Raw genomic sequence first — 113,617 nt, forward strand, 5'->3', positions numbered from 1 at the left:
CTTCCCCGCGCACCAGGTCGGCGTGGCCGTGGACACGTACCACATCTGGTGGGACGACCGGGCCCCCGACCAGATCGCCCGGGCGGGTGCGGCCGGCCGCATCCACACCTTCCAGCTGGCCGACTGGACCACCCCCCTGCCCGAGGGCGTCCTCAACGGCCGCGGCCAGATCGGCGACGGCTCGATCGACATGCGGGAGTGGAAGGGCTACGTGGAGGCGGCCGGTTACACCAGCCCGATCGAGGTCGAGCTGTTCAACGAGCGGTTGTGGGCCCGGGACGGGCGGGAGGTGCTGGCGGAGACGGCGGAGCGGTTCGTGTCGTACGTCGTCGGGTGACGCCGGACGTCACACCGTGCCGAACCACGCCTCCGCGAGCGAGGGCAGCGTCTCCTCGGCTGGTACGGGCAGTTCCTTCAGGTACCAGGGGAGATCGCTGTACACGTGCAGCAGCGTGTACGCGAGCAGTTGGGGCGGCTCGAAGGTGTGGCCGTATGCCTCAGCGAGCCGCGCCAGCAGGCCTGGATCGCCGCGGGTGACGAACAGGCCGACGCCAACGAAGTCGTAGGCGCGGTCACCGATCATGGCCGGTTCGAAGTCGAAGAGCCCGGTCAGGCGCCAGCCGTCGGGATCGACGAGGAAGTGCTGCCGCATGACCTCGGTGTGCAGCAGGGCACGATGCGGGGCGCGCGGCAGGGAGACCGAGGCGAGGAAGTCCGGGATCTGCTCCAGCCAGGCGTCCGGCAGTCGCCTGGCGCGCTGCTGTGCCACGGCACCGGCGGTCTGGCGGTCCACGAAGGCGCCCCAGTCTCGGGGGCCGAGGACGTCCGCGAGGGGGTCGGGGTCGAGGGAGTGCAGCACGGCCAGGGTCTCGCCGATCTCGGTGACGAGCCGCTCGCGGTGGCTGCGCGGCACCCGGTCCCACGCTTCGGCCAGGTTCTCACCACGGAGGCGGGACATCAGGACGTACCGCCAGCCGTTCTCGTAGGCGCCGAAGCCGCGCACCCGCGGTGTCGGCACCGGCAGCCGGCCCTGGAGGTGGGTGAGGACGCGCCCTTCGGCGTCGCCGGCCCCTGCCGAGGCTCCGGGGAACAGCTTGAGGACGTGCTCGTCACCCACGGCGTAGACGGGCTGTGAGCCGTCCGGGAACCGGGTCAGCGGTGCGCCGGCCAGGCCGAGGCGGGCGCAGAGGTCCTTCAGCATGATCGGGACCGTAGGCCACCGGTTTGTGGTGAGCAACGCAATTCGACGGCCGTCGCGGGTGCCGCGAAAAATCATGAGAGGGCGTGCAACCCTCCCCCCACCTCACGTGTCGTACTTCGCATCAGGACCTCCAGGGGAGGGACCCGGGGGGGATCGCGAGGTTCTGATACGGAGGGGAAAGCCGAGGGGGCGTGCCCGGTCGACGGACCGGGCACGCCCCCTCGAAACTTCAGGGCCTCAGAAGAACACCCCGCACCGCAGCAGCACGTTCGCGTACGGCCGTGCCTCCCCGGTGCGCACCACCAGCCGCGTCCTGGCCGACAGCTCCTTCAGCCGCTCGTGCGGGACCAGCGTCAGGCCGGGGAAGTGCCCGTCCAGCAGTGCGGCCGCCACCGGATTCGCGCCCCGTAGCTCCTCCGCCGCCGTGGCCCCTTCCAGCACCAGCTCGGCCAGCAGCCCGTCCAGCACCTCGGCGAAGGACGGGACGCCGGCGCGGAAGGCGAGGTCCACCACCCGTGGACCGTCCGGTATCGGCAGGCCCGCGTCGCACACCAGGACCTCGTCGCCGTGCCCCAGTTCGGCCAGCGCACCGGCCAGGTGACGGTTGAGAATGCCCGCCTTCTTCACAGGGAGCCGACCTCCGCGGCCGTCGGGTACGACTCCTGGGCGCCCCGCTTCGTGACCGCCGCCGCACCGACGCGGGCCGCGTAGGCCGCGGCCTCGGCCAGGGTGGAGCCCGAGCCCAGCTTCCAGGCCAGGGCTGCCGTGAACGCGTCGCCCGCCCCGGTCGTGTCCACCGCGGCCACCTTCACCGAAGGCACCCGGGTCACACCGGAGGAGTCGGCCACCAGCGCCCCCTGCGCGCCCAGCGTCACCACCACCGAGCGCGGGCCCTTGGCCAGCAGCAGCCGCGCCCAATCCTCGGGCTCCTCGCTCACGCCCGGGTCGCCGAGGAGCACCCGCGCCTCGTGCTCGTTGACGATCAGCGGGTCGCACGCGGCCAGCACCTCCGTGGGCAGCGGGCGCGGCGGGGACGGGTTCAGCACGAACCGGCTGCCCTCGGCGAGGTGCCGTACGACCTCCACGACCGTCTCCAGCGGGATCTCCAGCTGCGCCGACACCACCCGCGAGGCGAGGAGGAGGCTAATGGCGGCTCGTACGTCGGCCGGGGTCAGGCGGGCGTTGGCGCCGGGGGACACCACGATGCTGTTGTCCCCGGAGGGATCGACGGTGATGAGCGCGACGCCCGTCGGCGCCCCGCCCACCAGTACGCCCACCGGGTCCACCCCGGCCGCGCGCTGCGAGTCGAGCAGCAGCCGGCCGTGGGCGTCGTCGCCGACCCGGGCCAGCAGCGCCGTACGCGCCCCGAGCCGGGCGGCCGCGACCGCCTGGTTGGCGCCCTTGCCGCCCGGGTGGACGGCGAGGTCGCCGCCGAGCACCGTCTCGCCGGCGGCCGGCCGCCGCTCGACGCCGATCACCAGGTCGGCGTTGGCCGAACCCACGACCAGGAGGTCGTAGTCGTACATGGAATTGACTCCCGTGAGAGATGACCCGTAAGAGATGACCCGACGCGAGCCCGGGAAACGGCCCGGGGCGGGCGGTCGCCACCAACCGTGCACGACCGCCCGCCCGTTCGCCGTAGCCGCTGCCTTCGTAAGCCGCGCCTTCGTCAGCCGCTGAAGCCTGCCACGTTGTCCTTCGTGACGACCTTCACCGGCACCTTCACCGTCGACTCGACCTTCTTGTCCTGCATCGCCTTCAGCGCGTTGTCCACGGCGATCCGGCCCAGCTGCGACGGCTGCTGCGCCACGGACGCGTACAGCGTGCCGCCCTCGACCGCCTTCAGGCCGTCCGGAGTTCCGTCGAAACCGACGACCTGGACGGACTTGCCGGCCTTGGAGCCCAGCGCCTTGATCGCGCCGAGGGCCATCTCGTCGTTGGCGGCGATGACGCCCTGGACGTCCGGGTGGGCCTGGAGCAGGTTCGACATCACGTCGAGGCCCTTGGTGCGGTCGAAGTCGGCGGGCTGCTGGGCCAGGACCTGGATACCGGGGTAGGCCTTCAGACCCTTGGCGAAACCTTCCGCCCGCTCGCGGGCCGCGGACGTGCCCGCCTGGCCCTGCAGGATCACGACCTTGCCCTTGCCGCCCAGCTTCTCGGCGATCGCCTTCGCGGCCAGCTCGCCGCCGGCGACGTTGTCGGAGGCCACCAGGGCGTCCACCGTGGCCTTGTTGACGCCCCGGTCGACCGCGATGACCGGGATCCGCGCCTTGTCGGCGGCCTTCACCGAGTTGCTCGCCGCGTCCGAGTCCACCGGGTTGACGATGATCGCGCCGAGGTCCGAACTGGTGAAGTTCTGCAGCTGGTTGGCCTGCTGGGAGGCGTCGTTCTGTGCGTCCGTGACAGTCAGGTCCACGCCCAGCTTCTTCGCCTCGGCCTGGGCGCCGGAGCGGATCTGCACGAAGAAGGGGTTGTTGAGCGTGGACAGCGACAGGCCCATCTTCGGGTTCGCCGAGGACGCGGAGCCGCTGTGCAGGAAGGAGGTCGCGCCGACGATCGCCACGGTGACCACGGCCGCGAGCGCGTACGTCGTCGCCTGCTTGCCCCTGCCGCCGCCCGACCCGGTGGTCACCGAGGTCGCCCCGGCCTTGCGGCGCACGGTGTCCAGCAGCACCGCCAGCGCGATGACGACACCGATGACGACCTGCTGCCAGAAGGCGGACACGTTCAGCAGGTTGAGGCCGTTGCGGAGGACCGCGAGGATCAGCGCGCCGATCAGCGTGCCGGACGCCTTGCCGGTGCCGCCCGCCAGCGAGGCGCCGCCGATGACGACCGCGGCGATCGCGTCCAGCTCGTAGCCGTCGGCTGCCTGCGGCTGCGCGGAGGACAACCGGGCGGCGAGCACGATGCCCGCGGCGGCCGCGAACACACCGGACAGCGCGTAGATCACGAGCTTCTGCTTCTTCACGCGCAGACCCGAGAGGCGGGCGGCCTCCTCGTTGCCGCCGATCGCGTACATGGAACGGCCGATGTAGGTCCGGCCGAGCACGAACGCGGCGATCAGCCCCATCACGACCATGACCAGCACCGGCACCGGCAGCCAGTCGCCGAGGGTGTCCCCGAGGTGGGAGACCGAGTCCGGGAAGGGGATCGGGACGCCCCCGGAGATCACCAGGGACAGACCGCGCGCCACCGACAGCATGGCGAGCGTCGCGATGAACGGCGGCAGCTTGCCGTAGGCGATGAGGAAGCCGCTGACCAGGCCCGCGACGACGCCCGTGGCGACGGCGAGGACGACCGCGAGGGCGACCGGCAGGCCGTGCTGCGTGGCGCTCCAGGCGAGGACGGTGGCCGACAGGGCCGCCACCGAGCCGACCGACAGGTCGATGCCCGCCGACACGATCACGAAGGTCACGCCGAACGCCAGGATCGCGGTCACGGCCGCCTGGACACCGACGTTGAGCAGGTTGTCCGTCGTCAGGAAGTCACCGGACAGCGCCGACAGGGCGATGACCAGGACGATCAGCGCGGTGAGCGCTCCGTTGTCGAGCAGGAGGCGGCGCAGGCCGCCCGGGGCGCCACCCGCGCCCGTCGTGCTCTTGAGCGTGTCAGTGGCCACCGGTGGCCTCCACTTCGGTAGTAGGGGTGCTCACGGCGAGGGACATCACCGCGTCCTGCGTGGCCTCGTCGGCGCGGAGTTCGCCCGCGATCCGGCCCTGGGCCATGACCAGCACCCGGTCGCTCATGCCGAGCACCTCGGGCAGATCGCTGGAGATCATGAGAACGGCGGCACCCTGAGCGGTGAGTTCGTTGATCAGCTGGTAGATCTCGACCTTGGCGCCGACATCGATGCCGCGCGTCGGCTCGTCGAGGATCAGCACCTTGGTGTCGGCAAGCAGCCACTTGCCGATGACGACCTTCTGCTGGTTGCCGCCGGACAGCGTCCGCACGTGCTGGCCGAGGCCCGCCATCCGCACGCCCAGCTGTCCGGCGATCCGCTCGGCGGCCGCGTGCTGCCCCTTGAGGTCGACGAGCCCGGCCCGGGTCGCCTTCCGCATGGTCACCAGGCCGAGGTTCTCCTCGACCGACGCGTCCAGCACCAGGCCCTGGCCCTTGCGGTCCTCGGGCACCAGCCCGATCCCGGCCGCCATGGCCGCGTTCACGTCGTGCCGCCGCAGCCCGGCGCCGGAGACCTTCACGGTCCCCTTGTCGTACGGGTCCGCGCCGAACACGGCCCGGACGACCTCGGTACGGCCCGCCCCGACGAGGCCCGCGATGCCGACGACCTCGCCGGCGTGCACCTCGAAGCCGACGTCGTGGAAGACGCCGTCCCGGGTCAGGCCCTCGACGGTGAGCAACGCGGCGCCCTTCTCGGGCTGTTCGCGCGGGTACTGCTGCTCGATGGAGCGGCCCACCATGAGCCGTACGAGTTCGTCCTCGGGCGTGGACGCGGGGACCTGTCCGACGCTCCTGCCGTCCCGGATGACGGTGACCCGGTCGCCGAGGGCGGCGATCTCCTCCAGGTGGTGGGTGATGAAGACGATCCCGACGCCGTCCTCGCGCAGCGAGCGCACGATCGCGAAGAGCTTCTCGACCTCCTCCGAGGTGAGCACGGCGGTCGGCTCGTCCATGATGAGCACGCGCGCGTCGAGGCTGAGCGCCTTGGCGATCTCGACCATCTGCAGGCGTGCGATACCGAGTTCGCGCACCCGCGCACGGGGGGAGACGTGCACGCCCACGCGCGCGAGGAGCACCTCGGCGTCGGCCTCCATCCGCTTGCGGTCGATCATCCCGAACCGGCGGGGCTGGCGGCCCAGGAAGATGTTCTCGGCGACCGTCAGATCGGGAACCAGGTTGAACTCCTGGTAGATGGTGGCGATCCCGAGGCGCTCGGAGTCCTGCGCACCGTGGATGCGCACCTCCTCGCCGCCGACCAGGATCCGCCCGGCGTCGGGCGTGTAGGCGCCGGAGAGCATCTTGATGAGCGTGCTCTTGCCCGCGCCGTTCTCACCGAGCAGCACGTGCACCTCGCCCCGGCGCAGGTCGAAGTCGACGCCGTCCAGCGCCACCACGCCCGGGAAGGTCTTCCGTATGCCCTCGATGCGCAGCAACTCGTCCGGGTCGCTCACGACGTGCTCCTTTGCACTGGGGAGGGGGACGGCTCCTGGGGAGCCTGCTCGCCGCACGAGCGGCGTACGACGAGACGGGCGGTGAAGGTGACGGACGCGGGGGGCCGTCCCTCGATGCGGTCCACCAGGGCCCGTACGGCGGCCCGGCCCAGCTCGCCCGTGGGCTGGGCGATCGCGGTGATCGGCGGATCGGTGTGCACGAACCACGGGATGTCGTCGAACGCGGCCAGCGCGATGTCGTCCGGGACGCGCAGCCCGCGCGCGCGGATCGCGTCCAGGGCACCGAGTGCCATCAGGTTGTCCGCGGCGAAGACGACCTCGGGCGGCTCGGGCAGGTCGAGGAAGCCCTCGGTGACCCGCCGGCCGCTCTCCGCCTGGAAGTCGCCCTGGCCCGTGTAGGCGTCCGGGAGGGGGATCCCGTACTCCGCCATGGCCTCCCGGAAGGCCTCGACGCGCTCGCTGCCGGTCGTGGTCGCCGCCGGTCCCGCGATGATCGCGAGGCGCCGGTGCCCGAGCCCGTACAGATGCGCGACGAGATCCCGTACGGCCGCGCGTCCGTCGGCCCGTACGACGGGCACGTCGACCCCGGGGATCCACCGGTCCACGAAGACCATCGGCGTCCCCGCGCGCGCAGCGTCCAGCATCAGCGGGGAGCCGCCGTCCGTGGGGGAGACGAGCAGGCCGTCGATGCGGCGGTCCAGCAGGGTCCGCACGTGGTGGTCCTGAAGGTCGGGCCGCTCGTCGGCGTTGCCGATGATCACGCTGTAGCCGAGGGCGCGGGCCTCCTCCTCGACGGAGCGGGCCAGCTCGGTGAAGTACGGGTTGAGTACGTCGCTGATGACCAGGCCGAGGGTGTGGGTCTGGTCGGTGCGCAGGGAACGGGCGACGGCGTTGGGGCGGTAGCCCAGCGCCTCGACGGCGGCCAGTACGCGTGTGCGTGCGTCCGCGCTGACCGACGGGTGCTCGTTCAGGACGCGCGACACCGTGGCGACGGAGACGCCCGCCGCGGCGGCGACGTCCTTGATGCTTGCCATCGCCGGCTTCACCTCCTCGTGGAATCGTTTACATCGACGTGTACGGAGGATTGGAATCGATTACACGGTCGTTAATCAAGCCCTCAACCACTTGCTGAGACCGGATCGTGATGTCAGACCTCGGCTGTAGCGTCGGATCATGTCCAATCTGGCGGTGGTCGAAGGGGTCCTGGAGCGGATCACGTACGCCAACGAGGAGAACGGCTACACGGTCGCCCGGGTCGACACCGGCCGCGGCGGCGGCGATCTCCTCACGGTGGTGGGCGCGCTGCTCGGCGCCCAGGTCGGCGAATCCCTCCGTATGGAAGGCCGCTGGGGCTCCCACCCCCAGTACGGCAAGCAGTTCACGGTGGAGAACTACACGACGGTCCTGCCGGCCACCGTCCAGGGCATCCGCCGCTACCTCGGATCCGGCCTGGTCAAGGGCATCGGCCCGGTCTTCGCCGACCGCATCACCCAGCACTTCGGCCTGGACACCCTCCAGATCATCGAGGAGGAGCCGAAGCGGCTGATCGAGGTCCCCGGCCTCGGCCCCAAGCGGACGAAGAAGATCGCCGACGCCTGGGAGGAACAGAAGGCGATCAAGGAGGTCATGCTCTTCCTCCAGACCGTCGAGGTCTCCACGTCCATCGCGGTGCGGATCTACAAGAAGTACGGCGACGCGTCGATCTCGGTCGTGAAGAACCAGCCGTACCGGCTGGCCGCCGACGTCTGGGGCATCGGCTTCCTCACCGCCGACAAGATCGCCCAGTCGGTGGGCATCCCGCACGACAGCCCGGAGCGGGTGAAGGCGGGCCTCCAGTACGCGCTGTCCCAGTCCGCCGACCAGGGCCACTGCTTCCTGCCGGAGGAGAGGCTGATCGCGGACGCGGTCAAGCTGCTCCAGGTCGACACCGGGCTGGTCATCGAGTGCCTCGCCGAGCTGGCCGAACCGGCGGAGGAGGGCGCGGATCCCGGGGTCGTACGCGAGAAGGTGCCCGGACCCGAAGGGGACGCGGAGCCCGTCACCGCCGTCTACCTCGTGCCCTTCCACCGCGCCGAACTCTCCCTCTCCGCCCAGCTGTTGCGCCTGCTGCGGACGCCGGAGGACCGGATGCCGGCCTTCCGGGACGTGAACTGGGCCAAGGCGCTGGGCTGGTTGAGGTCCCGCACCGGAGCCGACCTCGCCCCCGAGCAGGAGGCCGCCGTCCGGCTCGCGCTGACCGAGAAGGTCGCCGTGCTCACCGGCGGGCCCGGCTGCGGCAAGTCCTTCACGGTCCGCTCGATCGTGGAACTGGCCCGCGCCAAGCAGGCCAAGGTGCTGCTGGCCGCCCCCACCGGCCGCGCCGCCAAGCGGCTCGCCGAACTGACGGGCGCCGAGGCCTCCACGGTCCACCGGCTGCTGGAGCTGAAGCCCGGCGGCGACGCGGCCTACGACCGGGACCGCCCGCTGGATGCCGACCTGGTCGTCGTGGACGAGGCGTCCATGCTGGACCTGCTGCTCGCCAACAAGCTGGTGAAGGCGGTGCCGCCGGGGGCCCATCTGCTCTTCGTCGGTGACGTCGACCAACTGCCCAGCGTCGGTGCCGGGGAGGTGCTGCGCGACCTGCTGGCCGAGGGCGGCCCGGTCCCGGCCGTGCGGCTCACCCGGGTCTTCCGGCAGGCCCAGCAGTCCGGCGTGGTCAGCAACGCGCACCGCATCAACGCCGGGCAGCATCCGCTCACCGACGGCCTGAAGGACTTCTTCCTCTTCGTGCAGGACGACACCGAGGAGGCCGGCCGGCTCACCGTGGACGTGGCCGCCCGGCGCATTCCGGCCAGGTTCGGGCTCGACCCGCGCCGGGACGTCCAGGTGCTCGCGCCCATGCACCGCGGCCCGGCCGGCGCCGGCACCCTCAACGGCCTGCTCCAGCAGGCCATCACGCCCGGCCGGCCCGACCTGCCGGAGAAGCGGTTCGGCGGCCGGGTCTTCCGCGTCGGCGACAAGGTCACCCAGATCCGCAACAATTACGAGAAGGGCAAGAACGGCGTCTTCAACGGCACCGTGGGCGTGGTCACCTCGCTCGATCCGGTCGACCAGCGGCTGACGGTGCTGACGGACGAGGACGAGGAGGTTCCGTACGACTTCGACGAACTGGACGAACTTGCACACGCGTACGCGGTGACGATCCACCGTTCACAGGGGAGTGAATATCCGGCCGTGGTGATCCCCGTCACCACGGGAGCCTGGATGATGCTTCAGCGGAACCTCCTGTACACGGCGGTGACACGGGCGAAACGGCTGGTCGTCCTCGTCGGTTCACGCAAGGCGATCGGACAGGCGGTGCGCACGGTCTCGGCCGGACGGCGCTGTACGGCACTGGACTTCAGGCTTCAGGGCTCCTGACCGGCCTCTGAGCAGGGGCGGCGACAGCGGCGGCGGGCCGCATCGCAAAAAATGATCGATCAAACGAGTCGCAAAGGTCACAGAGCACTTCCAGATGCCGGTCGGAGGGGGCAGGATGAGCAGGTTGGCGGCACTGAGTGCCGCCAATAGGCCCAATGGTCGACCCCGAGTGCACTCTCCTGAGCCAAATGGGGGATGGTAGAGACAGTCAGGGCACCTCGAAGATGAGGCACTACGTCGGTGAGGGAAGACGTGAGCGACAACTCTGTAGTACTGCGGTACGGCGACGGCGAGTACACCTACCCGGTGGTCGACAGCACCGTCGGTGACAAGGGCTTCGACATCGGGAAGCTCCGCGCCCAGACCGGTCTGGTGACTCTGGACAGCGGTTACGGCAACACGGCCGCCTATAAATCCGCCGTCACCTACCTGGACGGCGAGGCGGGCATCCTCCGCTACCGCGGCTACCCCATCGAGCAGCTCGCCGAGCGCTCCACCTTCCTCGAGGTGGCGTACCTGCTCATCAACGGTGAGCTCCCGACGGTCGACGAGCTGAGCACGTTCAAGAACGACATCACGCGGCACACCCTGCTGCACGAGGACGTCAAGAACTTCTACAAGGGCTTCCCGCGCGACGCCCACCCGATGGCCATGCTGTCGTCGGTCGTCTCGGCGCTGTCCACCTTCTACCAGGACAGCCACAACCCGTTCGACGAGAAGCAGCGCAACCTCTCCACGATCCGCCTGCTCGCCAAGCTTCCGACGATCGCGGCGTACGCGTACAAGAAGTCGATCGGTCATCCGTTCGTCTACCCGCGCAACGACCTCGGCTACGTCGAGAACTTCCTGCGCATGACCTTCTCGGTCCCGGCGCAGGAGTACGACCTGGACCCGGTCGTCGTCTCCGCGCTCGACAAGCTGCTGATCCTGCACGCGGACCACGAGCAGAACTGCTCGACCTCCACGGTCCGTCTGGTCGGCTCCTCGCAGGCCAACATGTTCGCGTCGATCTCGGCCGGCATCTCCGCCCTGTGGGGCCCGCTGCACGGCGGCGCCAACCAGTCCGTCCTGGAGATGCTGGAGGGCATCCAGGAGGCCGGCGGCGATGTCGACACCTTCATCCGCAAGGTGAAGAACAAGGAGGACGGCGTCCGCCTGATGGGCTTCGGCCACCGGGTCTACAAGAGCTTCGACCCGCGCGCCAAGATCATCAAGGCCGCCGCGCACGACGTCCTCTCCGCTCTCGGCAAGTCCGACGAGCTGCTGGACATCGCGCTCAAGCTGGAGGAGCACGCGCTCTCCGACGACTACTTCGTGTCGCGCAGCCTCTACCCGAACGTGGACTTCTACACCGGCCTGATCTACCGCGCCATGGGCTTCCCGACCGAGATGTTCACGGTCCTGTTCGCCCTCGGCCGCCTGCCGGGCTGGATCGCCCAGTGGACCGAGATGATCAAGGAGCCCGGCTCCCGCATCGGCCGCCCGCGCCAGATCTACACGGGCGTGGTCGAGCGCGACTTCGTTCCGGTCGAGGAGCGCTGACACCTGCCGGTGGGGGCGCCGATTTGTTGGTGCCCTGCCGGTGGGCCCCGCGTTTCCCTTTATTTCGGGCGCGCCTGCCGGGTCCTGTCGGCATGGGCGCGGTGGCGCCGGGTCTGCGGCCGGGGGTCCGGGGGTTGTCCCCCGGGTCAGCACGGCCACGGGCGTGGTCGAGCGCGACTTCGTTCCGGTCGAGGAGCGCTGAACGTACTGAGTGCGAGGGTCTGCCCGTCGGGCGGGCCCTGAATCAGTGCTGAGCGGGTCGTGACGCGAGCCGCTGCTGAGCAGGAAAACAGAAGGCGCCCTGAGCCGTCAGTCCCCCCACGGGCCGACGACCAGGGCGCCTTCCCATGTCCCGGTGCGGATTCCCCCCACGGGATCCGGCCGGGCGCTCGGAGAGGACAGCGCCTGAACCGCTGTCTGAGCACAACGAGCAAAACCCGTCGTACTCCAGTGATGCGGTGCGATCTGCCGGGACAACGCACGCTGGGAGGGCCGCTCAAAGCTTCCCGGTGTGCGTGCCCCGGCAACGCATCTCTGAGGAAGTCCCCCAAGACATCCCCAGATGCCAGTCAGCGCCCCCCAAGACGCTGTTCTGACATCGCCAACTTAGACCTTCGAACCCCTTCGATGGTTACGTTCGCATCACTGTGATCTGCGTCTCTTGCATATGTCCCTTAGGTGCGCAAGAGCCCCGATACGGCGATCGAGGCCCAAGCGTAAGGAAGATGCGCGAGCCTTGTGAAGAGCTTATGTGAGGCTCGCGCCCGACTCTAGAGGGACTCTTACTTCAGCCCCACCTAACCCCCGGTAACAGTGGGGTACTTCAGCGGAACCGGCGCAGTCGCAGACTGTTGGTCACCACGAAGACCGAGGAGAAGGCCATCGCCGCCCCCGCGATCATCGGGTTCAGCAGGCCCGCGGCGGCCAGCGGCAGCGCGGCCACGTTGTAGCCGAAGGCCCACACCAGGTTGCCCTTGATCGTGGCGAGGGTGCGCCGGGAGAGCCGGATGGCGTCCGCGGCCACCCTGAGGTCCCCGCGGACCAGCGTCAGGTCGCCGGCCTCGATCGCCGCGTCCGTCCCGGTGCCCATGGCGAGCCCCAGATCGGCGGTGGCGAGCGCGGCCGCGTCGTTGACGCCGTCACCGACCATCGCCACGGCGCGTCCCTCGCGCTGCAGCCGCCGTACGACGTCCACCTTCTCCTCGGGGAGCACCTCGGCGATCACCTCGTCGATGCCCACGGTGTGCGCGACCGCCTCGGCGACCGTCCGGTTGTCCCCGGTGAGCAGCACCGGCGTGAGCCCGAGGGCGCGCAGCTCGCGCACCGCCGCGGCGCTGGTCTCCTTGACCGCGTCGGCGACGGCGAGCACTCCGCGGGCCTGTCCGTCCCAGCCGACCGCGACGGCCGTACGGCCGTCCTGCTCGGCCTGCCGCCCGGCCCGGGCCAGCTCCTCCGGGAGCGCGTCGAACAGCCGTCCCACGGCCACCTCGCGGCCTTCCACGCGGCCGCGTACGCCCCGCCCGGGGACGTTCTCGAAGTGTTCGACCCCGGGAAGCGTGCCGGCCTGCTCCTCGGCGCCCGCGGCGATCGCCCGCGCGACGGGGTGCTCGGAGGCGTGCTCCAGGGCTCCGGCGAGCCGCAGCACCTCGTTCTCGTCCTCGCCGTCGGCGACGTACACCCCCTGGAGGGTCATCCGGCCGGTGGTGACCGTGCCGGTCTTGTCCAGGACGACGGTGTCGACGCGGCGCGTGGACTCCAGCACCTCGGGGCCCTTGATGAGGATGCCGAGCTGGGCGCCCCGGCCGGTGCCGACCATCAGTGCGGTCGGCGTGGCGAGGCCGAGCGCGCAGGGGCAGGCGATGATCAGCACGGAGACGGCGGCCGTGAACGCGGCGGAGGTGTCCCCGGTGGCCGCCAGCCAGACGCCGAAGGTGCCGAGCGCGATGAGGATGACGACGGGGACGAAGACGGCGGAGATCCGGTCGGCGAGCCGCTGCACCTCGGCCTTGCCGTTCTGCGCGTCCTCGACCAGCTTCGCCATCCGGGCGAGCTGGGTGTCCGCGCCGACCCGGGTCGCCTCCACCACCAGCCGGCCGCCCGCGTTGACCGTGGCGCCGGTGACCTGGTCGCCGGGGCCGACGTCCACCGGCACCGACTCGCCGGTCAGCATGGCCGCGTCCACCGCGGAGAGGCCCTGGACGACCGTGCCGTCGGTGGCGATCTTCTCCCCGGGCCGTACGACGAACCGGTCGCCCACGGCCAGCGCGGCCACCGGCACCCGCACCTCGCGCCCGTCCCGCAGGACGGCGACGTCCTTGGCACCCAGCTCCATCAGGGCCTTCAGGGCCGCGCCCGCGCGGCGCTTGGAGCGGGCCTCCAGATAGCGGCCGAGGAGGATCAGCGCGACGACCCCGGCGGCGACCTCCAGGTAGATGGTGGAGGCGCCGTCCATCCTCGAGACGGTGAGGCGGAACTCGTCGTGCATGCCGGTCATGCCCGCGTCGCCGAAGAACAGCGCCCACAGCGACCAGCCGAACGCGGCCAGCGTGCCGACGGAGACGAGGGTGTCCATCGTGGCGGCGCCGTGCCGGGCGTTGGTCCAGGCGGCCCGGTGGAAGGGCAGGCCGCCCCAGACGACGACCGGCGCGGCGAGCGTGAGCGAGAGCCACTGCCAGTTGTCGAACTGCAGCGCGGGGATCATGGCGAGCAGGACGACGGGGGCGGCGAGCAGCACGGAGACGAGCAGGCGGTGCCTGAGGGCGGTGAGTTCCGGGTCGTGCCCGGCGGCTTCCCGGACCTCGGGTTCGGGTTCCGGCGGCGCGGGCTCCTCGGCGGTGTATCCGGTCTTCACGACGGTCGCGATCAGGTCGGCGACCTGGACGCCCTCGGCGTAGCTGACCTTCGCCTTCTCCGTCGCGTAGTTCACGGTGGCGCTCACGCCGTCCATGCGGTTGAGCTTCTTCTCCACCCGTGCGGCGCAGGAGGCGCAGGTCATCCCGCCGATGAGCAGCTCGACCTCGGACGTGCCGCCTATCTCGCTCGCTGTCTCGGTGGTGGTGCTGGTCATGTCCGGACTCCAGACATCGGACCGGACCGCGCGGAACCAGTATCAGCTGGTCGGCACGGCCCGGTCGGTGAAAGTTTTCGGGGCTCGCGCCCGGGATGCGGGGCGGGCCCGGTCACTCGGGTCGTGCGCTCAGGCCCTGCCGGCCAGCTCGAAGCCCGCCTCGTCCACGGCGGCGCGGACGGCCTCGTCGTCGAGCGGGGCCTCGGAGACGACGGTCACCTCGCCGGTCGACGCGACGGCCTTGACCGAGCTGACGCCGGGAATCTGGGAGATCTCGCTGGAGACGGAGCCCTCACAGTGGCCGCAGCTCATGCCGGTCACCTTGTAGACAGCGGTGGCGGAGCCCGAAGTGTCGGTCTGAGCGGTCATGTCGTTACTCCTCGTCGTGGCGTGTGGGGCCAGTGGGGTCCACGGGGGAGCCCCACGTTTTTCAGACTATACCCCTAGGGGGTATTTCTCCAAGAGGTGCCCCGGTGTGCCAGCGACCGCACCCAGGCGACGCCGGGCACGGCGACGAGCATCGGACCGCCGGCCGAGAACAGGGTGAACAGGTGCTCCTGCGCGGCGCTGGGCTGCGGGATGTACCCCTGTGCGAACAGCTCCGGTGCCAGGCCGGTGCCCGACAGCCGGGCCACCAGCCAGATCGCGATGCCGTGGGTGGCGTCCCACAGAGCGTGCAGCACGCAGACGCCCAGCCAGGCGCCGACGACCGGCGTGGCGAGCCGGAAGTGCCCGTTCGGGCGGCGGTGGGCCAGCAGGACGCCGCCCGCGATCGCCGTCCACAGGCCGTGCCCGAAGGGGGCGAGCACCCCGCGCAGGATCTCCGTCTCCAGCAGCGCCCTGAGGCCGACGCCGTCGGCGGAGACGGCCGCGCCGAACGCGTAACCACAACTCTCCAGAGCCGCGAAGCCGAAGCCGACCGCCGCGCCGAGCACCAGCCCGGCCCGCACCCCGCGGATGCCCGGCTGCCGGCGCAGCGCGAACACCAGCGCGCCGAGCTTGGCCGCCTCCTCGATCAGGCCGACGCCGGTGAACATGCCCAGAGAGGGGCGGAGCAGGTACGACTCCATCGGTGAGGCGCCGAGCATGCCGAGCGCGCCGCCTGCCAGGAAGCAGCCGAGGATCGCGCTGACGCCCAGGTCCCGGCCGTGCCGCTCGTACGCCCACGGCACGAAGACGACGGGGACCAGGAAACCGCCGAGCAGGATGAGGGTCGGCAGCAGTGCGGTGCTCTGCGTCGTGTACGTCACCAGCGCGGTCAGCGCCCACAGGGTGAGCCTGCCGCCCAGGCAGCGCTTCCACAGGCCGGCGCCGATGCGCGGGAACGGCGGCGGGGGCTGCTGGGGGCCGGGAATGCGGGCCCGGGGCGTACCGGGCGGCGACGAGTGGGTCACGTCGGTTCTCTGCAGCTCCTGCTGGGCGATTTATCCGCACTCTAGGCAGATGTTCCCAGGGTGCAGTCCGGGGACCGCAGCGGGGTCACGCGCCGCCGAGCCGGTCGCCCACCAGAGGCTGCAGGTAGCGGATCAGGACGTCCTTGATCTCCTGGACGTAGGCCTCCTGCTCGGCGCCCTCGTGGGCGAGGACCAGCTCCAGGCCCGCCTTGTAGATGCCGAGGCAGACGTGGGCCGTGCGCGTGACGTCGGCCGGGTCGGCCTCGGGCAGGAGGGAGCCGAGCAGGCCCTCGATGCGGCCGATCACAGTGGCGTGCAGCTGGTCGTGCGCCTCGGCGATCCTGCCGGGTACGTCGGGGCCGTGCATCAGCGCGAAGAAGACCGGGTGCTCGGTGTTGAAGGCCATGAACCGGTCGACGGCCGTGCCGATGGCCTCCTCCAGCGGGGTGGCGGGGTCGACCGGGGTCAGCACCTCGCCGTACGTCTCCTGCATCTGGTGCATGAGCCGGTCGCCCAGCTCGACGGCGAGCGCCTCCTTGTTCGGGAAGAACTGGTAGAGCGTGCCCGGCGAGACGCCCGCCTCGCGGGCGATGGCGTTGGTGCTGGCGGCGGTGTAGCCGGTGGTGCAGAAGACCCGGGCGGCGGCCTGGAGGAGCTGCGCGATACGGCGTTCACCGCGTGCCTGACGACGGCGCGGCTGCTCCTTCTCCGAGGTGTCGGACACGCGTGATCCCCAGCCCTTCAAAGGCGATTGACAAACACGAGCGGTCGCTCGCATTCTTGAGAAACGCGAGCGATCTCTCGTGTTTGCCAGTTTATGGCAATGACCGATCCATGCTGCCTGCCTGCACAGACATGGGTCAGGGTGAAGGGGACACCGCACGATGACCGAAGTCAACAAGGCGCCGATCCCGGGGGACGGACCGCCCCGCGTCGGGGGCTGGACACGTTTCGTGACCGCCCGCCCGCGCCTGTCGCTGCTGGTGGCCCTGGTGCTCACCGCGCTCGCGGTGCTGGCCGGCAGCGGCGTCGCGGACCGTCTGGGCAGCGGCGGCTGGGAGGACCCGGCCGCCGAGTCGACGTACGCGACCAAGGCACTGGAGCGCGAGTTCCCCGACTCCCAGCCCAACCTGCTGCTCCTGGTGGACTCCGGTCGCGCCTCCGTGGACGACCCGGCGGTCGCCGCCCAGGCCCGCGACCTGGCCGAGCGGCTGGCCACCGAGCAGGGCGTGACCGGCGTCGGCTCCTACTGGCAGTCGAAATCCCCCGCCCTGCGTGCCGAGGACGGTCACGAGGCGCTCATCGCCGCCCGCATCACCGGCGACGAGAACGCGATGGGCAAGACCCTGGACCGCATAGCGCCCCACTACCGGGGCACGCACGGCCCGGTCCAGGTGAAGGTCGGCGGCATCGTCGCGGTGCGGCACGAGATGCAGACGATCATCAAGGAGGACCTCACCCGCGCCGAGATGATCGCCCTGCCCATCACCCTGGTCCTGCTGGTGATGGTCTTCGGCAGCGCGATCGCGGCCCTGCTGCCGCTGGGTATCGGCATCGTCGCCATCCTCGGCACGAACGCGGTGCTGCGCGGCCTGACGTCCTTCACCGACGTCTCCGTCTTCGCGCTGAACCTCACCACAGCCCTCGGCCTCGGCCTCGCCATCGACTACGCCCTGTTCATCGTCCGCCGCTACCGCGAGGAACTCTCCACCGGAGCCGACCCGTTGACCGCCGTGGGCACGACCCTGCGCACGGCCGGCCGCACGGTCCTGTTCTCCGCCCTCACCGTCGCGGTCTCCCTGGCCGCCATGATGGTCTTCCCGCAGTACTTCCTGCGGTCCTTCGCCTACGCCGGCATCGCCGTGGTCCTGCTCGCCGCCGCGGCCGCGCTGATCCTGCTCCCGGCCGCCCTGCTCCTGCTCGGCCACCGGGTCAACGCCCTCGACCTGCGCCGCCTCTTCCGCCGCGGCCGCGAGCCGAAGGCCGCCGGCACCGAAGGAACTGCCTGGGCCCGGGCCGCCACGCTCGTGATGCGCCGTGCCCCGCTCTTCGCGCTCGGCACGACCGCCCTGCTGGTGCTCCTCGGACTGCCCTTCCTGGGCGTGAAGTTCGGCACCGCCGACGACCGCCAGCTGCCCTCGGGCGCCGAGTCGCACGTGGTGCAGCAGCACATCCGGGACGGCTTCCCGGGCACCCCCGGCGGCGGCCTGGAGATCCTCGCCGAGGGCAAGGCCACCGAGACCCAGTACGCGGACTACAAGCAGCGGGTGGCCGCCCTGCCCGAGGTGGTCCGCGTCGACGGCCCGCTGGTCAAGGGCGACACGGCCTACTTCACGGTGCAGCCGAAGGGCGAGGCCGTCGACAGCGCCGCCCAGAGCCTGGTCGGCGACCTGCGCTCGCTCAAGGCCCCCTTCGACACCAAGGTGACCGGCACGGCGGCCGTCCTGGTCGACTCCAAGCACGCGATAGGTGAACACCTGCCCTGGGCGGGCGCGTTCATCGCGATCGTCACCCTGCTGCTGGTCTTCCTGCTCACCGGGAGCGTGCTGATACCCCTGCAGGCGGTGGTGCTCAACGCGCTCAGCCTGACGGCGATGTTCGGCGCGGTGGTCTGGGTGTTCCAGGACGGCCACCTCTCCGGAGCGCTCGGCTTCACCAGTCCCGGCTCGATCGAGACCACCCTGCCCGTCCTGATGTTCTGCGTGGCCTTCGGCCTCTCCATGGACTACGGCGTGTTCCTGCTCTCCCGCATCAAGGAGGAGTACGAGCGCACCGGCGACCACAACGAGGCGGTCCGCCACGGGCTGCAGCGCACCGGCGGGCTCATCACCGCGGCGGCGGTCATCCTCGCGGTGGTGATGGTCGCCATCGGCACCTCCCGGGTCACCAACACCAAGATGCTGGGCCTCGGCATCGCCCTCGCGGTGCTGATGGACGCGATGGTCGTCCGCAGCCTCCTGGTCCCGGCGATCATGCGGCTCACGGGCCGCGCCACATGGTGGGCCCCGGCCCCCCTGCGCCGCTTCCACCAGCGGTTCGGACTCAGCGAGGGGGAACCGGCCGTGCCGGCGCAGGAGGAGAAGGAGCCGGCAGGGGTGTGAGGCCCGTGGCTTCCGTGGCAGGGTGACGCGCATGAGAGCCGTGGTGTTCGACCAGTACGGGGAGCCCGCTGAGGTGCGGGAGGTGCCGGACCCGCAGCCCGCCGAGCACGGGGTGGTGGTGCGGGTCGAGGCGACCGGGCTGTGCCGCAGCGACTGGCACGGCTGGATGGGACACGACCCGGACATCACGCTCCCGCACGTACCGGGGCACGAACTCGCCGGTGTCGTGGAGACCGTGGGCGCCCGGGTCACCGGCTGGCGGCCCGGCGACCGGGTCACCGTGCCGTTCGTCTGCGCCTGCGGCAGCTGCCCGTCCTGCGCGGCCGGCGACCAGCAGGTGTGCGAGCGCCAGACCCAGCCCGGCTTCCACCACTGGGGCTCCTTCGCCCAGTACGTGGCCCTCGACCATGCCGATGTGAACCTGGTCGCGATCCCGGACGGGATGGCGTACGCCACGGCCGCCGCCCTCGGCTGCCGCTTCGCCACCGCCTTCCGCGCGGTGGTGCAGCAGGGCCGGGTGGCGGCGGGGGAGTGGGTCGCGGTGCACGGCTGCGGCGGGGTCGGGCTGTCGGCGGTGATGATCGCCGCGGCCTCGGGAGCGCGGGTGGTCGCCGTCGACGTGTCGCCCCGGGCCCTGGACCTGGCGCGGAAGTTCGGGGCGGCCGAGTGCGTGGACGCGACCGGCGTGCCCGGCACCGCGGCCGCCGTCCGGGAGCTGACCGGCGGTGGCGCCCATCTGTCCCTCGACGCCCTCGGCTCGCCCGCCACCTGCGCGGCCTCCGTCGACTCCCTGCGCCGCCGCGGCCGGCACGTCCAGGTGGGCCTGCTGCCCTCACCGGACGGCACCACCCCCGTCCCACTGGCCCGCGCCATCGCCCTGGAGCTCGAACTCCTCGGCAGCCACGGCATGGCCGCCCACGCCTATCCGGGCATGCTGGAGCTGGTCGGGTCCGGGGTGCTGCGCCCGGACCTGCTCATCACGCGAACGATCGCGCTCGACGCGGTCCCCGAGGCCCTGGCGGCGATGGGGACGGCGCCGGGCGCGGGCGTGACGGTCATCGAGCCGTGGAGCTGAGCGCCGCCCACTCACGGTCCAGGATCGACATGATCACCTCGTCGGTCCACTCGCCGTCCTGCCGCTGTATCTCCCGCCGAACCCCCTCGACCACGAACCCGACCTTCTCGTAGACGTGCAGGGCCCGGCGGTTGTGGGCATAGGCGCCCAACTCGATCCGGTGCAGGCCGAGTTCCCCGAAGCCATGGGCGACGATCAGCCGGGTCGCCTCGGTGCCGATGCCGCGGCCGCGGCCCCGGGGACCGATCAGCGTGCGGAAGGTGCAGCTGCGGGCGGCCGGGTCGTACTCGTGCAGGACGACCTCGCCGAGGACTTCGCCGGTCGCGGGGTCGGTGACGGCCAGGTCGAGACGGTCGGGGGCGGTGGCCCGGGAGCCGTACCAGGACCGCACCCGCTCCGGGGTCAGGTCGGTGGACGGATCGTAGGTGAAGCGGAGTACCTCGGGGTCTTCCATGATCTTCCACATCACCTCGGCGTCGGCCTCGGTGAAGGGACGCAGGACGGTCTTGTGGCCGGTCAGGACGGGTTTGATGGAGAAACTCATGAGGCGACTGTGCCCCACGAGGCAGGTGGGGCACAGGTGATTTTTCCGGCAGGCGAGGTCCGGGTCAGTCCACTCTTCGGCCCCGGTTGCCCGGCCGGGAAGCGACCCAGGCGCGGACGGTGTCGGCGTACCAGTAGGGCTTGCCGCCCTCCACGTGGTCGGGCGGAGGCAGCAGGCCGTGCTTGCGGTAGGACCGTACGGTGTCCGGCTGCACCCGGATGTGCGCCGCGATCTCCTTGTAGGACCAGAGCCCTCGGTCGGTCATGAGTTGCACCTCCCTGCGCGCGCCGCGGCGGCGGCCGGGGACGGCCGTCGGGGGAGCCGGGCGCTGCGCTGGCGATCACCAAGCCTGTGTCCGGTGAACGACGCAGAGTGACCGCGAGAAAGCGGCTGTTGGCCGGGTGTGACCGAGAACCCGCAGAGGCGCGACATGTGTGACAGGAACGGGGTGTTTGTGACACGCCCGCAGCAAAAGGTGTGCGCCGACGTGATCGCCGGGCCGGGCCGACGCCCGCGCACGGGAGGGCGGACCGGGGCTCGCTGCGTCGAGTCCCGGTCCGCCGGCTTCCCGCACCTCCGACGGCTCCTCGCTCCCGGCCGGGCTGCCGGATCCCCCGTGTCCAACAGCCGAGCCGCCGACGGCCTCGCTTCCCCCGGGAATCGACCGGCCGGACGATCAGCGTGCCCCTACCGGTTGCCGCGGGTATTGGAAAAAACCGCACCCCGGCCGGGTGCGAGAACCAGGCTCGTCGCCTCGCCCGCCATCCGGTCCGGCACCGAGCGCGCCGCCGGCAGGCGGCGGGCCGCGAGGAACTCGCCGGGCGTGCAGCCCGTCATCGCCTTGAACTCGCCGCTCAGGTGCGCCTGGTCATAGAACCCGCACAGGGCCGCCGTCTCCGCCGGCCCGCGCCCCGCCGCCAGCAGCCGCTTCGCCCACTGCAGCCGGAGCACCCGGGCCGCAGCCTTCGGACCGAGGCCGATCTGCTCACGGAAGCGGTTCTCCAACTGCCGCACGCTCCAGCCGACTTCCTCGGCCAGCCGGGGGACCGGGATCGCACCCCGGCTGTGCCGCAGCAGCGACCAGGCACGCACCACCCGCGCGGAGCCGGGAACGCCCGCCCGGGACCACCGCAGCAACACCTCGTCCAGCAGGGCGAACCGCTCGGACCAGCCGGGCAACGCGGCGAGAGCGGCGGCCAGTTCACCCACACCGGTACCCAGTGGATGGGGCAACTCGTCCGGATCCAGGGACCGGTTGGCCAGTTCGTGCTGGGGCGTGCCGAACAGCGTGAACGCGGCCCATGGCGCGAGCAGAACCTCGATGCCGGAGAGCCGCCCCGCGTGTTCGCCGAGGGCCGGTGTGGTGGTCAGCCCGTTGACTACGGAGACCAGGGTCGCCGGGGTCCGCCCGGCCCGCGAGATACGCACCGGTTCCTCGAAGCCGAGCAACAGCGTGGCCGCCCCGATCGGCGTCTCCAGCCGCCGCCGCGGCCGGTCGAGGGCCATGCGTATCCCGCGATAACTGATCACACCGGGCCGCAACGCCGGATGGGGCTGTGCGGGAACGACCTCCCACGAGACCCCGTCCGCCATGCGCCCTCCTGCACTGAGCCGAAGGGCACTCATGCTACGAGCGGCAAGCACAACCCCCTAGGGGCGCGGGGCTGTCTCGATATGCGGCTCCGCCGCGTGGGCGCGACAAGCCACGCACGACCTGCACACGCACATTCGCAGAACCCGGCACCCCCGTAGGCACTCTCAGGCCCCGCACGACCGAAGAAACGCCCGAGTCCGCCGAGCGATCGGCAGCGGAGCGTCCGGCGCGCACGAGTACATGTCCTGCTCGACGATCCCGAACAGTTCCACCCCCAGCCTTTGCGCGGCCTCCAGCACCGGCCCCAGCGCAGGCACCCCGGAGGGCGGCTCACACATCACGCCCTGGGCGACCGCGGGCCCGAACGGCGTCCCCTTCGCCCGCACGTCGGCCAGGATCTCCGGATCGACCTGCTTCAGATGCAGGTACCCGATCCGCTCGCCGTACGTCTCGATCAGCTTGACGCTGTCCCCGCCGCAGTACGCGTAGTGCCCGGTGTCCAGGCACAGCGACACCAGGTCGGAGTCGGTGCCGTCGAGGAAGCGGGTGACGTTCTCCTCGCTGTCGATGTGGGTGTCGGCGTGCGGGTGGACCACGATCGACAGGCCGCACCGCTCCCGCACCTCGTGTCCGAGTCGCTCGGTCAGAGAGGTGAGATTCCGCCACTGTTCGGGGGTCAGCGTGTCGGGCTCCAGCACCTCGCCGGTCTTGTCGTCCCGCCAGAAGGACGGGATGACGACCAGGTGGCGGGCGCCCATGGCCTGGGTGAGGGCGGCGATGTCGGAGACGTGCGACCAGGTCTTGTCCCAGACCGCCGCGCCGTGGTGCAGGCCGGTGAAGACCGTGCCGGCCGACACCTTCAGGCCACGCCGGGCGGTCTCCTCGGCGAGCACCGCCGGGTCGGTCGGCAGATAGCCGTAGGGGCCCAGCTCGATCCACTCGTAGCCCGAGTCGGCGACCTCGTCGAGGAAGCGCTGCCAGGGGACCTGCCGCGGGTCGTCCGGGAACCAGACGCCCCAGGAGTCGGGCGCCGATCCGATCCGGATACGGGAAAGTGAGGAGGGTGACAACGACGTCATGGCCGTCAGCGTGCGGGGCGGTGGAAAGCGGTGTCAAGGTCTGGTCCGAATGTCTGGACAAAACATTGACAGGGCTCGGCGGACAGGACTAGAAAGCCGGGGAGAGCCGTGACGAAGGGAAGCCGATGGCGTACGACCTGATCACCATGGGGCGGATCGGAGTGGACCTCTACCCGCTGCAAACCGGTGTCCCGCTCGCCCAGGTGTCGTCCTTCGGCAAGTTCCTCGGCGGGTCGGCGACGAACGTGGCGGTGGCCGCGGCCAGGCTCGGCCGGCGGACCGCCGTGATCACCCGCACGGGCGACGACCCGTTCGGCGCCTATCTGCACGAGGCCCTGCGCGGCTTCGGCGTCGACGACCGCTGGGTCACCCCGGTGCCCGGACTGCCCACGCCGGTCACCTTCTGCGAGGTCTTCCCGCCGGACGACTTCCCGCTCTACTTCTACCGGCAGCCCAAGGCGCCGGACCTGGAGATCGACGCCCACGAGCTGGACCTGGACGCGATCCGCGAGGCACGCGTCTTCTGGGTCACCGGCACCGGCCTGAGCGAGGAGCCCAGCCGTACGGCGACCCTCGCGGCCCTCGCCCACCGCGCGAAGTCGGGCCCGACGGTCTTCGACCTCGACTGGCGGCCCATGTTCTGGAACGACCCGGCATCCGCCCGCCCCTTCTACGCCGAGGCGCTGGGCCACACCACCGTGGCCGTCGGCAACCTGGACGAGGTGGAGGTCGCCACCGGCGTGCGCGAGCCCCACGCCGCGGCCCGCGCACTGCTGGACGCCGGGGTCGAGGTCGCCGTGGTCAAGCAGGGACCCAAGGGCGTCCTCGCCGTCAACAGCAAGGGCGAGTCCGCCGAGGTCCCGCCGCTCCCCGTCAACGTCCTCAACGGACTCGGCGCCGGTGACGCCTTCGGCGGCTCCCTCTGCAACGGCCTGCTGGAAGGCTGGGACCTGGAGACGATCATGCGACACGCCAACGCGGCCGGCGCCATCGTGGCCTCCCGCCTGGAGTGCTCCTCCGCGATGCCCACCCCCGACGAGGTGGCCGCCGCGCTCGAGGCCGGAGCGGTCCTGTGAGGGCGGGCAGGGTGGCAGGCACCCACCACGAGGGCGGGGACGGCAGCCGGTCGCCGCGCGTCGACGTCGCCGAGCTGGTCCACACCCGTACCCACCACCCCGAGGCGATCGCCGAGGCCGCCGCCCGGCGGGCGCGCAGGCCCCTCCTCAACGAGCACGGCCGGCTGATGATCGTCGCCGCCGACCACCCGGCCCGCGGCGCACTCGGCGTCGGCGACCGGGGGCTCGCCATGGCCAACCGCGCCGACCTGCTGGAACGCCTGTGCATCGCGCTGTCCCGGCCCGGCGTCGACGGCGTCCTCGCCACCGCCGACATCCTGGACGACCTGCTTCTGCTCGGCGCCCTCGACCACAAGGTCGTCATGGGCTCGATGAACCGCGGCGGCCTGCAGGGCGCCAGCTTCGAGCTGGACGACCGCTTCACCGGGCACCGGCCCGAGGACATCCAGCGCCTCGGCTTCGACGCCGGCAAGCTGCTGCTGCGCATCGACTACGACGACCCGGGCTCCCTGACCACCCTGGAGTCCACCGCCCGCGCCGTCGACGCGATGGCCGCGCTCCGGCTCCCGGTCTTCGTGGAGCCGTTCATCAGCCAACGCGGCCCCGACGGACGGCTCCGCAACGACCTGAGCGCCGAGGCGGTCACCAAGTCCATCGCCATCGCGTCGGGCCTCGGCGGCTCCTCGGCCTACACCTGGCTGAAGGTGCCGGTCACCGAGAACCCCGACGACATGGCCCGGGTCATGGAGACCTCGACCCTGCCGGCCGTGCTGCTCGGCGGCGACATCGGCGACTCGCCCGAGGAGCAGGTGGCCGCGTACGAGAAGTGGCGCGGCGCGCTGCAACTGCCCACCGTGCGCGGCCTGGTGGTCGGCCGCTCGCTGCTGTATCCGGCGGACGGCGACGTGGCCGCCGCCGTGGACACCGCCGTAGGACTGCTGTGAGGGCCGCATGACCAGCACCGACCTGCACCTGCCCCGGGGTGCCACCGCGAACGCCCAGTACGCCGTCGACATCGACCCCAAGCGGGCCGGCTGGACGCACAGCAGCCTGCGCATCGTGGAGTTGTCACCGGGCGGTACACATACGTTCACCACCGGGGACAGTGAGTGGATCGTGCTTCCGCTGCACGGCGGATGTACCGTGCGAATCGCGGAAGAAGAATTTCAACTCCTGGGCCGGGAAAGCGTGTTCGCGGGGGTCTCCGACTTCGCGTACGTGCCCCGGGACGCCCAGGTCCTGATCGCCTCCGGCGCGGGAGGCCGCTTCGCCCTGGCAGGAGCGAAGTGCGAGCGACGACTCCCCGCCCGCTACGGCCCCGCGCCGGAGGTCCCCGTCGAGGAGCGCGGCAGCGGCACCTGCGCCCGCCGGGTGCGCAACTTCGCCTCTGCCGCCCGCGCCGGAGGCGCTGATGGACAGGGTTTCGACTGCGACAAGCTGATCGCCGTCGAGGTGATCACACCCGGCGGCAACTGGTCCTCGTACCCGCCGCACAAGCACGACGAGCACCGGCCGGGCGAGGAGTCCGAGCTGGAGGAGATCTACTACTTCGAGATCGACGGCCCGAACGGTTTCGGCTATCAGCGCGTATTCCCCTCGCGCGAGGGCGGGACCGACGTCCTCGCCGAGGTCCGCTCCGGTGACGCCGTCCTCGTACCCGACGGCTGGCACGGCCCGTCGATCGCCCAGCCCGGGCACGACATGTACTACCTGAACGTCATGTCCGGTCCGGGTCAGACGCGGGAGTGGCGGATCTGCTTCCACCCGGATCACAGGGAGGGTTACCGATGACGACCTCGACGACGAGGCTCACGGTCGCGCAGGCACTCGTCCGCTTCCTCGCCGCCCAGTACACGGAACGCGACGGCCGGCGGCAGCGGCTGATCGGCGCCACCTGGGGCATCTTCGGGCACGGCAACGTGGCCGGGCTGGGCCAGGCGCTGATCGAGTACCAGGACGTGATGCCGTACCACCAGGGCCGCAACGAGCAGTCCATGGTGCACGCGGCGGTCGGCTTCGCCCGCCAGTCGAACCGCCTGTCCACCCACGCCGTGACCACCTCCATCGGGCCGGGCGCGACCAACCTGGTCACCGGCGCCGCGCTGGCCACCATCAACCACCTCCCGGTGCTGCTGCTGCCCGGCGACGTCTTCGCCACCCGCCCCGCCGATCCGGTCCTGCAGCAGCTGGAGGTGCCGTACGCGGGCGACGTGTCGGTCAACGACACGCTGCGCCCGGTGTCCAGGTACTTCGACCGGATCACCCGGCCCGAGGCCCTGATCCCGAGCGCCCTGCAGGCCATGCGGGTTCTCACCGACCCGGTGGAGACCGGCGCGGTCACCCTGGCCCTGCCGCAGGACGTGCAGGCCGAGGCGTACGACTGGCCCGCGGAGTTCTTCGCCGAGCGCGTGTGGACCGTACGACGCCCCGGCGCGGACCCCACCGAACTCGCCGAGGCAGTCCGGGCGGTCCGGGCCGCGAAGCGCCCGCTCGTCATCGCGGGCGGCGGAGTCCACCACAGCCGCGCCGAGGAGACCCTCGCGGAGTTCGTGGAGGCCACCCGGATACCGGTCGCCTCCACCCAGGCCGGCAAGGGCTCGCTGCGTCACGACCACCCGCAGGACGTCGGCGGCGTCGGCCACACCGGCAGCGCGACCGCCGACGAGCTGGCCCGCACCGCGGACCTGGTGATCGGCGTGGGCACCCGCTACACCGACTTCACCACCGCTTCCGGCACCCTCTTCGAGAACCCGGACGTGCGTTTCCTCAACCTCAACATCGCGCCCTTCGACGGCCACAAACTGGCCGGGCTGCCGCTGGTCGCGGACGCCCGCAGCGGCCTGGGCGAGCTGACCGAGGCGCTGGAGATGCACGAGCACCGGGTCGCCGACTCCTACGTCACCGAGTACACCGAGGACAAGGAGCGCTGGGAGCAGCGCGTGGAGGCCTGCTTCGAGGCGGACGAGCCGGACATCAGGCCGACCCAGCCGCAGGTCCTCGGCGCCCTGGACGCCCTGGTGGACGAGTCCGACATCATCATCAACGCGGCCGGATCGCTCCCCGGCGACCTGCACAAGCTGTGGCGGGCGCGCTCGTACGACCAGTACCACCTGGAGTACGGCTACTCCTGCATGGGCTACGAGATCCCGGCCGCGATCGGCGTGAAGCTCGCCGCGCCCGAGCGGAACGTGTGGGCGCTGGTCGGCGACGGGACGTACCTGATGATGCCGACGGAGATCGTGACCGCCGTGCAGGAGGGCATCGCGATCAAGATCGTGCTCGTGCAGAACCACGGGTACGCCTCGATCGGGGGTCTGTCGGAGTCCGTGGGCGGCGAGCGGTTCGGCACCGCCTACCGCTTCACCTCGGACGACGGCACCTTCACCGGTGCCCCGCTGCCCGTCGACCTCGCCGCCAACGCGGCCAGCCTCGGCATGCGCGTCCTGCGCGCCAAGACCGTACGGGACCTGCGCGCGGCGCTCGCCGAGGCGCGGGCCGCCGACACTGCCACATGTGTCTACGTGGAGACCGAAACGTCCGACACTGTGTCGGGCGCGCCTCCGGCGCAGGCCTGGTGGGATGTTCCTGTGGCCGAGACCGCGACCCGATCGTCCGCGGTCAAGGCACGTGAGCTGTACGAACGGCACGTCTCGACCCGACGCCGCCATCTGTAAAAGGAGTTTCTGGGCATGACGAAGATCGTCAACCACTGGATCGGCGGCAAGACCGTCGAAGGCGCGTCGGGTACGTACGGGCCGGTCACGGACCCGGCGACCGGCGCGGTCACCACCAAGGTCGCGTTCGCGTCGGTCGACGAGGTGGACGCCGCGGTAGCCGCCGCGAAGGACGCCTTCGTGACCTGGGGCCAGTCCTCGCTGGCCCAGCGCACGTCCATCCTCTTCAAGTTCCGGGCGCTGCTGGACGCCAACCGGGACGCGATCGCGGAGCTGATCACCGCCGAGCACGGCAAGGTGCACTCCGACGCCCTCGGCGAGGTCGCCCGCGGCCTGGAGATCGTCGACCTGGCCTGCGGCATCAACGTGCAGCTCAAGGGCGAGCTGTCCACGCAGGTCGCGAACCGCGTCGACGTGGCCGCGATCCGCCAGCCGCTGGGTGTCGTCGCCGGCATCACGCCGTTCAACTTCCCGGCGATGGTCCCGATGTGGATGTTCCCGATCGCCATCGCGACCGGCAACACCTTCGTCCTGAAGCCGTCCGAGAAGGACCCGTCGGCCGCCGTCAAGATCGCCGAGCTGCTGTCCGAGGCCGGTCTGCCCGACGGTGTCTTCAACGTCGTCCACGGCGACAAGGTGGCCGTCGACCGCCTGCTGGAGCACCCGGACGTCAAGGCCGTCTCCTTCGTCGGCTCGACCCCGATCGCCCGCTACATCCACACCACGGCCTCCGCCAACGGCAAGCGCGTGCAGGCCCTGGGCGGCGCCAAGAACCACATGCTGGTCCTGCCGGACGCCGACCTGGACGCGGCCGCCGACGCCGCCGTGTCCGCCGCCTACGGCTCCGCGGGCGAGCGCTGCATGGCCATCTCCGCCGTCGTCGCGGTCGGCTCCATCGGCGACGAGCTGGTGGAGAAGATCCGCGAGCGCGCCGAGAAGATCAAGATCGGCCCCGGCAACGACCCGACCTCCGAGATGGGCCCGCTCATCACGAAGGTCCACCGCGACAAGGTGGCCTCCTACGTCGAGGGCGCGGCGGCCGAGGGCGCCGAGGTCGTGCTCGACGGCACCGGCTACACGGTCGAGGGCTACGAGGACGGCCACTGGATCGGCATCTCCCTGCTCGACAAGGTGCCCACGTCCGCGAAGGCCTACCAGGACGAGATCTTCGGCCCGGTGCTGTGCGTGCTGCGCGTGGACACGTACGAGGAGGGTGTGGCCCTCATCAACGCCTCGCCGTTCGGCAACGGCACCGCGATCTTCACCCGCGACGGCGGCGCCGCCCGCCGCTTCCAGCTGGAGATCGAGGCCGGCATGGTCGGCGTGAACGTCCCGATCCCGGTCCCTGTCGGCTACCACTCCTTCGGTGGCTGGAAGGACTCGCTCTTCGGCGACCACCACATCTACGGCAACGACGGCACGCACTTCTACACCCGCGGCAAGGTCGTCACCACCCGCTGGCCGGACCCGTCCGAGGCCCCCGCCGGCGTCGACCTCGGCTTCCCGCGCAACCACTGAGGGCTCCACAACCTCTTGTCAGGCCGTCCGGATTCCGGACGGCCTGACTTTTTTTGACGCCTCAGCTGCGATTATCGTTCTGGTGGGATCAAACGGATGATGAAAGGGTTAACGGCAAATGACCTTGGAAAGCAAGGTCAGATTCCGCTGTGGCTTGATGGATGCGCCTGCAGAGCGCTACAGCCTGCGAAAGTGATGTCGCCCGAGCCTTACGAGAGCTACGAATTCCGTAGGTAAACAGCCATTGACGCAGCGGTTTTCGTCGGGGTTCTCTATGCAGCGCCGGGAGCGGACGAGACGAACGCAAGACGAGCCGCCGGAGGCGATAGCGCTCCCGACCCCACCCTCAGTCGCACAAGTCGATCGGAACCGCCGCATGACCGACACGCTCCGCCCTGTCGAGACAGCCGTCATAGACGCTTCCGGGGCCCCTGACAGCCCCCAGAAGCTCAAGCGTTCCATCGGCGTCGTCGGCGGCACCCTGCTGACGCTCTCGTGCGTCACGCCCGCCTCCACGCTCTTCGTGGTCGTCCCCGACCTCTTCGGCTCCCTCGGTACCGCCACCGCCCTGACGATCGCCATCGGCTCCCTCCTCTGTATCGCCGTGGCGTTCTGCTACTCCGAGCTGGGCACCCTCATCCCCAGCGCGGGCGGCGAGTACGCGATGGTGTCGACGATGGCCGGCCGGCTCGCGGGCTGGCTCGTCTTCGTGCTGTCCCTGCTGGTCGTGATGATCGTCCCGCCGGTGATCGCGATGGGCACGGCGGACTACCTCGCCCCGATCGTGCACCTCGACCCGTCGATGACCGGCGCCGGCGTGATGCTGCTCGCCACCCTCGCCGGCCTGCTCGACCTGCGCGCCAACGCCTGGATCACCGGCATCTTCCTGGTCCTGGAGGTCATCGCCGCCGGTGTCGTCGCCCTCCTGGGCTTCACCCACGGCCACCGCGGGGCCGGCAGCCTGCTCTCCATGCAGGTGGCCGGCGAGAACGGCCACACGGACACCGTGACGGCCATGCTGGTGGTCTCCGGGCTCGCCATCGCCCTCTTCGTCACCCAGGGCTTCTCGACCGCCGTCTACCTCTCCGAGGAGCTGGAGCACCCGCGCCGCAACGTCGCCCGCACCGTGCTCGCCACCCTCGCGATCTCCACCGTGATCATCCTGGTCCCGGTCGCCGCGATCACCATGGGCGCCTCCGACCTCAAGGAGCTGACCGGCGGCGACATCAGCTCCATGGTCACCGCCTGGTCCAACTCCGCGGTCGGCACCTTCGTCAGCCTCTGCGTGGCCCTCGCGATCATCAACGCGGGCATCGTCATGGTCATCCAGAACTCCCGCGTCCTGTTCGCCTCCGCCCGCGACAAGGCCTGGCCCGAGCCGGTCAACAACGTCTTCTCCAAGCTCGGCCGCTTCGGCTCCCCCTGGGTCGCCACGCTCGCGGTCGGCGTCCCCGGCGCGCTGCTCTGCTTCGTCAACCTGGACACCCTGTACGGCGTGACGGGCGTCTCGGTGACCGGCATGTACCTGCTGGTCGCGGTCGCCGCCCTGCTGTCCCGCCGCGGCTCCCACAAGCACACGCCGGCCTGGCGGATGCCGCTGTGGCCCGCGATGCCGGTCCTGCTGATCGTGGTCCTCGGCTACATCCTGAGCCAGCAGGAGGCGAGCTACCTGCTGTGGACCGGCGGCATCACCGCGGCCGCCACCCTCTACTGGGCCTTCTACCTCCGCCCGCGCCGGGAGACCCGCTGGCTGGTGTCGATCCCGGAGGACGCACAGGCGTAACGAACCCGCTCGACACTTCCCGCGTCCTCGCCGCCCGCATGGTGCCGGGCGGCGAGGACGTCGTCGTACCACGCCTGAAGTACGCCGGGGCGGACCCGTACTCCCCAAGGAGGGCCCCGGGTTCAGCCCGGCGGCCGCATCCGTTGTCGGAGGCGGACCGTACCGTTGAGGCATGGATCTTCGAAGGCCTGCGGTGCGCGGGCTGTTGAAGGGGCCGCGGCGGCTTTTTGCCGCCGCGGCCGCCGTCGTGGTGCTCGCCGGCGCCGGTACGTGGACGGCCGTCGCCTCCGACGACGCGCCGGCGGTGCACCGGAGCGACCGGGTCATGACCATGGCCGACGGGACGCGCGTCGACACCTCGTACTTCACGGGCGCCGCCGCCGGCCGTCGCCCCGCCGTGCTGCTCGGCCACGGCTTCGGCGGCAGCAAGGACGACGTACGGCAGCAGGCCGAGGACCTCGCCCGCGACGGGTACGCGGTGCTGACCTGGTCCGCGCGCGGCTTCGGCCACTCCACCGGGAAGATCGGGCTGAACGACCCGAAGCACGAGGTCGCCGACGTCTCCCGGCTCATCGACTGGCTGGCGAAGCAGCCCCAGGTCCGCCTCGACACGCCGGGCGACCCCCGTGTGGGCGTGGCCGGCGGCTCCTACGGCGGCGCGATCTCCCTGCTCGCCGCCGGACACGACCACCGCGTCGACGCCATCGCCCCGGCCATCACCTACTGGAACCTGGCCGACGCCCTGTTCCCGAACGGCGTGTTCAAGAAGCTGTGGGCCGGCATCTTCTTCAACACCGGGGGCGGCTGCGCCAGGTTCGAGCCGGAGCTGTGCCGGATGTACGACCGGGTCGCCGAGTCCGGCACCCCGGACGCGGCCGCCCGCGAGCTGCTGGAGCAGCGCTCGCCGTCCGCGGTCGCCGACCGCATCAAGGTGCCCACCCTGCTGGTGCAGGGCCAGACCGACTCCCTGTTCACCCTCGCCCAGTCCGACGCCGCCGCGCAGGCCATCAGGGCGAACGGCGCGCCGGCCGACGTCGACTGGATCGCCGGCGGACACGACGGCGGCGACCTGGAGAGCGGCCGGGTGCAGGGGCGGGTCCGGGCCTGGTTCGACCACTACCTCAAGGGCGACACGTCCGTCGGCACCGGCCCGGCCTTCCGGATCACCCGCACGGGAGGTGTCGACGCCACCGACGGCGCCGCCCAGCTGCGCGGCGCCAGCGCCAAGAGCTATCCCGGCCTGCACGACCACCGGCGGACCATCGCCCTGACCGGCCGCGCGCAGCGCTTCGCGAACCCGGCCGGCGCCAGCCCGCCCGGCGTCTCCGCCCTGCCCGGCCTCGGCGGCACCGGCGGCCTCGCCCAGCTCTCCGCGCTCGGCGTCGGCGTCTCCCTCGACTTCCCCGGCCAGTACGCGAAGTTCGACTCGGCACCCGTGACCACCGACCTCAGGATCACCGGCTCGCCGACCGTGACGGCCCACGTCACCTCCACCAGCGAGGACGCCGTCCTGTTCGGCAAGGTCTACGACGTCGGCCCCGACGGCACCCAGCAGGTGCTGCCCGCCCAGCTCGTCGCCCCCCTCCGGGTCACCGGCGCCCGCACCGGCAAGGACGTCACGATCACCCTCCCGGCGATCGACCACGAGGTCCAGAAGGGCCACCGGCTGCGCCTGGTCCTCGCCTCCACCGACCTCGGCTACGCCTCACCGGCCGCCCCGGCCACGTACACCGTCTCCCTCCAGGGAGACCTGAGCGTGCCGACGGCCCCCGCCGTCACCACCGCGGCGGCCCCCCTGCCCGCCTGGGTGTGGTGGCTGCCCCTGGCCGGAGCCGTGGGCGCGCTCGCTCTGCTGTTCACCGGCCGCCGCCGTACGACCGCCCCCGCGCCCGACCCGGCACTCGCCGAAGTCCCGCTGCAGATAACGGACCTGAGCAAGCGGTACGCCAAGTCCGCCGACCGGTACGCGGTGCGCGAACTGTCCTTCCGCGTGGAAAAGGGCCAGGTCCTCGGCCTGCTCGGGCCCAACGGCGCGGGCAAGACCACCACCCTGCGCATGCTGATGGGCCTGATCAAGCCGGACGGCGGCGAGATCCGCGTCTTCGGCCACGCCATCCGGCCCGGCGCGCCCGTGCTGTCCCGGGTCGGCGCCTTCGTCGAGGGCGCGGGCTTCCTGCCGCACCTGTCCGGCCGGGAGAACCTGGAGCTGTACTGGCGGGCCACCGGCCGCCCGCCCGAGGACGCACACCTGGACGAGGCCCTGGAGATCGCCGGCCTCGGCGACGCCCTCGCCCGCGCGGTGCGCACCTACTCCCAGGGCATGCGCCAGCGCCTCGCCATCGCCCAGGCCATGCTCGGCCTGCCCGACCTGCTCATCCTGGACGAGCCCACCAACGGCCTCGACCCGCCGCAGATCCGCGAGATGCGCGAGGTGATGATCCGCTACGCGGCCGCCGGCCGCACGGTGATCGTCTCCAGCCATCTCCTCGCCGAGGTCGAGCAGTCGTGCACCCACCTGGTGGTGATGGACCGCGGCCGCCTCGTCCAGGCGGGCCCGGTGGGCGAGATCGTGGGCTCCGGCGACACCCTGCTGGTCGGCACCGGCACGCCCGTCGAGGAGCCGGTCGTGGAGAAGGTGGGCGCGCTGCCCGGCATCGCCTCCGCCGTGCGCACCGAGGACGGACTGCTGGTCCGCCTCGAACCCGGCGGCACGGCCGAGCGGCTGGTCGTGGAGCTGGTGCGCCTGGAGGTGCCCGTCGCCTCGGTCGGCCCCCACCGGCGCCTGGAAGACGCCTTCCTCACCCTGATCGGAGGTTCCGCATGAGCACGCTCGCCGAGCGCACCGAAACGGCCTCCGGCTACCGCGCGGGCCGCACCCTGCCCCTGCGCGTGGAGCTGGTCCGCCAGCTCAAGCGGCGCCGCACGCTGGTCATGGGCGGGATCCTGGCCGTCCTGCCGTTCGTGCTGCTCATCGCCTTCGCGATCGGCGGCGACCCGGCAGGTCGCAACGGCCAGGTCACCCTGATGGACACGGCCACCGCGTCCGGCGCCAACTTCGCCGCGGTCAACCTGTTCGTCTCGGCGGGCTTCCTGCTGGTGATCCCGGTCGCCCTGTTCTGCGGGGACACGGTCGCCTCCGAGGCCGGCTGGTCCTCGCTGCGCTATCTGCTGGCCGCGCCCGTGCCCCGGGCCCGGCTGCTGTGGTCCAAGCTCGTCGTGGGGCTCGGGCTGAGCCTCGCCGCGATGGTGCTGCTGCCGGTCGTGGCCCTCGCGGTCGGCACGGCCGCCTACGGCTGGGGTCCGCTGCAGATCCCCACCGGCGGCGCACTCGACTCCGGTACGGCGGCGCAGCGGCTCGTGGTGGTCGTGGCGTACATCTTCGTGTCCCAACTGGTCACCGCGGGACTGGCGTTCTGGCTGTCGACCAGGACGGACGCCCCGCTCGGCGCGGTCGGCGGCGCGGTCGGCCTGACCATCGTCGGCAACGTCCTGGACGCGGTCACCGCCCTCGGCCACTGGCGCGACTTCCTGCCCGCGCACTGGCAGTTCGCCTGGGCCGACGCCGTCCAGCCGCACCCCGAGTGGTCCGGCATGATCCAGGGCACCGCGATTTCCATAACGTACGCCCTGGTGCTGTTCGCCCTGGCCTTCCGGGGTTTCGCCCGCAAGGACGTGGTGTCCTAGGTCACCGGAAGATCACCTGCCGGTCTCGACGGGCCCCCGCCGTGGCCGGTTCGAGACGCATCCGCAACCCCCTGGGGCGCACGTTCCGGCACCCCGCGCCGTCACAGTCGGCAGAGGTCGCACAAGCCGACGTCAACCGACGCAGGGGGAACGTGAGATGGAGCGGAACCGGACACAGCGATCACGGCGGATACGCGGCACGCTGCTCGCCCTCACGGCAGCGGGCAGCCTGCTGCTGACGGCCTGTGCGGCGGGCGGCACCGGAGACCACACCAACAGCGCCGACAAACACGGCCTGCCCGCCCCTGCCCCCGGTCAGGACGACCGGAGCGACGACAAGGGCTTCGAGACGGCCCCGTCCGACGACCACCTCTCCACCTTCGCCCTCGACGTCGACACCGCCTCCTACACCTACGCCCGCCGCACCCTCGCCGACGGCCGCACCCCCGACCCGTCGACGATCCGCCCCGAGGAGTTCGTCAACAGCTTCCGCCAGGACTACCGCCGCCCCGATGGCAACGGCTTCTCCGTCACCGTCGACGGCGCCCGCACCGCGAGGCCGGACTGGTCCCTGGTCCGCGTCGGCCTCGCCACCCGGGCCGCCGAACCGGCGCAGAAGCGCCCGCCGGCCGCGCTCACCTTCGTCGTCGACGTCTCCGGCTCCATGGACGAACCCGGCCGCCTCGACCTCGCCCGGCAGTCCCTGGACACCATGACGGACCGGCTGCGCGACGACGACTCGGTGGCCGTCGTCACCTTCAGCGAACACGCGGAGACCGTCCTGCCGATGACCCGGCTCGGCGGCCACCGCGGCGAGGTCCACGACGCCATCGACGGCCTTGAGGCCCAGTCCTCCACCAACCTCGGCGCGGGCGTCGAGACCGGCTACGCCACCGCCGTCGAGGGCCTGCGCAAGGGCGCCACCAACCGGGTCGTCCTGGTCTCCGACGCCCTCGCCAACGACGGCGAGACCAGCCCCGACGCGATCCTGCGCCGCATCGACTCCGCCCGCCGCGAGCACGGCATCACCCTCTTCGGCGTCGGCGTAGGCAGCGACTACGGCGACGCCCTCATGGAACGCCTCGCCGACAAGGGCGACGGCCACACCGCCTACGTCTCCGACACCGACGGGGCCCGCAAGGTGTTCTGCGAGCAACTCCCGCAGAACATCGAGCTGACCGCCCGCGACGCCAAGGCCCAGGTCGCCTTCGACCCGCACACCGTCGCCGAGTTCCGCCTCGTCGGCTACGACGACCGCAAGGTCGCCGACGACGACTTCCGAGACGACCACGTGGACGGCGGCGAGGTCGGCCCCGGCCACACCGTGACCGCCCTGTACGCGGTGCGCACCCGGCCGGGCGCCGACGGCCACCTCGCCACCGCCACCGTCCGCTGGCTCGACCCGACCACCCGGGCCCCGCACGAGGAGACCGGCGCCCTGGAGACCGGAGCCCTCAAGGACTCCGTCTGGGAGGCGAGCCCCCGCTTCCAGGTCACGGCGGTCGCCGCCTACTTCGCCGACGCCCTGCGCGCCGGCGGCACCGACCACGGCCCCGCCCTCCCCGGCGCCCCCAGCCTCACCCGCCTCGCCGCTCGCGCGGCCACGCTGGCCGACGTCACCGAGGACCAGGACGTCCAGGCCCTCGCCGACACGATCCGGGAGGCGAGCCACACGCACACCGGGGTCTGAGCCACCGCACACCCCATTGACCTTTGCTTACCTGCGAGTGAGTTGGCCCCCAGCCAAAGCTGGCCGGGGGCCGCCACGCGAACGGCGGGCCACCGGGGGAACCGGTGACCCGCCGCTCGGGGAGTCTGCTCAGCTGTTGGACTGGCCGTTCGCCGACAGGGCCGAGATGTCGTCCAGGATGTGCGAGGCCGGCTCGTCGCCCTTGGCCTGGGTCGAGTTCTCCGCGCACTGCTGGTTCTGCGGCGCGGACAGGACCGGGATGTCCTGGACGCCGACGTTCGCGATGAGCGCGGCCACCGACTGGACGTTGACCTTCGCCGGCAGGCCGACACAGGGCTTGTTCACCGAGCCCTGGACCAGCGAGAGCTGCGGGCTCATGTCGCCGAGCGTGGCGGAGTTGCCGAACGAGGACTGGGCCTGGTTGCCGCTCTGGGCCGTGGTGCCGTGGTCGTTGCCGGTGGCAAGGGCCTGGGGGGCGGCCGCACCCGCGAGACCGGCGACGGAGGCGGCGACGGCCGCGGTTGCCCACAGCTTCTTCATGTTCGTTCCCTTTCGAAAGGCGGACTCCGGGGAGGAGCTGCGTGATCGTCAACGGCCCCCGCCGCGCCGGAGTTGCGGGCTTTGCCTCGATCGGAGGAGCGCAGTCCGATGAGGTAACAAACGCCCTGGCCTTGGTGCATCCGGGTGGGCCGGAACAGGCCGACGGGCCGCCGAGAAGTCGGCGGCCCGTCGGGGAGGGCCCGTGCAGGGCCGGGGCGATCTGCGGATCAGCTGTTGCTGGTGCCGTTGGCGGACAGCGCGGAGATGTCGTCCAGGATGTGCGAGAGCGGCTCGTCACCCTTGGCCTGGGTGGAGTTCTCGACACACTGCTGGTTCTGCGGCGCGGACAGGACCGGGATGTCCTGCACGCCGACGTTGACCAGCGCCAGGATGGACTGGGCGTTGACCTTGGCCGGCAGCCCGATGCAGGGCTTGTTGAACGAGCCCTGGATGAGCGCCAGCTGGGGGCTCAGGTCCCCGCTCGTGCTGGAGTTGCCGAACGACTGAACGGCGTCGTTGCCGCTGAGGGCGGTGGTGCCCGTGTCGTTGCCGGTGGCGAGGGCCGGCGACGCGGCGGTGGCGGAGAAGCCGACGACGGAGGCGGCGACCGCGGCGGAGGCCAGAACCTTCTTGATCACTTGCAATTCCCTTCTGGAGAAACCCCGTCCATCGGAGCGTCCTGGTCAACTGCCCATCAGGCGATGGGTTGCTGTCCTTCACTCTGATGGCCTACACGGGGGCCGTGACGCATGCGCGAGGGGCGAACGGCAGGGGAATTCCACGGAATCCACGGAGTCGAACGATCCGATCGGGTGATGCCCCGCTGATGCCCCGCAACCTATCGGTTCGGGCGCGGTTGATGCCGGGCAGGAACGTGCGTCTTGGCGAGCAGTGAGGAAAGGAAAGCGAAATGCTGAAGAAGGCAATGGCCGCGGCGGCGGTCGCCGCGTCCGTGATCGGCGTGTCGGCGGCGGTGGCCCCCCAGGCGCTTGCCATCGGCAACGACACGGGCACCACGGCTCAGAGCGGCAACCAGGCCCAGGAGGCGTTCGGCAACTCCACCACGGCCGGGAACATGAGCCCGCAGGCCACGCTGGTCCAGAGCTCGCTCAACAAGCTGTGCGTCGGCCTGCCGGCGAAGGCCAACGCCCAGTCCATCCTCGCCGCCGTCAACGTCGGCGTGCAGGACATCCCGGTGCTGTCCGCGCCGCAGAACCAGCAGTGCGCCGAGAACTCCACCCAGGCCAAGGACGACGAGCCGCTGTCGCACATCGCGGACGACATCGCCGTCCTGGCGGGCAACGGCACCGGCAACGGCTGACCCGCTCCGGTCCGAAGGCCGCTCGGGTGGCGCGCGGAGTTCCCCGCCGCTGCCCGGGCGGCTTTCGCCGTCTTTCGCGGCCCTTCTCGAAGAAGCGTTACTCCACGTATACGCCAACTTGTCAATTCTCTGAAGGCGTTCGAGTGAATTCCAGGACGACGCGCGTTCCGTAGTTTCTTCGGCTGTCTATCCCTCGTTTTACAACCTGCCGGTCATGGTGCGAGCCGTTCAAGCTGTGCTCGCTCGGTTTCGGCCGTCATAGGGGCATGACCGCAGAGAAGGGAAAGTCCATGAAGAAGAGCGCTGCCGTCGTCGCCGGCGCCATCCTGGCCCTGGGCGGGGCGGCTCCCGCGTTCGCCGACGCCGGGGCAACCGGCGAGGCGTCCAACTCCCCCGGCGTGCTGTCCGGCAACGTGGTCCAGGTCCCGGTCCACGTGCCGGTCAACGTCTGCGGCAACACGGTGGACATCATCGCGCTGCTGAACCCCGCGTTCGGCAACACCTGCGCCAACGGCTGACGCACGTAACGCAACGCACCAGCCCACCGGCTGTGTCCTGGCCGGCCTCGGACCGTCGATCCTTCGATCTCTTCGTCCCGAGGCCGGCCTTCCCACTTCTTCGAGCAGGAAGACAACGAGATTGCGACAGACCCTCAGCAAGGGCATGGTCGTGGCCGCCGCCGCGACAGGGATGGTGTCCTTGTGCGGCAGCCACGCGTTCGCCGACACGGGCGCGCAGGGCGCCGCCCAGGGCTCGCCCGGCGTGCTGTCCGGCAACACTGTCCAGGTCCCGGTGGACGTCCCGGTCAACGTCTGCGGCAACTCCGTGGATGCTGCTGGCGCGTTGAACCCGGCGTTCGGCAACTCCTGTGCCAACACGCACGGTTCGACGAGCGGCGGCAGCGACGGGGCCGCGTCCTCGCGCAGCGGCGGCAGCCACACGATTCCGTCTCCGCGCGGTGGCGGCCACACCACTGTGCCTCCCCATGGCGACGCGGTTCACAAGACTCTGCCCGCGTACGGCGGCGGTGAACACTCGACTGCGCCCCTCTACGGCGGCGGCGACCAGCAGCCGGGGCAGCCGCCCGGCCTGGCGCACACCGGTGGTGACGCAGGGACCATGCTGGCGACCTCGGCCGCCAGTGTCGCGCTGATCGCGGCCGGGGCGGTTCTGTACCGACGCAGCCGGACGGCCTCCGGCCGGTAGCGCGCGGGGTGCCGGACCCCAGTGCCCGGCACCCCGCGTCCCTGCCACACGCAGGCGCCCTCCGCAGTGGCGCCGTCCCGCATCCTTCAGCGCCGTACCGTCTCAGGCACCTCGCCACGCCGTGCGGCCGGGATCCGCCGGCCTCGCGCGCAGTCGGTGCTGGACCCCGCGCACCAGCAGTGTGCCCGCCGTGAAGGTCGCGCCGTGACCGAGGCGCATCGCCGGGCCGAAGCCCGGGGCCGTGACCAGACCGGCCAGGAACAGGCCGGCGGGGTACGACGACTCGAAGTCCAGCCCCACCTCCGGAGCGCCGTCGGCCGCCGTCGCCGGCAGCGCGCGCAGTTCGGGGGAGAGCGGCCGCCGCCGCTCGGGCCGGCCCGGAACTCGGTCCCCGGGCTGATGCGCCCGACCTCCAGCGTCCGCGCCCCGCCCCCAGGCCGGCGTCTCCGGGCGCAGCCCGCCCTTCACCTCACGCGCCGCCGCCACCTCCTGGCCGAGCAGCACCTCCTCCCGGCTCTCCACCCGCTCCCGCACCCACCAGGCCCCGGCCGGACCGAGCGCACCGGCCGCGATCCGGGGGCGGGGATCACCCCAATGGCGGCACAACTCCAAGGGGCGCTGTGCGTTGACACAGCGCCGGGCATCCCGCCCGGATGTTTGTGTCGATTCCAAGGAGCATCTCTCCATGTCGCGTATCGCGAAGGGTCTGGTCCTGACCTCCGCCGCCATCGCGGCCGTCGCCGGCGGTGCCGGTGTGGCTGCCGCCGACTCCGGCGCGCTCGGCTCCGCCGCCAACTCGCCGGGCGTGGCGTCGGGCAACGTCGTCCAGGTCCCGGTCCACGTGCCGGTCAACGCCTGCGGCAACACCGTCAACGTCATCGGTCTGCTGAACCCGGCGTTCGGCAACACCTGCGCCAACGGCTGACGTCGGGACGCAACCCCTGGGCCGGCCGCCCGCCCGCGCATCGTCCGCGGGCCGGCGGCCGGTTCTGGTCTCCCCCGGATGGTTCACTCCGCGTGGGCGAGCGGTTGCGGAACGTCATGGCTGGTTCAACGGTGGGCTCAGACCCCCTGCCCCCACCGAAAGGACCCCCCATGCGTGTGCTGCCCGTGCGGCGTCTCGCGTCCACCACCCTGTGCGCCGCCCTCCTGGTCGGCATCGCCGGCCCCGCCGCCGTCGCCGCCGACTCGGCCCGGGAGCGCACCCACGCCGGCTCCCACTCGGCGGTCCCCGGCGCCGATGCGCTGCTCGCCCAGGTCAGGTCCCTGCGCAATGTCGACCCCGCGCTCAACCCGGTCGTCGACCTGCTCGACCAGTCCCTCCAGAAGGGCCGATTGACCCCCGACCAGGCCCGGAAGCTCGGCGACGCGGCCAAGGAGGCCATCGCCAAGGCCGCCGCGGCAGCGCCGACGACGCCGGCGACACCGACCGCGCCGGCCAAGCCCACCGATCCGGCTTCGCCGACCACTCCGGCGACACCCACGGCCCCGGCGACTCCCACCGCTCCGGCCACACCGAGTACGGCTGCCTCGCCGAGTACGTCGGCCTCACCGAGTGAGTCCGCGAAGCCGAGTACGTCCGACTCGCCGAGTACGTCGGCCTCACCGAGTGAGTCCGCGAAGCCGAGCACGCCCGCCTCGCCGAGTACGTCCGCCTCGCCGACCGTGCCCGCCACCCCGTCCCTGCCGCCCAGCCCGAGCGTGGGCGCGCCGACCGTGCCCGCCGAGCCGAGCAAGCCCGCCGCCCCGGCCGCGCCCCTGCTGACCACGTTCGCCAAGAGTGACGTCAAGGCCACCCAGGCCCGCGACCTCACCGACGACCTGCAGAACGCGATCGACGCGCTGATCCAGGCCGTCACCTCCAACCTCGACGGGCTGCCGGACGCCGTCACCGGAGCTGTGAGCGACCTGGTCGACCTGATCACCTCGATCCTCGACGGCCTGCCGCTGCCCAGCCTGCTGGCGGCCCCGGCGACGCCCACGGGCTGATCCTCACGACCCCCGCTGTCTCGGCCGTCGTGCCCGTCGTCACCGTCGGGCACGACGGCCGAGCGCTGTTCACGGGCGGGAGGGGAATCTCATATGTCTTCTCGGCGCGGGGTTTCCGGCCCGGAGGGAAGTCGTTAGGCACGGCGTCAGAACTCCCTGGGGTGACCTGAGTTGTCGAAGAAAGGAACAGGATGAAGTCCCTGAAGGCTGCCGCTGTCGTTGCCGGTTCCGTGGCCCTCGTCGGCGTCGCCGCGCCCGCGTTCGCCGCCCACAGCACCGCCGACCTCACGCCCACCAGCCTCAACGGCGCCGTGAACACAGTCTCCAAGGGCGGCCTCACCCTGAACGACGTCATGCCGCTGCAGCATCAGTCGGACGCGCTCAACACCGAGAACAAGGACTCCGTGCTCAGCACGGTCAAGGGCGCCACCGGTGCCCTGAACCAGCACAACCCGCTGCTCGGCGGCCTGCCCCTGCAGGGCTGAGGTTCGAGACCCCTTCCCTCGATCGTGTGGAGCGGCCCCGGGCGCTGGGCCGTAAGAGTGAGAAGCCGCCGGGCCGCGCCACACCCCGTCGATAAGGTCGCGCGGTGACCTCAACCTCAAGTGAAGCCCGTCCCTTCCGCGCCGCCGCCCTCGGCACGCTCGTCGTCCTTCCCTGGAGTGGCGAGGCACCCGACGGCAGCGACATGCCCTACCTGCTGGCCTACTCCCTCGGGGACGCCGAGGGCGGCCCGGAGGCCACCGCCGCCGCGGTCGGGCAGCTGCTGGAGCGCAACGGACTGCCGGTCGGCGGCGACCTGGTCGACGGCACCACCAAGCCGAGCCTGCCCGTCACCCTGCTCGTCGAGGCCGGCCAGGCCGTCCTCAACATGCCGCAGCTGGTCGCCCAGGCCGACGCGCCGCGGGAGTGGCTCGCCGCCGCGGCCAAGCGCGGCTACGCCCACCTCGTCTTCACCACCCGCGCCTGGCCCGAGGGCGAGCCCGGCAAGCCCGTCGAGCCCGCCGCGCTGGCCGCCTTCGCCGGTGCGGACGAGACCCTGAAGGCCGCCGCGCACATCGTCCTGCCGGCCCGCAGCCTGCGCCGCTGATGCCCCGGGCCCTGGCCGGCGGCAGGGGGTTCGGGCTGCTGCTGGTGATCACCGGGGCGGCCGGACTGTTCGCCTCCTGGGTCATCACCCTCGACAAGTTCAAGCTGCTGGAGAACCCGAACTTCGTCCCCGGGTGCAGTCTGAACCCGGTGGTGTCCTGCGGCAGCGTGATGAAGAGCGACCAGGCCTCGGCCTTCGGGTTCCCCAACCCGATGCTGGGCCTGGTGGCCTACGGCATCGTCGTCTGCGTCGGCGTGAGCCTGCTGGCGGACGCCCTGTTCCCCGGCTGGTACTGGCTGCTGTTCGAGGCCGGATGCCTGTTCGGTGTGGGGTTCTGCACCTGGCTGCAGTTCCAGTCGCTGTACCGGATCAACGCGCTGTGCCTGTGGTGCGCTCTGGCGTGGGTCGCCACGATCGTCATGTTCTGGTACGCCACCTCGCTCGTCGTCAGAAAGGGGTTCCTGCCCGCCCCCGCATGGCTCAGGACCTTCTTCGCGGAGTTCACCTGGCTGCTTCCGCTCCTGCACGTCGGTGTCGTCGGCATGCTCGTACTGACGCGATGGTGGGACTTCTGGACCAGCTGAAGAATGACCAGCTGACGAATGACGAGCTGATGGATGACGAGCCGACAGTTGCTGCACCCGGGCGAAATGTGTGCTGACGGCGTTTTCAGGCTCGTTACGCGGTACGGACGTCGAACCCTCCGCACCCTGAAAGGGCCTGTACCCGCCATGAAGTCGAGCACCCGAGGAACCCTTGCCGCATTCGTCACGGGCGTCGCGGCCGTCGTGGGAGCCGCCGGCCCCGCCGCGGCGGTCGGTGCGGTCCCCGTCCCCGTGCCGCTGGAAGGCGTCTCCGACTCCCTGAACATGGAGGTGCCCAAGGCCGGTCTGGAGGTACCGCTGCTGACGCCGGGCGCCCCCGACGGGCCGCGGTACGTCACCGGCCGGCTCCTGCCCGAGCGGACGCTGCCCCAGCTGCCGGTGACCGGCGCCCTGCCCGGCGCGGACCTCAGGACACCCCTTCCGCACGTCCTCGGTGACGGCTTCGACCAGGTCGGCGTGGGTGCCCCCGCCTCCGACCTGCACACCCTGGGCCCCGGCCTGGCACTGGACGCCCCCCTGACCCAGCCCAACCCGGACAACTTCGGCCTCCCGGACCTCAGGCTTCCCCAGGCCGGCGTCATCGCCCCGGTTCTGCAGACCGTCCCCGGCGCCACCCTGGGCACGGGACCGGGCCAGTAGCCGGCGGTAGGTCACCGTCTCGGGCGGGTGTTAATGGGAGGCGTCGGGTGTGGCCGTCCCCCTAACCTGCGGTCATGACCACCGACACCGACACCGACGCCGGCGCAGCCACGGCCGAGCGGGCCCGGCAGCTGGTCGGGCTGCTGGCCGAGAAGAGCCGGCTGCGTGTCCTCGCCGCCGTGGCACTGGGCGCGGACAGCCCCGAGCGGATCGCCGAGGTGGCCGGACTGTCGGCGAAGGACACGGCGCTGGCGCTGCTGCGGCTGCGCGAACAGGGCGTGGTGACGGACGGCGCGCAGGGCGGACCGGCCGTCTCCTACGACCTGTTCCGCGAGCTGGCCCGGCGGGAGCGGCCGACGCCACGGGCCGGGGACGGGACGAACGCCGTCCTGGACACCTTCGTACGGGACGGGCGGCTGGTACGGCTGCCTGCCCAGTGGACCCGGAAGAAGCTTGTACTGCGGCACATCGCCGAGCGGACCTTCGAGCCGGGCGTCGAGTACCCGGAGCGGGTCGTGAACGAGCGCCTGCGAGCCTGGTGCGAGGACTCCGACAAGATCGACCATGTGACGCTCCGGCGCTATCTGGTGGACCTCCACCATCTGCACCGGAGCGAGGGGATCTACCGGCGTCCGGATACTGATTGACGCACCGTCAAGCGGTTGCCCGTACCGGTCACCGGTCCTGCCGCCGTGTGACGGGACCTCAGGGCAGCCGTCGTACCGGAGAACCCGCGAGGTAGGCCTGGATGTCCTCCACCGCCTGGCCGTAGTACGTCGCGTAGTTGGCCCGGGACACATAGCCGAGGTGGGGCGTGGCGAGGAGGCGGGGTGCGGTGCGCATCGGGTGGTCCGCGGGCAGCGGCTCGACGTCGAAGACGTCGACACCGGCGCCCGCGATCCGGCCCTCGCGGAGCGCGGCCAGCAGGGCGTCCTGGTCCACGATCGCCGCGCGGGAGGTGTTGACCAGGTAGGCGTCCGGCTTCATCAGGGCCAGTTCGGCGGCGCCGACGAGGCCCCGGGTGCGGTCGCCGAGGGCCAGGTGGACGGAGACGAAGTCGCTGGTGGCCAGCAGGTCCTCCTTGGAGGCGGCGAGTTCCACGCCCACCTCCTCGGCCCGTTCCTTGGTCAGGTTCTGGCTCCAGGCAGCGACCCGCATGCCGAAGGCGAGCCCGACCTGCGCCACCCGGGCGCCGATCTTCCCGAGCCCGAGCAGCCCGAGCCGGCGGCCGTGAAGGTCGGCGCCGACGGTGGACTGCCAGGGCCCGCCGGAGCGCAGCGCCTCGCTCTCCTCGACGATCCCGCGGGCCAGGCCCAGCAGCAGCGCCCAGGTCAGCTCCACGGGAGGCGTCGACGCACTCGCCGTACCGCACACGGTGACGCCGTGCGCCTCGGCGGCGGCGTAGTCGATGACGCTGTTGCGCATCCCCGAGGCGACGAGCAGCCTCAGCCGCGGCAGGCGGGCGATCAACGAGCCGGGGAACGGGACGCGCTCGCGCAGGGTGACGACGATGTCGTAGTCGGCGAGGGCCGTGGCGAGGGCGTCCTCGCCGTCGAGGTGCTCGCGCAGTGCGACGACCTCCACCTGATCCTCGATCACCGACCAGTCGGCCGACTCGGTGGCCGCACCCTGGAAGTCGTCCAGTACCGCGCAGCGAAGTCGCACGTCGTCTCTCCCTTCCCCGCGGCGACTGTACCGGCAGGTCCGGAGCGGGCGCCGGGCGCCATACACCTGCCAAACGGAACGTGAACTGTTTCTTTCTGTCTGGTGTACAACTCTTCATCCTCTTCTTACGTCGAACTGGCGAACAGCGGCGTTTGCCCCACCGCACGCCTGCCATCTTGGAAGAGGAATCCTGCTGATGATGATCCGTCGGTTGTGTGGTGTCCTGCGCGTGCGCGGGGCGGCCGACCTGCTCCTCGTACTCCTGCTCGGTGCCGGCTTCGCCGCGCTGCCCGTCTTCGCGTTGCTGCCGTCCTTGTGGGGCTTCGCCGCGGCGTCGGCGGTGACGTATCTCGCGGACGAGGTGCTGCACTCCAGGGCTCCGGGCTTCGTGCGCAGGCTGGCGGCGCTTCAGCTCACCCGCCCGCTGCGGTTCGCCGTCCGCACGGTGATGCTGCTCGCGCTGGCCAGTCGGATGGACGCGCCGGACGAGGTGCTGGTCGCCGCGCTGGCCGTCTTCAGCGCCCACTTCGCGATGATGATGCTGTACACGGCGGTGCATCACGCGATCCGCCGGCGCCGGGTGCTGCCGCTGGTCGTGCGCAACCTCGACATGAGCGGACTGCCCGTCCCGAAGCAGCCGCCCGCCGTCCTCTACCGGCGCTTCCTGCGTAAGCTCCTCCACCTGGACCTGCCGGCCCACGCCGGCCTCCTCGCCGCGCTGGCCGCCGGGACCTGGGGACCTGCGTACACCGGGTTCGCGCTCACCGTCGGTGTGACCGTGGCGGGCGTCATCGCGCTGCTGGGCCAGTACCGCAGGGTCCGCCGCATGCCCGCCCGGGACGAGGTGTTCGCCGAGGTCAACCGCCAACTCGCCGGATACCGCCCCGAGGTGGCGCTGTACTTCAGCTTCGCCTCCGTCTCCCGGGACTTCATGTACCAGGTCAACATGTGGATCGAGACGCTGGAGCAGCTCGACCTGCGCCCGGTCATCATCCTTCGGGAGCGTGCCTCGTTCCGCCATCTCAGCCGCACCTGGATCCCGGTGGTCTGTGTCCCCAAGGCCGACGACCTGGCCGAACTGGAGCTGTCCGGCGTCCGGGTCGTCCTCTATCCGGGCAACGCGGGCAAGAACGTGCACATGCTGCGGGTGGCCGAGGCCAAGCACGTCTTCATCGGCCACGGCGACAGCGACAAGCTCGCCAGCAGCAACCGGGTCAGCAAGGTGTACGACGAGATCTGGGTGGCCGGCCGCGCGGGCCGCGACCGCTACCAGCGGGTCCGGCACGCCATCAGCGACAGTGCCATCGTCGAGGTGGGCCGCCCGCAACTCTCCCCGATCCGCCTGCACGCCGAGCACACACCCGGCCCGCTCCCCGTCGTCCTCTACGCGCCCACCTGGGAGGGCTGGAGCGACGACGACTGCCACACCTCGCTGATCCCGATGGGCGTGCCCCTGATCGAGCAGCTCCTCGCGCAGAACGTCCGGGTCATCTACAAGCCGCACCCGCTCACCGGCAAGCGCTCCGCCGAGGCGGCCGCGGCCGACAAGGCGATCCGCGAGCTGCTGCGGGCCGACAACGAGCAGCGCGGCGCGGCGGAGGCGGAGGCCGCGGTCGCCGCGGCGAAGCCCCGGCTGCAGGAGATACAGGCCCGCCTCGACGAGCTGGCCGGCCGACTCGGCGGCGACGACGCCGAGCAGCTGCGCGAGGCACGGGTGCCCGACCGCGCGGGGGCGGCCGAGTGGCAGGAGCTGCGCGCCGAGTGGCACCGGATCTTCTGGGAGAGCCGGGGCCCGGTCCGCCACAACGTGATCCTCAAGCAACTGCCCGCCCTCTACGAGTGCTTCAACCAGGCGGACATCCTCATCAGCGACGTCTCCTCGGTCGTCGCCGACTTCGTGGCCGGCCTCAAGCCGTACGTCCTCACCAACGCCCGCGACCTGCCCGACGACGAGTTCCGGGCGGCCTACACCACCGCCGGCGGCGCCTACCTCCTCGACCGCGAGTGCACCCGCCTCCCGGAGATCCTGAACGCGGTCCGGGCGCCGTACACCGACCCGATGACCCTCGACCGCCGCACCCTCAAGGAGTACGTCCTCGGCCCGGACCACCCCACCTCCATGGAACGCTTCAACGCGGCGGCGAACGCATTGGCGGCGCGGGCGGCGGCGGAACGCGCGGAAGGGGGCGAGGGGGACGCGGGGGTCGCGGGGGGCGCGGGACTGGCGGCCTGAGCGGAGGCCGAGCCGGATCTGAAGCTGTGTCGGCCTGAGCGGGGGAGGAGGGCCGAGCCGTGTCCGGGGCTTGGCTGCGTCAGTCGCGGTCGCCCGGAAACAGCCGGTCCAGGTAGGTGTCCAGCGCGGTCTCCAGATCGGCCCGGGTGAAGGTCCCCGGGGCGCTGACCGCGTCGAACACGAGGCCGTCGGTGACGGCCAGCAGCAGCCGCGCCTCGACCTCCGGGTCGGGCCGCGGCCCCCGGCGCGGGCCGGGTACCGCGCTCAGCACCTGCCGCAGCTCGGCATGGATCGCGGCCAGTGTCTCCCGCTGTACGGCCGCGAGCACGGGCGAGGTGGCGGCGCGGGCGGCGAAGGCGACGTACACACGGCACTCCGCGAGCCGCGCCTCGTCGAGCGGCAGCAGTTCACGCAGGGCCGCCGCCAGCGCCGCACGCGGTCCGGTGCGCGCGTCGAGGCCCGCGACCCGCGCCCGGGTCCGCTCCGCGACCTGCCGGAACGCGAAGACCAGCATCTCGTCCTTGGTGGCGAAGTAGTGCTGCACCGCCCCGATGGACACCCCGGCCGCCCCAGCGACCTCCCGGACGCTCACGTGATCCAGGCCCCGGGTGGCGGCGATCCGCAGGAGAACGTCGGTGATCTCGCCCCGCCGCCCCGCCTGTTTAGCCACTCATTGCCCGTTTTCTCCCATAGCTACTACCATACGAGCGTATGGACCAATACGAGTGTATGGGAGGTGCGGAAACGCCATGAGAGGACGCGCCGTAGGTCTCCTCACCGCCAGCCTGGCCCTGCTCGCCCTCGTGTGGGCGGACTGGCTCCTCGACCCCACCGCGCCACGGGGCCCGGCCTTCCCCGTGGCGCTGAGCGCCGTACTCGCGGCCAACGTGCCCCTGACCCTGGCGGGCTCCCGGCTCAAGCGTGCGGTGGTCGCCCGGGTGCAGCGGTACCTGATCAATCCGCCGGTACGGCTGCTGCTGCGGCTGGGGGTCATGCCGCTCGGCTACGCGCTGCTGGAGACCCGGGGCCGGGTCAGCGGACGCCCCCGCACCACACCCGTGGGCAACGGCCGGGAAGGTGACACCTTCTGGATCGTGGCCGAACACGGCGAGCGGGCGGGCTACGTCCCAACATCCGCCGCTGCCCCGAGGTGCGGGTCCGCTTCCGCGAGGGCCTGCGCTTCACCTGGCACCGTGGAACCGCCCACGTCCTGCCCGAAGACGACCCCTACGCCCGCCAGCGCCGCCTCGGCCGCCGGCACCCGCTGCGGGCGCTCAACGCGGTGGTGGTGCGGGTGATGGGGACGGAGCTGGTGACGGTGCGGGTGGATCTCGGGCCATGCTCCGGCAGGAACGTGCCGTTCACGGCGCGATAGCCTGGCGATCATGGGGGACTGGGAGATACGGCCGGCGTCGACGGCGGACGTCGAGCCGATGGCCGAGCTGCGGGCCGTGGTGATGCGGGCGGATCTGGAGCGGCTCGGGCTCTACGACGAGCGGCGGGTGCGGCAGCGGCTGCGGGACAGGTTCGTACCGGCGCACACCTGGGTGATCGAGGCGGGCGGCGCGTTCGCCGGCTGCGTCGCGCTGCGCCCGGCCGAGGACGCCCACTGGCTGGAACACTTCTACCTGGCCCCGCACTTGCAGGGCAGCGGCATCGGCGGAGCCGTACTGCGCGAGCTGCTGGAGCGGTGCGACCGTGACGGCACCCCGGTCCGGCTGCAGGTGCTGCAGGGCAGCCCGGCCCGGCGGCTGTACGAGCGGCACGGCTTCACCCTCGAGACCGAGGACCCGATCGACGTGTTCATGCTCCGAGAGCCGGCCTCGGCCGCGTCCTGACCGTCGGCGCTGTCTCCCGATATTCGCGAGAGATCGGCAGGGGCCCGGGGATAGCCTCCCGCGGTGACCTCACCCGACCAGCCCCTCGTGGCCCCCGATTTCGCCGTACCGCACCCGCCTGCGACCGACCGCTTCCGCCTGGAGCCCCTCGGCCCTCAGCACAATGCTGCCGATCACGCCGCCTGGACCTCCAGCATCGCCTACATTCGGGCCAACCCCGACTTCGTCGGCCGCTCCTGGCCGCCACCAGGGGGCATGCCCCTGGAGGCCAACCTCGACGACCTGCGCCGGCACGCGCAGGACTTCGACCGGCGCGTCGGCTTCACCTACACCGTCCTGTCGGTCCCTGGGGACGACGTCATCGGCTGTGTCTACATCTACGGCTCACGCCAGGACCCTGGTGTTACCGACGTCCGCTCCTGGGTCCGGGCGGACCATGCTTCCCTCGACGCCGAGCTCTACCGCGTCGTCAGTGACTGGCTGGCCCGCGAGTGGCCCTTCGAGCGTGTGGCGTACGCGCCTCGCATCTCCTCCGAAGGGTCGTGAACTCGGTTGAATGAGCCGGAAACCGAGCCGGCCGCCCAGGGCCCCTAGAGCTGACCTCGCCACCACGGCACGTCCAGGCTTTCGGCCGGGATGACTTTGGCTCTCGCCAGGATCTTCTCGTCGAGGGCCCGCACGAGGGCGCGCAACTCACGCGCGCTCTTCTTGGGCAACGCGTGAAGCACGGTTTCGAGATGATCCCGGAAACCGACGCCGTAACACCCGCACTCAGGGACGCCGCAGTCAGCACCTGCGAGTGGATCCACAAGGTGCTTGAGAGGCAGCTGGGCAAGGGCCTTCCAGTGCCAGAACGCTTCTTCCGTGGCTTCGGGCCAGAAGCGGGTCCGTTCCAGCCGACGGAGGTCAGCTGTGCAAGATCCTGAAAGGCGATCGATGAGCGGGTAATGACGCCGCCTCAAGAGGCGGACCGGGAGTTCACCCCGAAGGGCTGACGGGCGCCTACGCGGCATTGCCCCTTTGCTTGTCGGTCATGAGGGCAAGGTACAACCCCATGCGCCCGGTAGCCATCACGTTTCTGACGGCCTCAGGACCTGCGCTTCCGGGCCCCTCCCGCGTGGGAACGGAAGTCCGGATGTCGCCCTCTAACCAGCTGTGGACCCACGCCTCTGTCATGACCGCGGGCGCCTACGACTGCCCCCTCTCAGGAAGGCGAGATACGCGCGATGTACCTGCGCACTGCAGCAACCGCTCTCACCGCGACCATCGTCGGCCTCACGGGCTCTCACACAGCCTCGGCGGCGGACGGTCCGGGCCTGAGCATCAGCATCCGCGAAAATGACAGCGACAGCACCGCAGACGGCCCCCTTCAGCAGGGTGCGCCCGTCGTGGTCACGTCCGACGTCGACCTGACCTCCCTGGCCGCGGACGGCAACGGCAACTTCACTGTGAAGTCTCCGGCGTTCGCCAAGGACGTGACCGTTCAGATGCGGAAGAACAGCTTCGGGGAGGGCTACGGCACCATCAGCTGCGACATCGGGCCGGGAAGCTACCCGGTCGACATCGCCGGGCAGCACGAGAAGTCCGCAGCGATCGGCAACCGGGGGCACCTGACCATCACGGTCAAGGCCGACAACGACCGGTACTGCGAGCAGACGGCCGGTTCCTCCAGCCGCACCGGCACCGTTGCCGCAGTCGCCGGAGGCGGCGCGACAGTCCTCGCCGCCGCCGGCTACACGGCCGTGCGCCGCCGGAGGACCAGGAACACCTGACCCCGGCAGTACCGGGAGCCGCCGTCACCACACGGCGGCTGACGTGCCCTGGCCAGCAAAAAGCCCTCCCGGGCGGGAGGGCGAGGGGTGACGCTGGCGGCCTGTCACCTGCCGTCGATACGCATTCGACACGATCCATAGCCAACTACGGCCCCTACGGCCGCCGGTAGGCCGAGCGGTCGACACTTGCTTCAGGCTCCCTCGTGAAGGTCACATAGGCGGGGCACTCGGGGTCTCCCACCTGCATGAGGGCGAAGAGATCCAGGTCGTGGTTCGCGAACCTGTGGAGGTACTGGAGGAACAGCTCCAACTCTTCGCCCGACAGCCGCTCATCGTGCCTCTCATTGCGCATGCGGTCACGGTAGCTCTCAGCCGGCAACTGTCCGGGAGACAGTATGTGTCCCGAACGAACTGCGGCTCCTCCCGTGGTCGGGGCCGGAGGTCGGCTACATGTCCCGCCTGGCGGACAACAACGAAGCGGTGCAACTGGGCACGGGTCAGGCCGATCAAGGGGAACCGGCGATGTCGACCAACCGGCTCTGCGCCTCGGTCACTTCAGCGGACCGTGGCGGCGCCTGCGACCCCTCCGGGCCATCCGGCCATCAGCTGCGTCTCATCGCTCGCCGGGTCACGTTTCTGGCTTGTCGATCACCTTCCAGTACTGTGACACGGAAGGCGGCGCGTCCCACATCGGGGTGGGGACCACGTAGACGTTGTTCAGGGCACTGTTTCCCAGCGGCGCCAGGGCGTGGCCCGGGTAGGCGCGGGGGATGATCGCGTAGGTGTCTTCGTAGCTGTTGATGTCGTCGTGGACCAGGCGGAGGTCCACTGCTGACGGATGCCTCCGTCCTTCTCCTGCAGGCGCGGGAAATCAGTCGCCGAGGTGGCCGACGCGGTCAGGCAGCGTCCGTTCTCGAATGTCTTGATCAGATAGGCGCCACCATCGAACGGCTTGAGGTACCACAGGTGGCCCGGATACCCCTTCGCGGTCATCAACGGGCTCAGGTTCCACGTCTGGATGGCCTCGTTGACGTTGTCGTTGTAGTTGTCCGTCTCGATGTAGGTGCCGGTCACCTCATGGATGAACATGAACGGCCCGCCGGTCTTCTTCGGGGTGATGGTTGCCATGTGGCCTCACTTCCGCGTGCCGGTGAATGGATATCCACCCGGTCGAATGTCTGTGGCGGCGTTACCTGTGCCACTCGCCCCCCAACCGCAAACCAGTGCGAATGAGAATCACTTGCGCAGCCTGTGGGTCTTGCCGCCAGTCACGTCCGCCTGCTCGGCTCCGCCTGGGTCGATGGCGTACGGGATGGGAGCACCCCGCGCTCGCCACTACGGACCCGCGGCTTCGAACTGCGCCCCCTCCAGCCCGGTGCCGGCCTCGTGGGGGCGAGCGATTGCACGCCTTCTTCGCCACGCCCTACTACTGCGGTCCACGCCCCGAGGAAGCCGTAGCCATTCGCGTGAAGGACGTGGTTGGGGGGGGACAGCGTGCCCGTGCTGCCGGCGCCCTGCGCCCAGTACGTCGAGGGGCGGCTGCCTGATTTGAAGCGGCGGCTCGAAGCTGCCGGAGATCTTCCCGAGCTGCCGGACCTCGGCTGACTCTCGCGGGCGAGAACTACGACACGTATTCGACACGGCCACCCGCGAAAACCCGGTGACGGCCGGACAGCCCCGGAGTCTTCCCTTGAGCGTCGGGGGAGCGCCCGGGGCTTTGTCGTGTCTAGTGAAACGTGCCCTGGCCAGCAAAAAGCCCTCCCGATCGGGAGGGCGAGGGGTGGCGCCCCCGGCAGGACTCGAACCTGCGGCCAAGCGCTTAGAAGGCGCCTGCTCTATCCACTGAGCTACGGGGGCCTGGTGCGGGACAAGGATAAAGCTCCCCGTTCCTTGACCCGGATGCTTCGCCTCCGTGGCTCGATGTGGAGGTTCAGTGAAGCGGTCCTGATAATCGCAGGCAGGTACGAATCGTGCACCGCTTTTGGCCCCTGGCGCACAGGGTGTTGTGCACTCGTTATGCCTGGACTGTGCCCGTGTCCCGGTCATCCCTTACATCCGATGTGTTCCATCGGCGCGCTGAGATGTCCATATGCTTCAGAATTCCCCTAAATTTGGGCATTCTTCGCATGTGGTGACCTTGGACGTAGGGCCTCAGCTGCTCGACACACTCTCCGCGCTGCGCGACCGTGTCGACGCCGCACGCTTTCCGCTGCCCCTGGCCGGGGCCCCACGCGCGCGTGCGAACCGCGAAGAACTCCTGGCGCAGCTAGACGACTACCTGCTGCCCCGGCTGCGGGAGCCGGAGGCGCCCCTGCTGGCCGTCGTCGGCGGCTCCACCGGGGCCGGCAAGTCGACCCTCGTGAACTCCCTTGTGGGGCGCCGGGTCAGCGAGGCGGGCGTGTTGCGGCCGACGACCCGCACGCCGGTGCTGGTCTGTCATCCGGAGGACCATCACTGGTTCAGCAGCATGCGTGTCCTCCCCCACCTCACCCGCGTGTGGGTGCCGGACCAGGAGGCGGGTGACGACCTCCTGATCTCCGGTCCGAACCGCGCGCGCGTGCTGCGCGTCGAGACCGCCGACACCCTCCCGCGCGGGCTCGCCCTGCTCGACGCGCCCGACATCGATTCCCTGATCGCCGACAACCGTGTCCTGGCCGCCCAGCTGATCTGCGCCGCAGACGTCTGGGTCATGGTCACCACCGCCGCCCGCTATGCCGACGCCGTTCCCTGGCATCTGCTGCGCACCGCCAAGGAGTACGACGCCGCCCTGGTGACCGTCCTCGACCGCGTGCCCCACCAGGTCGTCTCCGAGGTCTCCCGCCAGTACGGCGCCCTGCTCACCAAGGCCGGCCTCGGTGACGTACCCCGCTTCACCGTGCCGGAGCTGCCCGAGTCGGCCTGGGGCGGCGGTCTGCTCCCCGCCACCGCCGTGGCAGCTCTGCGGACCTGGCTCGTCCACCACGCCCAGGACTCCACGGCCCGCCAGCGCGTCATGGCCCGTACGGCGTACGGCCTCCTCGACTCGCTGAAGTCGCGCCTGCCCGAGCTGGCCAGTGCCGCCGCCGCCCAGTACGCGGCCGCCCTCCGGCTCACCTCCGCCGTCGAGAGCGCGTACGACAGCGAGCAGGCGCGCGTGCGCGGTCGGCTGCAGTCCGGGGCCGTGCTCGCCGGGGACGCCCTCAAGCGCTGGCGCGCCTTCCCTCTCGACTGCACTCCCGGTGAGCTGCTGGACTCCCTCGTGGAGAGCCTGGCCGCGCTCCTCCTGTGCTCCGTCACCGCCGCCGACGAGCGCGTCGACGAGGCCTGGCGGCGCGAGCCCGCCGCGGGCGCCGCCGGGCTCGCCGGCCGGGATCCCTCCCTGCAGAACGCCGAGCACCGCATCGGGCTCGCCGTACGGCGCTGGCGGCGCGAGTTGGAGGAGTACGCCGAGGACGAGGTACGGGAACTCGAGCGCAGCGTCGCGCCCGACGCCGAGGTCGTCGCCGCCCTGGTCGCCACCGCGCTGCTGGGCGGGCGCCGGGCGCGCAACGCGGGCGAGAGGCTCGCCGAGCGGATCAGCGCCCACGGCGCGCTTCGGCTGCGCGACCGGGCCGGACGCCTGCTGACCGAACACGTCGACCGCGTCATGCACGCCGAACGCGAGCGGCGCCTCGCCCCGCTCGACGCCCTGGACGTCCAGGCCGAGCCCCAGGCCGAACTCATCGCCGCGCTGTCCGTACTGCAGAAGGAGAGGTGACCGGTGACCGCCGTCACTGACCACGACCACACGGACCACATGAACCACATGGATCGCATGGAACGCATGGAGCACGCGGACGGGGCCGGGGCAGAGGAGCCCGGTCTCGGAGGCAAGGGCGAGCTTGGCGACAGCCTCCCGCCGGCGGGCGGCGGTTCCGGGGACGGCCTTCCGGGACAGGGAGGCCCGGCCCCGGAGGGGCACATCGCCGAGGCAGGTGCCGGCACAGGCGCCGAAGCCGAGACCACGGCCGAGTCCGATGTCGCAGTCGCGGCCGGGGCTGGGGCCGGGGCCGGGGGCGATGTCGGGGCCGCGGAACGGGACGCCGAGACGGACCTCGGGATGCACGCGCGCGTACCCGAGAAGCGTGCGGAGAGCGAGCCGCACGTGCGCGTACCGGAGAAGCGCAAGGAGAGTGAGCCCCCCGCGCGCGTACCCGAGCCGAACGGGGACGGGGAGCCGCACGCGCGCGTGAAGACCCCCGAAGCCGACGCCGGCAGCGGGCCGCACACCCGCCCCAAGGACGGCGGCCCGTCCGCCCCCGCCCCCACCCCGGCCTCCGATGCGGATCGCGACCCCGACTCCGACTCGGACCCCGACCTCGAGTCCGAGGGCGCCTGGGACGACGGGCTCATCGCCCGGCGCGTGACGGAGAGCACCGCCGCCGCCCTCGCCGCCGAGCGTGCCTCCGTACTCGACACCCCCTTGCGCAGCTCGGGCAACTCGGGCAACTCGGGTGGCCACATCCCCGCGCCCCTGGCCTACGACGGCCCCCTGCGCTCCCGTCTCGACGCCCTGCGCGAACTCGTCGGCCTCTCCCGCACCCGCCTGGACACCCGCACCCTCGCCGAGGCGGGCCGGGTGCTGGACGAGGCGACCGCCCGCCGCAAGCTCTCCGGGCGGCACACCGTCGTCGCCATCGCGGGCGCCACCGGCAGCGGAAAGTCGCAGTTGTTCAACGCGCTCGCCGGAGTGGCCATTTCGGAGACCGGCGTACGGCGCCCGACCACCGCGGCCCCGATCGCCTGCAGTTGGAGCGACGGCGCGGCGAGTCTCATCGACCGGCTCGGCATCCCGGGCCGGCTGCGCAGGCGCCCCGTGCAGAGCGCGGAGGCCGAGGGGCAGCTGCGCGGGCTGGTCCTGATCGACCTGCCCGACCACGACTCCGCGGCCGTCGAGCACCGGACGCAGGTCGACCGGATCCTGAAGCTTGTCGACGCGGTCATCTGGGTGGTCGACCCCGAGAAGTACGCGGACGCCGTGCTGCACGAGCGCTATCTGCGGCCCATGGCCGGCCACGCGGAGGTCATGTTCGTCGTCCTCAACCAGGTCGACCGGCTGCCCGGGGAGGCCGCCGACCAGGTCCTGGACGATCTGCGCCGGCTGCTCGACGAGGACGGTGTCGCGCTCGGCGAGTACGGCGAACCGGGCGCCACCGTGCTCGCGCTGTCCGCGCTCACCGGCGACGGCATCGGTGAGCTGCGCGAGGCGCTCGGCGAGTTCGTGACCGAGCGCGGCGCGGCGGCCCGCCGGGTCGCGGCCGACGTGGACGCCGCGGCCGAGGAGCTGCGGCCCCTCTACACCACCGGCCGGCGCGTCGGCCTCAGCGAGGAGGCACGGGAGGAGTTCGCCGCCCGGCTCGCGGCCGCCGTGGGCGCCACCGCGGCCGGCGAGGCCGCCGAACGCGCCTGGCTGCGCAACGCCAACCGCGCCTGCGGCACGCCCTGGCTGCGGCTGTGGCGCTGGTACCAGGACCGTGGCGGACCCATGACGGGCCGGGTCCGGGTGCGCGCCCAGACGGACGAGGAGGCCACGGCCCGCCAGCGGGTCGAACAGGCGGTCCGTACGGTCGCCGACCGGGCCTCGGCGGGTCTGCCGACGCCGTGGGCGGCGGCGGTGCGCGAGGCGGCCGCACGCGGCTCCCAGGGGCTGTCCGAGGCGCTGGACGAGCTGGCGGCGCGGGCCGGTATGCCGCTGGGACGGCCGCCGCGCCCGGGTTGGTGGCCGGTGGCCGTGCTGGTCCAGGCGGCCATGACCCTGCTGCAGGTCGTGGGCGGCCTGTGGCTGGCGGGCCAGATCGCCGGGTTCACGGCACCCAACCTGGGCGTGCCGGTGCTGCTGATGGTGTGCGGGATCGTCGGCGGGCCGCTCGTGGAGTGGGGCTGCCGGATGGCGGCCAGAGGGCCGGCACGCCGGTACGGCATGGAGGCGGAACGGCGGCTGCGGGAGGCGGCCTCCAGCTGCGGCCGGGCCCGGGTGCTCGATCCGGTGGCGGCGGAACTGCTGCGGTACCAGGAGGTGCGGGAGCAGTACGGGCGGGTGGTCCGGAGCGGTGCCGGGGCGGTGTGAGGCCGGGGCGGTGTGAGGCCGGCCGGGGCGGGAGTGGGTGCGGCCGGCGGGGGTGGGTGAGGGGGCCGGGGAACACGTGGGCCACTCGTTCGGGTGACGGGAGTTTCCACAGGCGGGTGGCTGTCCACAGCGCTCAGCGGGCTCGGCCCGGCGGAGGCAGTCTGGTCCCACGGCGATCGCACCGCACGTCCGACGAGTGGAGGGCGGGCGGCGCAGGCGATCGGCGTGGCGTGTGACGGCGTACGCGGATCGGGTGCGCCGGCACGGCAGACGCAGCCGTACGGGAGGGGCCCGTACGCGTGTCCGCCCGGTCGAAGGGCTGGGCGAGGGAGGGGTTCACGATGAACGAGACCGTGGTGTGCGTGGTGGGCAACGTGGCGACGCAGCCTGTGTACCGGGAGCCGGCGTCGGGCCCGTCGGCGCGGTTCCGGCTGGCGGTGACCTCGCGGTACTGGGACCGGGAGAAGAACGCCTGGACGGACGGGCACACCAACTTCTTCACGGTGTGGGCCAACCGCCAGCTCGCCGTGAACGTGGCGGCGTCGGTGGAGGTGGGCCAGCCCGTCGTCGTCCAGGGGCGGCTGAAGGTCCGCTCGGAGGTGCGCGAGGGGCAGCAGAGCTGGGCGTCGGCCGACATCGACGCGGTGGCCATCGGCCACGACCTGGCGCGGGGCACCGCGCTCTTCCGCCGCGCGGCCAGGCCGGAGGCGCCGGCGGCGGTACGTCCGGAGCCGAGCTGGGAGACACCGCCCGCCGAAGCCCCGGGCGACGATCTGGCCCAACAGCGCCCGGAGCCAGCGGCAGTGACATGACGTGAGCCGAGTGGTGGCTCCGTCGACCGCTCCTCGGCACTGCCTGCGACCTGGCCGACGACCCGGCCTGCGCCCGGACCGAGCTGCGGCTTGTCGGTGCGTCACGTTGAACACCCCACCGAATTGGTGGATTTGTCGATAAGCCCAGCTCGTATCCCGTCCAGGCGATAACGATTCCGGATCGGATCGGCTATCAGACGATCTGACCGGCCGGGCGAGGTCCGCGTGATCCATAGGATGCCGGGCATGCCCCTCGGGGCCGCCGATTCTGCTGGTGGGACCGTCCCCCACGTCCAACGGGTCCTGCTCGAAGGGGAATTCTGTGCTTGCTGCGTTCTCTGGGTTTCCTCGATCCGCCCAAGTGGCTCGCCTCAGCGCCGTGACGCTGGTGTCCGGCCTGGTGACGGCGAGTGTGCTGGCCGGCTCCGGCGCGGCCGCGGCCGACGGGACACCACAGACCCAGGGCGGCGCGACAGCCACGCTCAACGGTCTGAAGACCTACGGCGAGGCCGTGATCCACGAGGACGGCGGCGACCAGCAGGTGGCCGCGGGCCTGTTCGAGATGTCCGTGGACGGCGGCGGCACCCTGCAGACGTACTGCGTCGACATCCACAACCCCACCCAGCGCGACGCCCGCTACCAGGAGACGCCCTGGAGCGGCACCTCGCTGGGCGCCAACAAGGACGCCGGCCGGATCCGCTGGATCCTGCAGAACTCCTACCCCCAGGTGAACGACCTGGCCGCCCTCGCCCGGAAGGCGGGCGCGAGCGGACTGACCGAGCAGGACGCGGCGGCCGGCACCCAGGTGGCCATCTGGCGCTACTCGGACGGGGCGAAGGTCGACGCCGTCGACCCGCAGGCCGAGAAGCTCGCCGACTACCTGGAGAAGAGGGCCCGCGGCAGCGCCGAGCCGCAGGCCTCGCTGACCCTCGACCCGCCCGCGGTCTCCGGCCGCCCCGGTGATCTGCTCGGCCCGGTGACCGTGCACACCAACGCGGACAGTGTGACGGTGAGCCCGCCCGAGGACGTGGCCGGCAGCGGGGTCCGGATCATCGACAGGACCGGCAAGGTGATCACCTCGGCGAAGAACGGCAGCCGGCTGTACTTCGACATCCCCGAGGACGCGGACGACGGGTCGGCCCAGCTGACCGTGCAGGCGTCGACCACCGTGCCGGTGGGGCGTGCCTTCGCCTCCGAGAGCCGCAGCCAGACCCAGATACTGGCCGGCTCCAGCGAGTCCACGGTCTCCGCGACCGCGAGTGCCACCTGGGCGGACACGGGCGCCATACCGGCGGTGTCGGCCCGGAAGAACTGCGCCAAGGGCGGCGTGGACATCACCACCGTCAACAAGGGCGACCAGCCCTTCACCTTCGAGCTGATGGGAGCCGAGCACACCATCCCGGCGGGGGCCACCCGCACGGTGACGGTCCCGCTCCAGGAGGACCAGCCCTACGACTTCACGATCACCGGCCCGAACGGCTTCAGCGACCGCTTCACCGGCGTCCTCGACTGCAGGACCCAGGGCTCGCTGACCACCAAGAGCACCCAGACCCTCAGCGAGCCCAGCCCCGCCACGGTCGGCGGCAACACCACCCCGCCCGACACCGACCTCGCGGCCACGGGCGGCTCCGCGATCACCCCGATGATCGCCGGAGTGGCCATCGGCCTGGTGGTGATCGGTGGCGCGGCCCTGGTGATCCTGCGCCGCAAGGAGACGCCCACCGGGGAGTGACGGACCTCGCGGCCTGCCGCGCCCGCCCGGCGGCCTGCGGCAGGATTGAGCCGTGCCAACCAAGTCGGACAAGATCGAGCTGAGCGAACACGAACTTCGTGAGATCACGGGCTACGCGGCCGAGTGTGCGCGCAGGGCGCTGTCGATCTTCGAAGAGAGTCTTCCTGCCGACACCCGCCCTCGCGATGCCATCGACGCGGCGGACGCCTTTGCCGGGGGCGGCCGGCGCACGGGGGCGCTGCGGCAGAGCGGCTGGGCGGCGTTCAGGGCGGCTCAGGAGGCCGATTCACCCGCCGCGGTCGACGCGGCCCGAGCGGCCTGCCATGCGGCCGGTGCCGCGTTCCTCCATCCCCTGGCGGACGCTCATCAGGTGAAGCACATCCTCGGTGCGGCGGCGCATGCGGCGCGAGCCGAGGAGCTGGCATCCGAGGGGCCGGCATCCGAGGGTCGGCCCGTCGCCGCGGGGACCCTTGAATGGGCGCGTCGTCACGCACCGGCGGCGGTCACCGAGGTGCTCGGCCGGCTGCCCGCGGCGCCTCCCGGGGGCGGGAGAGTGGGCGAGTTCATCCGCGACCTCGACTCCGCCCTCCGCTCCTGAGAAACCCCAGGTCGGAGCGCTCCGCTTGATCGGTTTTCCACGCAGGACCGGCCGCCCGGGCAAAGCGGGAGGGTGTTCCAGGCCACCCCCGCGGCAAAAGTGGCTGACACACAGGTAAAGTCCGACCACCTATTAGGAGAACATCCGTGTGCATCGGCTTCCAGGCCGCGGTCATCTGATCGCGCCGGTCGGCGAGTCCGTGCTCAGGGATGTTGAGTTGCCTGGAGCCCGCGAAGTGTCATCGCCCTTGCCCGCTCGGTTGCGTACCGCAGCGGCACGCCTCCTCCTGCCCACGGTGCTCGCTCTGTCGTACGCCGGCCAGGCGGTCGGCGCCTTCCTCCCGAGTGTTCCCCTGCTCGTGGCCTCCGTCGTTGCCGGACTGCTGGCTGACATGGCCATGCACCGTTGGCAGCGGAGCATGGCCTCGGCCCTCGGGAAGCTGCATGCGACGGTGTTCGTGCGCCAGGTCGTGCGGGACCTTCTGCTGGTGGCTGGTCTGATCCGCATCGAGGACCAGGACTACGAGACGAAGTACCTGGTTCTCGTCTGCGGTCTGCTGGTCTTCTACTCGCTCCACTTCGCCTGCCAGGCGCTCGCGATCCTCGTCCGCCGGTCCCGCACCCTGCCCGTGGTGACCCGGAACATCGACGCCTCGCCGCTGCGGCTGAGCCCCGCTCCTCCGGCGCTGCTGATGAACCGTGCCGGGCAGCGGCTCCTGATGTTCGGCGTGCCCTCGACGGCCGGCCTGCTGGCCACCGCGGCGGGCGTCTCGGGCCGGTCCGCGGCCGCGGGCATCGCCGTGTCCGCCGCCTTCGCGGCGGTGGCCGTCGGCATGCTGCTGGTGCGCCTGCTGCCGGCCCGCAGGCCGGTGACGAGCGAGCAGGCGCTGGAGTGGTTCGAGGCCTGGCTCGCGGAGTACCAGCCGACGGCGGGCATGTACTTCTCCGGCGGCACCAGCTCGGCCTACCAGGCGAACATGTGGCTGGAGCCGCTGGCCCGGCTGGAGGGCCGTCCGCTGATCGTGCTCCGTGAGCGCTTCATGGTGCGGAAGATCGCGTCGACCGACATCCCGATCGTGTGCCTGCCCAAGGTCGCCGACCTGATGCGGCTCGAGCAGTCCACGCTGAAGATGCTGATCCACCCGTCGAACTCGGGCAAGACCTCGCAGGTGCTGCGGATCCCCACCATCAAGCACGCCTTCGTCAACCACGGCGAGAGCGACAAGCTGTCCAGCTGCAACCCGTACGCGAAGGCTTACGACGAGGTGTGGGTGGCCGGTCCCGCGGCGCGCGAGCGGTACGCCCTCGCGAACGTCGGTGTCGACGACCGGGACGTCGTGGAGATCGGACGCCCGCAGCTGGACGCGATCGCGCCCTATGCCGGTGCGCCCACCGGCCCGTACACCACGGTTCTCTACGCCCCCACGTGGGAGGGCTGGGACGGCAACCCGGGCAACACCTCGATCATCGAGGCCGGCGAGAACATCGTCCGCGCGCTCCTGGCCGATCCGGGGGTCCGGCTCCTGTACAAGCCGCACCCGCTGACGGGTTCGGTCGTTCCCCAGGCGGGAGCCGCGAACGCCCGGATCCAGGAGATGATCCGCGCCGCGAACGCCGTCCGTGCCGCGGAGCACGCCAACGAGCGACCGGCGCCCTCCGCGGCGGCTGAGCTGGCCGACCGGACCGCCGAACTCGACCGGCTGACCACGTCCTCGTTCCGGGCGAGCGCGGACGACGCGGAGCGGATGCTGCTCCAGTCGGTCCCCGAGCCCGGCCGGGCCGCGGCCGTGACCGCCGCGACCGCCGCCTGGGAGACCGCGTTCTGGGCCTCGTTCCCCGCGTGGGAGCACCAGATCGTCACCGGGGCACGGCCGAACGTCTACGCCTGCTTCAACGTGGCCGACGTGCTGGTCAGCGATGTCTCCAGCGTCATCTCCGACTACCTGGAGAGCGAGAAGCCCTACGCCGTCGCCAACACCAGCGGCCTTCCCGAGCAGGACTTCCGCACGGCCTTCCCGACGGTCCGGGCAGGCGCCGTCCTCACTCCGGACGCGGCCGGCATACCGGCCCTGCTGGAGTCCGTGCGCCACCCCGAGAAGGACGCCTACGCCGAGGCCCGCACCGAGTTGAAGCTGCACCTGCTGGGCCCCTCCGACCCGCCGTCCGTCGTCCGCTTCAACGAGGCGGCCCGGGCGCTGTGCGCGGAGGCCGAGGAGCACCGGGCGAGCATGGCGGTGCGCGCGCTCCCGGTGATCCCGACGCAGCGAGACGCCGGGGCGACCCTGGACAGCGAGCACGCCAAGGGCTGAGTCTCCAGCACGGCCAGGCCGGACCATCCGGTCCGAGGGGCCGTCACACCCGGATCCGCGGGTGTGACGGCCCCTCGGCCGTTCCGGGAAACCCCAGGTCAGCGCCGCCCGCCCGTACTGGTTTCCATCCAGGGGTAGCCGTCAGGCAAGATGGGGTGTATCTGCCCACTGCCAGATTCAAGCTGCCGGACGGTTTCTCTTGGCTGAGTTCATTTACACCATGCGCAAGGCGCGCAAAGCGCACGGCGACAAGGTGATCCTCGACGACGTCACCCTGAGCTTCCTGCCGGGAGCGAAGATCGGTGTCGTCGGCCCGAACGGTGCCGGTAAGTCGACCGTGCTGAAGATCATGGCTGGTCTCGAGCAGCCGTCGAACGGTGACGCGTTCCTGTCGCCGGGCTACACCGTGGGCATCCTGCTGCAGGAGCCGCCGCTCGACGAGGCGAAGACCGTGCTGGAGAACGTCCAGGACGGTGTCGCCGAGATCAAGGGCAAGCTCGACCGGTTCAACGAGATCGCCGAGCTGATGGCGACCGACTACTCCGACGCGCTGCTCGACGAGATGGGCAAGCTGCAGGAGGAGCTGGATCACGCCAATGCGTGGGACCTCGACGCTCAGCTGGAGCAGGCCATGGACGCGCTGGGCTGCCCGCCCGGCGACTGGCCCGTCACCAACCTCTCCGGTGGTGAGAAGCGCCGCGTCGCGCTCTGCAAGCTGCTGCTGGAGCAGCCCGACCTGCTGCTCCTCGACGAGCCCACCAACCACCTCGACGCCGAGTCCGTGAACTGGCTGGAGCAGCACCTCGCCAAGTACCCGGGCACCGTCGTGGCCGTCACCCACGACCGGTACTTCCTCGACAACGTCGCCGGCTGGATCTGCGAGGTCGACCGCGGCCGCCTGCACGGCTACGAGGGTAACTACTCCAAGTACCTGGAGACCAAGGCCACCCGTCTGAAGGTCGAGGGCCAGAAGGACGCCAAGCGGCAGAAGCGGCTCAAGGAAGAGCTGGAGTGGGTGCGGTCGAACGCCAAGGGGCGTCAGGCCAAGTCCAAGGCCCGTCTCGCGCGGTACGAGGAGATGGCCGCCGAGGCCGACAAGATGCGGAAGCTGGACTTCGAGGAGATCCAGATCCCGCCGGGCCCGCGCCTGGGCAACGTCGTCGTCGAGGTCGACAAGCTGAACAAGGCCTTCGGTGAGAAGGTCCTCGTCGACGGGCTGAGCTTCACCCTCCCGCGCAACGGCATCGTCGGCGTCATCGGCCCGAACGGCGCCGGCAAGACCACGCTGTTCAAGATGATCCAGGGCCTGGAGACCCCGGACTCCGGCGACATCAAGGTCGGCGAGACCGTCAAGATCTCCTACGTCGACCAGAGCCGCGAGAACCTCGACCCCAAGAAGACGCTGTGGGAGGTCGTGTCCGACGGGCTCGACTACATCAACGTCGGACAGGTCGAGATGCCGTCCCGCGCGTATGTGTCCGCCTTCGGGTTCAAGGGGCCGGACCAGCAGAAGCCGTCCGGTGTCCTCTCCGGTGGTGAGCGCAACCGCCTCAACCTGGCGCTGACCCTGAAGCAGGGCGGCAACCTGCTGCTCCTCGACGAGCCCACCAACGACCTCGACGTCGAGACCCTCAGCAGCCTGGAGAACGCGCTGTTGGAGTTCCCCGGCTGCGCCGTGGTCGTCTCCCACGACCGGTGGTTCCTCGACCGCGTCGCCACGCACATCCTCGCCTACGAGGGTGAGTCGAAGTGGTTCTGGTTCGAGGGCAACTTCGAGTCGTACGAGAAGAACAAGGTCGAGCGGCTCGGGCCGGACGCCGCGCGCCCGCACCGCGCCACCTACAAGAAGCTGACCCGGGGCTGATCGATCTTGCGTCACATCTACCGCTGCCCCCTGCGCTGGTCCGACATGGACGCGTACGGCCATGTCAACAACGCGGTCTTCATCCGCTACCTGGAGGAAGCCCGGATCAACTTCCTGTTCCGCCCGGACAAGGAGTTCAAGCAGGGGTCCGTGGTGGCGCGCCACGAGATCGACTACAAGCGGCAGCTCGTCCACCGGCACCACCCGGTGGACATCGAGCTGTGGGTCACCGAGATCAAGGCCGCGTCCTTCACCATCACCTACGAGGTGAAGGACGAGGACGTGGTCTACGTACGGGCCTCGACGGTGGTCGTGCCGTTCGACTTCGAGGCCCAGCGGCCGCGCCGGATCACCCAGGAGGAGCGGGAGTTCCTCGAGGAGTACACGGACGCGGCCGACGAGGAGGCCGTCGCCGCATGACGGTGCTGCACCTGGCCGACGAGTCGGAGGCGGCGGACCTCGCCGCCTTCCTCTCCCGGCTGCTCCACTACGACCGTGGAGCCGCGGTGCGCCTGCAGGCGTCCGGGACCGCACTCGCCGTGTTCGGACGGCCGCCGTCCTTCGAGGTGCTGGCGGTCCGCGCGGTGCGCCTGGCGAAGCCGTACGAGAACGGGCTCGACGTCACGCTCGACGTGACCGTCTCCGCCGGTGAACTGCTGGAGTCCGTGGACGAGCGGGCCGCCACGGCCGCCGTCCCGGCCGCGGTCACCGGGCCGCCGTGGGCCGGTGTGCTGCCGCCGCGCGGCGGCTGGCAGCCCGAGCCGGGGCTGCCCACACCGGACGCGCTGCGTAAGGCCGTGTCCGCGGCCGTCGCCGAGTTCCGGTCCCGTACCGAGGAGTTGGCGCCGGAGCGGCGTACGCGTACGGAGCTGGACCGGATCGGACGGGACATCTGGTCCCGGGCGATAGGGGAGACGCGGCTGCCGGTGCGGGCCGTGCACGCGGCGCAGTCGCTCGGCTTTCTGCGGCCGGGGACCGGCGCGGCCGAGACCGGGCTGTTCTCCTCGGGGGCGTGGCTGAGGCTGCGCACGCCGTACGGATCCGTCGCGGTGCGGCGCGCCGGGCTCGGCACCCTCGGCGTCAGCCTGCGCTGACCCGGCCTCCTGCTTCTCCTCTGCTTCTGCGCTACGTCTCCTCGCTGTCGTCCGGCCACACGCCGATGTGGTCCGGCTCCAGTTCCAGGGCGACCCGGTCGCGCATGTTCAGGGCCTTCGTGTACTCGGCGGGCAGTTGGAGGCGGCCCGCGCGGTCGAGCATGGCGTACTCGCGGGCGACCACGGTCTCGTGGCCGGTCGTGGCGTCCACCTCGCTGCGGCGCAGTACCTCGGTGGAGGTGCGGCCGTCGCGGATGGCCACCGTGCGGCGGACCTCGCCGGCCACCGCCTGGTCGTGGGTGACGATCACGATGGTGGTGCCGAGCGAATCGTTCGCGGTGCGGAACGCGTCGAAGATCTGCGCGCCGGTCTGGGAGTCGAGTTCGCCGGTGGGTTCGTCGGCGAGGAGGACCGCGGGGGCGTTCGACAGAGCCACCGCGATCGCGACGCGTTGCTGCTGGCCGCCGGACATCTCGTGCGGGTGGCGGTCGCGGCAGTCGGCCACCTGGAGCAACTCCAGGAGTTCCAGGGCGCGTTCGGTGCGGGCGCGGCGGCGGGTGCGGGTGCCGGACAGCTGGAGCGGGAGGGCGACGTTCTGGGCCGCGGTGAGGTAGGGGAGCAGGTTGCGGGAGGTCTGCTGCCACACGAAGCCGACGACCTCGCGGCGGTAGACGAGGCGGTCCTTCGCGGTCATCGTGAGCAGGTCGCGGCCGGCGACGCGGGCGGCGCCCGCGGTCGGGGTGTCCAGGCCGGCCAGGATGTTCATGAGGGTGGACTTGCCGCTGCCCGAGGCGCCGACCAGGGCCATCAGCTCGCCCTCGCGGACGAGGAGGTCGAGGCCCTGGAGGGCCTGCACCTCCACGCCGTCCGCGGAGAAGATGCGGACGAGGCGGTCGCAGGTGATGAGGGCGTCGTGGCCGTAGGCGGGCTTGTTGCGGGTCTCGGTGACCTGGTTGGTGAGGTCGGTGAGGGTGGGATCGGCTGTCATGGGGTCTCCTGGATGGTTGCCCTGAACGCTCATCGGCTCTCCCCCGCCCGCAGCTCCCGCACCGACCCCCGTCTCCCCGTCCACCACGCCTGGGCCCCCGCAACCCCCACCGTCAGCACCACCACCGTGATCGCCGGTGCCGTCAGTGACCAGGTGTCCGGGTGCAGGGCGGCCGAGTTCACGCCGGGCTGGGCGGAGGTCAGGGCGATGGTGGTGAGGTCGATACCGGGGGAGAGGAGGCGGATGGCGGTCCAGCCGGTCAGGGTGCCGCCGGCCGCGGCGAGGAGGGCCTGGGGGAGGGACTCCAGGACGAGGAGGCGGCGGCCCTGGGCGCGGGTGAGGCCCATCGTGCGCAGCCGCGCGAGGAGCGCGGCGCGTTCGGGCGCCGCCCGCAGCAGCGCGAGGAGCAGGGCGAGGACGGCGAAGCCGGCGCCCGCGGCCACCGCCGCCGTGTAGACGTGCCCGGCGCCGGTCTGCAGGGGCGAGTCGGCGTACCGGGACCGCACCTCGTCCAGGGTCTGCACCGTGACCGAGGCGGGGGCCGCGCGGCGCAGCGCGTCCGCGTCCACGTGGGCGCCGGTCAGCAGCAGTGTCGTGGGGCGGACGGCCGCGTCCGGGAGCCCGGCGCGGTTCACGATCAGGAAGTCGGCGCCGGGCACGGCCGGGGTGCGGTCGAGGACGGTGGTGATCCGGACGGTGACCGCGCTGCCGTCCCCCAGCCGTACCAGGAAGGGCTGCCGGGTGCCGTAGGCGTGGGCGATGGAGGGGGAGGCGAGGGCGGGGAGCGTCTTCGCGTTCTTCAACTCGCCTGCCGGGAAGGTCCTGAGGCCGGTGCCGGCCGTCAGCCGGCCGTAGGCGGCCGGGTCCACCCCGACCAGCGGTACCGTGTCCTCCCCGTCCAGCGGCTTCGCCTCGTACGTGATGCTCGCCGCCGCCACCCCGTGTACCCCGGGCAGCGCGCGTACCCGGGCGGCCAGGTCCGCCGGGAGCGCGGCGGTCGCGTCCATGCGGGCGTCGGCCCCGACGGTGAGCAGGGCCGCGCGGTCGCGGGCCTCGGCCACACCGGCCAGGACCGAGCCGCCGAACGCCGCCGTGGTCAGGGCGGTCAGCAGCGCCAGCAGGGGCAGTACCGCAAAGGCCTGGGCGCGGCCCGCGCGGGCCAGGGACAGATGGCCCACCGCCCCGCGCAGCCGGCCGGCCGGGCGGGCGAGGCGGCGCAGCAGCAGAGGGTGGAGGCGGAGCAGCAGCAGGGCCGCGATGACGCCGGTCAGCACCGGGGCCAGGGACACCAGTTGACCGGCCGACGTGCCGCCGCGGCGCAGGGTCGCCACCGCCCCGGCCGCCAGGGCCAGCAGGGTCAGCTCGGCCACCGTGCGGCGCCGGGAGGGTCGTACGGCCGTCACGTCCTCCCGCGCGGCCGTCACCCGTACCGCGCGGTGGGCGAGCGCGGCGCGCAGCGGGAGGGCGGCGCAGGCGGTGAGCGTGACGGCCAGGGCGGCGGCCACGGCGGGACCGGTACGGGCGCCGGGGAACAGGAGGAGCGCGGCGGCCAGGCCGGCCGCTCCCGCGGGTACGGCGACCACGGCGGTCTCGGCCAGCAGCCGGCCGGTGAGGCCGGGCAGGGAGGCGCCCCGGGCGCGGAGCAGGGCGAGTTCGGTGCGACGGCGGTCGGCGGCCAGGCCGCCCGCCATGAGCAGCACGACGACGGCGACCGTGGCGGTGCCTGCGGCGGCCACCGCGACCAGCGGGGCGATGCGCGAGCGAAGCCGGGAGAACGCGGCGAGGTCGTCGTCCAGGGCGGTGCTGACGTCGGTGTCCTCGCCCGTGATGGTGCGGGCGCGCCGCAGGCCGGGGCCGGACTCCAGGGAGGCGACGGCGGACCTCAGGCGGTCCAGGTCATGGGCGCGCAGACCGCCGAGGTCCGGGGCGAAGTACCAGTAGCGGGAGGGCTCTCCGCGTAGGCCCGGCAGGGCGGGGGCCGCCTCCAGGGGCAGCAGGAGTGCGCCGAGCCAGTAGGTCTGCGGCGGGCCGGGCGGTGGCGTCGGGACCAGGCTGGGCGTGCGCAGCAGTGGGACGGTCGACCAGTAGGCGCCGCCGGGGTCGCGCGGGGTGAGGATGCCGGTGACCCGGACGGCGAGCGGGCCGCGGCCGACGCCGGGCACGTGGATGACCGAACCCACCTTGATGTGCAGGCTCTTGGCGGTGGCGGCGGTGACGGCGGCCTCCACCTCGGGCGAAGCCGCGTCCACCGGGCCCGAGGTGCGCGGGAGCCGGCCCTCGCGGACGTCGGAGTGCCCGGCCAGGCCGCTCTGCGCGACCAGCTGGACATGGGCGAGCAGCCCGCTCGGACGCGGGATGAACGGATCGGGCACGGCCGTGCCGGTCTGGGTCGCGATGCCGTACGCGGACTGGCCGCGGTCGACGGACAGCGAACCGCCGACCGCGCCCAGCAGCTTCTCGTACTGCCGTTTCAGCACGCCGGGACGGAGCAGCGCGCCCGGGTCGTCGCCGGACATGTCGTACAGGGGCATCGGCGGGCTCACCCGCAGGGTGGTGCGCTCGGGGCGGGCCTGGTGGAGGGCGTGCACCAGACCCGCGTCCTCGTACCGGTCGACCGCACGCGGAAAGGCCCCCGCCAGACAGGCGGTCACCACGACCAGCAGCGCCAGCGCGAGCGCGGCACCGGGCGCGGCCCGCAGCCGGGTGCGCACCCAGGGAGCGACCACGGCGGGCACGGAACTCACCTCACTCACCCCTCTGTTCGCGCAGCGCCCGCGCCGGATCCGCCCGGCGCAGAGCCGCCACCACCGAGACCGCGAGCGGAGCGACCGCGACGGCCGCCAGCAGCAACGCCACCCGGCCGGACGGGAGTTGGACCAGCAGTTCGGGCACGGGACGGGTGGCGTCACCGGTCAGGACGATCAACGGGAGCACTCCACGGGCCAGTACGGTGCCGAGAGCGACGCCCACCGCCAGGGCCAGGCCCACCAGGACGGCCTGTTCGGCGGCGACCGTGCGGGCCAGCCGGCGGCGTGGGGCGCCGAGGGCGCGCAGCACGGCGAAGTCCGCCTCGCGCACCCGCAGCGAGCCGGCGGCGCCCACCGCGAAGCCGACCGAGGCGAGGGCCGCCGCCACCACGGCCGCCGCGGCGAACGCGGCCGTGGGCCCGGCGCCGAACGGGTCGTCGCGCAGCTCGGCGGCGATCTCGTCCCGGACCACCACCTGCCCCGGGTCGACGACGTCCGGCAACGCCCGCACCGCGGCGGCGACCTGGGCCGCGTGGCCCGGAGCGGTGCGCAGCCACCACTCGGTGGGCGTGAGGCTCTCCCCGTACCGCGCCTGCAACACCCGGTTCGCGGCCCGCAGATCGACCAGTACGGCACCGCCGTCATGGCTGCCCGAGGTGCCGGTCGTGGGCAGCGCGCGCACCGCCCGGACGATCCGCACCGGGATGCTCTGGTCGCCGATCTGCACGTCCACGCGCTGCCCGGTGCGGGCGCCCGCCGAGTCCAGGAACCGGTCGGTGGCGACGGCCGTCACCTCGGGCGGCTTGGGACGCGCCACCTGGAGCTGGACGGACAGGGTCGCGACGGTCAGGCTGTCCGCGTCCGGGAGGTATCCGGTGCGGTAGGAGACGGTCAGCGGCCGGGTGGAGACGACACGGGGCCGGGTGGGGCTGGAGGCGGGGGTCGTGACGGCCGCGCCGTCGGTGTGCACGGCCGTGGTCCAGGACGCGGGAAGCGTCAGCGGGCGCCGGGTCCCGTCGGCCCCTTCGGCGGTCAGATCGCCGAACGTGAGCCGGTGTTGTTCGGCCCGCACGCCCGGCTGGGGCATGTCCAGCTGGAGCCCGGTGAGGAGCACCGGGCCGAGGGCGGAGCCGAGGTCGAGGGTGAGGGTGTGCGGGCGGCCGTCGGCGGGGAGCCGGCCGAACGGCAGCTGGTACGGCACCCCGGACCGGTCCTCGAGACCGACCGTGACGTCGGCGGTCGTCCCGGAGCCTGCGGAGCTGTGCAGGCTCGCCGTCAGCCGCAGCCGCGCGGTGTGCGCCGGCACCCGAGTCCCGGCCGGGGTGTCCTTCGGCGCCAGCGCGGCCAGCAGCGGCCGCACCGGTACTGCCGCCAGGTCCGGGCGCATCAGCATCGCGTCGCCCGCGTGCGCGGTGTCCATGGCCAGCACGGTCGCCATACGGTCACCGGACAGCGGCTCCTCGGCGCGTGCGGCGGGGACCGCCCCGCGTACGTGCGGCAGCGCCGCGTACACGTCCGTACGGCCCAGCTTCCCGTCCCCGGCGGACAGCACCCGCACCGGCACTCCGGCGCGGAAGTCGGCCTGGTCGTCCTGCGAGCGGTCCCAGGAGGACGCCTGCCCGATGGCCAGCATGCCGAGCGCGACGGCCAGCACGAGCAGCAGCACCGGGCCCGCGGCGCGTGCGGTACGGCGGCTGAACTGCCAGCCGGCCAGCGCCGTCGGCAGCCCACGCCCGGCCGCCGCCCACCGCTCGGCGAGCCGCGCCACGGGCGGCAGCAGCCGCAGCGTCAGCACGGTCCCGGCGAGCAGCGCCAGCGCCGGCGCGGCCACCAGCAGGGGATCCACCCCGAGCGCCCCCGACCGGTCGGCGGCGACACTCCCCGAGTCCTGCTGCGCCAGCTGCCAGTAGGCCACCGCGGCGACGGCGAGCAGGCCCAGGTCGCCCCCGGCGCGCAGCGGGGTGGGGAGCAGACCGGCGCCGGTGCGGCGGGCGCGGGGGCGGGAGCCGCCGGGGGAGTCTCCCGAACGGCCCTTCCCGAAGCGGGAGATGAGCGGTCGTCGTGTCCGGCCCGGCTCCGTCCGCCGGCCGCGCCGCTCCGTCTCCGCCCCCGTCAGCGCCGGTGGTGTCACCGTCAGCGCGCAGCCGAGGGCCACGGCGGCCGCGACCAGCCAGACGCCGGGGCTGCCGCCGGGCGGGAGGTCCAGCCGCAGGTCGAGGCGGGTCAGCGGGCCGTGGGTGGTCAGCAGGGTGGTGAGCGGTCCGGCGAGCAGGGGTGCGCAGACGGCCGCCGGGAGGGCGAGCAGCAGCGACTCGGCCGCGGCGAGGGCCGCGATCCGGGCACGGGAGGCGCCCCGAGCCCGCAGCAGCATTGTCTCGGCCGCCCGTTCGGCGCCGAGCAGCCGGGCCACCAGCAGTAGCGCGTACCCGGCCAGCAGTATCAGCTGGAGCGCGACGATCAGCAGGGTCGAGCGGGAGACCAGCAACGAGCGGTCGGCCCGGTCCAGGACGTCCGGCAGCGAGGTCGCCGACGCGGTCACCCCGCTCAGCGCGTGGGACGTGCGCAGCGCCGGGCCCCCGGTCCGCGCCGCCTCCCGCAGCGCCCCGATCCGCCCGGTCGTCACCGAGCCGAAGTCGGCCGACGCCAGCCAGGCCGTCGGCCCGGCGCTCACCCGTTTGCCGGCGAGCACCGAGGGGTCGGCGAGCAGCGGCCCGTACGTCGTGAAGCCGGACTCCTTCACACCGCGCCCGAGCAGGTCGTCCAGCTGCCAGTACGGCGCGTTCGCCGACGCGGGCCGGTACAGCCCGCTGACCCGCACCCGGACCGTCCCGTCGCCCAGCCGGTCGCCCAGGGTGAGGTGGTCGCCGGGCTTCAGGCCGAGCGGCCGGGCAGCAGCCTGGGGGAGTGCCACCTCGATCTCGCCGCCCGTCCGGCCGGGAAGCCGGCCGGCGACCGGCCGCACCTGCGTGCGGTCCAGCGCGGCGAAGAAGGTCAGATCCGGGTCGCCCGACCGCTCGGCGGGCGGCTGCAGCGAGCGGGGCAGCGCGTACGGGCCCGAGCGGCGCAGCGTCCGCACGGTCACCGGTAACCCGGCGAAGGTCCGGCGCGCCCCCTGTCGTACGGCGGTGTCGGCGGCGGCACGCCCGTCGGCCGGTACCTCGGCCCTGACGATCAGCGAGGTGGCGGTCGCGTTGCGCGGGTCGGCCAGCACATGGCGCAGCGCCGCGTCCCCGATCGCGCCCGAGTACGCCGTGAGCGTCGCCAGCACCGCGGTGGTGAGCAGCACCGTGAGCAGGGTGGAGCCGAGCAGCAGGCGATGCGCCCGCGCGCGTGCAAAGACGAACCCCGTCACCCTGCCCCCGTGTCGTCCGGACTTCCAGAACTTCCAGACCTTCGGGTGATGCTGGCAGAGGTGACGGCTCACCGGTAAGCGCTTCTCGATCGGTCTATACCGGATCGTGACCGGATTCCGGTGCCGGACGACCGGATTCCGGCGTTCAGCGGGTCATTCGGGGGTGTTCACCATCGACTGAGCGGCGTACGTCAGGTAGTTCCACAGCGTCGTCTCGTGCTCCTCGGACAGCCCCAGTTCGTCGACGGCCACCCGCATGTGCCTCAGCCAGGCGTCGTGCGCGGCCCGGTCCACGGTGAACGGGGCGTGCCGCATCCGCAGCCGGGGGTGGCCGCGGTTCTCGCTGTAGGTGGTGGGGCCGCCCCAGTACTGCATCAGGAACAGGGCCAGCCGCTCCTCGGCCGGACCGAGGTCCTCCTCCGGGTACATCGCCCTGAGGAACGGGTCCTCGGCGACTCCCTCGTAGAAACGGTGGACGAGCCGGCGGAAGGTCTCCTCCCCGCCGACCTGCTCGTAGAAGGTCTGCTCCTGAAGCGTGCCGCGCCGAATCTCTTTCACCCGTCCATGGTCTCAGACGGGGTGACCCAGGACTCAAGGCTTAGGACCACTCCTGTGCCGGCAGCCCTACCGTGGGCGGCGGCAGCCCTACTGTGGACACATGGGCGCCTACGACACCGAGATCGACGTGCTCGCCGCCGTGGCGCGGGCCGCGCTGGTGCGGGAGATCGACGCCGAGGGGGTCTGGGACGAGGACCAGGCGTGGCGGGAGGCGTTCTCGGAGGTGCCCCGGCACCTGTTCGTGCCGTACTACTACGTCGGCGTCCGGGACGGCTACGAGCGCCGCTGGCGGGAGAGCCCGGACCCCGAGGAACGCAGACGCTGGGTGTTCGGCGCCTACGCCGACACCCCGCTGGCCACCCGGCTGCGCGACGGCGAGCTGCTCTCCTCCAGCAGCCAGCCCTCGCTGATGGCGAAGATGCTGGTCGCCCTGCGGGTCGAGGACGGCAACCGGGTCCTGGAGGTGGGCGCCGGGACGGGGTACACCGCGGCGCTGCTCGCCCACCGGCTCGGCGACCACGACCTCGTCACCACCGTCGACCTGGAGCCGGAGATCACCGAGTCGGCCCGGCAGCACCTGGCCGTGGCCGGATACCACCCGGTGGTCGTCACCGGCGACGGCGCGCGCGGCGTGCCCGAACGCGCCCCGTTCGACCGGATCATCGCCACCTGCACGCTGTCCACGGTGCCGCGCGCCTGGCTCGATCAGTGCAGCGCCGGCGCCCGCATCCTGACCCCGTTCGCGACCGGCCTGCTCGCCCTCGACGTCTTCGACGCCGGGCACGCCGAGGGCCGTTTCCTGTCCACGGCCGCCTACTTCGTGCCCCTGCGGGGCACGGGCCGGGCGGAACCCGGGGCGGTGTCCCTGCACGGGCTGCCGCGCCCGGCCCGCGAGCACGAGCTGTTCCGCTTCCTGCTCGCCCTGACCCACGGCGCCTTCGACCCGCAGGAGGCCTATGCCCTGTGGGAGCGCGAGGGCAGACCGGAGCGCGCACGGTACGGCGTCACGGTCAGCGGTGAGTACGTGTGGGCATGGCTGGACGACCCGGAGGGGCCGTACACCTGGCCCCTCCCCTAGCCGTCCGGCTCAGTCCCGCCTCAGCCCCGGCGGACGGTGATCGTCGTCCAGGCGCCCACGTGCACCCGGTCGCCGTCCTGCAGCGGCACCGGCACGAACGGCTGGATCGGTTCGTCCGAGCCGTTGACCGTGGTGCCGTTCGTCGAGTTCTGGTCGACGACCGCCCAGGTGCCGTCCGGCTGTTGGACCAGGACCGCGTGCTGGTGCGAGACGCCCGGGTCCTCCGGCGGCACCGACAGGTCGATGTCGGGGGTGTCGCCGGTGGAGTGCCGGCGGCGGCCGATGGTGACCTGGTTGCCGCTGAGCGTGCGCTGCTGCTCGGGCGAGTACGCGGGCAGGTTCAGACCCGCGGCCTCGGGGCCGGAGCGGTGCATCATCGCCATGAAGTAATCGCGGTCCGGGCCGATGGTCGCGATCCACGTCATCGGACCCTGCGGCGCCGACGGGAAGCCGGGGCCGGGCGGGGCCTGGGTGGCGCCGGGCGGCGGGTAGCCGTAGCCGCCGCCCTGTCCGCCGCCGGGGCCTCCGGGACCGCCGGGGCTTCCGGCCGTCGGCGGGGAGATCACCCAGTCGTCCTCACCGCCCCCGAAGGCGGGACCGCCGGCCGGGGGCCTGCCGGTCTCCCGCGGGAACGCGGGCGGCGCGGGCGGGCCGGCCTGCTGGAAGGCCTGCGGCGCACCGCCGGCCGTGCCGGGACCTGCGGGCGGGGTCGGTCCGGGCGGCGGCGGAACCGGACGGGACGGGTCGCCACCGAAGCCGGAGGGGCCACCGGGACCACCGGGGCCGCCGGGACCAGAGGGCTCACGGCCGAAGGGCGGCGGGCCGGAGGGGCCGCCGGGGCCACCCTGGCCCTGACCGGGACCGCCGAAGCCGGACGGACCGCCAGGGCCGCCGGGGCCCTGTCCCGGGCCACCACCGAAGGGCGGCGGGCCGGAGGGGCCGCCGGGACCACCCTGGCCCTGACCGGGACCGCCGCCGAAGCCCGAAGGACCGCCGGGGCCGCCAGGACCGCCCTGCCCCTGACCGGGACCGCCACCGAAGGCCGACGGGGGACCGGAGGGACGCTGGTTGCCGCCGAAGCCGCCCGGGCCGCCCGCGGTGGGCGGCGGGCCGGACGGGCCGCGCTCTCCGGCGAACGGCGTCGGGCCCGAGGGCTCGCTGCCGAACGACGGGATCGGCTCGGCGGGACGGTTCACCTGCGAGGGCCGCGAGCCCTGGTACTCGTACGAGTCACCGCCGCCGTACGTCGAGCTCGGCGGCTGGAAGCGCGGCTGGGCCGTGCGCGGCGCGGCCGGGGTGTACGAGGTGGCCGTGTTGGTCAGGAAGTTCCACCGGCACTCCTCGCAGAAGGGCGCGCCGCCCTCGCGGGGCGTACGGCACTGCGGGCACAGCTCGGGCTCGGGCGCACCGGCCCCCTGCGGGCGGCCGCCGGCCTGGGTGCCCTGCGGGGGCGGGAAGCCGTAGCCGCCGGCGGCCGGTGGCGGTGGCGGGGGTGGAGGTACGGCACCGGCCATGCGGTGACCGCAGACCTCGCACCAGTCGTCGGAACCCGACTGGTGTCCGTTCGGGCAGGTCGGCATGTCGGCGCTTCCCCCTCTCCTTCAGGTCCTACTCGGTACTGCTTGGTCACTACTTCTTTACACGAACAGTCTTTGTGGACCGTGTCTCGAGAGTCATCTCGTCGGCCTCCGCGACCTTCGCCTTCAGTCGCACAGTACCTGTCGCTGCATCGACCACGTCCACCACCTTCGCAAGCAGTTTCGCAGTATCGGCGTTCCCGGAGGCACTCGCGAGCTGAACAGCGCGGCCCAGTTTGGCCGTTGCTCCATCGAAATCGCCCGCTTTGCGAAGGTCGAGCCCCTGCTGGATGGCTTGCGCCAGTTCGGCCTGCCCGGTGTAGTGGGCGACTTGGGGGTTGATCGAGGTCGAGGCCGTCATGTCGTCGGTCCACACGGCCCGTACGAGCCCCTGGGCGCCGAGGTTCTGTGCCGTTCCGTCCGGTTGTGGGACGACCAGCGAGACCCGGGCGGCGAGCATCTCCTGGCCGAGACCGGCCGCCGGGACCTCGACGCACAGGTGGTAGTCGCGGGACTCGTCGCCCCAGGACCCGGTGGGGTAGTCCCCGGCCCGGGGCCCGGCCTCCGTGCGCCGGCCGGTCAACTCCTCGACCGTGGGTGCGACTTGCTTGACGAACCTGATGGTCGTGCCGACCGGGGTCCACACCCGCAGGGCGACGTCGGCGACCTCCTTGCCCATCGCCGCCTCCATCATCTGCGTGAAGTCGGCGGCCAGGCCTGCCGGGTCGGCGACGATGTCGGCGGTGCCGAGCAGCGCGGAGGCGATGCCTGTGACTTCTTTCACTTCCCAGTCGGTGCCCACGCCCCGCGCGTCACAGGTGAAGCGTCCGGCGCAGGAGTCGAGCGCGGCCCGCAGGTCCTCCGGCGACTCGTGCTCGTTGCGTCCGTCGGTGAGCAGGATGCCGTGCCGGATGGCCACGTCCGCCGAGGACAGCAGCCGGTCGGCCAGCCGCAGCCAGGTGCCGATGGCCGTACCGCCGCCCGCGCTGAGCCGGCGCAGCGCCTGCTTGGCCTCCTCGCGGGTCCGGGCGTCGGCGACCGCGAGCCGTCCGCTGCCCGGGTAGACCTCCTTGGCGACGTGTGTGCCGCCGATCACCGCGAAGTGGGTGCCGTCGCGCAGGGTGTCGATCGCGGCGGCCGTGGCGTCCCGGGCGTTGCGCATCTTGGTCGGCGGGTAGTCCATGGAGCCCGAGCAGTCGACCATGATCGCCACGGCGGCGGAGGGCCCGTGGCCCGGTGCGTACACGGGTGCGGCGACCGCGCTCCCGATCGTGCCGCCGCCCGTCGCCGTCACCGTGACGACGGCGTTGACCTCACGGCCGCCCTCGGGCAGGTACTCGTTCTGGTAGACGTCGACCGAGAACTGCGGCACGTGGGACTTCGCGAAATTGGCCATGTTGGTTCAGATCCCCCTCGTACACCCCGCCGAAGCGGAGCAATGCGTGTGGACGGACCGGTCCCCTCCGGTCCGTCGAGGCTTCCCCGTTCTGTATGGCCTCAGGCCGATCCTGCCCCCTGCGGCGGCGCCGGGAACGGCAGGACGGCCACTGTTACGTTGTCGTGGCCCCCGCCGTCCAGGGCGTGGCCGACCAGAACGCGGGCGCTGTGCAGCGGCCGCTCGGCCGCGTCGGCCGGTACGGCCTCGGACATCTCCTCGGCCGTCTCCGCGTAGTTCCACAGGCCGTCGGTGCACACCACCACGACACCGGGCCGGTCCGGCTTGAAGGAGGCGGTGTGCGGCTCCAGTTCGTAGGCGTCCGCGCCGAGCCAGCCGGTGATCGCGTGGGCGCGCTCGTCGGCGTACGCCTCCGCCTCGTTCATCAGGCCGGCCGCGACCATCTGCGCCGCCCAGGAGTCGTCCTCGGTCAGCCGGGCCGCGGGCGCGCCGCGGTCCGCCGGCACCCAGTAGGCGCGGCTGTCGCCGACCCAGCCGACCACCAGCAGCCCGGAGGCGACGATCGCGCCGACGATGGTGCACGCCGGGGCGTTCTGGTGCGGGGCGTGCTCGCGGTCCGCGGCGGGTTCCTCGACGAGCGCGTTGACGGCCTGGGCGGCGGACACGATCGCCTCGTGCATCGCCTGCTGCGGGTGGGTGCCGCGCGGCAGGGCGGCCAGCAGGGTGTCACCGGCCGCCTGTGCTGCGGCCGCCGAGGCCTCGTCCGGGCGGGTCGCCGAGGACACGCCGTCGCAGACGATCGCCAGGGCGGCGGGCGAGCCGTCGGGCAGCGCGGTGTGGCCGACCGTGAAGGAGTCCTCGTTGCGGTGGTGGCGCAGGCCGCGGTCGCTGACCGCGGCGACCGGGCCCGACTCCCGCTCCATGTGGTCGCGTTCGCGGGGCTGGGCGTGCCCGCAGTTCTCGCAGTAGCCGTCGCTGTCCACCCGGCCCGCCCGGCAGGCCACACAGACCGGCTGGGGCTCCTCCGGCACGGCGGCCGCCGCGCGCGGGTCCGGGGCCTGCAGCGGGTACTCGTCGGGCTCCGGGGGCCGGTCGAAGCGGACGCCGGGCGCGGCCGGCTCCTGGGCGTGCAGGGGCTTGCCGCCCGAGTCGGTGCCGGGCAGATCGGCCGGCAGATGCACCTCGCCCGGGGTGCTGCCGGAGCCGGCCGGCTCCGGGGCGGGCCAGTCCACGCCGTCCCCGGGCACGGGGGAGCCGGTCATGGTGAGCGTCGGATGGTCCTGCGGCGGGACGGGCACGACGGAGAGGTCGTGTCCGCACGCGCCGCAGAACAGGTCACCCGACTCGAGCGGCTCGGCGCAGCTCGGGCACTTCGACAGTGCGGCCTGCTGGGGCATCTGCGACATCAACTACACCCACGTCCGGGGGCGGTAACGGTTCGCCCGTTCCACCAGTTCGATCCTCTCCTCGCCGCCGGGCGCCAGCCGGGCCAGCGTGCGGTACGCGCGCTCCAGTCCGAAGCGGAGGCCCCGCTCGTCCAGACCGCTGCCGAGCAACACCCGTCCGCCGGCGGCGGGTCGGTCGGTGCCCTGGCCTGTGGAGAGTATCCAGTCCAGTGCGCTGCCGAGCACTTCGGCCGACAACTGCTCGCGCCGGGCCGGGTCCAGGCCGTACGCGTCCAGCGCCTCGACCTGGCCGGCGGCGGCCGTCAGATCGTCCAGGAACGGTACGTCCGCGGCGCTCGCGGTGCGCTGTCTGAGCCGCGCCCGGACCGCGGCGACCCGGGCGGCCGTGTAGTGGATGGAGGACTCCGGCACCGACTCCAGGGTCCGTACGGCACCACGTCGGTCCCCGGCCGCGAGCTGCACCCGGGCCAGCCCGAAGGCCGCGCTGACGAAGCTCGGGTCGGTCGCCCACACCAGGCGGTAGTACTCGGCCGCGTTGTCCAGCTGGCCGAGCACCTCGGCGCACAGGCCGAGCGCCAGCTTGGGCGCGGCCTCGCCCGGGAAGGCGTCGTAGATCGCGTCGAAGGACAGCGCCGCGCCCTCGAAGTCGCCGGTGACCAGGGCGGCCACGCCCCGGTACCACACCACCCGCCAGTCGTCGGGCCGCTCTTCGTCCAGCTTGGCCAGCGACATCAGCGCGGCCTGGTGGTCGCCGCTCTCCAGCCGGGCCCGGATCTGCCGCAGCCGGGTCTCGACGGTCTGCGCGGGCGCCGCGTCCAGCGCGCTGATCAGCTCGGCCGGCGCGGACGCCATCAGGCCGGCCAGGAAACCGGCGTTGGGGTCGCCCGGGTCGACCAGCGGGACGGGCAGGGCGAGGGCGGCGGCGGGGGTCGCGACCGGCTTGACGATCGACGCCGGGGGCAGCGCGGGAGCCGACTGGCCGCCCCCCACCTGCCGGGCCCCGAGCCGGGACACGTCCCCGTCCTGCTTGGGGAACAACTCGGTGTCCGTGACCTTCACTTCGGGCCCGAGCAGCGTCGACAGCGCGGGCCGGGCCTGCCCGGTCTGCAGCGAGACGACCTCGCGCAGGACCCCGGTCAGCTGCTCGGCCATCTCCTGCGCGGAGCCGAACCGGCGGGCCGGGTCGGGGTCGGTGGCGCGCACCAGGAGCCGGTAGAAGGACTCGTACCGGTGGAAGACCTCGATGTTGTCCGGGTCGGGCAGGGAGTCCACGAAGACGTTCGTGTAGCCCTGGAAGTCGAAGGTGAGCACCGCGAGCGTACGGCCCACCGTGTACAGGTCGCTCGCCACCGACGGGCCGACCTCGGCGACCTCGGGCGCCTGGTAGCCCACCGTGCCGTAGATCGCCGACTCGTCGTCGTCCATGCGGCGCACCGCGCCCATGTCGATCAGCTTGAGCTGGTCCTCGGTCTGGATGGCGTTGTCGACCTTGAAGTCGCAGTACAGCAGGTTGCGGCTGTGCAGATGCCCGAGCGCCTCAAGCGCTTCGATGCCGTACGCGCACGCCTGTTCCACCGGCAGCGGATCGCGCCGGCCGTCCGGTGTGCGGCGGGCGTTGGCGATCTCCTTCAGCGACTTGCCGCCGACGTACTCCATGACGATGTAGCCGTCGAGGGAGCCGGTGCGCTGGTCGAGGTGCTCCACGAAGTTGTAGATCCGCACGATGTTGGCGTGCTCGATCTCCGCGAGGAACCGCCGCTCGGAGATCGCGGCCGCCATCGCGTCCTGGTCGCCGGTGTCCAGCAGGCCCTTGAGCACCACCCACCGGTCGGACACCGCCCGGTCCACGGCGAGGTAGATCCAGCCCAGGCCGCCGTGCGCGAGGCAGCCCGCGACCTCGTACTGGCCGTGCACGATGTCCCCGGCCTTCAGCTTCGGCACGAACGAGTACGGATGCCCGCACTTGGTGCAGAACCCCTCCGTGCGCCCCGGCCGGTCACCGCGCGCCCGGCCCACGGGGGCCCCGCAGTCGGACCGCGAGCAGAACCGCTTCCGCTCGGGCACCTCCGGGTTCTCCAGCACCATCGCGCGCGGGTCGGGCCGCGGGACCTGCGGCACCGAGACGAGGCCGGCGCCCAGCCGCCCCCGGGCGGAGGCGCCGGAGGAGGAGCCGGAGCTGCGCACCGACACCGAGCGGCCGGTGGACGTGCCCGACAGGGAGCGCGAGAGCCGCCCGGACACCGAACGCCGCGACCTGGACGACTGCGACGACGTACGCGAGCTGCGTGAACTGCCGCCGCTCGCCGAGCCCTTGCCGCCACCGGTGATCCCGGTGGGCGGCGACCCGACCATGCCGGTCGCCGAGACGACCGGTGCGAGGCCGCAGGTGTCGCAGTACAGCTCACCGCCGCCGACGTCCTCGTACGTCCCCTCGCAGCCCGGCCGCTGGCACGTCCGCTGTGCCTGACTCATGACGACTCACTCCTACGGTCCTGAGGCTCGCCCTGCTGGGGAATCCTCGATGCGCCGAACTGCTCGGCCGCCGCCTGCTGGTAGCGCAGTACGGCCTGTTCGGCCACTCTCAGGTCGCAGGGCGCGCTCCACAGCATGCGCCGGGCGCTGTCGTACCGCTCCATCAGCAGGGGGTCCTCGGCCAGCCCGTGCCGGGCGACCTTCGCCTTGTACGCGTCCAGGCGGCCGCGCAGCTCGGCGCGGACCGCGAGCGGCGCGGTGACGGCCGTCAACGACTCGCGGGCGCGCATCAGTTCGTCCTCGGCCTTCTGCTCCAGGGACTCCAGGAGCGGGGAGAGCCGGTGCCACTGCGCCTGCCGCCGGTACTCGGCCGCGGTCGCCAGCTGTTCCTGCAGCACGGTCGGCGGCCCGCTGACGACGGGCACCTCGGTCGCGGCGATCTTGGCGAGCACCTCGCCGCGGGCGGTGCGCGCCTCGGCGAGGGTGCGGTCCGCGCGGGAGAGCACGTCCCGCAGCCGGATCAGCCGGGCCTCCGCGTCCTGGCGGACGGTCAGCACGGCGTCGATCTCCCGGCGTACGTCCTCCAGGGCGCGCGCCTCACGGTCGTACACCGTGGTGTCCGGGCGGCCGCCGCCGGGCGCCGAACTGCCCTCCGCCGGCACCCAGAAGGCGAGCGGGTCCGTGACCACGTCCTCGCGCAGCCTGGTCAGCGTGCGGGTGATGCGCTCCAGGTCGTCGCCGGCCGGGTGCTCGCCGGGGCGTACGCCCACGGAGTGCGCGAGCTTGCGGGTGCGCTGGAGTTCCGCGGCGAGTAAATCGATCCGGGCGGGCAGCGCCGACCAGACCGCGTCGGCGGTGACGACCAGGTCCAGCGAGGACGCGTACAGCTCGTTCATCCGGTCGACCAGGGTGCCGAGCGAGAAGCTCTCGCTGAGCTTGCTCGCGGCCCCGAGCGTGGCGGCACCGCCGGGCACGGTGACGGAGTCGCCGCGCAGCAGTTCGGTCAGCTCCACCAGGTCCTCGCGGCTGGACCAGCGGCGCCGGGCGCGGATCTCCCGGGCGGAGCGCAGCGCGGCCGTGTAGGCGTCGAAGTACGCCCACAGCAGGGTGATCGACGCCTCCGCGGCAGCCCAGCGTTCCCTGGTGACGCCGGTCAGTTCGGCGCCTTCGAGGAGTCTGCGGCCCGCGTGGTCCTGGAGGGCGAGCAGCGAGGTCTCGATCGCCTCGTGCTCGGCGCCGAGCCGCGCCAGTGCACGGTCCACCTCGTCCCGGTCCATCACCGGCCCGGCGGGGTCCGTGACGCCCATCGATCACCTCTCGCTGCTGTGTGGTTGGACTTGGGCGGGTTCTGGTCGGGGGCGGGGGGTCAGCTCTTGCGCAGGTACTCCGCGGTCGGCGGCTTGGACGCTCCCGAGTCCTTGCCCAGTGTGGCCGACAGCCATCGGTCGTACGACGCCTGCCAGCCGCTCGCGCGGTAGCCGACCAGGATGCGATTGACCCGGCGTACCAGATCGTCGGCGTCCTTCTTCATCGCCACGCCGTAGTACTCGGTGGTGAACGCCTCGCCCTTCAGCTCGACCGTCGGGTCCTGGGCGGCCTGGCTCGCGGCGAGCGCGCCGTCGGTGACGACCGCGTCGACCTCGCCGAGCTGCAGCCGGACCAGGCAGTCGAGCTGGTTGGGGACGGTGGTGGAGATGTCCGTGGAGGCGGGCAGGGTGCCCTTGTCCCGGTCGGCCTTCAGCTTGAGGTAGGCCGTGGAACCGGACGCCGTGCAGATCTTCTTGTGCGCGAGCGTGCCGTTGTACCCCTTGATCGGCGAGGACTTCGGCGCCAGCACCTGCTGCCCGGTCTTGAAGTACGGGGCGGAGAAGGCGACTTCGCCGAGCCGCTGGCAGGTGATGGTCATCGTGCGCACGACCATGTCGACCCGGCCGTCCTGGATGGCGGTGATGCGCTGGCTGGTCGGTATCGCTTTGAACTGCACCGCTTCCGGGTCGCCGAGGATGTCCGCGGCGATCCGGTGCACCAGGTCGATGTCGAAGCCCTCCAGCTCCGCGCCCTCGGTGTTCGGGTTGCGGTAGCCCCAGTGGTAGCTGTTCTGGTCGACGCCCACCACCAGCTTGCGCTTGGCGCCCGTACGGGACTTGATGGCGTCGATCGTCGGCCCGTCGGCGCCGGACGGCGACAGCGTCTGCTTCTGCGCGTCCGAGTCCTTGCAGTCCGAGGCCCGGGCCTGGGTGGCCTCGGCCATTCCCGGGCCGGCCGTGCGCCCGTCCTGGCGGGCCTCCTGGGCTCGCGGCAGCAGCAGGACGAACGCCAGCGCCAGGGCGCACAGCACCGCCATCGCGCCGACTCCGCCCCAGCCCCGCAGGGAGGCCCGTGCACGTGCTGCGTACATCGTCCTGCCCCCTGTCACCGGTACTCCGAAAGCCTGCGTCCGATGCCGGCGACCGCGCCCGCGGCACCGAGGACCGCCAGGACGGCGGCGCCGATGGGCAGCCCGGTCATCGCGTCCCGTCCGTCCCCGGCGGCCTGCTTGAACTCGGCCTGCTCGTGGTCGATGGCCAGGGCGAGATTGCGGTCGACGCTGTCGAAGCACTCACCGGTCGCGCCCTTGCCGCCGATCACCATGTCCAGCGCCTGCTGGTAGTTGCCGTTCTCGTCCTCGGTACGGGCCGAGGTGTGGCGCTTCTTCCACACCGCCATGTTGCCCTCGGCCGCCTTGACCGGCTCGGTGCCCGCCCGGTCGTCGGCGAGCCCGTCGGCCTCGGTGAGGCCCTTGCCGAGCACGGTCATGTCCTTGTCGAAGTCGTAGTAGTACGCGTCGTACGTCTGTCCGCCGACCGTGACCGTCTCGGCGCCGCGCGCCACCAGGCTCAGGTTCTCGTTGCCGCGCGCCTTCAAGGACGCGATCCGAGCGTCGTGCAGGACCTTCAGCGAGCGGATGCCGTGGTCGTACGAGCCGTTGAGACCCGAGCGCGCGACGGCGTGCCCGACGACCAGCCACAGCAGCACCACGGCGGTGGCGGCGGTGGCGGCGACCAGGCCGTGGTTGAGGAGGCGGTTGGTGCGCCGGTACGTGCGGTGCTGGGCCCAGCCGAGCGCGGCCAGCGCGAGCACGCCGAGCGCGATCGCCACCCACGGGTACGGCGTCGCGTCCCCGTAGTCGGCGTCGAGCCGCTGGTTCTCCTTCGTGTAGAGATCCTCCGCCGCCGGGAGCATCTCCTTCTGCATCTTCTCGTTGGCGTACCGCAGATAGGCGCCGCCGACCGGATAACCCTGCCGGTTGTAGGTCCGGGCGCGCTCGATGAGGCCCTTGTACTCGGGCAGCAGCCGGTTCAGCTCGGCGATGGTCGCCTCGGAGGGGGATCCCGGCTCCGCGTTGGCGGCCGCCGTGACGAGCCCCGCTGCGGCCGTACGGATGTCCTTCTCGTACCGGTCGCGCGAGTCCGCGCTCTCCTGCCCGCCGGCCAGGAACCCGCTGGAGGCGGCCGTGTTGGCGTCGGCCAGCGAACGGTAGATGCCGGCGGCGCCGGAACTGAGCGGCTGGCTGCGGTGCAGCACGTCGTCGGCGGCGGCCGCCCGCTCGGAGGCCTGCCAGGCGGTGACCGCGCCGAACGCGACGACGAGCAGCGCGAGGACGGCCCCGATGATCCGCAGCCGCCCCGGCTCGGTGGTCGCGGCGGCCCGCACCTGCTCGACGCCTTCGACGAAGGCGGTGCGGCGCGGGACCGGGGGCGGGCCCACCCGTGCGGGCGAGCCGGGCTGAGAGGGGATCGCGGGCATGGCGGGGCCCGCCGGTGGCGGCGCCGCGCTGCTCTTCGGCGGGTGTGTCACTTGACCTCCCCCATGGTCATCCGTTCGCCGCCAAGTATCACCGCCCGGACTGACATCCGCACCAGCCTTCACTCGATCTTGATCGGATCGCAGCGCAACCCACGGCGTGACGGCGCGGGGCGCTGGCCGCACCACCCCCCGCTGATGAACACGCCGGGTGCGGCGGATCGGTTCCCCCGCAACCCACGGCACCGCTTGTACCCTTCGCCGACATGCACGGACGACCGAGCCACGACCCGGGCTCTCCTCGCATGTCACGCCACGACTGGTGGGGGGTGGTCCTCGAAGCCCCCGACCCCCACGCCCTCGCCCGCTTCTACTCCGAACTCCTCGGCTGGGAGATCGCCAAGCAGGACCCCGACGGAGCGGCCATCACCCCACCGGAAGGCGTCGCCTACCTCGCCTTCCAGCGCGCGGACGACTACGTCCCCCCGGTCTGGCCCGCCCGCGAGGGCACCCAACACATCACCATGCACCTCGACTTCGAGGTGACGAACCTGCCGACCGCGGTCACCCACGCCCTCGAACTCGGCGCCCGAGAGGCCGACCACCAGCCCCAGGCCAACGTCAGGGTGCTGCTCGACCCGGCCGGGCATCCGTTCTGTCTCTACCTGGACGACAGCGACTGATCTCGATGGCGAGCGTGCCGAGGGCCTCCTTGTCGGTTGGGTAGATGGCCCGGATGTTGGCAAGCTGCTGTTCTCGGGTGGCGGTCGGGTTGACGTTCGCTGGTCCCTCGCCGTCGAGCAGGGCTTCGAAGCTCGGATACTCGGTGACGCGCTCGACCTCGACCTCACAGGTCTCGTCGGTGCCCTTGATGCGGAAGCGGATGGTGTCGCCTGCGGCGAGGTCGGCGAGGTGCGGGTACTTCACCCGCACCTCGATGGTTTTGGCGCCCGAAGTCACGAGGTCGAAGTACTGGCGAAAGAGGTTGAGTTCACGTACGCGGGCGATGCGGTCGGTCATGAGGTGGGAACGCTCCTGGGCGCTGTTGCGGTCATCAGACGGCCGATCTCGGCGGCCGAGTACGAGCGGAAGAAGTGCCGGGGGTCGGACAGCAGGATCTCGGAGGTGGCCAGCAGCCGTTCGACGCAACCATCGAGCGGGCCCGCACCATCCTCGAAGACCACATCGCCCGAGAGGGGCCTTCCAGGTCAACTGCAAGGGCGGCATTCTGGTCTGCCGCCGCTGAGCAAGCAGCAGACCACTCTCCCGGTGCTCAGTCCCTCCTCTCCCAGTACGCCCGCGCTCGCTCCTGCGCCCCCACCCCCACCCCCGCCCCCAGCCGGTCCAGGCCCAGCAGTGCCGCGCCCAGGACGGGGCTGGCCGTCACCACCCGGACGTCGGCCTTGGGGGCGCGGGACGACAGCAGGTCCTGGATGGTGTCGTTCAGCTGGGTGTGGCCGGCGGTCAGGACGCTGCCGCCGAGGAGGACGGGGGTCTGCTCGGTGAGGAGGTCCAGGCGGGTGAGGGCGACCGTGGCCATCGTCGCGACCTCCTCCGCGAGGCGGTGCACGATCGAGCGGGCGATCGGGTCGCCCTGCGCGGCCGTCTCGAAGAGGACGGGGGTCAGTTCGTGGCGGCGGTTGTGTTCGACGTGCTCCAGGTGCAGGGCCTCGATCAGGGCGTACATGGAGGGGAGGTTGAAGTGGGCGGGGAGGGTGCGGGACAGCGCCGTCGGCTCGCCGCGGCCGTCCTCGGCGCGGGCCGCGTACCAGAGGGCCTCCTCGGCCAGGCCCCAACCGCCGCCCCAGTCGCCGGAGATGCGGCCGATCGCCGGGAAGCGGGCGGTGCGGCCGTCGGGGCGCATGCCGACGCAGTTGATGCCCGCGCCGCACACCACGGCCACGCCACGGGGCTCGGCCACGCCCGCCCGCAGGATCGCGAAGGTGTCGTTGCGGACCTGCACCGAGGTGCCCCACGCGCGCGCGTGCAGCGCGGTCGCCAGCTGCTCCTCCTCGACCGGCAGATCGGCGTTGGCCAGGCAGGCGGAGACGTGCGAGGCGGCGGGCAGGCCCGCGTCCGAGAGGGCCCGGGTGACCGGGTCGGCGAGGGCGTCCATCGCTGCCGCGACGCCCACCGCCGGCGGGCGGAAGCCCCCGCCGCGGGCCGTGGCCAGGACCTCGCCGTCGGCGGTGACCACGGCCACGTCGGTCTTGCTGTTGCCCGCGTCGATGGCGAGGACACTCCCGCATTCAGGTGTGGTCAGGCCCACGCCAGGTGCTCCCGGTTGTGCGCGACGAGTTGGTCGGTGAGGGCCTCGGCGTACTCGTACTGGCCGATCAGGGGGTGGGACAGCAGCGCCCGGAAGACGCGGTCCCGGCCGCCGCGCAGCGCCGCCTCCAGGGCCAGGTCCTCGTACGTCGTCACGTTCGCCACCAGGCCCGCGTACAGCGGGTCCAGGTCCGGGACCGGCAACGGCACCGGGCCTGTGGGGCCGACGGCCGCCTGGACCTCGATCACCGCGTCGTCAGGGAGGAACGGCAGGGTGCCCTTGTTGAGGGTGTTCACCACCTGGTACGGGCTTCCCGTGCCGCCCAGCAGGGCCGCCGCCAGGTCCACCGCCGCCTCCGAGTAGAAGGCGCCGCCCCGCTTGGCCAGCAGCGCCGGCTTCTCGTCCAGGGCCGGGTCGCCGTACATCGTCAGCAACTCGCGCTCCATCGCGGCGACTTCCTCCGCCCGGGAGGGCTTGGTACGCAGTTCTCGTACCACCGCGTCGTGCGCGTAGAAGTAGCGCAGGTAGTACGAGGGGACCACGCCCAGGCGGTCCAGGAGGGGGCGGGGCAGACGCAGGTCGTCGGCGATGGCGTCGCCGTTCTCGGCCAGCAGCTTGGGCAGCACGTTCGCGCCCTCGGGGCCGCCGAGGCGCACCCCCGTCTCCCAGGTGAGGTGGTTCAGGCCCACATGGTCCAGGTGGACGTCCTTCGGGTCGGTGCCCAGCATCGCCGCGAACTTGCGCTGGAAGCCGATCGCCACGTTGCACAGGCCCACCGCACGGTGGCCCGCCTGGAGCAGGGCGCGGGTGACGATGCCGACGGGGTTGGTGAAGTCGATAATCCAGGCGCGGGGGTTGGTGCGGCGGACGCGTTCGGCGATGTCCAGGACGACCGGGACCGTGCGCAGCGCCTTGGCCAGACCGCCGGCTCCCGTCGTCTCCTGGCCGATGCAGCCGCACTCCAGCGGCCAGGTCTCGTCCTGCCGGCGGGCCGCCTGGCCGCCGACGCGCAGCTGGAGCAGTACGGCGTCGGCGCCCTCGACACCCGCGTCCAGGTCGGAGGTGGTGACGATCCGGCCCGGGTGGCCCTGCCTGGCGAAGATCCGGCGGGCCAGGCCGCCCACCAGCTCCAGGCGTTCGGCCGCCGGGTCCACGAGCACCAGTTCCTCGACGGGCAGGGTGTCCCTGAGGCGCGCGAAGCCGTCGATGAGTTCGGGGGTGTAGGTCGAGCCTCCGCCGACCACGGTGAGTTTCATACGTGGTTAACCCTTCACTCCGGTGAGCGTGACGCCCTCCACGAACGCCTTCTGGGCGAAGAAGAACACGAGGATCACGGGGGCCATGACCAGCACGGTCGCGGCCATGGTGAGGTTCCAGTCGGTGTGGTGCGCGCCCTTGAAGGACTCCAGGCCGTAGGAGAGGGTCCAGGCGCCGGGGTTCTCCGAGGCGTAGATCTGGGGGCCGAAGTAGTCGTTCCAGGCGTAGAAGAACTGGAAGAGGGCGACGGCGGCGATGCCCGGTTTCGCCATCGGCAGCACGACCCGCAGCAATGTCCGCAGGTCACTGCAGCCGTCCACCTTCGCCGCGTCGACGTACTCGTTCGGGATCGTCATCAGGAACTGGCGCAGCAGGAAGATGGAGAACGCGTCCCCGAACGCCATCGGGATGATCAGCGGCCACAGCGTGCCGGACAGGTCCAGCTGCTTCGCCCAGAACAGGTACATCGGGATGATGATCACCTGCGGGGGCAGCATCATCATCGAGATCACCAGCATGAGTGACAGGTTGCGGCCCCGGAAGCGGAACTTCGCGAGCGCGTACGCCACCGGGATGGAGGACATCACGGTCAGCACGGTGCCGAGACCGGCATAGATCAGGGTGTTCTTCCACCAGGTCAGAAAGCCGGGCGTGTCGAAGACCTTGCGGTAGTTGCCCCACTCCCAGGTGTGCGGGATCAGGTCCCGGCTGAGCGCCTGGGTGTCGCTCATCAGCGAGGTCAGGAACACGAACACGAAGGGGAGCGTGAAGAACAGCGCGGTGGCGATCCCCAGGGAGTGGATCGCGATCCATTCGAGCAGCGCCCGGCGGCGGGCGGTCCGCTCCGCCCCGGACACCGGCGGCGCCAGCTTCACCGGCTGGTCCAGTACTTGGGTCATGGTCAGTCACCTGCCTGGATGAGACCGCCCCGGCGCCGCATCAGGAACGCGGTGAACACCATCGACAGGGCGAACAGCACCAGAGCCACCACACAGGCCGAGCCGTAGTCGAAGCGCTGGAAGCCGAGGTTGTAGACGAGCTGGGGGAGGGTGAGCGTGGACTTGTCCGGGTAGCCGGGCTCGAACTGCGTGCCCGCGCCCTGGATCACACCCGAGGCGACCTTCCCCGCGATCAGCGGCTGCGTGTAGTACTGCATCGTCTGGATCACGCCGGTGACCACGGCGAACATCACGATCGGGGAGATGTTCGGCAGGGTGACGTAGCGGAACCGCTGCCAGGCCGACGCACCGTCCAGCTCGGCCGCCTCGTACTGCTCCGTCGGCACGTCGAGCAGCGCGGCCATGAAGATGACCATCAGGTCGCCGATGCCCCACAGCGCCAGCAGGGTCAGGGCCGGCTTGGACCAGGCGGGGTCGTTGAACCAGCCCGGCGCCGGGATGCCCACCTTCTCCAGGATCGAGTTGACCGGTCCCGTACCGGGGTTGAGCAGGAAGGCGAAGGCCATCGTCGCCGCCACGGGCGGGGCGAGGTAGGGCAGGTAGAAGAGGGTGCGGAAGACGCCCGCGCCCGTCTTGATCTTCGTGATGAGCAGGCCCACACCGAGTCCGAAGACGACCCGGAGGGTCACCATGACCAGCACCAGCCACAGGGTGTTGCGCAGGGCGGGCCAGAACAGCGGGTAGTGCTCGAAGACGTACGTCCAGTTCTTCGTTCCGCTCCACGTCGGCGGTTTGAAGCCGTCGTAGTGCATGAACGAGAAGTAGACCGTCGAGATCAGCGGGTACGCGAAGAAGACCGCGAAGCCGATCAGCCAGGGCGACATGAAGGCGGCCGTCCGCAGTGCTTGTTTCCGCTGCTTCGCAGCGAGGCCAGCCCTGCGGCGCTTCGAGGCGAGCGTGATCGTGCGCATGGGCTACTTCGCCTGCGCGATGTCCGTGTCGATCTGCGCGGCCGTCTTCTTCAGACCGGCCTTCAGATCGGTGACCTTGCCGCTCTCGTAGTCGTAGCCGAACTGCTGGATCGTCACCAGGTACTGGCCGCCGTTGATCGAGGCGGGACTCGTGGTCGAGTCCGGGTTCGCGGCGATGTCCAGGAAGGTCTTGAACCGCGGGTCGTACTTCAGCTTCGGGGACTTCAGCGCGGCCAGCGTGGAGGGCACGTTGTGGATGTCGTTGGCGAAGCCGACCACCGCGTCCGTGTCCGTGGTCATGTACTTCACCAGCTCCCAGGCCGCGTTCTGCTTGTGGCTGGTGGCCGCTATGCCCGCGATGGTGCCAGTGATGTAGCCCTTGCCGTACTGGTCGGCCCGGTCGTCCGGTACGGGCAGCGGAGCTACGCCGATCTCGAACTTCGGTTTGGTGTCGAGCGCCATGCCGAGCCGCCACTCGCCGTCCAGCTGCATGGCCACCTGGCCGGTGTGGAAGGGGTGCTTCGGACCCCACTCGTCGCCGAGGGTGGCCCGGAACTTCTCCAGCTTCTGGAAGCCGCCGAGTTCGTCGACGAGCTTCTTCTGCAGGGTGAAGCCCTTCTCGAACGCCGGGTCCTCGGCCACGGCGGACTTGCCGGCCTTGTCGAAGTACGTCGGCGAGAACTGCCCGAAGTAGTGCTCGGTCGTGGACTCCCAGCCGTGGTAGTCCGGCATGAAGCCCAGCTGCTTGTACCCGTCGCCCTGCGGGATCGTCAGCTTCTTGGCGTCGGCCTCGAACTCCGACCAGGTCTTCGGCGGGGCCGCGATGCCCGCCTTCTCGAACGCTGTCTTGTTGTAGTAGAGGCCGTATGCGTCGCCCAGCAGCGGCACCGAGCAGCGGTTGCCGTCGAACTGGGTGTACTCGTTCATCGCCTTCGGGAAGGTCGTCTCCGGGTCGATGTCCGACTTCTTGAAGAAGGGGTTGAGGTCCACCAGCGCGCCCGAGGAGCAGAACTTGCCCACGTTGTTGGTGGTGAAGGAGGAGATCACGTCCGGAGCCTTGTCGCCGCCGGAGCGCAGCGCCTGGTTGATCTTGTCGTCGGTCATGTTGCCGACGACGTTCACATGGATGTTGGGGTGGGCCTTCTCGAAGCCGGCGACCAGGGACTTGACCGCCTTCACCTCGTTCGGCGCGCTCCACGCGTGCCAGAAGTTGATGGTCGTGTCCTTGGAGGCGTCGTCGGTGGCGCCGGAGTTGGACTGGCCGGTACAGGCGGTGGTGAGCAGGGCGAGCGACGCGGTTACGGCAAAAGCCGCCTTTCGGGCAACAGAGGGTATGACTTCGGGCATGGCGAGGTCTCCCGGGGCAGGGGTGGGTGAGAAGAGGGGGACTGCGGAGGGGGCGGGGCTCAGTGCGAGGTGTCGAAGACCTCGTCGCGGGTGGCCGCGAGCGCGGACTCCAACGCACCGCGCAGCACGGGGTGTTCACGGACGTCGCCGACGACGAGCCGGGGGCGGGCCGCCGCCAGCTCCTCCAGCTCGGCCTGGACGAGGGTGCGCAGCACCTCGCCGCCGGCCGCCAGGACGGAGCCGCTGAGGACGACGAGGTCGGGGTCGAGGACGGAGACGAGCGAGGCGAGACCGGTGGCCAGCCGGGTCGCGTAGGTCGAGAGCAGCTCCCGGTGGGGTCCGCTCGCATGGTCGGCGGCGCGGGCCAGGAGTTCCGCGGCGGCCTCGGCGTACGGCCCCGACGGCACGTCCTCGATGCCGAGTTCGCGGGCCAGCTTCGGTACGGCCTGGGAGCCGGCCAGCTCCTGGTAGCCGCCGCTGTTGGCCTTGGTCACCTGGCGCACCAGGGGGGTGCCGGGCACGGGGAGGAAGCCGACCTCGCCCGCGCCGCCGGTCCAGCCGCGGTGCAGCCGGCCGCCGAGGACCAGGGCGGCGCCGAGGCCCTCCTGGTTCCACAGCAGCACGAAGTCGCTGTGGCCCCGGGCCGCGCCGAGCCGCTGCTCGGCGAGGGCGACGAGGTTGACGTCGTTCTCGTACTCGACCGGCATCGGGAGCGCCGCCGCGAGGTCGTCGAGCAGCGCGGGGGAGTGCCAGCCGGGCAGGTGGGAGGCGTAGCGCAGCCGGCCGGTGTTGGGGTCGAAGGCGCCCGGGGTGCCGATGACCAGCCGGTGGACGTCGTCCCGGGCCAGCCCGGCGGACTTCACGGCGCCGTCGAGGGCGTCGGTGACCTGCCGGACGACCGGGTGGGCGGGGCGACGGCCGGGGGTGGGCAGTTCGTACTCGCCGACCGTGCGGCCGGTGATGTCGGCGACGGCGGCGCGGATGCGCTCCGGGGTGACGTCGAGCCCGGCGGCGTACGCGGCCGTGGGATTGACCGCGTACAGCTGGGCGTTGGGGCCCGGCCGGCCCTCGCTGGTGCCGGTGACCCGGACCAGACCGGCCGCTTCCAGGCGGGCCAGCAGCTGGGAGGCGGTCGGCTTGGACAGGCCGGTGAGCTTGCCGATCCGGGTGCGGGACAGCGGCCCGTGCTCCAGCAGGAGATCCAGGGCGGCGCGGTCGTTCATGGCGCGCAGCACGCGAGGGGTGCCCGGCGTACCGGCGGTTCCTGCCATGGGGGTCGACACCTGCCTTTCCAACTGCCCAGCTTCCCAGTGACCTGGTCATGACGTCCAGTCTTGATCAACGGGCCGCCCGAAGATCACTGTTAGGAAACTTTCCTATTCGGGTGGGAGGAACGTAAGCCCAGGACGAAGAGGGCGTCAATAGACAACGCCCCCGAGGCAACAGAGTCGTTACCTCGGGGGCGTGCCGTGGAGTGCTGTGAGGGGGTGCCTCGGCTCGTGGGGGGCGCCGGTCTACCTGACCGTCACGTGGTCTCCGGCGGAGGTCTTGGCCGCGGTGATCGCCTTGACGTTCTTGTACGAACCGCCGTCCGCCTTGAACTGGAGGAGGACCGTCTGGCCCTGGTAGCCGGTGTACGTGCCGGTCTGCCAGTTCGCGCGGGTCAGCGAGCCCTTGACGGTGAGCGTCCTGCCCTTGACCGCGGGCTCCGGGGAGGCGTTCACGGTGACCTTGGCCGCGCGCTGCACCGTCAGCGGGGCGAGGCTGCCCCACAGGGGCACGTCAAGAGGCCGTCGCGGATCTGGTCTCCGCTGGTCAGAGGGGTGCGTGGCGTCAGATTGCGCGACTCGTCAGTCGTTGACGAACGGGGCCGTGTCCAGGGTGGGGTAGGGGGCCGGGAGGGGGAGGGGTTCGCCGAGATCGACCTTGGTGTCGGTGTCGTAGTACGCCTCGGTGGGGTCGTCGCCGGGGAGGATCGGGTCCGTGTAGCAGTGGGCCGTCTTGGAGTGGCGGTCGATGAGCACGTAGACGGGGATGCCGGCGGCGGCGTAGGTGCGGAACTTGGGGCCCGTGTCCATCTCGTGGTTGGTGGAGGTGACCTCCCCAACCAGGGCGATCATGTCGATGGGGTACCAGCCCCGGTGAGCTGTGCGATAGGACTCGTCGAGTTCAGTTGGTTCGCGGCGGCAGACATAGAAGTCCGGTACGACCAAGGCCATAGTCCGACCGTCTTGGCGAGCGACTCGGAAGCCGTCGTTCACGCCGGCCAGGTCCAGGCCTGCCAGGTGGAACTGGACGATGATCTTTACGGCACCAGCGTTGTGTCGGTGTTCCGGCTGAGGCGGCAAGATGCCCGTCCCCTCGATGTACTCCGCTCGAATCGGCATGGGTGCTGCTGCCTTTTCGAACGCGCTCAACAGGTCGATGGGGTCCACCTGCGTCATGACCGGCTCCATGATCAGTTCGGCGCTCATCGCTGGATCTCCTTGTCGCGCTGATGCCAGGCTAAGCCCACGCTGGGTGCCCCGGCAGAACGATGGGGCACCCGCGGCGCTTTCGGCGCCGGGATGCCCCACCTGTTCACTCGAACGAGCGTGCTGAACCGTTCCGCTCCTGTACGCCCTACTTCGGAGCCGGCCGCTGCTGCGGAGTGATCGGCGAAGCGGCCGCCGCCTGCGGCGAGTCCGCGTTGGAGTACACCGAAGGAGCCGCGACCGAGGCCGTCGGGTCCGGGACGTCCTCGACGTTCTCCGTCGCCGTCGCCCCGCCCACGATGCGGACGCCGGCCGCGTCGAACGCCCGCTTGATGCGCCAGCGCAGCTCGCGCTCCACCGCCAGCGACTTGCCGGGCATGGTCCTGGCCGAGACCCGGACCACCATGGAGTCGATCAGCACGCTGTCCAGGCCGAGCACCTCGATCGGCCCCCACAGCAGCTCGTTCCAGGGCTCTTCCTTGGTCAGCTGCTCGGCGACCTCGTCCAGCGTGGCCTTCACCCGGTCCAGGTCCTCGCTCGACCGCACGGTCACGTCGACCCCGGCGGTAGCCCAGCCCTGGGAGAGGTTGCCGATGCGCTTGACCTCGCCGTTGCGGACGTACCAGATCTCGCCGTCGGCGCCGCGCAGCTTGGTCACCCGCAGCCCGACCTCGATCACCTCGCCGGAGGCAATGCCCGCGTCGATCGAGTCGCCGACGCCGTACTGGTCCTCCAGGATCATGAACACGCCGGAGAGGAAGTCCGTGACCAGGTTCCGGGCGCCGAAACCGATCGCCACACCGGCCACACCGGCCGAGGCCAGCAGCGGCGCCAGGTTGATCTTGAAGGTGGACAGCACCATCAGCGCGGCCGTGCCCAGGATCAGGAAGCTGGCCACCGAGCGCAGCACCGAGCCGATCGCCTGCGAGCGCTGCCGGCGCCGCTCGGCGTTGACCAGCAGCCCGCCCAGCGCGGTGCCGTCCACCGACTCCACGGTGCGGTTCATCCGGTCGATCAGCTTGGTGATCGCCCGCCGTACCGCCGCTCTGAGCACGAACGCCACGACCAGGATCAGCAGGATCTGCAGGCCCATCGCGAGCCAGGTCGACCAGTTCTGCTCCACCCAGCTCGCCGCGTTCGTCGCGCTCTCCTGGGCGTCCTGAAGGTTCGGCACGGCCGGGGCCGTCGCCCCCGAGGGAGACGGGGTCGGCGTCGCACCGGCGGCCACTAGGACGACGGGCAAGGACACGGCAGGTACCTCCAACGTGCTGCACGGTCCGTCCGGTGGGGCGGTCAAGGTCACGAAAAGGTCACCGGGCGGACAGGACCACCACACTAACGGGGCATTGTGTGTGCACCACGCCGTTCCGCACAGGAGGGCCACAGGAGAGACCGGTCTCACCCGGGCTTGAACAGGCCATGATCCGGGGGATGAACCAGGTGTGGTCGAAAACACTCCCAGCCCGTTACCGGGACATGGTGGCGCTTCCACCAGGCATGAGGGGAGACTGACTGCAGATCGTCCCGGCGCGAGCCACGCGCCGCCGACGCCCAAGGAGGCACCCGTGCCGCATGTCCTGGTCCTCAACGCGTCGTACGAGCCGCTCGGCGTCGTACCGCTCCGTCGCGCGCTCGTCCTCGTCCTGGAGAACAAGGCTGTCTCCCTCGAGGAATCCGGCGCCTATATGCACAGCGCAACCGTCACAGTCCCCGCACCCAGCGTGGTCCGGCTCAAGCGATTCGTCCGGGTTCCCTATCGGGGGCCCGTTCCTCTTACCCGCAGGGCGCTGTTCGCCCGCGACGGGGGTCGGTGCATGTACTGCGGTGGCGTCGCAACCAGCGTCGACCACGTCATCCCGCGCAGCCGCGGGGGCAAGCACGTCTGGGACAACGTGGTGGCCTCCTGCCGCCGCTGCAACCACGTGAAGGCCGACAAGCACCTCGTCGAGATGGGCTGGCGGCTGCGTCACAAACCGGCCCCGCCCACCGGTCTGGCATGGCGCATCATCGGGACCGGCCATAGGGACCCGCGCTGGCTGCCCTACTTGCAGCCGTACGGCGCGGACGACGCCATGGCCCGGATCGACGGCATCTCCGCCTGACGATCCGGGCCTTCGCGTACCCGGGGCGGCACCCCGGGCACCCGCGTGGTCCGGCCTCGGGGACCCCCGTACCCCGGGGCCGGACGTTCCAGTGGCGGTCAGGCGTAGCGCAGCTCCGCCGGGTGCACCGAGCGGCGCAGCAGGGGCAGCGAGGTGGCAGCCGCCAGCAGGCAGCAGACGTACACGCCCACCGGGACCAGCAGCGCGGCGTACGGCACGGCCTGGCTGACGTACTCCTGGGTCACCGAGCCGTACCAGATGCCGATCGCCATCCCGCCCGCGCCGGCCAGTGCGACCGCGGGAGCCAGCGGCAGTGCCGTCTCCAGGAGCAGCGCCCGGCCGAGCACCGCCTGTGGCACCCCGGCGGCGACCTGTGCGGCCAGGCCCCGGCGGCGGTTCGCCAGGGACTCGGCGGTGCCGACGGCGAGGCCGGAGAGGGTGATCACCAGGGCGACGAGGATCGCGGCGCCGGTCAGATCGATGCCGGTCGTGTAGAAGGACATGGCCATGCCGAGGTGGTTCCGGCGGTCCATGGCGTGCAGGTCGGCGAGGAACGCCTGGCGGACGCCGACGAAGCCCGTGCCGACGATCGTGACCAGCAGGACGGCCGCGTGGGTGCGGGCCGCGGCCCACGGGTCGTCGCGCAGCCGCTCCGCCGCGATCAGCGCGGCCGCGGACCGGGCGCGGCCCGCCAGCACCCGTCCGACCAGCCCGGCCGTGCCCCCGGCCAGCCACACCGTGCCCGCCCCGACCGCGATGACCAGCCCGAACACCGTCAGCGGCAGCTGCCCCCGGTCCGTGCTTGAGGTGTTCGCGACCGCCCAGAGCGCCAGCAGCAGGACGACCAGCACCCCGCCGACGAACAGCAGTCCCGGTCCCCGCCCGCTGCTGGGCCGCACCCGGCGCACCCACCCGAGCGGGGAGGCCACCACCCGGCGCAGCGCCAGCGCGCCGGTCGCCGCGCCCAGCACCGGCACCCCGAGGGCGACCAGCGCGAGTCCGGCCCAGGCCACGGCGGTCGGGCTGTCCCACAGGTCCAGCAGGACCGGTACCGCGACGGCGGTGGCGAGGACCGAGCCCAGCAGGCAGGCCGGCCCCGTCTCCAGCGCGGCGATCCGGCGCACCTGGGCCGGGCCGGCGCCGGCCAGCCGCAGCCCGGCCAGCCGCCGGTCGCGGTGCACGGCACCGATCCGGGCGCACTGTCCGAGGAACCCCAGTACCGGTACCAGCAGAAGCAGCAGGCAGACGATCACCCCCGAGCGCTCGCCGGGGTTGTTCAGCAGACCGTGGCCGAGGGGCACCTGGTGGTACCCCCGGAGCGAGGCCAGGGCGACGGCGGCGAGGGCGAACCCCGTCGCCAGCGCGGCCCCGGCCGCGGTCAGCCCGGCCCGCCACCACTCCTGCCGGTCGGAGTCGCGGATGAGCTGCCAGGCGAGACGCACATCGGCGGTCAGGGTGCCGCGCGTACGGGTCGCGGTCACGGTGTCGCGCGTACGGGTCGTCACACCGCCACCTCCGCCGGCACCGCGAGCCCGTCGCTCATCCGCGTCTCACGGTCCGCGTAGGCCGCGACCTGGGCGTCGTGCGTGATCAGCAGCACCGCCGTGCCCGCCTCGCGGGCCGTGTGCACCAGGGCCGTCATCACCTGCTCGGTCGCCAGCGAGTCCAGGGCGCCCGTCGGCTCGTCCGCGAAGACCACCTTCGGGCCGGTCACCAGCGCCCGGGCCAGGGCGACCCGCTGCGCCTGGCCCCCGCTCATCTCGCCCGGCCGCAGCTCCTCCTGCCCGCGCACTCCGAACCGCTCCAGCCACGCGCCCGCTCGTTCCCGGGCCCCCGCGCGGTCGGTGCCGGCCAGCAGCAGCGGCAGCGCGACGTTGTCCAGGGCCGTCAGCTCGGGAATCAGCTGCCCGAACTGGAACACCACACCGAAGTCGGTACGGCGCAGCTCGCTCAGCCGCTTCTCCGGCAGCCGGTCGAGCCGCTGCCCGTCGTAGGCCACCGCGCCCTCGTCCGGCCGGACGATCCCGGCCAGGCAGTGCAGCAGCGTCGATTTTCCGCTGCCGCTGGCACCGGTCACCGCGAGGATCTCGCCCGCGCGCAGTTCGACCGAGGCGCCGCGCAGCGCCTGGGTCCTCCCGTGCGCCTTGACCAGATCCCGGCCCGCCAGAAGCGGCACCGAGGAATCCGCCCTGTTGCTCATGTTGCGTCGACCTCCGCGGTCAGAGTGATCAGCCGGGCCGCCGTGGTGTTCATCCAACGGAGGTCGGCGTCGAGATGGTTGAGGGCGTAGTCCGCCGAAAGTACGGTCGCCAGATCGGCGCCCGGGCCCGTCTTCACGGCCGTGAGCTGCCGCATCCGCTCCATGTGCGCGGCACGCTGGGCGCGCAGGTAGGCGGCCGGATCGCCGCCGGAGAGGATCGAGACCACGACCTTGGCGAAGATCTCGTTCGCCACGAAGGGCGCGGGCGGGGCGATCTCCCCGGCCCACCGGGCCAGTTCGCGCGCTCCGTCCTCGGTCGACCGGTACAGCGTCCGCTCCGGCCCGCCGTCGGCGTCGGTCCCGTCGATCTCCGCGAGGCCGTCCCGGACCAGGCGCTGCAGGGTTGTGTAGACCTGCCCGTACGCCAGCGGACGAGCCTGGGGGAAGCGTTCGTCATGGCGCCGCTTGAGGTCGTAGCCATGGCTCGGCCCTGCCTCGAGCAGCCCCAGAAGGATGTGCCGAGTGCTCATGGAGATCAGTATGCACTGGATACATGTACTGAGTGAATAGTGGTCGGCGAACACCTGGCGAGAGCGGCCGGTATGTCGGAAGAAGCACGTTGCTCGTCCGTATAGGTCTGGCATCGCGCCCACGGGGTAGGCCTGCTCTCATCCGCAGACCCGGTAGCACCCGACGCAGCGACAAGGAGGCCCCCGTGGCCGCACCGGCTCATCTTTCGATCCCGGCCCAGTGGAAACCCGTGGCGGAGCCGTCCGCCGAGACCCACGAGGCGTCCGGCAGCGTATTCAGCGCGGAGAGCGCGAGCGCCGAGGCGCCGCTGACCAGCGAGCCGCCGCTGCCCGACGCCGAGCCCCTCACCAGCGAGCCACCGCTCGCCGACGCCGCCCCGCTGACCAGCGAGTCCGACCCCGTTCCGGACTTCTTCGGCGCGGGGTTGTAGATGACCGCGGCGCGCGAGGACGAGGAGCTGTCCCGGCTCGCCGGGCTGCACGGGGTCGCCACCTCCTACAGCCCCGCCCCGGACCGTACGGTCGCGGTCTCCGCCTCCGCCGTGGTCGCCGCCCTGGCCGCCCTCGGCGTCGACGCGAGCACCCCCGACGCCGTCCGCACCGCACTCGCCGAACGGGAGCGCGAGCTGCGCGCGCGGCTGCTGCCGCCCACCGTGGTCCAGTGGGCCGGCGCCCAGGAGCCGCCCGCCGCCTTCGCCGCGCTGCCGCCCGGCACCCTGCTGCGCGTAGAGACCGAGCAGGGGGAGGAGCGGGACGGGATCGAGGGGCTGCCCACGGGTGTGCACCGGGTGAGCGCCACCGCACCCGACGGACGCACCGGACACGCCCGCCTCATCGTCGCCCCCGACCGGCTGCCCGCCCCCGCCACCCGCTCCTACGGCCTCCTCGTGCAGCTGTACTCACTGCTCTCCCGGCGCTCCTGGGGCATGGGCGACCTCGGTGACCTCGCCGAACTGGCCGGCTGGGCCGGGCGCACCGCCGGAGCCGGGTTCGTGCAGGTCAACCCGCTGCACGCGGCCGTACCCGGGACCCCGACCGACCCGTCCCCGTACCGGCCGTCCTCGCGCCGCTTCCCCGACCCCGTGCACCTGCGGATCGAGGAGATCCCCGAGTTCGCGCACATCGAGGACCAGGGCCGTGTCCGCGCGCTGCTGGAGCGTGCCGAGCGGCTGCGCGCCGACGTCCTCGACAAGGGTGCCCTCATCGACCGGGACGCGGTGTGGGAGCTGAAGCGGCAGGCCCTGGAGCTGGTCGTCCGGGTTCCGCTCGGACCAGGACGGCAGGCCGCGTACGACGCCTTCCGCGCCGAGGAGGGGCAGGCGCTGGAGGACCACGCCACTTGGTGCGCCCTCGCCGAGACCCACGGCCCCGACTGGCACGGCTGGCCGGAGCCCCTGCGCGACCCACGCTCCGCCGAGACCGCCCGCGCCCGCGCCGAACTGGCCGACCGGGTCGACTTCCACGCCCGGCTCGCCTGGCTCACCGACGGCCGGCTCCGCGCCGCCCAGCGCGCCGCCCGGGACGCCGGCATGCCCGTCGGCATCGTCCACGACCTCGCCGTGGGCGTGCACCCCGGCGGCGCGGACGCCTGGGCCCAGCAGGACCACTTCGCCGCCGGCATGTCGGTCGGCGCCCCGCCCGACGCGTTCAACGCCCGCGGCCAGGACTGGGGTCTGCCGCCGTGGCGCCCCGACCGCCTCGCCGCCTCCGGCCACGCCCCCTACCGCCACCTCCTGCGCGCCCTCTTCCGCTATGCCGGCGCCCTGCGCATCGACCACGTGATGGGCCTGTTCCGGCTCTGGTGGGTGCCCCGGGGCTGCCCGCCCACCGAGGGCACCTACGTCCGTTACGACGCCGACGCCATGCTCGCCCTGCTCCTCCTCGAGGCCTCCCGCGCCGGATCCGTGGTGATCGGCGAGGACCTGGGCACCGTGGAGCCCGGGGTGCGCGGGACGCTGCAGCGGCGCGGGGTGCTCGGCACCTCCGTGCTGTGGTTCGAGCGGGACTGGGAGGGCGACAGCCGCCCGCTGCCGCCGGAGCGCTGGCGCGCCGACTGCCTGGCCACCGCCACCACCCACGACCTGCCGCCGACCGCCGCCCGGCTCACCGCCGACCATGTCGACCTGCGCGACCGCCTCGGCCTGCTGACCCGCCCGGCCGCCGAGGAGCGCGCGGAGGCGACCGCGGACACCGCGGAGTGGCTCGCCCTGCTGGGCAGCCTGGGCCTGCTCGACTGCCCGGCCGCCGGGCCCCCGGGATCCGACGAGGAGGCGGAGATCCAGGGCGTGTACCGCTTCCTGCTGCGCACCCCGGCCCGCCTGATCGGCGTCTGGCTCCCGGACGGCGTCGGCGACCGCCGCCCGCAGAACCTGCCGGGTACGTGGGACCAGTACCCGAACTGGCGCCTGCCGATCGCCGACGCGGAGGGCCGGCCGGTGCCCCTGGAGGACCTGACGGCCTCGCCTCGGCTGCGGGCACTGCTGGCGGCTCTGAGGGAGGGCGGGCCTTCATAGGGCACCCCGGACGCGCGGCCTTCCTGGGCGTTCGCTAACTTGAGAGCGTGGACAAGAAGAACGCCCTGCGCGCCGGCGCCCTGGCCGCCGGTACGACGCTGATGATGCTGCTCATGTCGTCCCCCGCGCTCGCGCTGACCCGCGACGACGGTGACGACCCCGGCACGGGCCTGAGCGTCGGCGCGACGCTGGGCCTGTACGTGCTGCTTCCGGTGGCACTGTTCGCGGTCATCACCGGGCTGGTGATGGTCCTGGACAAGTCCAAGACGCGCGTGACCAAGCCCGGCAAGGCGAAGGCCTGAGGGCGAACCTGATCTCTGCCGAGGGCGCCGTCCTGCCGCATGTGTGCGGTGGGGTCGGCGCCCTCGGTGCTTTTTCCGGGCCGGGGCCTGTTGCGCGGGGCTTGTTCGGCCCGGGGCCGGCTCAGGGGCTGGGCGCCGTCAGATAACGCTGCACCGTGGGCCCGAGCCACGCCACGATCTCCTCGGGATGGAGCGCCACGGTGGGCGGCAGGCGCAGTACGTAGCGGGTGAGGGCCAGCCCGAGCAGCTGTGAGGCACACAGCGCGGCCCGCGTGGGCACCTGCTCGGGGTCGGGGCACGCCTGGAGGGCCACCGGCAGCACCTGGTCCCGGAAGATGCCCTGCATGCGCTCGGCCCCGGCCTGGTTGGTGGCGCCGACCCGGAGTACGGCCGTCAGTTCCTCGTTCTCCTCCCACAGGCTGAGGAAGTGGGTCACGAGGGCCCGGCCGGCCTCGTCCGGCGGTACCCGGGTCAGGTCCGGCAGCCGCAGGTCGAGCGCGACGGCCGCGGCGAACAGGCCGTCCTTGTTGCCGAAGTACCGCATCACCATCGACGGGTCGATGCGCGCGTCCCTGGCGATGGCGCGGATGGTGGCCCGCTCGTAGCCGTCGGCGGCGAAGCGCTCGCGGGCGGCGGTGAGGATCGCGCTGCGGGTGGCGTCGGAGCGGCGGCGGGCGCCGGAACCGGAATCTGTGCTGCTGCTGTCACTGCCGTTCATGCCAACGAGCGTAGGCCAACATTCGTAGGCCAACAAGCGTTGACACTTCTCGGGAGGCGTGGCTAATCTCGTCAACGAGCGTTGGCAAACAAGCGTTGGCAACAGGAGGCCATCATGACCGGCATCAACACCAACAGCACCAACAGCACCCCGAGCCCCGTGATCATCGTCGGCTCCGGCCCCACCGGCCTCCTCCTCGCCGGCGACCTCGCCACCGCCGGCGTCCCGGTCACCGTCCTCGAAAAGCGCCCGCACAAGATCAGCAACCTCTCCCGCGCCTTCGTCCTGCACGCCCGCACCCTCGAACAACTTGACGCCCGCGACCTCGCCGACGACCTGGAAGCCGTCGGTCAGTCCCTGGACCGGCTGCGCCTCTTCGGTCGGCTCACCATCGACCTCGACACCCTCCCCTCCCGCTTCAACCACCTCCTCGTCCTCCCGCAGTACGAGGTGGAGAAGGTGCTGGAGCGGCGCGCGGTCGAGGCGGGCGTCGACTTCCGGTACGAGACCGAGCTGACCGGCCTCACCCAGGACGCGGACGGCGTGACGGTGGAGGCCCGCGGACCCGAGGGCCGGACGGAGAGCCTGCGGGCCGCGTACGTCGTCGGCACCGACGGCATGCGCAGCGCCGTGCGGGACGCGATCGGCCTGCCCTTCCCCGGCAAGTCGGTGATCCGCTCCGTCGTCCTCGCCGACGTGCGGCTCGCCGAGAAGCCCCCGACCCTGCTCACCGTCAACGCCGTCGGTGACGCCTTCGCCTTCCTCGCGCCCTTCGGTGACGGCTACTACCGGGTGATCGGCTGGCACCGCGGCCGCAATGTCCCCGACGGGGAGCCGCTGGACCTGGCCGAGGTCAAGGAGATCACCCGCCTCGCGCTCGGCCGGGACTTCGGGATGCACGACGCCCGCTGGATGTCCCGTTTCCACAGCGACGAGCGCCAGGCGCCCGCCTACCGGGTCGGCCGGGTCTTCCTCGCCGGGGACGCCGCGCACGTGCACACCCCGGCCGGCGGCCAGGGCATGAACACCGGGCTGCAGGACGCGGCCAACCTGAGCTGGAAGCTCGCCGCGGTCGTCACCGGCCACGCGGCCCCGGAGCTGCTCGACAGCTACCAGGCCGAGCGCCACCCGGTCGGCAAGGCGGTGCTGCGCAGCAGCGGCGGCATCGTCCGCCTCGCCATGGCCAAGCGCCCCTGGACGCTGGCGGCCCGCGCCGCGCTCACCACGTTCCTCAACACCGTGGGCCCCGCCCGCCGCAAGGTCGCCGGCCAGGTCACCGGCGTGGGCTACCGCTACCCCGCGCCCCGTGGCGCGCACCGCCTCACCGGGACCCGCGTCCCGGACGTCGCCCTGGCCGACGGCGGCCGTCTCTACGAGGCCCTGCGCGGCGGCCGCTTCGTCCTGGTCACCCCGGAGCCGTACGAGGGCCGGCGCGGGGAGCGGCTCACCGTGGCACGGTGGGCGAGCGACCGCCGTACGACGGTGCTGGTGCGCCCCGACGGATACGTGGCGTGGGCGGCGGACGCCGTGGACGCGGGGCGGATCGAGGCGGCCCTGGACGAACACGTCGGCGCCATGGGGCTTTCGTAGTTCGAGCGACCTAGGTTCTGTCTGGCAAATGATCTCTGCGAAGCTTCGATGTCCGAGGCAGAAGGAGGGGTCATGGGGATTGAGCTGGAACTGCACTCGGGGCGGCCCGCGCGAAAGGGGTCGTCCCGGGGCACCTTGCTGCCCCCGACCGCCAACCCTGTCTACGGCGTGCCGGGAAGCCGGATCGTGACGAGGAGACCGCCGGCGGGGCGGGGGACGAGGTCGAGGGTTCCGTCGTGGGCGTGGACGATGCTGTGCACGATGGCCAGGCCGAGGCCGACGCCGGCGTGCTCGTCGGTGCGTACGCGTTCCGTTCCGCGTTGGAAGGGTTCGGTGAGGGTCGGTAGCAGTTCCGGTGGGAGTCGACGGCCCGTGTTCTCGACCCGCAGCACGCTCGTGTCGCCGTGCGCCTCGGTGTGGACCGTCACGGTGCCGCCGGCGGGGAGGTTGTGGACGATGGCGTTCTGGACGAGGTTCGTCACCATCCGCAGCAGGAGTTCCGCGGAGCCGCTGGTCCGGGCCGCCCCGCCGGTGACGTCGAGCGTGATCCGGCGCTGTTCGGCGAAAGGAAGCAGCGTTTCGGCGGCTTCTTCGGCGATGAGGGAGAGGTCGACGCTCTCGCGGGTGAAGTTTCCGCGGTCGCCGCGGCTGAGCAGCAGGAGGGCTTCGGTGAGGTCGATCGCCCGCGCATTGACAACGTGCAGGCGCTCGATGAGTTCGCCCCGGTCCCGCGTGGGGTCCTTGCGGGCGACGTCGAGGAGCGTCCGCGAGATCGCCAGCGGGGTGCGTAGTTCGTGGGAGGCGTTCGCGGCGAACCTCTGCTGCTCGGCGACGTGGGACTCGAGTTGTTCGAGCATCGAGTCGAACGCATCGGAGAGTTCACGGAATTCGTCCTGGCGGCCCTTCATGCGGATCCGGTGGGACAACGACCCCTTCCCGGCCATCCGTGCCGCATCCGTGATCTGTGTGAGTGGTGCGAGCATCCGGCCGGCGAGGATCCATCCACCCAGGAGGCCGAACACGAGCAGGAAGGCCATCGCCATGGCCGCGGCGGGGGCGAAGGTGTGCACAAGGAGGTAGCGGTTGGGTGAGATCCCGAGCAGGCCCTGGCTGTTGTCGGGTACGTAGCGCAGCAGGAACATCCACACCACGGCCAGCAGGAGAGCGCCGGCGACGGCGAGGAATCCGGCGTAGCTGAGGGTGAGTTTCAGTCGGGCGCTGAGCCCCGGGCGTCTATGCATGCGTACTGCCGGGGTCGGCGGTGTCCCTGCCAGGGGCGATGGTGTCCGTTCCGGTGTCGATCCGGTAGCCGACGCCGGACACCGTGGCGATGATCCAGGGTTCGCCGAGCCGTTTGCGCAGTGCGGAGACGGTGATGCGCACAGCGTTGGTGAGGGGGTCGGCGTTCGCGTCCCAGGCCCGTTCCAGCAGCTCTTCGGCGCTGACGACCCCGCCCTCGGCGGCGACGAGGACTTCAAGGACGGCGAACTGCTTACGGGTCAGCGCCACGTAGCGTCCGTCGCGGAAGACCTCCCGGCGGAAGGGGTCGAGCCGCAGGCCCGGGATCTCGCGGACCGGGGGCCGGGCGTACGCGCGTCTGCGGTCGAGTGCCCGCAGCCGCAGGACGAGCTCCCGCAGCTCGAACGGTTTGGTGAGGTAGTCGTCGGCGCCGAGCGCGAACCCGGACGCCTTGTCGTCGATCCGGTCGGCAGCGGTGAGCATGAGGATCGGGATGCCGTCGCCGGAGGCGACGATGCGCCGGGCGACCTCGTCGCCGGAGGGGCCGGGGATGTCGCGGTCGAGGACCGCGAAGTCGTAGGAGTTGACGCCGAGCAGTTCCAGGGCGGAGTCGCCGTCGCCGGCGATGTCGGCGGCGATCGCCTCCAGCCGCAGACCGTCACGGATGGCTTCAGCCAGGTAGGGCTCGTCCTCCACGATCAGTACGCGCATGTCCGAAGCCTAAGCAGCACAACATATCGCCGACGTATGCAAAGACGTGTGCACACCGGACACGCGACTCAGCCTGCCGGTGCCGGCGCGGGGCGAGGCCGGTCCGACGGCGCTTGCGCCACAGTGCGCCACCAGCGGCGCGACGCCAGCGCGGCCAGCACGGCGCCGGCGGCGTTGACCAGTACGTCGTCCACGGACGACACCCGGTCCAGCCACAGGACGTACTGTGCGGTTTCGACCAGGACCGAGCAGCCCGCCCCGAGCGCCAGGATCCGCGGCGCGGACGCCGGTGCCGCGAACCGCATCGGGGCGAAGAAGCCCAGCGCAGCGAAGACCAGCAGGTTGCCGACGATCCCGCCCGGCCCCATCGTGAGCAGATCCCGCAGCGGTACCAGGCTCACCCGGCGCGGAGCGACGCCGGCCCCGGCGCCCGGCATCATGGTCATCCACAGGAATGGCACCGTGCCGTGGACCATGCCCACCTCGGCCAGCGACATCCGCCACGCCGATGAGACGCCGGCGCCGAGCCGACGGCGCGCCAGAGCCCACACCACCAGCGCGGCCAACGGCAGCGCGACCAACGTGATGAGCACCACACCGTTGAACGTATCGAAGCAGCCGTGCCACCGCCCGGCCATGCACATCGGAGCGGACATCATGAGCGGCCGCCGCACGGCGAACACGGCGCTCGTCAGGCCGAGGATCGCCAGGCCGAGGAACAAGATCCTGCGCGTGCGGCGGGGCGGTGCTGACAGGGATGCGTTGTGGTTCATGCCCCCATGGGAGACGGAGGGCCGTTGCGGTGGCGTATGCGATTTTCGATACGCCCGCGATACGCCCTTTAGTGCTCCGTCCCCTGAGTCCCCGCAAGCAACTCCCGTAGCAGGCCGGCCAGTTGGTCGGCCTGTTCGGTGTCGAGGGAGGACAGGGCCGCGGTCTGGACGGCGAGGCCCGCGCCGACTGCCTGGTCGATGACGTCCAGCCCCTTCTCGGTCAGCGTCACTTGGAGGCCGCGGCGGTCGTGGGGGTCGGGGGAGCGGCGCAGCAGGCCGGCCCGTTCCAGCTTGTCGAGGCGGCCGGTCATGCCGCCGGTCGTCAGCATCAGCGTCGCCGAGAGCTGGCGCGGGGAGAGGGTGAACGGCTCGCCGGAGCGGCGCAGGGTCGCGAGGACGTCGAACTCGCCGCGCGAGATGCCGTAGGGGGCGTAGGCCTTCTCCATGCGGTCGCCCATGGCGCGGGAGAGGCGGTAGATCCGCCCGAAGACCTCCATCGCCTTCGTGTCCAGGTCGGGCCGCACCGCCGCCCACTGGTCGATGATCGCGTCGACGGGGTCCCTGTGCTGCTGCCGGCCTGCGCTCATGGGCCGAGTATCGCCGTCCGGACGGTCGCCCGCAAGAAAGTAGCTTGACGAAAAGTAGCTTAGAGCTAAGCTACTTTTCATCGAGTTAGTTCGAAGGGGGAGGCACCGTGAAGAGGAAGAGCGAGGAGAGCGAACGCGTAGCGGGGGAGTGGGCCCTGCCCGTCGCCGCCGCGGTCAACGGCGTCGGCACCGGCATGTACATCCCGTTCACGCTGGTGTTCTTCCACTACGTCACCGGGCTGTCCTTCACGGTCGTGGGTGCCGTGCTCACGGTCACCGGCCTCCTGGGCATCGGCGCCCTTCCGCTCGCCGGGACGGCCGTGGACCGGTACGGCGCGAAGCGCGTGCTGTACCTGCTCTACGGCGTCCGGGTCGTCGGCTTCGCCCTCTTCCCCCTCGCCCAGTCCCTCGCCGCCTTCGCGGCCGTGGCCCTGGTCACCGCAGCCGCCGACCGTGCCTTCCCCGCCGCGCAGCAGTCCCTGATCGGCGAGGTGGCGCGCGGGGGCGGGCGGGACCGGCTGCAGGCGTCGACGCGCGCGCTGCAGAACGCCGGCAACGGGGCGGGCTCGCTGCTGGCCACGCTGGTCATCGCCTTCGCGGGCAGCGCCGGTTACACCTACGCGGCCTGGGGCAACGCCCTCTCCTTCGCGCTGGCGGCGCTGCTGCTGCGCCCGCTGAGGCCGGTGCGCGCGGCCGACGGGACCTCGGCCCCGCTCCCGCGCCGGTCCGGCGCCGGATACCGGCTCGTCCTCGCCGACCGGCCCTTCCTGGTCGTCACCGGCGCCAACTTCCTGAATGCGCTGAGCTATTCGGCCCTGTCCGTCCTCTTCCCGCTGTTCGTCGTGGAGTGGCTGCACGGGCCCGCGGTGTTCACCGGTGCCGCGTTCACCGTCAACACCGTGCTGTGCGCGGTGGCCGGCGTCTTCGTCGGCGCGCGGGTCCGGCGCGCGGGCGCCCGGCGCACCCGGGCCGCGGCGCTGGGCGGGGCCCTGTTCGCGGCCGCCTTCGCCGCGCAGATGGTGCTCGGCACCCTGCGTCCCCGCTCGGGCACGGTCCTGGGCGTCGCCCTGGTCGCCGTGGTCCTCGTCTACACCCTCGGCGAGCTGATCCACAGCCCGGCGGCCGAGGTGCTCGCCGTGTCGGCGGCGCCCGAGGCGGTGCGCGGCCGGTACATGGCGGCCTATCAGATGTCCTGGTCGCTGGCGAAGGCGGTGGCGCCGTCCCTGTTCACGTCCCTGCTCGCGCTGGACGGCCGGGCGCCGTGGGCCGTCCTCGTCCTCACCTCGGCGGTGGCCGCCGCCCTGCTGATCCGGGTGGAGCGCCGACTGCCGGCGGAGGCGGTGCGCCCCCAGCCGGTGACCGTGACCCAAGGCGGCGCCCCGGCTCCCTCGCCCGTCACGGCGTAACACCCACCTCTCCCGAATCCGAAGGGACTCGGCCATGAAACGCCCCGTGACCATGACCATCCTGCTCACCGCCCTCGCCCCGGTCTCCTGGGGCACCACCTACGCCGTCACCACCGAGTTCCTGCCGCCGGACCGCCCCCTGTTCACGGGCCTGATGCGGGCCCTGCCGGCCGGGCTGCTGCTGCTCGCCCTCACCCGGGTGCTGCCGCGCGGCGTCTGGTGGGCGAAGGCGGCCGCGCTGGGCGCGCTGAACATCGGCGCCTTCTTCCCGCTGCTGTTCGTGTCGGCGTACCGGCTGCCCGGCGGGATGGCCGCCGTGGTCGGCTCGGTCGGACCGCTGTTCGTCGTGGGCCTCTCGGCGCTGCTCCTGGGGCAGCGGCCGGCCGCGCGCACGCTGGTCGCCGGGGTGGTCGCGGCCTTCGGCGTGAGTCTCGTCGTACTCAAGGGGGCCGGTGCCCTGGACGTGGTCGGGGTGCTCGCGGCCGTCGCCTCCACCGCCTCGATGGCCGCCGGGACGGTGCTGACCAAACGGTGGGGCCGCCCGGCCGGGGTCGGTCCGCTGGTGCTCACCGGCTGGCAGCTCACCGCGGGCGGCCTGCTCATCGCGCCGGTCGCCTTCCTGGCCGAGGGCGCCCCGCCCGCGCTCGACGGCCGAGCGGCCGGCGGCTACCTCTACCTGGCGCTGGCGAACACAGCACTCGCGTACTGGCTCTGGTTCCGCGGCATCGGCCGGCTCAGCGCCACCCAGGTCGGCTTCCTCGGCCCGCTCTCCCCGCTGACCGCCGCCGTGGTCGGCTGGGCGGCCCTCGGGCAGGCGCTCGCGCCCCTCCAAGTGGCCGGCATGGCGCTGGCGTTCGGGGCGACGCTGGCCGGGCAGCTGGGCGCGGGGCGACGTGCGGGACGACGCCCATCGTTCAGCTTCACTGAAAAGACCGCTCGAAAAGATTCGATGGACCTGACAGGTCAGGCGTTGCGACGGTAGGCGCACACCCACCACCGAAAGGACCTCCGTGGCCACGGCCTCGCACCAGACCGCCACCACCCCCGTCACTCACCCCCGGAAGGCCACCACCCCGGTCACTCACCCCCAAAGGGCCGCCGCCCCGGTGCTCGGCCTCGCCCTCGCCGCCCTCGCCACGGTCGTCTGGTCCGGCAGCTTCGTCACCTCCCGCGGACTGGCCGACAGCGTCCCGCCGATCCAGCACGCCTTCTGGCGCTGGGTGATCGCCCTGGCGGCCGTGGCCCCCTTCGGCGCCCGCCGGGCCTGGCGGCAACGGAACCTGATCCGACGCCACCTCCGCCACGTCCTCCTCGCCTCCCTGCTCGGTGTCGCCGTCTACAACACCCTCGTCAACCAGGCGGGCCTGACCACCCCGGCCGCCACCATGGGCATGATCATGGCCGCCTCTCCGGTCCTGATGGCGGTGTTCGAGCGGCTGGGCGGCGTACGGCTCGGAGCGCGGCGGACCGCCGGGCTGCTGACCGCCTGCGCGGGCGTGCTGCTGCTCATGGGCGGCGGTGCGAGCTTCGGCGCCGGTGACCTGTGGATGATCGCGGCGTCCTGCTGCTTCGCCGCCTACAGCGCGCTGCTCCGCCGCAGGCCCGCCGAACTGGACGGCACCGGCTTCCTGTTCACCACGTTCCTGATCGGCACGGCCTTCCTGCTGCCCGTACAGACGGCGAGCGTGGCGGTACAGGGCGGCTTCACGCCCACGCCCGCAACCGTCCTGCTGTTGCTGTACGTCGGCGTGGCCTCCTCCGCGATCGCCTTCTTCGCCTGGGGCAGGGCCATCGCCCTGATCGGCGCGGCCCGCGCGGGCATCGTCTACTACCTCCAGCCCGTGTGCGTGGCCGTCCTCTCCTGGGGCCTGCTCGGCGAGAACACCGGCTGGCCCCAACTGCTGTGCATGGCGCTGATCCTGGGCGGGGTCATGCTGGGCGCGGGTTCCCGTAGGTGACGGCCGTCCCTGGAGGCCGGCGTGTAACGTGCGGCCATGGCCGAGTGGGACCTGAGGAAGCTGCAGATCCTGCGCACCTTGCGTGAGCGGGGCACCGTGACCGCGACGGCCGAGGCTTTGCACATGACCCCGTCCGCGGTGTCCCAGCAGCTGACGAACCTCGCCGCCCAGCTCGGTGTACCCCTGCTGGAGGCCCACGGCCGCCGGGTCCGGCTGACGGACGCCGCCCGGCTGGTGCTGCGGCACACCGAGCCCGTCTTTGAGCAACTGGAGTGCACCGACGCGGCGTTGGCGGCCTACGTGCAGGGCGAGGCCGGCGAGGTGCGGGTCGGCGCCTTCTCCACGGCGGTGCCCGCCCTCGTCGTACCGGCCGTACGCTCCCTGCGGGCGACACACCCCGGAGTGACCGTACGCGTCCGGGAGGCGGAGGCCGCCGAGGCCTACGACCTCCTGTCCGCCGGCGAGGTCGACCTGGCCCTCTCCCTCGCCGTTGAGGCCCCGAGCGCGGCCGACCCCCGCTTCACCCGCCTGCCCCTCCTGACCGACCCTCTGGACATCGCCCTCCCCCCGGACCATCCCCTGGCAACCGCCGCGGAGTTGACCCTCACCGACCTCGCCGCCGAACCGTGGATCTTCGGCGGCAGCGGCCCCTGGTCCGACATCACCTGCCGCGCCTGTGAGTCCGCCGGCTTCAGCCCCCACCAGGGCCACTCGGCCTCCGGCTGGACCGCGATCCTGGCCATGGTCGAGGCGGGCATGGGCGTCGCCCTGGTCCCCCGGATGGCGGCGGCCCGCCGCGAGGGCGTGGTGATGCGCGAACTGGGCGCGGACCGTCCGGTACGGCATGTGGTGGCAGCGGTGCGGAAGGGGGCAGAGGGGGGAGCGGCGGTGGGCAGGGTGTTGGAGGCCTTGCAGGCGGCGGCTGGTCCGTCGGCAGCCACTCGGGTGTGAACTCGTCCTGCGGTACGCAGAGGTGGCCGGCCCGCACCTTCACGACCGTGCGGGTTGGTTGGCGATCAGCAGGGTGATGCCGGCAGCGCGGAAGCCCAAGCGGGCGTAGATGCGGGCGACGCGGTCCTCCGCGTAGGCGAGGAAGACGGTACGCACCCCGTGGTCGCGGGCGTGGCCGGCCAGGGCCGCCGTGACGGCTGCGGCCAGGCCCCGGCGGCGAGCGGTGGGCAGGGTGCCGACGCCGCCGATCTCGGTGGTGCCGGCCAGCGGGTGATAGTGGCCGGCGGCGAGTGGGGTGCCGTCCGGGGCCAGGGCCGCGACGAGGATCTTGTGCCCGGCGCGGATGCAGGGGCGGGTCGTCTCGACCGTACCGTCCGCGCTGAGTTCCTCGGCCAATGCCGACAGTTCCGCACGGCCCGCGGTGCCTGTCGAGGCGAACGCCAGGCGGGGCAGGGCGAGAGTCGCGGGCAGGGCCGGGTCGTCGGCCGTCAGCACCCGCATCGTCACACCGTCCGGCAGGGCCTGCGGAGGCACCGGGTGATCCGGGTCGAGGACCATCAGCGGGCGCTCCTCCACCGGGAGGCCGACGGTCTCGATGCGGGCGCGCAGCGTCGGCGCTGCCTCGGCGAGCCACTCGAAGGACTCCGGCACGCCCAGTTCGCGCTGCCTGGCGCGCACCCGGGCGATGTCAGCGGCGGTGACGATCCCCGAGCCTTCCGCGGTGGGTTGAGCGTGGTTCGGACCACCGTAGTACGGCGTTCCTGGCTCCTTCCGTACGAACAGCCGCAACGGGCCGAACTCCTCGGCGTCGGCGAACAGCAGGGGCACGGTGGCGTAGTACCGCTCGATACGCGTAAGCAGCGAGTCGCTCATGCGGCGAATCCCACCACGGAGCAGCGGCGGGCCGCACCCGAAAATGGCCGCCCGGAACGGAGAACGGCTCGCCACGGTCTACTGAGGCCGCCGCACCTCATACAGGAAGCACCCGAACTCCACCGCCCGCACCTGCACGAGAGCCACCTCGGGATCGGCGAACGCCTCCGCGAACGCCGGCTCGAAGGCGGTCGGGTCCTCGACCAGGCGGCCGCCCAGGATGCGGCCGTCGGTGGAGTAACGGCGCACCGTGCGGTGGGTGTTGGCGAAGGGCAGGGTTTCGGTGTCCGGCCCACAGCACTCGTCGGCGTGGATGAAGACGGGGCCCTGCTCGTCGTAGGCGCCCGGCTCGGCCCCCGTCTCGGCCGCCCAGCGGCGCAGGGGTGCGTACGAGACCAGGGCGATGCGCTCGCCGGGTGCGCTGCGGCGCAGGCAGCAGCGCAGGGGCGCGTCGCCCTCGGCGTCGGTGAAGGGGCGCAGGGGGCGGCCCGCGTCGTCGCTGGTGCGCAACTCCTTGAGGACCTGAGGTGTCAGGGGGCGTGCGAGGTAGGTGGTCATGGATTCAGCATGGCGCGCGGACCCGCCCATGACCGGCGGGATTCGGACGTGGGGCTGGTGGCACCCGTCCTCGCCGGACTGCGCAACCAGC

At 71.9% G+C, this 113,617-nt stretch carries 102 protein-coding genes, 1 tRNA gene and 1 pseudogene (1 of these 104 running past the window's edge); 49 read left to right on the forward strand and 55 right to left on the reverse strand.

The window, feature by feature from the left end; genetic code table 11:
* Positions 1-337, forward strand: the final stretch of a protein-coding gene (locus ACFY3C_RS05050) for a sugar phosphate isomerase/epimerase family protein (RefSeq protein ID WP_390769934.1). 464 nt of this gene lie to the left of the window's left edge; the window shows 337 of its 801 coding nt (coding positions 465-801); its start codon lies beyond the left edge, outside the window; its stop codon occupies positions 335-337.
* A gap of 9 nt (positions 338-346) precedes the next feature.
* On the opposite strand, the gene ACFY3C_RS05055 is transcribed toward ACFY3C_RS05050, so the two are convergent.
* The 6 genes from ACFY3C_RS05055 to ACFY3C_RS05080 form a co-directional block, all read right to left on the reverse strand.
* Positions 347-1,201 (reverse strand): phosphotransferase family protein, encoded by an 855-nt coding sequence (locus ACFY3C_RS05055; RefSeq protein ID WP_390769732.1) that lies wholly within the window; start codon positions 1,199-1,201, stop codon positions 347-349.
* A 237-nt stretch (positions 1,202-1,438) separates the two neighbouring features.
* The gene (gene rbsD / locus ACFY3C_RS05060; RefSeq protein WP_390769733.1) at positions 1,439-1,828 is read right to left on the reverse strand and encodes a D-ribose pyranase; all 390 of its coding nucleotides are present in this window, start codon (positions 1,826-1,828) and stop codon (positions 1,439-1,441) included.
* Positions 1,825-2,727 (reverse strand): ribokinase, encoded by a 903-nt coding sequence (locus ACFY3C_RS05065; protein WP_386581118.1) that lies wholly within the window; start codon positions 2,725-2,727, stop codon positions 1,825-1,827. The genes rbsD and ACFY3C_RS05065 overlap by 4 nt, the downstream gene beginning before the upstream one ends.
* Positions 2,728-2,870: 143 nt before the next feature.
* Positions 2,871-4,820: a substrate-binding domain-containing protein gene (locus ACFY3C_RS05070; RefSeq protein ID WP_390769734.1), complete on the reverse strand. Its 1,950-nt coding sequence runs from the start codon at positions 4,818-4,820 to the stop codon at positions 2,871-2,873.
* Positions 4,810-6,330, reverse strand: a complete 1,521-nt coding sequence (locus tag ACFY3C_RS05075; RefSeq protein WP_390769735.1) for a sugar ABC transporter ATP-binding protein — start codon at positions 6,328-6,330, stop codon at positions 4,810-4,812. The genes ACFY3C_RS05070 and ACFY3C_RS05075 overlap by 11 nt, the downstream gene beginning before the upstream one ends.
* A complete protein-coding gene (locus tag ACFY3C_RS05080) occupies positions 6,327-7,364 on the reverse strand; it encodes a LacI family DNA-binding transcriptional regulator (RefSeq protein WP_390769736.1) in 1,038 nt (345 codons plus the stop codon). The genes ACFY3C_RS05075 and ACFY3C_RS05080 overlap by 4 nt, the downstream gene beginning before the upstream one ends.
* A 139-nt stretch (positions 7,365-7,503) precedes the next feature.
* Here ACFY3C_RS05080 and ACFY3C_RS05085 point away from each other — a divergent pair, with 139 nt between their 5' ends.
* Positions 7,504-9,729: an ATP-dependent RecD-like DNA helicase gene (locus ACFY3C_RS05085; RefSeq protein WP_390769737.1), complete on the forward strand. Its 2,226-nt coding sequence runs from the start codon at positions 7,504-7,506 to the stop codon at positions 9,727-9,729.
* Positions 9,730-9,981: 252 nt separating this feature from the next.
* Positions 9,982-11,271, forward strand: a complete 1,290-nt coding sequence (locus ACFY3C_RS05090) for a citrate synthase (RefSeq protein ID WP_386581123.1) — start codon at positions 9,982-9,984, stop codon at positions 11,269-11,271.
* A gap of 823 nt (positions 11,272-12,094) precedes the next feature.
* On the opposite strand, the gene ACFY3C_RS05095 is transcribed toward ACFY3C_RS05090, so the two are convergent.
* From ACFY3C_RS05095 to ACFY3C_RS05110, 4 genes are all read right to left on the reverse strand, one after another.
* Positions 12,095-14,338: a heavy metal translocating P-type ATPase gene (locus ACFY3C_RS05095; protein WP_390769738.1), complete on the reverse strand. Its 2,244-nt coding sequence runs from the start codon at positions 14,336-14,338 to the stop codon at positions 12,095-12,097.
* Positions 14,339-14,467: 129 nt separating this feature from the next.
* A complete protein-coding gene (locus ACFY3C_RS05100) occupies positions 14,468-14,707 on the reverse strand; it encodes a heavy-metal-associated domain-containing protein (protein WP_390769739.1) in 240 nt (79 codons plus the stop codon).
* A gap of 74 nt (positions 14,708-14,781) precedes the next feature.
* Entirely contained in the window at positions 14,782-15,732 is a 951-nt protein-coding gene (locus ACFY3C_RS05105) for a PrsW family intramembrane metalloprotease (RefSeq protein WP_390769740.1), read from the reverse strand.
* Positions 15,733-15,817: 85 nt separating this feature from the next.
* Positions 15,818-16,456 (reverse strand): TetR/AcrR family transcriptional regulator, encoded by a 639-nt coding sequence (locus tag ACFY3C_RS05110; RefSeq protein ID WP_386581129.1) that lies wholly within the window; start codon positions 16,454-16,456, stop codon positions 15,818-15,820.
* Positions 16,457-16,616: 160 nt separating this feature from the next.
* On the opposite strand from ACFY3C_RS05110, the gene ACFY3C_RS05115 reads away from it, so the two are divergent.
* Entirely contained in the window at positions 16,617-18,833 is a 2,217-nt protein-coding gene (locus tag ACFY3C_RS05115) for an MMPL family transporter (protein ID WP_390769741.1), read from the forward strand.
* 31 nt (positions 18,834-18,864) lie between these two features.
* Positions 18,865-19,908, forward strand: a complete 1,044-nt coding sequence (locus ACFY3C_RS05120) for a zinc-dependent alcohol dehydrogenase family protein (protein WP_386581131.1) — start codon at positions 18,865-18,867, stop codon at positions 19,906-19,908.
* Here the strand turns inward: ACFY3C_RS05120 and ACFY3C_RS05125 are convergent.
* The 4 genes from ACFY3C_RS05125 to ACFY3C_RS05140 form a co-directional block, all read right to left on the reverse strand.
* On the reverse strand, positions 19,889-20,452 hold the full coding sequence (locus ACFY3C_RS05125; RefSeq protein WP_386581133.1) for a GNAT family N-acetyltransferase: 564 nt from the start codon (positions 20,450-20,452) through the stop codon (positions 19,889-19,891). The genes ACFY3C_RS05120 and ACFY3C_RS05125 overlap by 20 nt on opposite strands.
* Positions 20,453-20,516: 64 nt before the next feature.
* Positions 20,517-20,717 carry a helix-turn-helix transcriptional regulator gene (locus ACFY3C_RS05130; RefSeq protein ID WP_390769742.1) on the reverse strand — a complete coding sequence of 67 codons (201 nt, stop codon included), beginning with the start codon at positions 20,715-20,717 and terminating at the stop codon, positions 20,517-20,519.
* A gap of 422 nt (positions 20,718-21,139) precedes the next feature.
* Positions 21,140-22,045, reverse strand: a complete 906-nt coding sequence (locus ACFY3C_RS05135; protein ID WP_390769743.1) for a helix-turn-helix domain-containing protein — start codon at positions 22,043-22,045, stop codon at positions 21,140-21,142.
* 165 nt (positions 22,046-22,210) lie between these two features.
* On the reverse strand, positions 22,211-23,125 hold the full coding sequence (locus ACFY3C_RS05140) for a sugar phosphate isomerase/epimerase family protein (RefSeq protein WP_390769744.1): 915 nt from the start codon (positions 23,123-23,125) through the stop codon (positions 22,211-22,213).
* Positions 23,126-23,250: 125 nt separating this feature from the next.
* Between ACFY3C_RS05140 and iolC the strand changes: the two genes are divergently transcribed.
* The 9 genes from iolC to ACFY3C_RS05185 all read left to right on the forward strand — a co-directional run bounded on the left by iolC (position 23,251) and on the right by ACFY3C_RS05185 (position 36,550).
* Complete coding sequence (iolC, locus tag ACFY3C_RS05145) at positions 23,251-24,201, forward strand: 5-dehydro-2-deoxygluconokinase (RefSeq protein WP_386581139.1); 951 nt, start codon at positions 23,251-23,253, stop codon at positions 24,199-24,201.
* An 11-nt stretch (positions 24,202-24,212) separates the two neighbouring features.
* The gene (locus ACFY3C_RS05150; RefSeq protein WP_386581142.1) at positions 24,213-25,145 is read left to right on the forward strand and encodes a deoxyribose-phosphate aldolase; all 933 of its coding nucleotides are present in this window, start codon (positions 24,213-24,215) and stop codon (positions 25,143-25,145) included.
* Positions 25,146-25,152: 7 nt separating this feature from the next.
* Positions 25,153-25,992 (forward strand): 5-deoxy-glucuronate isomerase, encoded by an 840-nt coding sequence (gene iolB, locus ACFY3C_RS05155; protein ID WP_390769745.1) that lies wholly within the window; start codon positions 25,153-25,155, stop codon positions 25,990-25,992.
* On the forward strand, positions 25,989-27,875 hold the full coding sequence (gene iolD, locus ACFY3C_RS05160) for a 3D-(3,5/4)-trihydroxycyclohexane-1,2-dione acylhydrolase (decyclizing) (RefSeq protein WP_390769746.1): 1,887 nt from the start codon (positions 25,989-25,991) through the stop codon (positions 27,873-27,875). Before iolB ends, iolD begins: the two co-directional genes overlap by 4 nt.
* A 15-nt stretch (positions 27,876-27,890) precedes the next feature.
* Positions 27,891-29,393 (forward strand): CoA-acylating methylmalonate-semialdehyde dehydrogenase, encoded by a 1,503-nt coding sequence (gene mmsA / locus ACFY3C_RS05165; RefSeq protein WP_390769747.1) that lies wholly within the window; start codon positions 27,891-27,893, stop codon positions 29,391-29,393.
* A 376-nt stretch (positions 29,394-29,769) separates the two neighbouring features.
* The gene (locus tag ACFY3C_RS05170; RefSeq protein WP_386581149.1) at positions 29,770-31,176 is read left to right on the forward strand and encodes an APC family permease; all 1,407 of its coding nucleotides are present in this window, start codon (positions 29,770-29,772) and stop codon (positions 31,174-31,176) included.
* A 172-nt stretch (positions 31,177-31,348) separates the two neighbouring features.
* Positions 31,349-34,000, forward strand: coding sequence for a CocE/NonD family hydrolase (locus ACFY3C_RS05175; protein WP_390769748.1), 2,652 nt, complete (start codon positions 31,349-31,351; stop codon positions 33,998-34,000).
* Entirely contained in the window at positions 33,997-34,860 is an 864-nt protein-coding gene (locus ACFY3C_RS05180) for an ABC transporter permease (RefSeq protein ID WP_390769749.1), read from the forward strand. The genes ACFY3C_RS05175 and ACFY3C_RS05180 overlap by 4 nt, the downstream gene beginning before the upstream one ends.
* A 157-nt stretch (positions 34,861-35,017) precedes the next feature.
* Complete coding sequence (locus ACFY3C_RS05185; RefSeq protein ID WP_390769750.1) at positions 35,018-36,550, forward strand: von Willebrand factor type A domain-containing protein; 1,533 nt, start codon at positions 35,018-35,020, stop codon at positions 36,548-36,550.
* Between the two features lie 129 nt (positions 36,551-36,679).
* On the opposite strand, the gene ACFY3C_RS05190 is transcribed toward ACFY3C_RS05185, so the two are convergent.
* On the reverse strand, positions 36,680-37,090 hold the full coding sequence (locus tag ACFY3C_RS05190) for a rodlin (RefSeq protein ID WP_386581157.1): 411 nt from the start codon (positions 37,088-37,090) through the stop codon (positions 36,680-36,682).
* A gap of 227 nt (positions 37,091-37,317) precedes the next feature.
* Positions 37,318-37,728, reverse strand: coding sequence for a rodlin (locus ACFY3C_RS05195; protein WP_386581159.1), 411 nt, complete (start codon positions 37,726-37,728; stop codon positions 37,318-37,320).
* A 272-nt stretch (positions 37,729-38,000) separates the two neighbouring features.
* On the opposite strand from ACFY3C_RS05195, the gene ACFY3C_RS05200 reads away from it, so the two are divergent.
* The 3 genes from ACFY3C_RS05200 to ACFY3C_RS05210 all read left to right on the forward strand — a co-directional run bounded on the left by ACFY3C_RS05200 (position 38,001) and on the right by ACFY3C_RS05210 (position 39,617).
* A complete protein-coding gene (locus ACFY3C_RS05200) occupies positions 38,001-38,411 on the forward strand; it encodes a rodlin (RefSeq protein ID WP_386581161.1) in 411 nt (136 codons plus the stop codon).
* A 290-nt stretch (positions 38,412-38,701) separates the two neighbouring features.
* Complete coding sequence (locus ACFY3C_RS05205; protein ID WP_386581209.1) at positions 38,702-38,929, forward strand: chaplin; 228 nt, start codon at positions 38,702-38,704, stop codon at positions 38,927-38,929.
* A 121-nt stretch (positions 38,930-39,050) separates the two neighbouring features.
* Complete coding sequence (locus ACFY3C_RS05210) at positions 39,051-39,617, forward strand: chaplin (RefSeq protein WP_390769751.1); 567 nt, start codon at positions 39,051-39,053, stop codon at positions 39,615-39,617.
* A 102-nt stretch (positions 39,618-39,719) separates the two neighbouring features.
* Here the strand turns inward: ACFY3C_RS05210 and ACFY3C_RS05215 are convergent, their stop codons facing one another.
* Positions 39,720-40,289, reverse strand: a complete 570-nt coding sequence (locus ACFY3C_RS05215; protein WP_390769752.1) for a hypothetical protein — start codon at positions 40,287-40,289, stop codon at positions 39,720-39,722.
* Between the two features lie 13 nt (positions 40,290-40,302).
* Between ACFY3C_RS05215 and ACFY3C_RS05220 the strand changes: the two genes are divergently transcribed.
* The 7 genes from ACFY3C_RS05220 to ACFY3C_RS05250 all read left to right on the forward strand — a co-directional run bounded on the left by ACFY3C_RS05220 (position 40,303) and on the right by ACFY3C_RS05250 (position 44,587).
* Complete coding sequence (locus ACFY3C_RS05220; RefSeq protein WP_386581167.1) at positions 40,303-40,542, forward strand: chaplin; 240 nt, start codon at positions 40,303-40,305, stop codon at positions 40,540-40,542.
* Positions 40,543-40,712: 170 nt separating this feature from the next.
* Positions 40,713-41,606: a hypothetical protein gene (locus ACFY3C_RS05225; RefSeq protein ID WP_390769753.1), complete on the forward strand. Its 894-nt coding sequence runs from the start codon at positions 40,713-40,715 to the stop codon at positions 41,604-41,606.
* A gap of 191 nt (positions 41,607-41,797) precedes the next feature.
* On the forward strand, positions 41,798-42,091 hold the full coding sequence (locus tag ACFY3C_RS05230) for a hypothetical protein (protein ID WP_390769754.1): 294 nt from the start codon (positions 41,798-41,800) through the stop codon (positions 42,089-42,091).
* 104 nt (positions 42,092-42,195) lie between these two features.
* The gene (locus ACFY3C_RS05235; RefSeq protein WP_390769755.1) at positions 42,196-42,696 is read left to right on the forward strand and encodes a DUF5949 family protein; all 501 of its coding nucleotides are present in this window, start codon (positions 42,196-42,198) and stop codon (positions 42,694-42,696) included.
* Positions 42,696-43,280 carry a vitamin K epoxide reductase family protein gene (locus tag ACFY3C_RS05240; RefSeq protein ID WP_390769756.1) on the forward strand — a complete coding sequence of 195 codons (585 nt, stop codon included), beginning with the start codon at positions 42,696-42,698 and terminating at the stop codon, positions 43,278-43,280. The genes ACFY3C_RS05235 and ACFY3C_RS05240 overlap by 1 nt, the downstream gene beginning before the upstream one ends.
* Positions 43,281-43,427: 147 nt before the next feature.
* The gene (locus ACFY3C_RS05245; RefSeq protein ID WP_390769757.1) at positions 43,428-43,940 is read left to right on the forward strand and encodes a hypothetical protein; all 513 of its coding nucleotides are present in this window, start codon (positions 43,428-43,430) and stop codon (positions 43,938-43,940) included.
* 74 nt (positions 43,941-44,014) lie between these two features.
* Complete coding sequence (locus ACFY3C_RS05250) at positions 44,015-44,587, forward strand: DUF2087 domain-containing protein (RefSeq protein ID WP_390769758.1); 573 nt, start codon at positions 44,015-44,017, stop codon at positions 44,585-44,587.
* 58 nt (positions 44,588-44,645) lie between these two features.
* Here the strand turns inward: ACFY3C_RS05250 and ACFY3C_RS05255 are convergent, their stop codons facing one another.
* Positions 44,646-45,605, reverse strand: a complete 960-nt coding sequence (locus ACFY3C_RS05255) for a D-2-hydroxyacid dehydrogenase family protein (RefSeq protein WP_390769759.1) — start codon at positions 45,603-45,605, stop codon at positions 44,646-44,648.
* 196 nt (positions 45,606-45,801) lie between these two features.
* Between ACFY3C_RS05255 and ACFY3C_RS05260 the strand changes: the two genes are divergently transcribed.
* The gene (locus ACFY3C_RS05260; protein ID WP_390769760.1) at positions 45,802-47,838 is read left to right on the forward strand and encodes a hypothetical protein; all 2,037 of its coding nucleotides are present in this window, start codon (positions 45,802-45,804) and stop codon (positions 47,836-47,838) included.
* Positions 47,839-47,917: 79 nt separating this feature from the next.
* On the opposite strand, the gene ACFY3C_RS05265 is transcribed toward ACFY3C_RS05260, so the two are convergent.
* The gene (locus tag ACFY3C_RS05265) at positions 47,918-48,508 is read right to left on the reverse strand and encodes a TetR/AcrR family transcriptional regulator (protein ID WP_390769761.1); all 591 of its coding nucleotides are present in this window, start codon (positions 48,506-48,508) and stop codon (positions 47,918-47,920) included.
* 79 nt (positions 48,509-48,587) lie between these two features.
* Between ACFY3C_RS05265 and ACFY3C_RS05270 the strand changes: the two genes are divergently transcribed.
* The 3 genes from ACFY3C_RS05270 (at position 48,588) to ACFY3C_RS05280 (ending at position 50,222) form a co-directional block, all read left to right on the forward strand.
* Entirely contained in the window at positions 48,588-49,136 is a 549-nt protein-coding gene (locus ACFY3C_RS05270) for a nitroreductase/quinone reductase family protein (protein WP_390769762.1), read from the forward strand.
* A gap of 87 nt (positions 49,137-49,223) precedes the next feature.
* Positions 49,224-49,676: a GNAT family N-acetyltransferase gene (locus ACFY3C_RS05275; RefSeq protein WP_390769763.1), complete on the forward strand. Its 453-nt coding sequence runs from the start codon at positions 49,224-49,226 to the stop codon at positions 49,674-49,676.
* Between the two features lie 63 nt (positions 49,677-49,739).
* Positions 49,740-50,222, forward strand: a complete 483-nt coding sequence (locus tag ACFY3C_RS05280) for a GNAT family N-acetyltransferase (protein WP_390769764.1) — start codon at positions 49,740-49,742, stop codon at positions 50,220-50,222.
* A 44-nt stretch (positions 50,223-50,266) separates the two neighbouring features.
* On the opposite strand, the gene ACFY3C_RS05285 is transcribed toward ACFY3C_RS05280, so the two are convergent.
* Complete coding sequence (locus ACFY3C_RS05285) at positions 50,267-50,404, reverse strand: hypothetical protein (RefSeq protein ID WP_386581186.1); 138 nt, start codon at positions 50,402-50,404, stop codon at positions 50,267-50,269.
* 660 nt (positions 50,405-51,064) lie between these two features.
* On the opposite strand from ACFY3C_RS05285, the gene ACFY3C_RS05290 reads away from it, so the two are divergent.
* The gene (locus ACFY3C_RS05290; protein ID WP_390769765.1) at positions 51,065-51,448 is read left to right on the forward strand and encodes a hypothetical protein; all 384 of its coding nucleotides are present in this window, start codon (positions 51,065-51,067) and stop codon (positions 51,446-51,448) included.
* Between the two features lie 154 nt (positions 51,449-51,602).
* Here ACFY3C_RS05290 and ACFY3C_RS05295 read toward each other — a convergent pair whose 3' ends face one another.
* From ACFY3C_RS05295 to ACFY3C_RS05305, 3 genes are all read right to left on the reverse strand, one after another.
* Positions 51,603-51,800: a hypothetical protein gene (locus ACFY3C_RS05295; protein WP_390769766.1), complete on the reverse strand. Its 198-nt coding sequence runs from the start codon at positions 51,798-51,800 to the stop codon at positions 51,603-51,605.
* A 365-nt stretch (positions 51,801-52,165) separates the two neighbouring features.
* Entirely contained in the window at positions 52,166-52,576 is a 411-nt protein-coding gene (locus ACFY3C_RS05300; protein WP_390769767.1) for an RICIN domain-containing protein, read from the reverse strand.
* Positions 52,577-53,229: 653 nt separating this feature from the next.
* Positions 53,230-53,305, reverse strand: a tRNA-Arg gene (locus ACFY3C_RS05305).
* 271 nt (positions 53,306-53,576) lie between these two features.
* Here ACFY3C_RS05305 and ACFY3C_RS05310 point away from each other — a divergent pair.
* From ACFY3C_RS05310 to ACFY3C_RS05350, 9 genes are all read left to right on the forward strand, one after another.
* Positions 53,577-55,184 carry a dynamin family protein gene (locus ACFY3C_RS05310; protein WP_386581191.1) on the forward strand — a complete coding sequence of 536 codons (1,608 nt, stop codon included), beginning with the start codon at positions 53,577-53,579 and terminating at the stop codon, positions 55,182-55,184.
* Between the two features lie 3 nt (positions 55,185-55,187).
* Complete coding sequence (locus tag ACFY3C_RS05315) at positions 55,188-57,533, forward strand: YfjP family GTPase (protein ID WP_390769768.1); 2,346 nt, start codon at positions 55,188-55,190, stop codon at positions 57,531-57,533.
* 341 nt (positions 57,534-57,874) lie between these two features.
* Entirely contained in the window at positions 57,875-58,345 is a 471-nt protein-coding gene (locus tag ACFY3C_RS05320; RefSeq protein ID WP_386581195.1) for a single-stranded DNA-binding protein, read from the forward strand.
* A gap of 322 nt (positions 58,346-58,667) precedes the next feature.
* On the forward strand, positions 58,668-60,077 hold the full coding sequence (locus ACFY3C_RS05325; RefSeq protein ID WP_390769769.1) for a Cys-Gln thioester bond-forming surface protein: 1,410 nt from the start codon (positions 58,668-58,670) through the stop codon (positions 60,075-60,077).
* A gap of 52 nt (positions 60,078-60,129) precedes the next feature.
* Positions 60,130-60,675 carry a putative immunity protein gene (locus ACFY3C_RS05330; protein WP_390769770.1) on the forward strand — a complete coding sequence of 182 codons (546 nt, stop codon included), beginning with the start codon at positions 60,130-60,132 and terminating at the stop codon, positions 60,673-60,675.
* A 286-nt stretch (positions 60,676-60,961) separates the two neighbouring features.
* Complete coding sequence (locus ACFY3C_RS05335) at positions 60,962-62,983, forward strand: hypothetical protein (protein WP_390769935.1); 2,022 nt, start codon at positions 60,962-60,964, stop codon at positions 62,981-62,983.
* Between the two features lie 199 nt (positions 62,984-63,182).
* On the forward strand, positions 63,183-64,847 hold the full coding sequence (gene ettA / locus ACFY3C_RS05340; RefSeq protein ID WP_386581200.1) for an energy-dependent translational throttle protein EttA: 1,665 nt from the start codon (positions 63,183-63,185) through the stop codon (positions 64,845-64,847).
* 6 nt (positions 64,848-64,853) lie between these two features.
* On the forward strand, positions 64,854-65,267 hold the full coding sequence (locus ACFY3C_RS05345) for an acyl-CoA thioesterase (protein WP_386581202.1): 414 nt from the start codon (positions 64,854-64,856) through the stop codon (positions 65,265-65,267).
* Positions 65,264-65,941, forward strand: a complete 678-nt coding sequence (locus tag ACFY3C_RS05350) for a hypothetical protein (RefSeq protein WP_386581204.1) — start codon at positions 65,264-65,266, stop codon at positions 65,939-65,941. The genes ACFY3C_RS05345 and ACFY3C_RS05350 overlap by 4 nt, the downstream gene beginning before the upstream one ends.
* 31 nt (positions 65,942-65,972) lie before the next feature.
* Here the strand turns inward: ACFY3C_RS05350 and ACFY3C_RS05355 are convergent, their stop codons facing one another.
* The 4 genes from ACFY3C_RS05355 to ACFY3C_RS05370 all read right to left on the reverse strand — a co-directional run bounded on the left by ACFY3C_RS05355 (position 65,973) and on the right by ACFY3C_RS05370 (position 73,586).
* The gene (locus ACFY3C_RS05355; protein WP_390769771.1) at positions 65,973-66,929 is read right to left on the reverse strand and encodes an ABC transporter ATP-binding protein; all 957 of its coding nucleotides are present in this window, start codon (positions 66,927-66,929) and stop codon (positions 65,973-65,975) included.
* A gap of 29 nt (positions 66,930-66,958) precedes the next feature.
* Positions 66,959-69,664: an ABC transporter permease gene (locus ACFY3C_RS05360; protein ID WP_390769772.1), complete on the reverse strand. Its 2,706-nt coding sequence runs from the start codon at positions 69,662-69,664 to the stop codon at positions 66,959-66,961.
* A gap of 10 nt (positions 69,665-69,674) precedes the next feature.
* Positions 69,675-73,028: an FtsX-like permease family protein gene (locus tag ACFY3C_RS05365; RefSeq protein WP_390769773.1), complete on the reverse strand. Its 3,354-nt coding sequence runs from the start codon at positions 73,026-73,028 to the stop codon at positions 69,675-69,677.
* 153 nt (positions 73,029-73,181) lie between these two features.
* Complete coding sequence (locus ACFY3C_RS05370) at positions 73,182-73,586, reverse strand: globin (RefSeq protein WP_386571628.1); 405 nt, start codon at positions 73,584-73,586, stop codon at positions 73,182-73,184.
* A gap of 100 nt (positions 73,587-73,686) precedes the next feature.
* Between ACFY3C_RS05370 and ACFY3C_RS05375 the strand changes: the two genes are divergently transcribed.
* Positions 73,687-74,664 (forward strand): methyltransferase domain-containing protein, encoded by a 978-nt coding sequence (locus ACFY3C_RS05375; protein WP_390769774.1) that lies wholly within the window; start codon positions 73,687-73,689, stop codon positions 74,662-74,664.
* 20 nt (positions 74,665-74,684) lie between these two features.
* Here the strand turns inward: ACFY3C_RS05375 and ACFY3C_RS05380 are convergent, their stop codons facing one another.
* The 7 genes from ACFY3C_RS05380 to ACFY3C_RS05410 form a co-directional block, all read right to left on the reverse strand.
* Positions 74,685-76,244: an FHA domain-containing protein gene (locus ACFY3C_RS05380; RefSeq protein WP_390769775.1), complete on the reverse strand. Its 1,560-nt coding sequence runs from the start codon at positions 76,242-76,244 to the stop codon at positions 74,685-74,687.
* Between the two features lie 49 nt (positions 76,245-76,293).
* Positions 76,294-77,637, reverse strand: coding sequence for a VWA domain-containing protein (locus ACFY3C_RS05385; RefSeq protein ID WP_390769776.1), 1,344 nt, complete (start codon positions 77,635-77,637; stop codon positions 76,294-76,296).
* Positions 77,638-77,738: 101 nt separating this feature from the next.
* Positions 77,739-79,043, reverse strand: coding sequence for a protein phosphatase 2C domain-containing protein (locus ACFY3C_RS05390; protein ID WP_390769777.1), 1,305 nt, complete (start codon positions 79,041-79,043; stop codon positions 77,739-77,741).
* Between the two features lie 3 nt (positions 79,044-79,046).
* Positions 79,047-81,515, reverse strand: coding sequence for a tetratricopeptide repeat protein (locus ACFY3C_RS05395; RefSeq protein WP_386571635.1), 2,469 nt, complete (start codon positions 81,513-81,515; stop codon positions 79,047-79,049).
* Entirely contained in the window at positions 81,512-82,822 is a 1,311-nt protein-coding gene (locus tag ACFY3C_RS05400; protein ID WP_390769778.1) for a hypothetical protein, read from the reverse strand. Before ACFY3C_RS05400 ends, ACFY3C_RS05395 begins: the two co-directional genes overlap by 4 nt.
* 59 nt (positions 82,823-82,881) lie before the next feature.
* The gene (locus ACFY3C_RS05405; RefSeq protein WP_390769779.1) at positions 82,882-83,913 is read right to left on the reverse strand and encodes a glutamate ABC transporter substrate-binding protein; all 1,032 of its coding nucleotides are present in this window, start codon (positions 83,911-83,913) and stop codon (positions 82,882-82,884) included.
* A gap of 14 nt (positions 83,914-83,927) precedes the next feature.
* A complete protein-coding gene (locus ACFY3C_RS05410; RefSeq protein WP_390769780.1) occupies positions 83,928-85,352 on the reverse strand; it encodes a hypothetical protein in 1,425 nt (474 codons plus the stop codon).
* 212 nt (positions 85,353-85,564) lie between these two features.
* Here ACFY3C_RS05410 and ACFY3C_RS05415 point away from each other — a divergent pair, with 212 nt between their 5' ends.
* Positions 85,565-85,981, forward strand: coding sequence for a VOC family protein (locus tag ACFY3C_RS05415; RefSeq protein ID WP_386571644.1), 417 nt, complete (start codon positions 85,565-85,567; stop codon positions 85,979-85,981).
* Here ACFY3C_RS05415 and ACFY3C_RS05420 read toward each other — a convergent pair.
* From ACFY3C_RS05420 to ACFY3C_RS05470, 11 genes and pseudogenes are all read right to left on the reverse strand, one after another.
* Positions 85,920-86,318, reverse strand: a complete 399-nt coding sequence (locus ACFY3C_RS05420) for an ASCH domain-containing protein (RefSeq protein ID WP_390769781.1) — start codon at positions 86,316-86,318, stop codon at positions 85,920-85,922. The two genes, ACFY3C_RS05415 and ACFY3C_RS05420, sit on opposite strands and share 62 nt — an antisense overlap.
* A complete protein-coding gene (locus ACFY3C_RS05425) occupies positions 86,315-86,482 on the reverse strand; it encodes a hypothetical protein (protein ID WP_390769946.1) in 168 nt (55 codons plus the stop codon). The genes ACFY3C_RS05420 and ACFY3C_RS05425 overlap by 4 nt, the downstream gene beginning before the upstream one ends.
* Before the next feature lie 89 nt (positions 86,483-86,571).
* Positions 86,572-87,567, reverse strand: coding sequence for an N-acetylglucosamine kinase (locus ACFY3C_RS05430; protein ID WP_390769782.1), 996 nt, complete (start codon positions 87,565-87,567; stop codon positions 86,572-86,574).
* The gene (locus ACFY3C_RS05435; RefSeq protein ID WP_390769783.1) at positions 87,558-88,823 is read right to left on the reverse strand and encodes a 6-phospho-beta-glucosidase; all 1,266 of its coding nucleotides are present in this window, start codon (positions 88,821-88,823) and stop codon (positions 87,558-87,560) included. The genes ACFY3C_RS05430 and ACFY3C_RS05435 overlap by 10 nt, the downstream gene beginning before the upstream one ends.
* A 6-nt stretch (positions 88,824-88,829) precedes the next feature.
* Entirely contained in the window at positions 88,830-89,723 is an 894-nt protein-coding gene (locus ACFY3C_RS05440) for a carbohydrate ABC transporter permease (protein WP_390769784.1), read from the reverse strand.
* A 2-nt stretch (positions 89,724-89,725) separates the two neighbouring features.
* On the reverse strand, positions 89,726-90,694 hold the full coding sequence (locus ACFY3C_RS05445; protein WP_390769785.1) for a carbohydrate ABC transporter permease: 969 nt from the start codon (positions 90,692-90,694) through the stop codon (positions 89,726-89,728).
* Positions 90,695-90,697: 3 nt separating this feature from the next.
* A complete protein-coding gene (locus ACFY3C_RS05450; protein ID WP_390769786.1) occupies positions 90,698-92,041 on the reverse strand; it encodes an ABC transporter substrate-binding protein in 1,344 nt (447 codons plus the stop codon).
* A 59-nt stretch (positions 92,042-92,100) separates the two neighbouring features.
* Positions 92,101-93,312: an ROK family protein gene (locus ACFY3C_RS05455; RefSeq protein WP_386571658.1), complete on the reverse strand. Its 1,212-nt coding sequence runs from the start codon at positions 93,310-93,312 to the stop codon at positions 92,101-92,103.
* A gap of 243 nt (positions 93,313-93,555) precedes the next feature.
* Positions 93,556-93,798 (reverse strand): annotated as a pseudogene (locus ACFY3C_RS05460) (hypothetical protein); the annotation flags it as partial.
* 93 nt (positions 93,799-93,891) lie between these two features.
* Positions 93,892-94,515 carry a Uma2 family endonuclease gene (locus tag ACFY3C_RS05465; protein WP_390769787.1) on the reverse strand — a complete coding sequence of 208 codons (624 nt, stop codon included), beginning with the start codon at positions 94,513-94,515 and terminating at the stop codon, positions 93,892-93,894.
* A gap of 148 nt (positions 94,516-94,663) precedes the next feature.
* Positions 94,664-95,764, reverse strand: a complete 1,101-nt coding sequence (locus ACFY3C_RS05470; RefSeq protein ID WP_390769788.1) for a mechanosensitive ion channel family protein — start codon at positions 95,762-95,764, stop codon at positions 94,664-94,666.
* 316 nt (positions 95,765-96,080) lie between these two features.
* On the opposite strand from ACFY3C_RS05470, the gene ACFY3C_RS05475 reads away from it, so the two are divergent.
* Entirely contained in the window at positions 96,081-96,617 is a 537-nt protein-coding gene (locus tag ACFY3C_RS05475; protein ID WP_145878278.1) for an HNH endonuclease, read from the forward strand.
* Between the two features lie 98 nt (positions 96,618-96,715).
* On the opposite strand, the gene ACFY3C_RS05480 is transcribed toward ACFY3C_RS05475, so the two are convergent.
* The 3 genes from ACFY3C_RS05480 to ACFY3C_RS05490 are packed head-to-tail and all read right to left on the reverse strand — an operon-like array spanning position 96,716 to position 99,347.
* The gene (locus ACFY3C_RS05480; RefSeq protein WP_390769789.1) at positions 96,716-98,122 is read right to left on the reverse strand and encodes an FtsX-like permease family protein; all 1,407 of its coding nucleotides are present in this window, start codon (positions 98,120-98,122) and stop codon (positions 96,716-96,718) included.
* On the reverse strand, positions 98,119-98,817 hold the full coding sequence (locus ACFY3C_RS05485; RefSeq protein ID WP_390769790.1) for an ABC transporter ATP-binding protein: 699 nt from the start codon (positions 98,815-98,817) through the stop codon (positions 98,119-98,121). The genes ACFY3C_RS05480 and ACFY3C_RS05485 overlap by 4 nt, the downstream gene beginning before the upstream one ends.
* Positions 98,814-99,347 (reverse strand): PadR family transcriptional regulator, encoded by a 534-nt coding sequence (locus ACFY3C_RS05490; protein ID WP_390769791.1) that lies wholly within the window; start codon positions 99,345-99,347, stop codon positions 98,814-98,816. The genes ACFY3C_RS05485 and ACFY3C_RS05490 overlap by 4 nt, the downstream gene beginning before the upstream one ends.
* Before the next feature lie 185 nt (positions 99,348-99,532).
* On the opposite strand from ACFY3C_RS05490, the gene ACFY3C_RS05495 reads away from it, so the two are divergent.
* The 3 genes from ACFY3C_RS05495 to ACFY3C_RS05505 are packed head-to-tail and all read left to right on the forward strand — an operon-like array spanning position 99,533 to position 102,162.
* Entirely contained in the window at positions 99,533-99,778 is a 246-nt protein-coding gene (locus ACFY3C_RS05495) for a hypothetical protein (RefSeq protein ID WP_390769792.1), read from the forward strand.
* Complete coding sequence (malQ, locus tag ACFY3C_RS05500; protein ID WP_390769793.1) at positions 99,779-101,860, forward strand: 4-alpha-glucanotransferase; 2,082 nt, start codon at positions 99,779-99,781, stop codon at positions 101,858-101,860.
* 47 nt (positions 101,861-101,907) lie between these two features.
* The gene (locus ACFY3C_RS05505) at positions 101,908-102,162 is read left to right on the forward strand and encodes a hypothetical protein (RefSeq protein WP_386571671.1); all 255 of its coding nucleotides are present in this window, start codon (positions 101,908-101,910) and stop codon (positions 102,160-102,162) included.
* A gap of 121 nt (positions 102,163-102,283) precedes the next feature.
* Here ACFY3C_RS05505 and ACFY3C_RS05510 read toward each other — a convergent pair whose 3' ends face one another.
* A complete protein-coding gene (locus tag ACFY3C_RS05510) occupies positions 102,284-102,880 on the reverse strand; it encodes a TetR family transcriptional regulator (protein WP_390769794.1) in 597 nt (198 codons plus the stop codon).
* A gap of 114 nt (positions 102,881-102,994) precedes the next feature.
* Here ACFY3C_RS05510 and ACFY3C_RS05515 point away from each other — a divergent pair, with 114 nt between their 5' ends.
* Positions 102,995-104,470, forward strand: coding sequence for an FAD-dependent monooxygenase (locus ACFY3C_RS05515; protein WP_390769795.1), 1,476 nt, complete (start codon positions 102,995-102,997; stop codon positions 104,468-104,470).
* A gap of 161 nt (positions 104,471-104,631) precedes the next feature.
* Here the strand turns inward: ACFY3C_RS05515 and ACFY3C_RS05520 are convergent, their stop codons facing one another.
* The 4 genes from ACFY3C_RS05520 to ACFY3C_RS05535 form a co-directional block, all read right to left on the reverse strand.
* The gene (locus ACFY3C_RS05520) at positions 104,632-105,711 is read right to left on the reverse strand and encodes a sensor histidine kinase (RefSeq protein ID WP_390769796.1); all 1,080 of its coding nucleotides are present in this window, start codon (positions 105,709-105,711) and stop codon (positions 104,632-104,634) included.
* Positions 105,704-106,420, reverse strand: a complete 717-nt coding sequence (locus ACFY3C_RS05525; protein ID WP_390769797.1) for a response regulator transcription factor — start codon at positions 106,418-106,420, stop codon at positions 105,704-105,706. The genes ACFY3C_RS05520 and ACFY3C_RS05525 overlap by 8 nt, the downstream gene beginning before the upstream one ends.
* Positions 106,421-106,488: 68 nt before the next feature.
* A complete protein-coding gene (locus tag ACFY3C_RS05530) occupies positions 106,489-107,193 on the reverse strand; it encodes a VanZ family protein (RefSeq protein WP_390769798.1) in 705 nt (234 codons plus the stop codon).
* A gap of 68 nt (positions 107,194-107,261) precedes the next feature.
* Positions 107,262-107,780 (reverse strand): MarR family winged helix-turn-helix transcriptional regulator, encoded by a 519-nt coding sequence (locus ACFY3C_RS05535; protein WP_389174808.1) that lies wholly within the window; start codon positions 107,778-107,780, stop codon positions 107,262-107,264.
* 107 nt (positions 107,781-107,887) lie between these two features.
* Between ACFY3C_RS05535 and ACFY3C_RS05540 the strand changes: the two genes are divergently transcribed.
* From ACFY3C_RS05540 to ACFY3C_RS05555, 4 genes are read left to right on the forward strand one after another with little or no spacing between them, the layout of a single operon-like run.
* Positions 107,888-109,186 carry an MFS transporter gene (locus ACFY3C_RS05540; protein WP_390769799.1) on the forward strand — a complete coding sequence of 433 codons (1,299 nt, stop codon included), beginning with the start codon at positions 107,888-107,890 and terminating at the stop codon, positions 109,184-109,186.
* Positions 109,187-109,220: 34 nt separating this feature from the next.
* The gene (locus ACFY3C_RS05545) at positions 109,221-110,168 is read left to right on the forward strand and encodes an EamA family transporter (protein WP_390769800.1); all 948 of its coding nucleotides are present in this window, start codon (positions 109,221-109,223) and stop codon (positions 110,166-110,168) included.
* A 28-nt stretch (positions 110,169-110,196) separates the two neighbouring features.
* Positions 110,197-111,144, forward strand: a complete 948-nt coding sequence (locus tag ACFY3C_RS05550) for a DMT family transporter (RefSeq protein WP_390769801.1) — start codon at positions 110,197-110,199, stop codon at positions 111,142-111,144.
* 36 nt (positions 111,145-111,180) lie between these two features.
* Positions 111,181-112,095, forward strand: coding sequence for a LysR family transcriptional regulator (locus ACFY3C_RS05555; RefSeq protein ID WP_390769802.1), 915 nt, complete (start codon positions 111,181-111,183; stop codon positions 112,093-112,095).
* Between the two features lie 39 nt (positions 112,096-112,134).
* On the opposite strand, the gene ACFY3C_RS05560 is transcribed toward ACFY3C_RS05555, so the two are convergent.
* Together ACFY3C_RS05560 and ACFY3C_RS05565 are read right to left on the reverse strand one after the other, a co-directional pair.
* Positions 112,135-112,968, reverse strand: coding sequence for a GNAT family N-acetyltransferase (locus ACFY3C_RS05560; RefSeq protein ID WP_390769803.1), 834 nt, complete (start codon positions 112,966-112,968; stop codon positions 112,135-112,137).
* Between the two features lie 78 nt (positions 112,969-113,046).
* On the reverse strand, positions 113,047-113,526 hold the full coding sequence (locus tag ACFY3C_RS05565; protein WP_390769804.1) for a DUF1203 domain-containing protein: 480 nt from the start codon (positions 113,524-113,526) through the stop codon (positions 113,047-113,049).
* Between the last annotated feature and the right edge of the window lie 91 nt (positions 113,527-113,617).

The sequence above is a fragment of the Streptomyces sp. NPDC001410 genome (assembly GCF_042895235.1).
Classification (GTDB): Bacteria; Actinomycetota; Actinomycetes; order Streptomycetales; family Streptomycetaceae; genus Streptomyces.

Bases quoted from the DNA above. Each gene is read 5' to 3' on its own strand.
- ACFY3C_RS05055 (WP_390769732.1), bottom strand. From the start codon at position 1,201: ATGCTGAAGGACCTCTGCGCCCGCCTCGGCCTGGCCGGCGCACCGCTG.
- ACFY3C_RS05065 (WP_386581118.1), bottom strand. From the start codon at position 2,727: ATGTACGACTACGACCTCCTGGTCGTGGGTTCGGCCAACGCCGACCTG.
- ACFY3C_RS05080 (WP_390769736.1), bottom strand. From the start codon at position 7,364: ATGGCAAGCATCAAGGACGTCGCCGCCGCGGCGGGCGTCTCCGTCGCC.
- ACFY3C_RS05085 (WP_390769737.1), top strand. From the start codon at position 7,504: ATGTCCAATCTGGCGGTGGTCGAAGGGGTCCTGGAGCGGATCACGTAC.
- ACFY3C_RS05095 (WP_390769738.1), bottom strand. From the start codon at position 14,338: ATGACCAGCACCACCACCGAGACAGCGAGCGAGATAGGCGGCACGTCC.
- ACFY3C_RS05100 (WP_390769739.1), bottom strand. From the start codon at position 14,707: ATGACCGCTCAGACCGACACTTCGGGCTCCGCCACCGCTGTCTACAAG.
- ACFY3C_RS05115 (WP_390769741.1), top strand. From the start codon at position 16,617: ATGACCGAAGTCAACAAGGCGCCGATCCCGGGGGACGGACCGCCCCGC.
- ACFY3C_RS05120 (WP_386581131.1), top strand. From the start codon at position 18,865: ATGAGAGCCGTGGTGTTCGACCAGTACGGGGAGCCCGCTGAGGTGCGG.
- ACFY3C_RS05125 (WP_386581133.1), bottom strand. From the start codon at position 20,452: ATGAGTTTCTCCATCAAACCCGTCCTGACCGGCCACAAGACCGTCCTG.
- ACFY3C_RS05130 (WP_390769742.1), bottom strand. From the start codon at position 20,717: ATGACCGACCGAGGGCTCTGGTCCTACAAGGAGATCGCGGCGCACATC.
- ACFY3C_RS05135 (WP_390769743.1), bottom strand. From the start codon at position 22,045: ATGGCGGACGGGGTCTCGTGGGAGGTCGTTCCCGCACAGCCCCATCCG.
- ACFY3C_RS05140 (WP_390769744.1), bottom strand. From the start codon at position 23,125: ATGACGTCGTTGTCACCCTCCTCACTTTCCCGTATCCGGATCGGATCG.
- iolC (WP_386581139.1), top strand. From the start codon at position 23,251: ATGGCGTACGACCTGATCACCATGGGGCGGATCGGAGTGGACCTCTAC.
- iolB (WP_390769745.1), top strand. From the start codon at position 25,153: ATGACCAGCACCGACCTGCACCTGCCCCGGGGTGCCACCGCGAACGCC.
- iolD (WP_390769746.1), top strand. From the start codon at position 25,989: ATGACGACCTCGACGACGAGGCTCACGGTCGCGCAGGCACTCGTCCGC.
- mmsA (WP_390769747.1), top strand. From the start codon at position 27,891: ATGACGAAGATCGTCAACCACTGGATCGGCGGCAAGACCGTCGAAGGC.
- ACFY3C_RS05170 (WP_386581149.1), top strand. From the start codon at position 29,770: ATGACCGACACGCTCCGCCCTGTCGAGACAGCCGTCATAGACGCTTCC.
- ACFY3C_RS05175 (WP_390769748.1), top strand. From the start codon at position 31,349: ATGGATCTTCGAAGGCCTGCGGTGCGCGGGCTGTTGAAGGGGCCGCGG.
- ACFY3C_RS05180 (WP_390769749.1), top strand. From the start codon at position 33,997: ATGAGCACGCTCGCCGAGCGCACCGAAACGGCCTCCGGCTACCGCGCG.
- ACFY3C_RS05185 (WP_390769750.1), top strand. From the start codon at position 35,018: ATGGAGCGGAACCGGACACAGCGATCACGGCGGATACGCGGCACGCTG.
- ACFY3C_RS05190 (WP_386581157.1), bottom strand. From the start codon at position 37,090: ATGAAGAAGCTGTGGGCAACCGCGGCCGTCGCCGCCTCCGTCGCCGGT.
- ACFY3C_RS05200 (WP_386581161.1), top strand. From the start codon at position 38,001: ATGCTGAAGAAGGCAATGGCCGCGGCGGCGGTCGCCGCGTCCGTGATC.
- ACFY3C_RS05205 (WP_386581209.1), top strand. From the start codon at position 38,702: ATGAAGAAGAGCGCTGCCGTCGTCGCCGGCGCCATCCTGGCCCTGGGC.
- ACFY3C_RS05220 (WP_386581167.1), top strand. From the start codon at position 40,303: ATGTCGCGTATCGCGAAGGGTCTGGTCCTGACCTCCGCCGCCATCGCG.
- ACFY3C_RS05225 (WP_390769753.1), top strand. From the start codon at position 40,713: ATGCGTGTGCTGCCCGTGCGGCGTCTCGCGTCCACCACCCTGTGCGCC.
- ACFY3C_RS05230 (WP_390769754.1), top strand. From the start codon at position 41,798: ATGAAGTCCCTGAAGGCTGCCGCTGTCGTTGCCGGTTCCGTGGCCCTC.
- ACFY3C_RS05240 (WP_390769756.1), top strand. From the start codon at position 42,696: ATGCCCCGGGCCCTGGCCGGCGGCAGGGGGTTCGGGCTGCTGCTGGTG.
- ACFY3C_RS05245 (WP_390769757.1), top strand. From the start codon at position 43,428: ATGAAGTCGAGCACCCGAGGAACCCTTGCCGCATTCGTCACGGGCGTC.
- ACFY3C_RS05250 (WP_390769758.1), top strand. From the start codon at position 44,015: ATGACCACCGACACCGACACCGACGCCGGCGCAGCCACGGCCGAGCGG.
- ACFY3C_RS05260 (WP_390769760.1), top strand. From the start codon at position 45,802: ATGATGATCCGTCGGTTGTGTGGTGTCCTGCGCGTGCGCGGGGCGGCC.
- ACFY3C_RS05270 (WP_390769762.1), top strand. From the start codon at position 48,588: ATGAGAGGACGCGCCGTAGGTCTCCTCACCGCCAGCCTGGCCCTGCTC.
- ACFY3C_RS05275 (WP_390769763.1), top strand. From the start codon at position 49,224: ATGGGGGACTGGGAGATACGGCCGGCGTCGACGGCGGACGTCGAGCCG.
- ACFY3C_RS05295 (WP_390769766.1), bottom strand. From the start codon at position 51,800: ATGCGCAATGAGAGGCACGATGAGCGGCTGTCGGGCGAAGAGTTGGAG.
- ACFY3C_RS05300 (WP_390769767.1), bottom strand. From the start codon at position 52,576: ATGGCAACCATCACCCCGAAGAAGACCGGCGGGCCGTTCATGTTCATC.
- ACFY3C_RS05320 (WP_386581195.1), top strand. From the start codon at position 57,875: ATGAACGAGACCGTGGTGTGCGTGGTGGGCAACGTGGCGACGCAGCCT.
- ACFY3C_RS05350 (WP_386581204.1), top strand. From the start codon at position 65,264: ATGACGGTGCTGCACCTGGCCGACGAGTCGGAGGCGGCGGACCTCGCC.
- ACFY3C_RS05355 (WP_390769771.1), bottom strand. From the start codon at position 66,929: ATGACAGCCGATCCCACCCTCACCGACCTCACCAACCAGGTCACCGAG.
- ACFY3C_RS05375 (WP_390769774.1), top strand. From the start codon at position 73,687: ATGGGCGCCTACGACACCGAGATCGACGTGCTCGCCGCCGTGGCGCGG.
- ACFY3C_RS05380 (WP_390769775.1), bottom strand. From the start codon at position 76,244: ATGCCGACCTGCCCGAACGGACACCAGTCGGGTTCCGACGACTGGTGC.
- ACFY3C_RS05385 (WP_390769776.1), bottom strand. From the start codon at position 77,637: ATGGCCAATTTCGCGAAGTCCCACGTGCCGCAGTTCTCGGTCGACGTC.
- ACFY3C_RS05390 (WP_390769777.1), bottom strand. From the start codon at position 79,043: ATGTCGCAGATGCCCCAGCAGGCCGCACTGTCGAAGTGCCCGAGCTGC.
- ACFY3C_RS05395 (WP_386571635.1), bottom strand. From the start codon at position 81,515: ATGAGTCAGGCACAGCGGACGTGCCAGCGGCCGGGCTGCGAGGGGACG.
- ACFY3C_RS05400 (WP_390769778.1), bottom strand. From the start codon at position 82,822: ATGGGCGTCACGGACCCCGCCGGGCCGGTGATGGACCGGGACGAGGTG.
- ACFY3C_RS05405 (WP_390769779.1), bottom strand. From the start codon at position 83,913: ATGTACGCAGCACGTGCACGGGCCTCCCTGCGGGGCTGGGGCGGAGTC.
- ACFY3C_RS05415 (WP_386571644.1), top strand. From the start codon at position 85,565: ATGCACGGACGACCGAGCCACGACCCGGGCTCTCCTCGCATGTCACGC.
- ACFY3C_RS05420 (WP_390769781.1), bottom strand. From the start codon at position 86,318: ATGACCGACCGCATCGCCCGCGTACGTGAACTCAACCTCTTTCGCCAG.
- ACFY3C_RS05435 (WP_390769783.1), bottom strand. From the start codon at position 88,823: ATGAAACTCACCGTGGTCGGCGGAGGCTCGACCTACACCCCCGAACTC.
- ACFY3C_RS05440 (WP_390769784.1), bottom strand. From the start codon at position 89,723: ATGACCCAAGTACTGGACCAGCCGGTGAAGCTGGCGCCGCCGGTGTCC.
- ACFY3C_RS05445 (WP_390769785.1), bottom strand. From the start codon at position 90,694: ATGCGCACGATCACGCTCGCCTCGAAGCGCCGCAGGGCTGGCCTCGCT.
- ACFY3C_RS05450 (WP_390769786.1), bottom strand. From the start codon at position 92,041: ATGCCCGAAGTCATACCCTCTGTTGCCCGAAAGGCGGCTTTTGCCGTA.
- ACFY3C_RS05455 (WP_386571658.1), bottom strand. From the start codon at position 93,312: ATGGCAGGAACCGCCGGTACGCCGGGCACCCCTCGCGTGCTGCGCGCC.
- ACFY3C_RS05465 (WP_390769787.1), bottom strand. From the start codon at position 94,515: ATGAGCGCCGAACTGATCATGGAGCCGGTCATGACGCAGGTGGACCCC.
- ACFY3C_RS05485 (WP_390769790.1), bottom strand. From the start codon at position 98,817: ATGAGCAACAGGGCGGATTCCTCGGTGCCGCTTCTGGCGGGCCGGGAT.
- ACFY3C_RS05490 (WP_390769791.1), bottom strand. From the start codon at position 99,347: ATGAGCACTCGGCACATCCTTCTGGGGCTGCTCGAGGCAGGGCCGAGC.
- malQ (WP_390769793.1), top strand. From the start codon at position 99,779: ATGACCGCGGCGCGCGAGGACGAGGAGCTGTCCCGGCTCGCCGGGCTG.
- ACFY3C_RS05510 (WP_390769794.1), bottom strand. From the start codon at position 102,880: ATGAACGGCAGTGACAGCAGCAGCACAGATTCCGGTTCCGGCGCCCGC.
- ACFY3C_RS05515 (WP_390769795.1), top strand. From the start codon at position 102,995: ATGACCGGCATCAACACCAACAGCACCAACAGCACCCCGAGCCCCGTG.
- ACFY3C_RS05520 (WP_390769796.1), bottom strand. From the start codon at position 105,711: ATGCATAGACGCCCGGGGCTCAGCGCCCGACTGAAACTCACCCTCAGC.
- ACFY3C_RS05525 (WP_390769797.1), bottom strand. From the start codon at position 106,420: ATGCGCGTACTGATCGTGGAGGACGAGCCCTACCTGGCTGAAGCCATC.
- ACFY3C_RS05530 (WP_390769798.1), bottom strand. From the start codon at position 107,193: ATGAACCACAACGCATCCCTGTCAGCACCGCCCCGCCGCACGCGCAGG.
- ACFY3C_RS05535 (WP_389174808.1), bottom strand. From the start codon at position 107,780: ATGAGCGCAGGCCGGCAGCAGCACAGGGACCCCGTCGACGCGATCATC.
- ACFY3C_RS05545 (WP_390769800.1), top strand. From the start codon at position 109,221: ATGAAACGCCCCGTGACCATGACCATCCTGCTCACCGCCCTCGCCCCG.
- ACFY3C_RS05555 (WP_390769802.1), top strand. From the start codon at position 111,181: ATGGCCGAGTGGGACCTGAGGAAGCTGCAGATCCTGCGCACCTTGCGT.
- ACFY3C_RS05560 (WP_390769803.1), bottom strand. From the start codon at position 112,968: ATGAGCGACTCGCTGCTTACGCGTATCGAGCGGTACTACGCCACCGTG.
- ACFY3C_RS05565 (WP_390769804.1), bottom strand. From the start codon at position 113,526: ATGACCACCTACCTCGCACGCCCCCTGACACCTCAGGTCCTCAAGGAG.